Here is a 114,145-nt window from a genome sequence, read left to right as displayed (position 1 = left end):
GCCGAATTCCGATGCCCAGTTGTGCCAGTCGATCTCGGGGCTGTTCTCGTGCATCTCCTGCAGCAGCCGCGAGCGGCACACGTGCCCCGATGCGTACGGAAACAGCTCGGGGCTGCACACCGGGAACACCGTCTCCCGGATCAGCACGTCGTCGTCGTCCCGCAGCCGGTGCGCGGGCACGTGCACGATCGCCAGATCGACGCCGCTGCGCGCGAAATCCGGTTCGTCGTCGAGCACGACGGCGTGCAGCGGCGTGTCGGGATGAAGCGACGAGAATTCCGCGAGGCGGCGTGCGAGCCACATTGCCGAAAACGGCGCGTTGGCGGAGACGGTGAGCCGTTGCGCGGTGCCGCGAATCTCGGCGCAGGCATCGGTGAGGCGCGACAGCGCATCGCTGACGGCCGGCAGCAGGCGCTCGCCGGCCGGCGTGAGGCCGATGCCGCCGAGCCCCGTGCTGCGTTCGAGCAGCCGCGCGCCGAGCGATTCCTCGAGCGCGCGAATCTGGTGGCTGACCGCGCTCGTCGATACGTTCAGCTCGACCGCCGCGCGCGCGAACCCGCCGAGGCGGACGGCCGCCTCGAAAGCCCGCAACGCGCTGAGGGGAGGGAGGTGCGACATGGCGGGTATTGTAGTTGACTCAACACCCGTTGAAAAATCATCTTTTGCCGCGCGCGGGCCGCGCGGGTAGCCTCGATCCGGTCAAGAAAAAATGCAACCAGACACTACCGGAGGGCTTCATGTATTTCGACCGACGACTATGGGCAATGATGGCGGGATTGCGCTGGCGGGTCGCCGCGGCCGTCGCGCTCGGACTGCTCGCGATGGGTGTCGGGATCCTGCGCTTCGTGTTCCTCGGCCGCGTGCTGGCGCTGGTCTTTTCCGGCGCGCCGGCGCGCAGCATCGGCGAAGCCGTCGTTGCAACGGCGGCCTGCGTGCTGCTGCGCGCGTGGCTCGACCATCGCCGCACGGTGCTCGCGCAGCACACGGCCGGGCGCGTGCAGGCCACGCTGCGCGCGCGGCTGTTCGACCGGATCGCGGCGCTCGGCCCCGCATGGTTCAGCGGCGAACGCACGGGCGGCGTGATGCTGGCCGTCGTCGACGGCGTCGAGCAGCTGCAAACCTTTTTCGGCACCTACCTGCCGCAGCTCGTGATCGCCGCCTGCGCGCCGGTGATGATCTTCGCGGTGCTCGCGTGGTGGGACGTGCCGACGGCCGCCATCCTGCTGGTCGCGGCGCTCGTCACGCTCGCGCTGCCGCAATTCGTGCATCGCGCCGACAAGCGCGCGGCGCTCGCGCGCTCGGCCGCGTTCAAGGCGTTCGGCGAGGAGTTTCTCGACGCGGTGCAAGGCCTGCCGACGCTGAAGGCGTTCGGGCAAGGCACGGCGTTCGGCGCGAAGCTGGCCGCGAAGGCACGCGCGCTGTCCGACAGCACGTTCTGGGTGCTCGCGCTCGGCCTGCTGACGCGGCTCTTCACCGATCTCGGCACCGGCCTCGGCGCGGCCGCCGCGATCGCGGTCGGCGCGTGGCGCGTGCGGCACGGCGACATGAGCCTCGAGGCGCTGCTGATCGTGCTGATGGCCGGCAGCGAGATCTTCCGGCCGCTGCGCGACCTGCGGTCGGTGTTGCATCAGGGGATGATCGGCCAGTCGGCGGCGAATGCGATCCATGCGCTGCTCGACGCGCGGAGCCACACGCCTTCCACCGATGCGCCGCGCGTGCAGGGCCTGCGGCCGGAGATCGCGTTCGACGCCGTCAGCTTCGCGTATCCGGGGCGTCGCGCCGACGCGCATGCGGCGCTGAGCTTCTCGGTTCGCGAGGGCGAGACGGTCGCCATCGTCGGGCCGAGCGGCGCGGGCAAATCGACCATCGTGCGCCTGCTGCTGCGTCAGCACGATGCGCAGGGCGGCGCGGTCCGCATCGGCGGCCGCGACGTGCGGACGCTCGATGCCGGCCAGGTGCGCGAGATGATCGCGGTCGTCGCGCAGGATGCGACGCTGTTCGACGGCAGCGTCGCCGACAACCTGCGGCTCGGCCGCCCCGACGCGAGCGACGCGGACATGATCGCCGCCGCGCGTGCGGCCAACGCGCACGATTTCATCTCGGCGCTGCCGGACGGTTATGCGACGCGCATCGGCGAACGCGGGCTCATGCTGTCGGGCGGCCAGCGCCAGCGCCTCGCGATTGCCCGCGCGCTGCTGCGCGACGCACCGATCCTGCTGCTCGACGAGGCGCTGTCGTCGGTCGACGCGGAGAACGAAGCATTGATCCAGGAGGCACTCGACCGGCTCACGCGCGGGCGGACCACGCTCGTGCTCGCGCACCGGCTGTCCAGCGTGATCGGCGCCGACCGCATCCTGGTGCTCGACCAGGGGCAGGTGGTCGACGAGGGCACGCACGCGGCGCTGATCGCGCGTGACGGCCCGTATCGCCGGCTGATGGGGCCGCAACTGGAAGCGGTCGCCGAATCGGCCGGCGTGGCGACGACGGCCGGCGCGACCGCGCGCGCGTCGTCCGGCCCGCAAGTGCGGCCGCTGAACGACGATGCGGCCGAGATCGGCTGGCCGGAAACGCTGCGGACGCTGCTGCGGTTCGTGCGGCCGTGGACGGGCAAGGTCGTGCTGACGGTGCTGTTCGGGATCGGCCGCGTGCTCGCGTTCATCGGCGTCGGCGTGATCGGCGCGCTGGTGGTCGGTGCGGTACCGGGCGGCCATGTGAGCCCGGCGCTCGTCACCGCACTGCTCGTGATCGCGCCGGTGGCGGCCGTGCTGCACTGGCTCGAATCGTGGCTCGCGCACGACATGGCGTACCGGCTGCTCGCGGAAATGCGCATCGCACTGTTCGCGACGCTCGAACGCCTCGCACCGGCCGGGCTGCTGCGCCGCCGTTCCGGCGATCTCGTATCGCTCGCGACGCAGGACGTCGAGACCGTCGAGTATTTCTATGCGCATACGCTGGCGCCCGCGTTCGTCGCGGTGCTCGTGCCGGCCGCCGTGCTGGTGCTGCTCGCGTCGGTCGCGTGGCCGCTCGCGCTCGCGCTGCTGCCGTTCCTGTTGTGGGCCGGGCTTGCACCGGTGCTGGCGCGGCGCGAGGTCGACCGGCTCGGCACCGGCGCGCGCGAAGCGCTCGGCCAGCTCGGCGCGCACCTGACCGAGACGATCCAGGGGCTCGCGGAGCTGACCGCGTTCCAGGCCGTCGCGCGCCGGCGCGAAGTGTTCGTGGCCGAAGTCGATGCGTACCGGAAGCAACGCGCCAGGCTGCTCGACGACCTGTCGACGCAGAGCGCCGCACTGGAAGTCGCGAGCGGGCTCGGCGGGCTGGTCGTCGCGGCGCTCGGTGCGCTGCTGTGCGCGCGCGGCTGGTTTCCGCGCGAGTCGTTGCCGCTGCTGGTGCTGGTCGCGGTGGCCGCCTTCATGCCGGTTGCCGAAATCGGCCAGGTCGCGCGCCAGCTCGCCGACACGATCGCGTCGACGCGCCGCCTGCGCGCGCTGGAGAAGGAGCCCGTGCCGGTGACGGACGGCACGCATGCGCTGCCCGCCGATCCGGCGGTGCGCTTCGAGGCGACGTCCTTCACGTACCCGGGCCGCAGTGTGCCCGCGCTCGACCGCGTGAGCTTCGAGATGGCGCCCGGCAGCACGGTCGCGCTGGTCGGCGCGTCGGGCGCGGGCAAGTCGACGGTCGCGAGCCTGCTGCTGCGCTTCTGGGATCCGCAGCAGGGCCGCGTGACGCTCGGCGGCGTCGACCTGCGCGACCTGCGGCTCGACGACCTGCGGCAGCACATCGCACTGGTTGCGCAGGATACCTACCTGTTCAACGACACGCTGGAGGCGAACATCCGGCTCGCGGCGAACGATGCGTCCGACGCGGACGTGCAGCGCGCGATCGAGCATGCGGCGCTCGGCGAATTCGTCGCGCGGCTGCCGGACGGGCTCGCGACACGCGTCGGCGAGCGCGGCGTGCAGTTGTCGGGCGGCCAGCGCCAGCGCGTCGCGATCGCGCGTGCGTTCCTGAAGGATGCGCCCGTGCTGATCCTCGACGAAGCGACGTCCCACCTCGACACGATCAGCGAGCAGCAGATCCGCGCGGCGCTGGAAGACCTGATGACGCAGCGCACGTCGATCATCATCGCGCACCGGCTGTCGACCGTGCGCAATGCCGACCTGATCCTCGTGATGGAGCAGGGCAGCGTGATCGAGGCCGGACGGCACGCGGACCTGCTGGCGCGGCAGGGTGCGTATGCGCGGCTCGTGTCGCATCAGGCGAGCGGGGTGGCGGTGTAAGCGACGTCGCATCGGCGCGCGGGCCTCGCTTCCGGCGGTTCCGCGCGCATGCCGCAACATTCGTCGAGTCACGCCGGCGGTAGCCTGTGTCGCGGGGGACGCCGCCCCGGCACGGCACCGTACCCGATCGCCGACGCTTCACGCTGACAAACCCAATGCGCGGGCCGCGACGATTGTCCGGGCGCCCGCGCCATCCTCCTCCTCTCGTGCGCGACGCCCCGGGGCAGCAAGCCGGCCCGGTCACCGCCAACTGCGCTCAGGCGCCGCCGCCGTTTGGCCCGGGTGCTTCGCCCCGCGCCACCCTCCCTTTCCTCCGATTTATCCGCGCCGCGCGCCCCGGGTTTGTTTCGATGCATTTATCCGTTGCGCGTTTTTTTGTTGTCGTAGTATCGCGGTTGACAACACTTGTTGCACTAAGGTCTAATTCGACATCGCATGTTGCGGTGCGGCTTGATGTCGTCGTTACCGCCGGCCGGCTGGCCGGTCACATCGCTCAATCATGCGGAGAGAAACCATGAGTCGCCGTTCCTTCCTGAAAGCCGTCGCGGTCGTTGCCGCGCTCGGCGCAAGCCTCGCACACGCGGATACCAGGACGCTCGTCGTCGGCACCGACACGTCGTTCATGCCGTTCGAGTTCAAGCAGGGCGACAAGTATGTCGGCTTCGATCTCGACCTGTGGGCGGAGATCGCGAAGGACCAGGGCTGGAAATACACGATCCAGCCGATGGATTTCGCGGGCCTGATCCCGGCGCTGCAGACGCAGAACATCGACGTCGCGCTGTCGGGGATGACGATCAAGGAAGAGCGCAAGAAGGCGATCGACTTCTCCGCGCCGTACTACGACAGCGGTCTCGCGGCGATGGTGCAGACCGGCAACACGACGGTCAAGTCGATCGACGACCTGAACGGCAAGGTGATCGCCGCGAAGACGGGCACCGCGACGATCGACTGGATCAAGGCGCACCTGAAGCCGAAGGAGATCCGCCAGTTCCCGAACATCGACCAGGCCTACCTCGCGCTCGAAGCCGGCCGGGTCGACGCGGCGATGCACGACACGCCGAACGTGCTGTTCTTCGTGAACAACGAAGGCAAGGGCAAGGTGAAGGTCGCGGGCCAGCCGGTCAGCGGCGACAAGTACGGGATGGGTTTCCCGAAGGGCAGCCCGCTCGTGCCGAAGGTCAACGCGTCGCTCGTGAAGATCAAGGCCGACGGCCGCTACGCGCAGATCTACAAGAAGTGGTTCGGCGCCGAGCCGCCGAAGATGTAAGCGCGACGGCGCACCATGGCGCGGCCGGGCGGCCGCGCCGGTCTTGAATCGAACGGGGAGCGACAAGTGAATTTCGATTGGTCGGCGATCTGGGCGGCGTTGCCGGACCTGATGGACGGGGTCCGGTTGACGGTGTTCATCGCATTTTTCGGGCTGGTGGGCGGCTTCATCGTCGGGATGATCGCGGGCATGTTCCGCGCATACGGACCGAAGGCGATGAACGTGCTCGCCCAGGTCTATATCGAGTTGATTCGCGGCACGCCGATCGTCGTGCAGGTGATGTTCCTGTACTTCGCGCTGCCGCTGCTCGCGCATATCCGCATCGACGGCCTGACGGCCGCGATCATCGCGATCACGGTGAATTCCGGCGCGTATCTCGCGGAAGTGGTGCGCGGCGCGCTGCTGTCGATCCCGAAGGGGCTGACGGAAGCGGGGCTCGCGATGGGGTTGTCGATGCCGCGCGTGCTGCTGAAGGTGGTCGGGCCGCTCGCGTTCCGGCGGCTGATTCCGCCGCTCGGCAACCAGTGCATCGTGAGCCTGAAGGACACGTCGCTGTTCATCGTGATCGGCGTCGGCGAACTGACGCGCAAGGGGCAGGAAATCATCGCGGGCAATTTCCAGGCGGTCGAGATCTGGAGCGCCGTGGCCGTCATCTACCTGCTGCTGACCGGCGCGATGACGCTGACGCTGCGGCTCGTCGAAAAGAGGATGAGAATTCTATGAGCATGATCGAATTCCGGAATGTGTCGAAGAGTTTTGGCCACGTGCCGGTGCTGAAGCACATCGACCTGAAGATCGACGCGGGCGAGGTGGTCGTCGTGATCGGCCCGTCCGGCTCGGGCAAGTCGACGATGCTGCGCTGTATCAACGCGCTCGAGAAAATCACCGGCGGCGAGCTGCTTGTTGACGGCCAGAGCGTGCGCGGCAACGCGACGACGATCCGCAACATCCGGCTCGAAGCCGGCATGGTGTTCCAGCAGTTCAACCTGTTTCCGCAAATGACCGCGCTCGAGAACGTGATGTTCGGGCCGATCCAGGTGCGCGGCGCGTCACGTGCCGACGCACGCGACCAGGCGATGGCGCTGCTCGACAAGGTCGGCCTCGAATCGCGCGCGAATCATTACCCGTCGGAGCTGTCAGGCGGCCAGCAGCAGCGCGTCGCGATCGCGCGTGCACTCGCGATCCGGCCGCGGCTGATGCTGTTCGACGAGCCGACGTCGGCGCTCGATCCGGAATTGCGCCACGAAGTGCTGAAAGTGATGCAGGATCTCGCCAACGAAGGGATGACGATGATCGTCGTCACGCACGAGATCGGCTTCGCGAAACGGGTCGGCACGCGCCTGCTGTTCATGGATCAGGGCGGCATTGCCGAGGACGGCCATCCGGTCGACCTGATCGACCGGCCGCCGACCCCGCGCCTGAAGGAATTCCTGAAACACGTGTCCTGAACGAAACCGAAATGGCCGACATGCCGCTTTCCCTTTCCCCCGTCGTCGCCGGCGCGCCGTTCGACATCGGCGTGCGCCTCGGCGAGCTCGCCCGTCCCGTGTTCGATGCGTACATGCAGCAGAGCAGCGCGTGGCAGGCCGTGCGCCGCTGGCGCGGCCATCCGTTCGTCGATGCGCTGCGGCAGGCGGCGCTGGCCGCGTACCCCGATCTCGTCGCGGAACTGGACGGGATCGCGGCGGGTGTCGGCTGGCCGGCCGGGGACATCTTCCTGTGGAACTGCCGCGGCGAGCTGATCCACAACGCGCCGGACGGCTGCACGACGCTGGCCGCGCGCGACGCGGCCGGCACGCGCTGGATCGCGCACAACGAGGACGGCGATCCGTTCCTGCGCGAACGCTGCCTGCTCGTCGACGTGCAGCCCGTGGGCAAGCCGGGCTTCGTCAGTTTCTACTACCCGGGCTCGCTGCCGGGGCACACCTTCGCCGCGAACCGGGCCGGCATCGTGCAGGCGATCAACAACCTGCGGATCAGGACGCCCGCGCCGGGCGTGCCGCGCATGATCCTGGCGCGCGCCGTGCTCGATACGGCGTCGCTCGACGAGGCCGCCGACGTGCTGCGCGTGAATGCGCGCGCGAGCGGCTTTCACCATACGCTCGGCGCGACCGGCGACACGCGGCTGCTGAGCATCGAGGCGAGTGCCGCGCGCTGCTCGGTCGTCGACGTGGCGACGCTGGCCGGGCACGCGAACCATCTCGTGCATCCGGGCTGTGAAGCAGAGGCGCAGATCGTCACGCAATCGTCGGCCGACCGCCAGCGCCGCGTCGACGCGCTTGTTCCCGGTATCGACGCGATCGATGAAGCCGCGCTGCTGCGCGTGCTCGGCGATCGTGCACCGGAAGGGCTGCCGATCTACCGCGACGATCCTGCGGACCCCGACGACGAAAATACGCTGGCCACGGCCGTGTTCGCGATCGGCGCGGCGTCGATCGACGTCACCATTCACCAACAAGGCACGCAGCGTTTCGCGACGCGCATCGTGCCGTCCGGACGCGCGCACGACGCATCCTGATCCATGAGGCAACGCATGACGACCGTTTTCCATCGCGCTCCGCGCGCCACCTTGCCCGTCGCCGTCGCAGGCGACGGCATCGAGATCATCGACTCGACCGGCAAACGCTATATCGACGCGTGCGGCGGCGCGGCCGTTTCGTGTCTCGGCCACAGCAACCAGCGCGTGATCGACGCGATCAAGCGGCAGGCGCAGCAACTGGCCTACGCGCACACGTCGTTCTTCACGACCGACGTGGCCGAGGAACTCGCCGACCGGCTCGTCGAAGCCGCGCCGGCCGGCCTCGAACACGTGTATTTTGTGTCGGGCGGCTCCGAGGCGGTCGAGGCCGCGCTGAAGCTCGCGCGCCAGTATTTCGTCGAGAAGGGCGAGCCGCAGCGCAGCCATTTCATCGCGCGACGCCAGAGCTATCACGGCAACACCCTCGGCGCGCTCGCGATCGGCGGAAATGCGTGGCGGCGCGAGCCGTTCCTGCCGCTGCTGATCGAGGCGCACCACGTGAGCCCGTGTTTTGCCTATCGCGACCAGCTGGCGGGCGAAACCGACGAAGCGTATGCGCAGCGCCTCGCGGACGAGCTCGAGCAGAAGATCGTCGAGCTCGGCGCGGACAATGTCGCGGCGTTCGTCGCGGAGACGGTGGTGGGCGCAACGGCCGGCGCGGTGCCGCCGGTGCGCTCGTACCTGAAGAAGATTCGCGCGGTGTGCGACAAGTACGGCGTGCTGCTGATCCTCGACGAGATCATGTCGGGGATGGGCCGCACGGGCTACCTGTACGCGTGCGACGAAGACGGCGTCGCGCCCGATCTGCTGACGATCGCGAAAGGGCTCGGCGCCGGCTACCAGCCGATCGGCGCGACGCTGGTGAGCGACCGCATCTACCGGACGATCGTCGACGGCTCGGGTTTCTTCCAGCACGGCCACACGTACCTCGGTCATGCGACCGCGTGCGCGGCCGCGCTCGAAGTGCAGCGCGTGATTGCCGAAGAGAAGCTGCTCGACAACGTGAGGGCGCGCGGCGAGCAGTTGCGCGCGTCGCTGCGCGAGCATTACGGCGCGCATCCGCATGTGGGTGACGTGCGCGGCCGCGGGCTGTTCGTCGGCGTCGAGCTCGTGCGCGATCGCGACACGAAGGCGACGTTCGATCCCGCACTGAAGCTGCACGCGGCGGTCAAGCGCGAAGCGATGCAGCGCGGGTTGATGGTGTATCCGATGGGCGGGACGATCGACGGCGTTCACGGCGATCACATCCTCGTTGCGCCGCCTTTCATTTGCACCGCGCAGCAGATCGACGCGATCGTCGAGCGGCTGTCGGGCGCGATCGACGCGGCGCTCGCGTCGGCCGGCGCGTGAACGCATCCGCACCTCATCGGGACATGACCATGACAGACAGACTACCGCCGTTCGATCCCGCGTCGGCCACCGACGCACAGAAGGCCGTGCTGGCCGACATCCTCAGCGGCCCGCGCGGCAACCTGAACGGGCCGTTTCTCGGCTGGATCGCGAGCCCCGAGCTGGCCCAGCACGCGCAGAAGCTCGGCGCATTCTGCCGCTATCGCACGGGCCTGCCGCTGCGGTTGTCGGAACTCGCGATTCTCGTGACGGCCGCGCGCTGGCGCTCGCAGGCCGAGTGGCACATCCACCATCCGATCGCGCTCGAAGCGGGGTTGCCGGCCGCGACGGCCGACGCCATTCGACTCGGCGTCGCGCCCGCATTCGAATCGGACGACGATGCGCTGATCCACGCGTTCGCGAGCGAGTTGTACGACACGCGGCGCGTGAGCGACGCGACATTCGCGCGGGCGCAAGCACGCTTCGGCCACGAAACCGTCGTGAATCTCGTTGCATTGCTCGGCTACTACGCGCTCGTCGCGATGACGCTGAACACGTTCGGCATGCGCGCGGACGGGCAGACCGAATTGCCGTTTCCGGAGTAAGGGCGGCGTTCCGGCCGTGCCGGAGCGGGGTGGCGATACGTCTGACGAACATCGTGACGACCTGCTGCCGGCACAATGCAACCAAATGTATTCATGCGGGATCGGCGGCCGATCGCCGCGTATGATGGCTTGTTCACGTCGACATGATCGGTGAGCAAGCATGACGAGTACCCGCAAGACCTTGATGATCGCCGGTGGGCTCCTGGTAGCCGCGGCCGGCACTGCCTACGTGATGCTCCTGCGCGCGGACCACCGTGCGATCGAAGACGCCGGCATCGGCGATTCGGCCGCACCTGCGGCCGTGGCACCGGCGAACAACGATCACGCGGTGCAGGGCGCCATCGCGCCGCCGGCCCCAGCGGCGCGGGCCGATACCGCATCGAAGCAGGCAGCCGTTTCCCCGCAGCCACCCGCCCCGGCAACGCCCGCACCCGCACCTGCACCCGCGCGTGTCAGTGCCGCACCCGCATCCGTCCCCGCCGTTCCTGTCGTCAGCGAGAAAGCGCAGCCGAGCGCGCCGCCGCCGAAGGTCAACGTCGTGACCGTCGATGCGCAGGATTCGACCCCGCCGGCCGCAGCGCCGGCTGCGAAACCTGCGCGGGCGGTTGCCCCCGCGCAGGTCACGCAACGCGCGCCGCGCAAGCGCGACGGTCTCGAACGCCACGCGGCCGCCGCGCCTTCCGCAACGAAATCCGAAACGCCGGAGACGGCCGCGCTCGTGAGGGAATCGGCGAAGCTCGATCCGTCGTTGCCGCCGCCGCCGGCGTCGTCGATGTCGTCGACATCATCGATATCGTCGAGCGCCGGGTCGTACCGGCAGGGCGGTTCGTCGTCGGGCGCGAATCCGGTTGCTGCTGCGATGACCGAGCAACTGGTCAGGCAGTCGAGCAGTGTCAAGCCGCCGTCACCGGCGCCGGTAAACGACGCCCCGACCACGACCAAGTAACCGCGATCGCACCTGGAATAAAAAGGGCCCCGCACGCCGACCAAAGCATGCGGGGCCAAGAGAGACAAACTGTTGCGCCGATGTGCGACGCGCGTTACGCGGCAACCGCTTCCTCGGCCTGCGGTCGCGCGGCGGCAACCGGTGCAACGTCCTGCCGGATCAGGTGGTCGAACGCGCCGAGCGATGCCTTCGCGCCTTCACCCACCGCGATCACGATCTGCTTGAACGGCACCGTCGTCACGTCGCCGGCCGCGAACACGCCCGGCACCGACGTCGCGCCGCGCGCATCGACGACGATCTCGCCGTGCTTCGACAGTTCGACCGTACCTTTCAGCCATTCGGTGTTCGGCACGAGGCCGATCTGTACGAACACGCCTTCGAGATCGATGCGCTGCGTTTCGCCCGAGCGCAGATCCTTGTAGACGAGCCCGTTCAGCTTGCTGCCGTCGCCGGTCAGTTCGGTCGTCTGCGCCTGCGTGACGATCGTCACGTTCGGCAGGCTGCGCAGCTTGCGCTGCAGCACTTCGTCCGCGCGCAGTTGCGCGCCGTATTCGATCAGCGTGACTTCCTTCACGATGCCGGCGAGGTCGATCGCGGCCTCGACGCCCGAGTTGCCGCCGCCGACCACCGCGACGCGCTTGCCCTTGAACAGCGGGCCGTCGCAGTGCGGGCAGTACGCGACACCGCGATTGCGGTATTCGCGCTCGCCCGGCACGTTGATTTCGCGCCAGCGCGCGCCGGTGGCGAGAACGATCGTCTTCGCCTTCAGCACCGCGCCGTTCGCGAGGCGGATCTGGTGCACGTCGCCCGGGATCAGCGCGTCGGCGCGCTGCACGTCCATGATGTCGACGTCGTATTGCTTCACGTGCTGCTCGAGCGCGGTCGCGAACTTGGGCCCTTCGGTTTCCTGCACCGACACGAAGTTCTCGATCGCCATCGTGTCGAGCACCTGGCCGCCGAAACGCTCGGCGACGACGCCCGTCGCGATGCCCTTGCGCGCCGAGTAGATGGCCGCGGCCGCGCCTGCCGGGCCGCCGCCGACGATCAGCGTATCGAACACCGGCTTGTTCTCGAGCGACTTCGCGGCACGCTCGCTCGCACCCGTATCGAGCTTCGCGAGGATTTCCTTCACGCTGCTGCGGCCCTGGCCGAACGATGCGCCGTTCAGGAACATCGTCGGCACGGCCATGATCTGGCGCGACTCGACTTCATTCTGGAACAGCGCGCCGTCGATTGCGACGTGGCGGATGCGCGGGTTGATCAGCGACATCACGTTCAGCGCCTGCACGACTTCCGGGCAGTTCTGGCACGACAGCGAGAAGTACGTCTCGAACGCATAGTCGCCGTCGAGCGCGCGGATCTGTTCGATCACGTCGTCGTCGAGCTTGATCGGGTGGCCGCCAGTCTGCAGCAGCGCAAGCACGAGCGACGTGAATTCATGGCCCATCGGGATGCCGGCGAAGCGGATGCCGGCCGGCTTGCCGGGCTCGCCGATCGAGAACGACGGCTTGCGCTCGGCGTCGTCGCGGCGTTCGGCTACGGTCACGCGATCCGTCAGCGACGCAATCTCGTTCAGCAGCGCCAGCAGTTCCTGCGATTTCGCGCTGTCGTCGAGCGAGGCGACGAGTTCGATCGGGCGCGTGATTTTTTCGAGGTACGCTTTCAGTTGGTTCTTGAGATTGGCGTCGAGCATGGCGTTTCGGATTCCGTATTGATGATTCTGGTCGGGCACGTCGTGCCGGAGGAGGGCGCGGGCCGCATGCGGCGGCCCGTCTTCGTGTGTCTCGCGCGCCTCGTGCGAGGCGCGCGGAGCGATCGTCAGATCTTGCCGATCAGGTCGAGCGACGGGGTCAGCGTTTCCGCGCCCGGCGTCCACTTGGCCGGGCACACTTCACCCGGGTGCGCCGCGATGTATTGCGCAGCCTGCACCTTGCGCAGCAGTTCGCCTGCGTCGCGGCCGATGCCGTTGTCGTGGATTTCGCACAGCTTGATCTCGCCTTCCGGGTTGATCACGAACGTGCCGCGCAGTGCCATCCCTTCTTCCTCGATCAGCACGTCGAAGTTGCGCGACAGCGTGAGCGTCGGGTCGCCGATCATCGGGTACTTGATCTTGCCGATCGTGTCCGACGTGTCGTGCCATGCCTTGTGCGTGAAGTGCGTGTCGGTCGACACGCCGTAGATTTCGACACCCAGCTTCTGGAATTCCGCGTAACGGTCGGCGAGGTCGCCCAGCTCGGTCGGGCAGACGAACGTGAAGTCGGCCGGGTAGAACACGACGACGGACCACTTGCCCTTGAAGTTCTCTTCCGAGACGGGCACGAAGTCGCCGTTGTGGTAAGCGGTTGCCTTGAACGGCTTGATTTGGGTGTTGATGATCGGCATCTGGTGAGTTCCTTTGCTTCAGTGGTGAGTGGAGTGTTGCCAGTATCCGGGTTCACCCTGAGCTTGTGAAATTGCTTGTTTCAATCCGGGGCATCGGGAATTTCTATCTGCTTCCGGCCCTTGATTGGGTGGGGCTTGGGGGGGCTTGTGAGGCGGTGGGCGGATAGCCGATGAATGCGGGTTGACAGCGGGGCAGTTTGGCGTGATGTGCCGGCGCGAGTAGCTGGCACATTGCGTGCGCAGGATGGTCGTCTCGCGCGTTCGTATCAGGTGCTGCGGGAGGGCCGAGTTCCGGCGCATACAACGGGCTCCGGACTCGGAGGTGACTTGGCGCTGACTCAGAGCTTGTAGGGCACGCGAACGCCGGGTTCGGTGGCAGGGAAGTCCTTCGTGTTGCGCGACACGAGCAGTAGACCGTTCACTTGTGCCGATGCCCAGACGATTGCATCGGGAAGGCGTATGCGGCGTTCCTTGCGGATTGTCACGGCACGATTCGCAACCGGGCTGTCCAGTGCGATGACATCGAACGACGACAGCCACGCGCGGATGGGTGCCTCGTCCTGTGCGGACGTGCCGACCAGGACCTCCATCCACGAGATCGTGCTGATCGCCCGATAGTCGTAGCGGCCCAGTTCCGCACGAGCGGATTCCACGCCGCCCAGATAGTCGATCAGGATGTTGGTATCGAAGAGAGCTTTTACCATTCCGAGCGCAGTTCTTCCTGATAGGTGAGCCCGTCGACCTTGCGATCTTTCCAGAGACCGAAGACGTCGTCGGCAAGCCGGTGCTTGTGCAAGGCAATATAGGCATCGATCGCGTCGCGGATGATTGCGGCGCGGGGACGATGTTGAGTCTCGACGATGACGGCCAACTCGTCGAGTTGGCCGTCCGACAGATCGACCAGAATTCGGCTCATGATAGCCTCCGATATATGATATGCATATCATATATACCAGATCTTTCGGCCGCAAGACGGTAGCAAGCGAATCGGCGCAGCGTACCCCGCTCAAATCCCCGCCATCTTCCTCAACCACTCCGCCAGCCGCCGCGCCCCGTCCGGCATGTCCGCGTCCTCGCGCGTGCACAGGTAGTAATCGCGCCCGTCGTCGAGCGCGTGATCGAACAGTTTCACGAGCGCGCCATTCGCCAGTTCGCGTTCGACCAGCGGCGCGCGCAGCAATGCCGCGCCGAGATCCGCGCGCGCGGCGCTCAGCGTCAACTGGCCGTCCTCGAACATCGGCCCCACCGCGTGCGACACATGCCGCACCCCGGCGCCCTGCAGCCAGTTGACCCACGTGCTGCGATCCTCGTCGTGCACGAGCGGCGCGCGCGCGAGATCGGCCGGCGTGCGGAACGGCCCGTGGCGCTTCAGGAACGACGGGCTGCACATCGGCACCATCGCGCCCGGCAGCAGGCGTTCGCAGCGATAGCCGGGCCAGTCGCCGGTGCCGAAGCGGATCGACAGGTCCGATGCATCGCTGCGGTAGTTGCGGTGATGCGCGTACAACACGGTGACGTCGACGTCCGTGTTGTCGGCCAGGAACGCATGCAGCCGCGGAATGAACCAGCCGATGCCGAGCAACGGAATCAGGCTGACGGTGATCTGCCGCAGCGACGAGCGGTCGCGCACGAAGCGCGTCGCGCTGCGCAGCACCGAGAACGCGGCGCTGATCGAGCGGTAGTAATCGCGGCCTTCGTCGGTGAGCGCGAGCAGCCGGCCCTCGCGCACCGTCAGCGGCGTCTGGATGAACGCCTCGAGCAGCTGCAGCTGATGGCTGACCGCCGACGGCGTGATGTCGAGCTCGCCCGCGGCGGCGGTCACCGACCCGAGGCGCGCGAAGGCTTCGAACGCACGCACCGCGCGCAGCGGTGGATCGTGCGGCAATTGTTCGATATTTTTCATGTGTCGAATTTTATCGAAAAATCAGGGTAAGCGACAACACAAAAATATCCTGTATTTACAGTGATATAGGTTAATGTGTCGCCAGCGGCATAAGCATCCAACAATTGGGTATTTGGGGTTTGGGTGCTCAATATTTAATATTTTTCATGTTTTGATTTGATCCACCGATCCCCGCACATGAAAATCGCTTTCCTCCACGCCAGCCTCGCATTCTCGGCGGCCGCTCTGGTCGCCTCGGTTCCCGCCTTCGCGCAATCCGCGCCGCAGACGGTCCTGATCGGTCTCGCCGCGCCGCTCACCGGCCCGTCCGCGCGGATCGGCAAGGACCTGCAGAACGGCGCGCAACTCGCGATCGACGATGCGAACGCGAAGCATCCGACCATCGGCGGCAAGCCGGTCGTCTACAAGCTCGTCGCGGCCGACGATCAATCGGATCCGCGCACGGCCGTCGCGGTCGCGCAGCAGCTCGTCGACCAGCACGTGATCGGCGTCGTCGGCCACTGGAACACGGGCTGCAGCGTGCCGGCATCGCGCGTCTACCGCGACGCGGGCATCCCGCAGATCGCGCCGGCGTCCACCGGCCATCAATACACGCAGCAGGGTTATGCGACGGCGTTCCGCATCATGGGTCACGACGATGCGGGCGGCAACTTCACGGGCGCGTATGCGGTGAAGACGCTGAAGGCGAAGCGTATCGCGGTGATCGACGATCGCACGTCGTTCGGCGCGGGGCTCGCCGACCAGTTCATCAAGGGCGTGCAGGCGAACGGCGGGGCGATCGTCGATCGCCAGTACGTGAACGACAAGACGACCGATTTCAGCGGCGTGCTGACCGCGATCAAGGGCAAGCGCGCGGATCTCGTGTTCTTCGGCGGCCTCGATGCACAAGCGGCGCCGATCGCGCGCCGGATGCGCCAGCTCGGCGTGAACGCGCCGCTGCTCGGCGCGGGCGGCTTCGTGAGCCAGACCTTCCTGTCGCTCGCGGGCAAGGACGGCGACGGCGTGACGGCGCTTGAACCGGGCTTGCCGCTCGACCGGATGCCGGGCGGCAAGGCATTCGACACGCAATACCAGGCGCGCTTCCGTGCGCCGATCGAACTGCATGCGCCGTTCGCGTACGACGCGGCGGCCACGCTGATCGCGGCCGCGCAGAAGGCCGGCACGACGCAGCCGGCGAAGCTGGTCGCCGCGGTGCGTGCGATCGACCGGCCCGGCGTGACGGGGCGGATCGCGTTCGACGGCGAAGGCAACCTGAAGGACCCGGCCTTCACGATCTACCAGGTGCGCGGCGGCAAGTGGACCGTCGTCGACGTGCTCGGCGGCTCGCGCACCGCGACCAAGTAAACAACACGGCGCAACACAGCGCGACACATCGATAAAACGACCCGGACGATCCCCATGACCGAAGCGACCCAGACATCCGCCGCCGCACCCGAGGACACGCGCCTCGGGATCCTCGCGCGGCGCCGCATCGAAGCGGAAATCATCAAGCCGATCTACGAGATCATGAAGCGCGAGTTCGGCGCCGAGCGCGCACAGGCCGTGATCGCGGAAGCCGTGCGCGGCGCGGCCGTCGACGCCGGCCGCACGTTCGCCGCACAGGAGCCGGGCGGCACGAGCGTGAAGTCGTTCATCGCGCTGCAGGTGCTGTGGGAGAAGGACGATGCGCTCGACGTCGAGGTGCGGCGCGCGGACGACGCGCACTACGACTACGACGTGCATCGCTGCAGCTACGCGGAGATGTATCACGCGATGGGGCTCGGCGAGATCGGGCATCTGCTGAGCTGCGCGCGCGACAGCCATTTCATCCAGGGTTATGCGCCGGACATCGCGCTCACGCGCACGAGCACGATCATGCAGGGCGGCAAGCGTTGCGATTTCCGTTACGCACTGCAATCCGCGCCGGAGAACGGCGATGCGTGACGATCATGGCAGCGTGGATATCGTGAGCGCGCCGCGCGTCGACGGCGATCGCCTGTGGGCGTCGCTCGAGCGGATGGCGCAGATCGGCGCGACGCCGAAGGGCGGCGTCTGCCGTCTTGCGCTGACCGACCTCGATCGCGAGTCGCGCGACCTGTTCGTGCAATGGGCGCAGGACGCCGGCTGCACGGTGCGCGTGGACCGGATGGGCAACGTGTTCGCACGCCGCCCGGGGCGCAATCCCGACGCCGCGCCGGTCATGACGGGCTCGCACGCCGATTCGCAGCCGACGGGCGGCCGCTACGACGGCATCTACGGCGTGCTCGGCGGGCTCGAGGTCGTGCGCGCGCTGAACGACGCGGGCGTCGAGACCGAGCGCCCGATCGACGTCGTGATCTGGACCAACGAGGAAGGCTCGCGTTTTGCGCCGGCGATGGTGTCGGCCGGCGTGTTCTCGGGTGTCTATACGCTCGAATACGGGCTGTCGCGCACCGACGGCGCGGGCAGGACGATCGGCGAGGAACTGGCGCGGATCGGCTACGCGGGCACCGAGCCCGTCGGCGGCTATCCGGTGCACGCGGCGTATGAACTGCATATCGAGCAGGGCCCGATTCTCGAACGGGCCGGCAAGACGATCGGCGTCGTGACGGGCGGGCAGGGGCAGCGCTGGTACGAAGTGACGCTCACCGGCGTCGACGCGCACGCGGGCACGACGCCGATGGAGGTCCGCCGTGATGCGCTGGTCGGCGCCGCGCGGATGATCTCGTTCATCGAGGTGCTCGGCCGCCGTTACGCGCCGGACGCACGCGCGACGGTCGGAATGATCGAGGCGCGGCCGAACTCGCGCAACACGGTGCCGGGCGGCTGCTTCTTCACGGTCGAGTTTCGTCATCCGGACGATGCGGTGCTCGACGAACTGGACGCGGCGCTGCGTGCCGAACTTGCGCGTGTGGCCGATGAAACGGGCCTCGGTGCGCAGATCGAGCAGATTTTCACGTATGCGCCGATCCCGTTCGCGCCGCGCTGCATCGACGCGGTGCGTGACGCGGCACGGGCGCTCGGGCTGTCGCACATGGACATCGTGTCCGGCGCGGGTCATGACGCGTGTTATGTCGCGCGCGTTGCGCCGACCGGGATGATCTTCGTGCCGTGCGTCGACGGGCTGAGCCACAACGAGGCCGAAGCGATTACGCCCGAGTGGGCGGCGGCGGGGGCGGATGTGCTGTTGCGTGCGGTGTTGCGGAGCGCGCAAGAGGCCTGAGCCCGAGCGTGACGGCAGCGGCCCGGCGGCAGGGTGTGCGCCGGGCCGCGCCGGTTTCGGCCTGGCGCCGCGAACACGAAATTCGCGTCAGGCCGCCGGCGAATGCCGATCGATGTATCGGCGCATCACGTAAAACGCAGTATCGGTGCGCCCCGGCATCGTGACCAAGGCTCCATCGGCCGCAAACCCGAGCTTTTCATAGAACCGGTACGCCACTTCGCGTGCCGTACACCACACGAGCGCGGCCCCGTGCGCTTGCGCATGCCGCACGCAAACCTGCACCAGCACGCGCCCGTAGCCCATGCCGCGCACGGCAGGATGAACGGCCATTCCGCGAAGCCGCCACGCGGGCCGTGCCGGATCGTCATCGCGCGGCTCCTCGCAGAGCGAGGCGACCGCCACGATGTTCGACCTGTCGTCGCGCACGCCGACATGCAGCGTCGTCGGCGCATGGTCGCCAGCCAGTTCGCAGGCGTTCAGGTCGCCGTTCAGCAGGATCGCTGCCCGGAGCGGGTGCGTCTGCGCGGCGTCGATCGATGCGATGGTGAACAGCGTGTCGCCTGAAGTCATCAACGTTCCTCGTGCAATCGGGCCGCGCGTTATCGAGCGGCCTTGCGCCGCGCCATATACGCGAGATACGCGACGATCTGTTCGAGTTCCCGGTCGCTCAGCTGGTCGGGCGGAAACGCCGGCATGACGCGGCCCGGCCAGTCGCGCACCGATGCCGGGTTGCGGATGTAGCGGCGCAGCGCGGCCGGCTGGAAGTAGTCGACCGGGTTCATCGGCGTGTTCAGGTCGGGGCCGGCATGGCTGCTGCCCGCGCCGTCGAGCCGGTGGCATGCGAGGCATTGCGTGACGAACAGGTGCTGCCCCGCACGGGCCGGATCGTCGGCAGGCAACGCGGCATCCACGGCAAGCGACGGCCAGCGCGCGAGCGGCGACGATTCGATCGTGACGCGCACGATCTGGTACGGCCACTGCTCGCCGCGCACCGACGCGGCGTCCGGCCCGAGCCACACCAGATAGAACGGCCCCGCGCTGACCTGCTTGCCGGGCAGCTTCGGCCATGGATGGGCCGGGTCCTCGATCGCGAGCCACGGAACGGCGCCGGCCGGCGCGCGGCGGCGCACGAGATCCAGTGGCAGTTGCGCGGCGAAGCCGTCGGCGGCGCGCGTTTCGAGCACGCCGTCGGCGGGCAGCGGCGTGTCGCCGAGCAGCGCGGCGAACGGCACCGCGCGGAACGTCATCGGCCGGCCGTACGCGATGTCGCGCGGCACACGGATGTCCGTCGCGTCGGGGCGTGCGAGCAGCGTCTGCCGGGTGAGGGTGCGGGCCGTGCCGTCGGTGTCGAGTTCGAGCGTGGACTGGGCCGACGCGCGTTGTCCGAGCAGGCAAACCGTCAGCAGCACGAGCGAAAACCACTGGCGCTTCAGCATTCGTTCTCCGGGAAGGGGCGTTCCGGCGGCGGCAGGAGGCGGGCACCGCGGCCGATGGAAGGAATCGGGCGACAGTCTATCCGGTACGCGCGGCGCTGGCGACTGCGGCGCGGGACGGGTGACCGGTTCCGCGCGACGGTGTATCGTGCTTCGTCACGCACCGGGTGCGGCCAGCCGCAACCGACACCGGGCCGCGGGCGCGAGGATACCGTCGGCGCCGCGCGACTCGGCGGCATTCGACGAGACCGGACAACACGCATGGGCTCCCGGCAGAGCGGGCGTTTGCCCATATCCGACGATCGTGGCCGCCGACGCGATCGAACACCTCGCCGTCGACCGCATCGTGACGCCGGCCGTGCTCGGCCGCGCGCGCGACGGCACACTCGACTATCAGACGGCCAAATGGGTGTGGCATTGCATGGCGCGGTTTGGACTGGAGCGCGAAAACGCGGACTGACCGCACCCATCCGGCATGAGCCGCGCGATACCGGCGCGATGTCGCTTCAATGACTCGAGCAAGGCGCTTCGCGTTTCGGCATCGGCGTGTCATGCGCCGGTTCGAAATCGGCTTCGCGCGTGCCCGACGGTGTCAGCGACACGAAATGCATCGCGTTGCCGCGCGCCGGGAAACCGGCGATGCCCGTCATGCCCCACGGAATCGGCGAACGCTGCACACCACCGACCGCGATCTCCGCCGGCCCGAGCGCCAGCGTCAGCAGCCGCCCGTCGCGGATCGGCACGTACGCATGCGTGCCGGACACCCCGATGCCGGATTCGCGCACCGACGCCGGCAGGCAGTCGAGCGTCGCCGTGCGGCGGCCGTCCGGCGCGATCAGCATCGCGATGCCGCGATCGTCCGCCGTCGTCGTGACGACGATGAAGCGGTCGATCTCCGGCACATACGCGGACGCGTAAACGTAGTACTGGATCGCGTCGTTCAGCGTCCCCAGCTTGTCCAGCCTCGCGGTGACCGGGTCGAACATCGCGTATTCGAGCGTCGCGTCCGTGCTGCCTTCGATGAACTTCTGCCACACGAGCAGTGCGGCATGCGGCGAGCCCGCGACCACGGGCCACCACTCGCGGCGGTGCGGCGCGACCGCGACGTGGTTCAGCACGCGCCCGACCGCGTCGTAGGTCTTCACGTAAACGCCGTTGCCGGTGCCGAGGTTGTCGACGCCGCCGCCGTCGATCCAGTCGGCGGAATAGAACACGACGAAGCGGTCGGCAGCCGTGGCGACGTGCCCCGAGTGGCCGCCCGATTCGACGTCGTTCGGGTAGGGCTTGACCGGCTTCAGGTCGCGGCGGTACACGCCGTAGCGCTGGCTGACTTCCTGCGGCGCGTTCCAGCCGTCCTCGAACGTGACGAAGATGTCGCCGCGCGCGTTCTGCGCGATCGACACGGGTTCCTGCGCCTCGGGGCGGCTGATGAACGTATGGACGTGCAGCAGGTGCGCCGCGCCGGGCAGCCATTCGCCGACGTACACGTCATGCGGCCAGCTGCCGCTGCGCATCGCGCCGCGCGGCACGATGCCCGAGCTGCTGAAGAACACCCAGCGCTTGCCGCTGCCGGCGTCGGCCACGCCGATGCCGTGCATGAAGCTGCGCGGATCGGTGGCCGGGTGGGGGGACGGGGCGGCCGGTACGGTGACCGTATGCACGGCCGGCGTGGCGGCGAAGGCCGGCGGCGCCGTGACGATGCCGCATGCGCCGCACAGCGCGGCCGCGACGCGCCGCGCGACCGCCTGCGCCGGGCGCGCTCGCCACCTCATTCGACGGTCACCGATTTCGCGAGGTTGCGCGGCTTGTCGACGTCGGCGCCGCGCGCGCAGCCGACGTGATACGCGAGCAGTTGCAGCGGGATCACGTTGACGATCGGCGACAGCAGGTCGCTCGATTCGCGCACGCGGATCAGGTGCGTGTCGCGGTCGGCGTCGATGTCGAGTGCGCTGCCCGCCAGCACGTAGAGCCGCCCGCCGCGCGCGCGCACCTCGGCCATGTTGGACTTCAGCTTCTGGAACAGGCGGTCGTCCGGCGCGATCGTGACGACCGGCATCGCGCTCGTGACGAGCGCGAGCGGGCCGTGCTTCAGTTCGCCGGCCGCGTAGCCTTCGGCGTGGATGTACGACACCTCCTTGAGCTTCAGTGCGCCTTCCAGCGCGATCGGAAAATGAATGCCGCGCCCGAGGAACAGCGCGTTTTCGGTACGCGCGAACTTCGCGGCCCAGCCCATGATCTGCGTTTCGAGCGCGAGCGCGTGGCCGATGCGCTCGGGCAGCGCGCGCAACTGCTTCAGGTGCAGCGCGACCTGCGCCGCGTCGAGCCGGCCGCGCAGCTGCGCGAGCGTCAGCGTCAGCACGAACAGCGCGACGAGCTGCGTCGTGAACGCCTTGGTCGACGCGACGCCGAGCTCGATGCCGGCCCGTGTCAGGAACCGCAGCGGCGCGTTGCGCGCGATCGTGCTGGTCGCCACGTTGCAGATCGCCATCGACAGTTCCTGGCCCATGTCGCGCGCACGCTCGATCGCGCCGATCGTGTCGGCGGTTTCGCCCGATTGCGAGATGCCGACGACGAGCGTGCGCGGATCCGCCACCGTGTCGCGGTAGCGGAATTCGCTGGCGATCTCGACCTGGGCGGGCACGCCCGCGATCGACTCGAGCCAGTATTTCGCGGTCAGGCCCGCGTAGTAGCTGGTGCCGCAGCCGAGCAGCAGCACGCTCCTGACTCTCGACAGTCGCGCGCGCGCGGCGTCGGTCGCGTCGAACAGCGCCGGCGAGATCGTGTCGATGCCGTCGAGCGTGTTGTCGATCGCCTTCGGCTGCTCGAAGATCTCCTTCTGCATGAAGTGCTGGTACGGGCCGAGCGCGGCGTCGCCTTCGCGTGCCTTCACCTGGCACAGCGGGCGCTGGGCGTCGTGCCCGCCCGAGTCGACCACGGCGATGCGCTCCGGCGTGATCAGTGCGACGTCGCCGTCCTCCAGGTAAACGAAGCGGTCGGTCAGGTCGCCGAGCGCCGCGCAATCCGACGCGAGGTAGTTCTGTTCGGCCCCGATGCCGATCACGAGCGGCGAGCCCGCGCGCGCGGCGACGAGGCGTTGCGGCTCGCGCGCGCTCAGCACGGCGATCGCGTACGCGCCGTGCAGCCGCTTCACCGCGCGCACGACCGCGTCGAACAGGTCGTCGCGATAGAGGCTGTGGATCAGGTGCGCGATCACCTCGGTATCGGTCTGGCCGCGAAACGTGTAGCCGCGCTCGCGCAACTCCACGCGCAGCGCGTCGTGGTTCTCGATGATGCCGTTGTGCACGACCGCGATCGTGTCGCCGGACATGATCGGATGCGCGTTCATTTCCGACGGTGCGCCGTGAGTCGCCCAGCGCGTATGCGCGATGCAGGTCTGCGCCTCGAGGCCCAGCGTCAGCACGCGGGCCTGCAGGTCGGTCACGCGCCGCAGCGTGCGCTCGCTGCGCAGGCGGCCGTCGTCCTGCACGGCGATGCCGCACGAATCGTAGCCGCGATACTCGAGCCGGCTCAGCGCATTGACCAGTTGCGGCACCTGATTGTTCAGGCCGCTTGCTCCGACGATTCCGCACATGATTCACCTCGTCTGCAAAAACTGCAAAAGGTTGCCGGCCTGCCGACACAGCGCGGCAGTGCGGCTTCAGGAGTGGCGCCGCGCGGCACCGATGCGGCCCCGTGCGCGGCGGCGCGGCTCCGCTGACCTACTCGCGGGGCGGCGGCCCCGCGTGAGCGACCCATTCGATGCCTGAAATCGAGCCGTTCGCGTCGTGCGACGCGACGAGAATGCGCGTCGTGCGGCGCGCGCCGCGCCGACGGGCGCTGGCCAGTACGGTCGGCGGCACCGAGCGCACCTTTGCGCTGGCCGAACGCCGCAGCATCTTCGACACGCGCAGCCGGAAGGCCAGCGGATGCACGACGCGCCCGGCGATCAGCCACATGACGATGGCGCCCGCGATGATCGCGATGCTGGTCGCGTAGAACACCATCTGTTCGATCGGCATCTCGGCCGGGTTGAACGGCAGCAGGTAGCGATACGTATAGATGCAGATCGACGCCCATACGGCGCCCACCAGCGCGGGCCGCACGAGACGGAACCAGACGACCTGCGCGAGCCCGGCGACGCGGCCGCGTTCGGTGATCATTTCGCGCGGCGTGCGCAGGGAGAGGTCAATAATCGGCGCGTTCTTCATGTTGAATGCCTCGGTCGGGGCTGACCCACACGGCCCGCTTGCCGCGGCCCCGCAGCACGACGGCCGGCAGGGCGACGACGGTGGTGATCATGCTGATCAGCCAGAAAGCAACGGGGTACCAGATGGTGTCCAGGAAGTACATCAGGAGTTTTTCGTCATACTGACGATCGATCATGCTGCCGATGATCAGTTGCAGGATGCAGGTCGCAACCAGCAACATCCCGTGCCAGTGCGGCACGACCGATACGTGCCAGCTCAGCGGCAGCGGATAGACGACGTCCACCAGCGCGAGCAGCAGGATGAACGACATCGAATAGGCCCACGCGATCCCGATCAGGTACTCGGCGAACAGCGGCCACATCATCATCTGCGTCGGCCGCGCGAGCGTGCCCGCATATTTCAGCAGCACCTGGATGCCGCCTTTCGACCAGCGCAGCCGCTGCCGGTAGAGCCCCATCAGCGTCTCGGGCATCAGGATCCAGCTGAGCGCGTGCGGCTCGTATACGACGCGCCAGTCGCGGCATTGCAGCTTCCAGCTGATGTCGATGTCCTCGGTCAGCATGTCCGCGCTCCAGTAGCCGACGTCGGCGAGCGCGGTCTTGCGGAACATCGTGACGACGCCCGACACCGTGAAAATGCGGCCGTACACCTGCTGCGTGCGCTTGATCAGCCCGACGATCGACGAGAATTCGCCGACCTGCATGCGGCCGAGCAGCGACGTGCGCGTGCGGATGCGCGGATTGCCGGTCACGGCGCCGACGCCAGGGTCGGTCAGGAAGTGCTCGAGCATCCAGCCGATCGCATCGTGCGCGAGCAGCGAATCGCCGTCGATGCACAGCAGGTATTCCGCGTTCGACACCGCGGCCGCGGTCGTGAGCCCGACCGCCTTGCCTTCGTTGCGCGCGTGATGGATCACGAGCAGCCGCGGGATCTCGACGGCCAGCTCGTTGAGGATCTCGCCGGTGCGATCCTGGCTGCCGTCGTTGACCGCGATGATGTCGTAGTTCGGGTAGTCCATCGCGTTCAGGTGCCGGATCACGCTCTGCGCGTTCGCCGCCTCGTTGAAGCACGGCACGACGATCGAGATCTTCGGGATCCCGCTCGCCGCGATCGTGCGCGTCGACAGCACGCGCCCTTCCTCGAGGAGGAAGTAATGGACGACGCCGCCGATCATCCACAGGTACGACATGAAGAACGGGTAGTAGAAGACGAAATCCTGCAGGCGCTGGATGATGCTGTGGCTGGTCATGGCGTCTTCGTCCCCTGTGTTTTCTGCATCTGCATCAGCGCGTTGATGGAGGTCGGATCGAGGCGCGACTTCAGCGACATCACGTCGCGCATCGTGTCGAGATCCGGCTGGTTGTTCAGGAAGTTGTCCGGGTAGTAGCCGAAGTTCACCGCGCCCTTGCTGCGCAGGCGCCGCATCTGCGCGAGCAGCGCGGTGCCGCCGATGTCCTTGCGCGCGTGCCAGTCGTACGACTGCAGTTCGAACACGGTGCGCCTGGTGCCGAGCTGTTTCGCGCGGACGGCGTCGACGAGCTGGTCCATCCAGCGCTCGGGGTCCTGCGCCTGTTCCATGTACGGCATCGCCATCAGCGCGACGAAGTCGTAGGTGGCGAGGAAATCGTCGTAGTTCTGCGCGAACCACGCTTCCGATTCCGGCTTCAGCACCGGCAGCGCGAAGATGTTGCGCGCCGTCAGCACGTCGCCCGCGTTCTGGTTCGCGAGCACGATCTGTTCCAGCTGGCGCGTCAGGTCGATCAGGTAGCGGCTTTTCTGCCGCGTCCAGCGCTTCATCAGGTCGGGTGTCGCGCGGATCTTGCCGATGTCGGCCGGCAGGCCCCATTGCGCGTACGTGCTCAGCGCGTGCCGGCCGGCGTCTTCGTAATCGTCGAGCACGGCGTCGTCGCTGAACAGGATGCCGCTGAACGACGCGTACTTGCCGAGATCCTCGTAGATCTGCTCGATGAACAGCCGCGCTTCGGGGTCGAACGGGCTCAGGCGGTACACGCGCGAGCCGTTCTCGCGCGCCGGCGCGCCGCCGTATGCGCTGACGGCTTCCAGGCCGCGATGCTTGTCCGCCCGCGGCCGGAACGCGAGCACCGGCATCCACGCATACACCTGCACGTTCGAGCGCGTGCTGAGCTGCCAGGCGGCGCGCGAGAACAGGTCGCCGCGCATCGGCAGGTGCCGGTTCGGGAAATACAGCGATTCCGCGACACCCGTGCCCTTCGGGTCGGCGTACGCCTGCAGGTATACCGATTTCGGCTGCATCCGGTAGATGCGCTCGATCAGCTTGCCGAGATTCGCTTCCTGGCGCGCCGGATCGGGATCGTAGACCTGGTCGAGATCGACCTGCACGACGCGCTCGGGAATGTCGACATCGCCGCGGTTGGAGGCCGGCTCGCGCATCGACCGCTCGAACCCGCCGATGTCGACGTCGTACATCATCAGGATCCGCCGCAACCGGTCGAGCGGCACGTCCGGCGTATTCGGGCCGGCATCGAGGCTGAACTGGATGTCCATGCCGAGCGACGTCGAGATCTTGCGCACGGGCTGGTTTTCCGCGCCGTACGGCCAGACCATCGAGCGTGCGACGATGCCGGTGCGTTCGCGGATCTGCCGCACGCATGTCTGCAGGTCGTCGTGCACGCGCGCTTCGAATTCGGCGTCGGTTTCATAGCGTTTCTGGTCCTGCAGGTAGAGGTGCGACGTGGTCGCCGGCAGTTCGTTGCCCTGCGGATTCGCGACCGCGCCGTGATGAAGGTTGTGCGTGTGGCACCCGAGCTCGACGAATTCCGACTGGCCGACCTTCTTCACCTGGTCCCACGTCATGAAGTAGTCGCGCGGCATCTGGACCTTGTCGCTGATCTTGATCGGCGTATCCAGCGGCGCGTCGATCCAGGCGGTGACGATGCCCATCACGGCCGGATACTTGAAGCGCTCGAGCAGCGGCAGGACTTTCGTGTAGTGGCTGCTGTAGCCGTCGTCGAACGTGAGCAGCACCGCGCGCGGCGGCAGCGGCTTGCCGCCGTGTCGTGACGCTTCGATCTGCCTGACCGTCACGGTGTGGTAGTTGTTGGTCTGCAGCCACGAGAAGATGGCCGTCAGCGTGCCGGTATCGACCGCGTACGGATCGACCATCGTCGACGACGAGAACGTCGCGAGCAGGTTGTCGCGCACGTCATGCATGCAGATCACGCGGAACGTCTTGCCGTCGACCGGATCGGACGGCGGCAGCAGGTCGATCATCCTGGCGTTCGACACGCCGGGGAACAACGAACAGGCCGCAAACGTACCGAGGCATCCGCACATGAAGGTCCGTCTGGATTGCATTGTCCGATCTCCTTGCTAGAACGGCAGGTTGACCGACAGGAAGCCGGTTTCGGAGCGCTCGCGCTGGCCGTCGTACGCATGACTGCTGATTTCGACGCCGTAGGTCAGCGTGATGTCGTGCTTGAACGTCCACGCGTGCTCGAGGCGCGCGGTCCACAGCGGGCTCGTGCCGAAGCCGCGCTCGTTGTAAACACCGCCTGACGCCGACAGGCGCTGCTGCAGCGACATGTCTCCCTTCTTCCATAAGGTCAACTGGTGCATGACGGTCGCCGCGGCCGCATAGTCGCGGCCCGGGTTGAAGTAGGGGGCGTCCTGCCGCGTGTTGCTGTCGGTGCCGAGGTCCAGCGATACGTTGACGAGCTGGGTGGCGGACGTGTACACGCGCTGCGTGGCGGTCGCGGAAATCTCCTGGTGCAGGTTCGAATCGCTGTAGCGGCTCACGCCGTAGCTCAGCTTGACTTCGCGGCGGTCGCTCTGGCGATACACGACCGAGACGTTCGCGGAGCGGCCCCAGATGTGAGCGGCATACGCCTTCCACGGCAGCGAGTTGTCGTTGGTGTCGAGCCCGGCGCCGACCGTCCAGTAGTCGTTCAGCGCGTACGCGATCGACCCGCGGCCGCCGGTTCGGCCGTCCGCGCCGAACGAGCGCGTGACTTCGCCCAGCACGGTGAGCGGGCCGTGCCGGTAGTCGCCGCCGACGCCCGTGCGCGTGCGGCTGACGTTGCCGCCGTCGGTTTGGGCATGGCCGAAGAACGTATGCGAGAAGACCCGCCAGTTGTCGCCGAACGGTTGCGAATACACATAGCTGTCCGACGTGAAGCTGTTGTCGGCCAGTGCGCTGTTGCCGTGCTCGAAGCTCAGGTCGGTCGTGAACACGGGGCTGCGGTACGCCTTGTAGTCGCGCTTGAACCCGCGCACGGCGCCGCTGTCCGGGAACGTGTTGCCCAGGGTCTGGTCGACGTTCCTCGCGCTCGCGTAATCGTCTGCCGTCAGCGATGCGCGGCCGAGCCCCGCGAGCATCTCGACGCTGTCCGGGTGGTCGGTCAGCGACGCGCGATACATCGCGATCGCCTGGCGCGGGTGCGACTGGCCCGAGACCGCGTCGGCATGCGCGGCGCGGACTTCCGCGTTGAACGGCACTTCCTTCTCGAGTTTTTCCAGCGAGGCGATCCCTTCGTCCACCCGGCCCGTGTAGATCAGGTATTGCGCGCGCAGCCGGTAGTAGCGCAGGTAGTCGTCGTTTTCCGGCCCCCAGGTGCGCACGTCCTTGGCCGGCGGCAGCGATTTGCCCATGTCCTCGAGCGCCAGGTTCGCATCGGCCGCGCGTCCCTGGTCGACGTACGACCAGAACAGCCCCTCGCGCAATTCGATCGGGCGCGTGCGTGCGCCGTACTGGAAGCCGCGCGTCGCGATGTCGGCCTGCGGCGCGGTCGCCTGCTTCAGCGCGCGCTGGTATACCGCGTTGGCCTTGCCCGGTTCGCTCAGGTACAGGTACGCGTCGCCGACGGCCGCCAGTGCGTCGATCGAGATCTCCGCGTCCGGCGGAATCGTCTCGAACGTCGCGACGGCCTGCTTCATCTCGCCGCGTGCCGCCAGCGCTACCGTCCGGTCGCCGGCGAGCGCCGTCCTGACCGGCGAATACTCGGGCGTGGACGGCATCCGCTTGTCGAGGTCGTTCGCGGCGGCGAGCGCGTTGTCGATCCCGTCGAAGCGGTCGGGGCTCGTCATCGAGCGCGACTTGTCGCGTCCGCCGCGCACCTGCTGGCGGATCGACAGTTCCTCGAGCCGCGCGAGATCGACCGCGGAGAACACGTCGGGGCGCGCTTTCGCTTCCTCCAGCGCCTTGACCGCGCCGCCGCTCGATGCGAGACCGAACACGTCGTTGCGGACCGTGGCCGGATCGGCGGTGCGGAGATCGGGTATCTGCGCGTTCGGCGCCTGGGCTTCGGGTACCTGGGAGGCTGGCGGCTGCGCGCCGGGGGCCTGCGCGTTCGGCGCCGGCATGCCCGGTGTCGACGGGCTCGACGTCGGCGCCCCCGGTGTTTGCGGATCGGGGGGCTGACCGGGCTGAGAAGCGGCAGGAGTCGACGTGTCGGACATCTGCGCACTCGATGCCTGCGCGATCAGCGTCCGCGCATTCGGCGGTTGCACATCCGGCGCGGGCGAACCCTGTGCCGACACGTCGGGCGGCCTCCGGTCCGGTGCGCCGGCGGACCCGGCGATTTCACTGATGCGGCCCGACTCCGTATCGCCTTCGGCGGAGAAGCAGGGGCCGGACGCGACGAGCAGCAATACCAGTGGCGCATGCAGGAGGATCCGCCGGTTGGACGGAGCGACGGCCGTGCAGGATTGTTGATGATTGTTGGCCACGAGGTGTCCTCCTTTCGAAACGATCACATCGGTGACACGCGTGACGAGGCACGTCGTCGCGTGTCGCGCGGCCGGGCTGCGAGAGCCCGGCAATGCGGCGCCGGCTCACAGCCGGTTACGGATCGCCTGGCCGAGCAAGGCACGCGATTCGCTGTTCGTCGGGTCGATCGCGAGCGCCCGGCTCGCGTTTTGCTCGACACAGTTCCATTCGTCGATCACCGCGCACGAGCGCGCCTTCGCCAGCGCACGCGCGCTTTCCAGTTCTGCGTGCGTGACGCTCGCCGTCTGCATGCGCGTGGGGTCGGTGCCGTACGCCCGGGGTTTGGGCGCGAAGTTCATCCGCTTGTCCGTGCCTGCCAGCGTGTCCGCATGCGGCGGCCGATGCGTGGCGCCGTGCCGCGTGGCGGCGCGACCGGAGGCGGTTGCCGGCTGCGTACCGGCCGCGAGTGTCACGGGTGGCGCATGCGGCGGCCGCCGGTGCGTCGCGACGGCGCGGGAAGCGGGGTGCGGCGCGGTTTCCGGTGCGACCGCGAGCGTGACGGGCGGCACGGTCGATACCTCGGGTGCAGCCGACGCCGACGCTGCCTGCCATGGCGGCGCGGGCGGTGTGGCCTGCGCGCGTGTCGACGCCGGCACGGGCGCGACGGATGTGCCGGACGATGCGCTCGCGCGGGAGGCCAGGGTCACGATCGCGTTGCGATACTTCCCGACCGCGGTTCCGATTGCGCTGGAGATGTCGTGCGCCATGCTCGGGTGGCCGACTGTCGTGTCTCGCTCGGCATACGCGAAGATGCCGAAGATCGTGGCAAACGCGACGAAGCTGAGTGCTGCGTTCTTTCCCGGGCCCCAGGAGGGTTTCGGCTGGGGGGCGGGCGAGCGGTCCGGTCGTTCGGCAGGAGGCATGCAATGCTCCTTGATTCGATGCGCGGCGGTGAATGGCGTGATCGGGGCGGGGTCAGGCGGGACTTACCATCGCAACTGCGTGGAGAGTGCCCCCGTTTCCACGATCGCGAACTGGGTGGCGCCCTGGTACGTCCCTTCCACCCGGTAACTTGCGTCGGGCACGCTGAACAGGCAGCGCGACCCGGACGCGTTGAATTCGACGAGCACGCGCCCATGGCGCCGCAGGCGCACCTGGACATTGGCAAGCGGCTGCCCGGTGCTGGCCGAAGCAAACGACACGCCCAGGTTGTACGGCCGGCCGTCGGGAGGCAGCGGCGCCGTGCCGTCGATCCGCGCGTCGCCGCAGATATACGAGATCACGTAGCGTCCGTCGCCCGGACCCGACGCAGGCGTCTGGGCCGTTGCATTCATGCAGAGCGCGGAGAGGGCGGCGCTCAGGAAGGGGCGAGCGTGCTGTCGAATCGAGGAAGGCATTGCAACCTCCGTTCCGGAATCAATGACGAGTATTTATTCCGAGTCAAATTTGCCAGCGTTCTTTTTTGCGACACGCTATTGATACACGATGGATTACGAACCAACAATCGCGTGTGGCCCGAATGGGACGGCAGTGAAATATCCTATTTACATAGGATAAGGGCGGATTTGCATGACTCTCTTAATACTGAAGAAAGTCGATATTGCCGAATATGAATATTGCTATTCGGTAGCAACGATCCCGCACGCATTGAATCACGTCTGTCGTATCGGCATTCGTGCCGAAAAATAACGACTGATAAAAGGAATATTTGCGACTGTGTTTGCGGCGAATCGAGGTCGATTCGGGTACAGGTCGAGCGAAATAAAAGGGCGGTGTGACGTTGCTGGTATTTTAGATTGTTACGGGTGAATCGAAACTTTTAATTTGTTCTGTAACAGGTTATTTCTGTCCTGATAATAAGACGGAATATATCCGGGTATCGTGTCGGATGTAAAAAAATCAAGCCGTGAATTGCAAACGTTTGCGATTCCACTGATAACGATTACCGGTCTGGCGCGTTATTTTTCAGGCGACGGCGGGATCGCAGTTTGCTGTCGGAAAAGCGGGTCGCGTTCGCCGGGAAGCGACGCGGATGCATGCGCACACCGCATGGCTGAAATTCGCGGTTGCGTTCGCTTCGTCGCCGGACACGACGCGAACGCGAACGCAAACACAATCGCGAAGATCAGCGGCCGGCGCCCGCGCTGCGCCGTGCGATGCGCGTCGCCGGCGCGGATGCCTGTTCGTCTGCGCCGACGGCACCTTCGACCGCCGCGCGCGGCCGGTTCATGATGTACGTCCACAGTTGCTCGGCCGCGAGCCCGCGCTTGCGGGCCGACCGATACAGGCGGATTTCGAGTTCGGTGATCCAGTCGCCGGAACCCGCGCATACGAGCGTGCCTTCCGCGAGTTCCTTCGCAACGCAGCTTTCCGGCAGCCAGCCGATCCCGTGCCCGGCCACGACCATGCCCTTCAACGCCTCGGACATGTGCGTCTCGAAGCACCGGTGCACCACGTACGGCTCGGTTGCGTTCAGCAGCAGCATCTCGACGATGTTGCCGAGGAACGCGCCCGACGAATACGCGAGCAGCGGCAGCGGTGCGTCGGGTGTGCCCGGCAGCTGGAACACGGGCTTGCCGCGCGCATCGGGCGTCGATACGGGCAGGATCCGTTCGACGCCGAGGCTGACGAACGGGAAGTGGTTCGGGTCGAGCACGATCGGCAACTGCGGATGGTGATAGCCGAGCAGCAGGTCGCATTCACCTTCGACGAGCTGCTGCACGCCTTCCGGCACGTTCACCGCGTTCACGCGTGCGGTCACGTGGCCGACTTCGCCGTTGAGCTGCTTGAGCCATTCGGGAAACAGCGTGAAGACGAGCGTATGGGCGACCGCGAAACGCACGACCTGATCGCTGGCCGCGAACTGGTCGTAGCCGTTCACGAGATTGCGCGCCGCATACATGCTGCGCAGGATGTCCGCGGCGAGCCCGCGGAACATCTGGCCGGCCGGCGTCAGCGTGATCGGGTTGATGCTCCGGTCGACCAGCTTCGCGTCCATCCAGGTTTCGAGTGCGGCAATTCGTCTGCTGAATGCCGACTGCGTGAGGTGCCGGTGACGTGCGGCCCGGGAAAAACTCTTGGTATCCGCAAGGCTCAGGAAATCTTCCAGCCACTTTGCTTCCATTTCGATCTTCGCTTTTTATAGTCGGGCGCCTGAAGGGCGGCACCCCGTGCTGCACTAATTTTCTAGCGTACCGCGCCTCGCATGGGTCGGCCCGATGTTTTTTTTCGATCGGTGTCAGTCGAAATATGCATGGGCGTTGTCGGCGGGATTACGGCTGCATAGCGTTGAGGTGCCGGATCCGGCTAACCGGACAGTTCACAGCATCGAACTGCCGGCGCGCCGCAGACGGTACTTCCCCCAGGGCCGGTTGCGCCGTGTGCGTGCCGGCCCGCCTCCATTGTGGCGGCCCGGTGCCCGGTCGCGCCGTTTTTTTGTGCAGTGCAGATTGCACATTCGTGACACGCGGGGGAACTATGTTCGGAAGACGCGGCGCAGCATCGGCCGTGCGCGCCTGCGACGCACCGTCGTCGCACGTCGCGTCGGGGGCTGCACCACTGTGGTGCGCAATATCGCCCGGGCGTGCCTGGCGCGGCGCAAAAAGGGGGGATTATCGAGGGAGCCCGCAAGGCACGTTCCTTGCAACGCAGTCGTTACGCCGGTCCGGCATGCGCAATGCCGGGGAAAACGATCGATGGAGAAAAGATCGATGAAGCCATTCGATGAAATGCTGCAATCCGGCGACATGGTAAGGGCGCCTTACGCGCGCCTGAAGCAGTGGCTCGACACGCAGAATCCCGCGAGCCTCGCCCAGAAAGCCCACGACGCGGAAGGCGTGTTCCGCAAGACGGGCATCACGTTCGCCGTCTACGGCGACGCGGAGGCCGCCGAGCGGCTGATTCCGTTCGACATCGTCCCGCGCATCATCTCGGGCACGGAATGGAGCCGGCTGTCGCTCGGCATCGAGCAGCGCGTGATGGCGCTCAACGCGTTCCTCGACGACATCTACCATCGTCAGGAAATCGTGCGCGCCGGCATCGTGCCGAAGCACCTGATCGCGCACAACGAAGCGTTCATCCCGGAGATGATCGACTTCCGGCCGCCCGGCAACGTTTACACGCACATCATCGGCGTCGACATCGTGCGCACCGGCGAGAACGAGTTCTACGTGCTGGAAGACAACGCGCGCACGCCGTCCGGCGTGTCGTACATGCTGGAAAACCGCGAGACGATGATGCAGCTCTTCCCGGAGCTGTTCCAGCAGGTCAAGGTGCGCCCGGTCGAAACCTATCCGCAGATGCTGCGCCAGTCGCTCGCGGCCGTATGCCCGCCGGGCGGCAACGCCGACAACCCGACCGTCGCGGTGCTCACGCCGGGCATCCACAACTCCGCTTACTACGAACATTCGTTCCTCGCCGACCAGATGGGCGTGCATCTCGTCGAAGGCAGCGACCTGCAGGTGATCGACGGCCGCGTCGCGATGCGCACGACCGAAGGTTTCCAGCCGATCGACGTGCTGTACCGCCGCGTCGACGACGCGTTCCTCGATCCGCTCACGTTCCGCCCCGATTCGGTGCTCGGCGTCGCGGGGATCATGGACGTCTACCGCGCGGGCAACATCACGATCGCGAACGCGCCCGGCACGGGCATCGCCGACGACAAGGCGATCTACTCGTACATGCCGGAGATCGTCGAGTTCTACACGGGCCGCAAGGCGCTGCTGGAGAACGTGCCGACCTGGCGCTGCGGCGAGGCCGACAGCCTGAAGTACGTGCTCGAGCATCTCGACGAACTGGTCGTGAAGGAAGTGCACGGTTCGGGCGGCTACGGGATGCTGGTCGGGCCGGCCGCGTCGAAAGCGGAGATCGAGGCGTTCGCCGCGAAGCTGCGCGCGCGCCCCGCGAACTACATCGCGCAACCGACGCTCGCGCTGTCCACGACGCCGATCCTGACCGACGCCGGCCTTGCGCCGCGCCACGTCGACCTGCGGCCGTTCGTGCTGGTGTCGGACCGGATCCGCATCACCCCGGGCGGGCTCACGCGGGTCGCGCTGAAGGAGGGATCGCTCGTCGTCAACTCGAGCCAGGGCGGCGGCACCAAGGACACCTGGGTGCTGGCCGACTGAGCCGGATGCTACCGCGCGCGCCGGAGCCGGCGCGCGAACCGAACGAAGACGGAGTGGACACGAGATGCTTCTGGGACGTACTGCAAGCGGTCTCTACTGGATGTACCGCTATATCGAGCGCGCGGAGAATATCGCGCGCATCGTCGATGCCGGGCTGCGGATGGCGCTCACGCGCACGTCCGACGCGCCGGCCGAATGGTCGTCGGTGCTCGTCAGCTCGGGCACGGATGAAGGCTACCGGCAGAAATACGACGCGTATGCGGCCGATACCGTGACCGACTACCTGCTGCGCGACCGCGACAACCCGTCGAGCGTGCTGTCGTGCATCGAGGCCGCGCGCTCGAATGCGCGGATGGTGCGCACGGCGCTCACGCGCGAGGCGTGGGAGAGCGTGAACGGCGCTTGGCTCGCGCTGCGCCGCGCGCTCGCGCAGCCGGTGCCGGAAAGCGAGCTGCCGGCCGTGCTCGACCAGGTGAAGCGCGAAACCGCGCTGATCCTCGGCAGCTTCTACAGCACGATGCTGCGCAACGAGATCTTCGATTTCGCGCAGATCGGCGCGTTCGTCGAGCGCGCCGACAACACCGCGCGGATCATCGACGTGAAATACCACCTGCTGCTGCCGTCGGTGTCGCACGTCGGCACGATCCTCGACAACTACCAGTGGGAGACGATCCTGCGCTGCGTCGCCGCGCACCGTTCGTACCGCTGGGTGTACGACGTGCAGTACAAGCCGATGAACATCGCCGACTACCTGATCCTGAACGGCCGCATGCCGCGCTCGCTGCGCTATTGCTACGGGCGCGTCGTGTCGAGCCTGAACCTGCTCGCAAAGGATTACGGCGTGACACACCCGTGTCACGACACGGCCACGAAGATCCTGCAGATGCTGTCCGATACGTCGGTCGAGCGGATCTTCAAGAGCGGCCTGCACGAATTCCTGACCGACTTCATCGGCCGCAACAACAGCCTCGGGATCGAAATCGCCCAGGCTTACAACTTCGACTGAGACTTGCCATGCGACTCGCCATTCGACACATCTCGCGTTATCAGTTCGACGATCAAGCCACCCATGCGCTGCAACGGCTGCGGCTGCGCCCGCAATCAGGCCCCGGGCAGACGGTGCGCGCGTGGCAGGTCACGATCGACGGCGTCGAGCCGTCGCTGTCGTACGCCGACGGGCTCGGCAACCGCATCGACCTCGTGCGGCACGAGCGCGGCGCGAAGGCCGAGATCGTCGTCGTCGCGGCCGGCGTCGTCGAGACGCAGGACCGCGCCGGCATTCTCGGTAATCCTGAAGGCTATGCGCCGCCGTGGATCTTCGAACGCGAGACCGCGCTCACGAAGGCCGGCGACACCGTGCGCGAGCTCACGGAAGCGCTGCCCATCGACCCGCGCGGCCTCGACGCATTGCACTGGCTGATGACGGAAGTGCACGACCGCATCGCGTATGCGCCGAACCTGGCCGCCGACGCGCCCGTCGACGCGGAAACCGCGCTGCAAAGCGGCGAGGGCACGAGCCGCGACCATGCGCATGCGTTCATCGCGGCCGCGCGCGTGCTGAAGATTCCCGCCCGCTATATCTCGGGCTACGTGCTGGCGGACAGCGCGATGCAACGCATCGCCGACGCGAAGCAGAACGTGGGTGACGACGAGCAGGAAGAAGCGCTCGCGCTGCAGAGCGGCGAGGGCATGCAGCAGGTGCTCGGCGCGTCGCACGCCGCGCAATCGCAGGGGCTGCCGCAGCCGGCGCTCGGTGCGCAGCCGCAAGCGGCCGGGCTGATGCAGCAGCCGGCCGGCCATGCGTGGGCCGAGGCCTATGTCGAAGGGCTCGGCTGGGTCGGGTTCGATCCGTTCATGAATCGCTGCCCGGACGAGCGCTACGTGCGCATCGCGGTCGGCCTCGACTATCGCGACGCGCAGCCGGTGACGGGGCTCGGCGCGACGACCGTCGGCGTCGAGATCAGCGTCGTGCAGACACCCGAGCTCGTCTGACCCGACGCGCGTTTTCGCCGAATCCGCCAGGCCGGGCCGCCGCGTCGCGCCACACGCGACGCGGCGCGCGGCCGGCCCAACCCGAACCGAGCTCCCATGTCCATCCACGTCGCGCTGCATCACACCACCCGCTATCGTTACGACCGGCTCGTCAACCTCGGCCCGCAGGTCGTGCGGCTGCGGCCCGCGCCGCACTGCCGGACGCCGATCCTCGCGTATTCGATGACGGTCGAGCCCGCGCAGCACTTCATCAACTGGCAGCAGGACCCGTTCTCGAACTATCTCGCGCGGCTCGTGTTTCCGGAGCGCACCGAGCACTTCGAGATCACGATCGATCTCGTCGCCGAGATGTCGGTGTACAACCCGTTCGACTTCTTTCTGGAGGCGAGCGCGGAGCAATACCCGTTCAGCTATGACGATGCGCTGAAGACCGAGCTCGCGCCGTATCTCGTGTGCGACCCGCAGACGAGCGCGGCGCCGCTGTTCCGCGCGTACGTCGACGGCGTCGATCGCACGCCGGCCGGCACCGTGAACTTCCTCGTCGCGCTGAACCAGCAACTGCAGCGCGACATCGGCTATCTCGTGCGGATGGAGCCGGGCGTGCAGACGCCCGAGCAGACGCTCGAGCTGGCGTCCGGCTCGTGCCGCGACAGTGCGTGGCTGCTCGTGCAGCTGTGCCGCCATCTCGGCATCGCCGCGCGTTTCGTGTCGGGCTACCTGATCCAGCTCACGCCCGACGTGAAGTCGCTCGACGGCCCGAGCGGCACGTCGGTCGACTTCACCGACCTCCACGCATGGTGCGAGGTGTACCTGCCGGGCGCCGGCTGGATCGGCTTCGACCCGACTTCGGGCCTGCTCGCGGGCGAGGGCCACATTCCGCTGGCCTGCACGCCGCAGCCGACGAGCGCCGCGCCGGTCGAGGGGCTGATCGACGAGTGCGAGGTGTCGTTCGAGCACGAGATGACCGTGACGCGCGTGTACGAATCGCCGCGCGTGACGAAGCCGTATACGGATTCGCAATGGGACGCCGTGCTGACGCTCGGCTCGCAGGTCGACGGCGCACTCGCGGCCGGCGACGTGCGGCTCACGCAGGGCGGCGAGCCGACCTTCGTGTCGATCGACGATCGCGACGGTGCCGAGTGGAACACCGACGCGCTCGGCCCGACCAAGCGCGGTTACGCGACCGAACTCGTGCAGCGGCTGCGCGCCGAGTACGGCGACGGCGGCTTCCTGCATTTCGGCCAGGGCAAGTGGTATCCGGGCGAGCAGCTGCCGCGCTGGGCGTTGTCGATCTTCTGGCGTGCCGACGGCCAGCCCGTGTGGCACGATCCGTCGCTGTTCGCCGACGAGCGCGAGCCGTCCGCGTATACGACCGACGACGCGAAGCGCTTCATCGATGCGCTGGCCGCGCGGCTGAACCTGACCGGCGAATTCATCCGGCCCGGCTACGAAGACGTCTGGTACTACCTGTGGCGCGAGCGCCGGCTGCCGGTCAACGTCGACCCGTTCGACTCGCGCCTCGACGACGAGCTCGAACGCGCGCGGCTGCGCAAGGTGTTCGAGCAGCAGCTCGACAGCGTGGTCGGCTACGTGCTGCCGGTCAAGCGCGTGGACACTGCGCCGGGCCTCGACGGGCCGCGCTGGCAGACGGGGCCGTGGTTCTTCCGCGACGAGCGGATGTACCTCGTGCCCGGCGATTCGCCGATGGGTTATCGGCTGCCGCTCGATTCGCTGCCGTGGGCCAGCCGTGCCGACTATCCGTATCTCGTCGAGCGCGATCCGTTCGCGCCGCGCGACGCGCTGCCTGAAGCCGCCGCGATCCGCGCGCGCTACGCGGGCCCGGCCGATGCGCCGCGCTACCTGTCCGGCGTGCATCGCGAGGCGTCCGCGCAGACCGTGATGCAGTGGCGCGACGACGGCCCGGCCGGGAACGGTCGGCCTGCCGCGCGCGACCCGGGTCGCGTTCCCGAGCGCTTCGAATCGGCCGCGTGGATCACGCGCACCGCGCTGTGCGTCGAAGTGCGCAACGGCATCCTGTACCTGTTCATGCCGCCGCTTGCCGCGCTCGAGGATTATCTCGACCTGCTCGGCGCGATCGAGCTGACCGCGCACGCGCTGGGCGTGAAGCTCGTGCTGGAAGGCTATCCGCCGCCGCGCGACGCGCGGCTGAAGCTGCTGCAGGTGACGCCCGATCCCGGCGTGATCGAGGTGAACATCCATCCGGCCGCCAACTTCGACGAGCTCGTCGACCACACCGAATTCCTGTACGACGCCGCGTGGCAGTCGCGGCTGTGCAGCGAGAAATTCATGGTCGACGGCCGCCACGTCGGCACCGGCGGCGGCAACCACTTCGTGCTCGGCGGCGCGACGCCGGCCGACAGCCCGTTCCTGCGCCGCCCGGACCTGCTCGCGAGCCTGATCGCGTACTGGCACAACCATCCGTCGCTGTCCTACCTGTTCTCCGGGCTGTTCATCGGGCCGACGAGCCAGGCGCCGCGCGTCGACGAGGCGCGCAACGACCAGCTCTACGAGCTCGACATCGCGTTCGCCGAGATCCAGCGCAACAAGCTGCTGTTCGGGCAGGACATGCCGCCTTGGCTGGTCGACCGCGTGCTGCGCAACCTGCTGATCGACGTGACGGGCAACACGCACCGCAGCGAATTCTGTATCGACAAGCTGTATTCGCCCGACTCGTCGACCGGCCGGCTCGGCCTGCTCGAACTGCGTGCGTTCGAGATGCCGCCGCATGCACGGATGAGCATCGTGCAGCAACTGCTGCTGCGCGCGCTGGTCGCGCGTTTCTGGGCCGCGCCGTACACGACGCCGCTCACGCGCTGGGGCACCGCGCTGCACGACCGCTTTATGCTGCCCGAGTTTCTTCAGATGGATTTCGACGACGTGCTGGCCGAGCTGCGCGACGCCGGTTTCGCGTTCGATCCGGCGTGGTTCGCGCCGCACTTCGAATTCCGCTTCCCGCTGTTCGGCCAGATCGCAGTGAACGGCATGCAGCTGTCGCTGCGCGGCGCGCTGGAACCGTGGCACGTGATGGGCGAGGAGGGTGCGCCCGGCGGCACGGTGCGCTACGTCGATTCGTCGGTCGAACGGCTCGAAGTGCGCGTGACGGGGCTGAACGACAACCGCCACGTCGTGACCGTCAACGGCCGCGCGTTGCCGCTGCAGCCGACCGGCACCGTCGGCGAATACGTCGCGGGGGTGCGCTACAAGGCGTGGTCGCCGCCGTCCGCGCTGCATCCGACCATCGGCGTGCACGCGCCGCTCACGTTCGACATTGTCGATACGTGGCTGCAGCGCTCGCTCGGCGGCTGCCGCTACCACGTCGCGCATCCGGGCGGACGCAACTACGCGACGTTCCCGGTCAATGCCTACGAAGCGGAGAGCCGCCGGCTCGCACGCTTCGTCGAGATGGGGCATACGCCGGGGCGGATGGAGGTCGCGCCTGCCGCGCCGAGCCGCGAATTCCCGTTCACGCTCGACCTGCGGCGGCCGTGACCGGACGATGACGAGGCGGACGACGATGCGCGGTGTGCGGTCTCCCGGCGAATGGGGTGATGGCGGCCCCGCCGGAATGCTAGGATGCGGGCAGATTGCGGCCGCACGCCGCGTATCGCCGCCGGCGCGGCGGCGCGCGTGCGCGGCCGCGCCCTGACGACGGAACGACACCGTGCCGCCCATAAACACCGACCATCTCGCCGCCCTCGACGCGATGCCCACGCTTTTCGATACCGGCGCGCAGCCGGATGCCGCGGAACTGGCCGCCGCGCTCGCGGCGCCGGCGGCCGCCGGCCGCTACGACGAACTGCGTGGCAGCGCGGCCGGCCTGAACGCGCCTGCGCTCGCGCCCGCGTGGCGCAGTTTCTTCACATCGATCGGCAGCGACGGCGTGGCCGACCTCGATCGCCGCGCCGACGCGCTGCACCGGCGCATGCGCGAGAACGGCCTGTTCTACCAATTGCACGAGCAGCGCGCCGGCGACGGCGCGGCCGGCCCGTGGTCGCTCGACCTGCTGCCGCTGATCGTCACGCCCGAGGACTGGGTCGCGATCGAGCGCGGCGTGCTGCAGCGCGTGCGGCTGCTCAACGCGACGCTGGCCGACCTGTACGGGCCGCAGACGATCCTCGAGCGCGGGCTGCTGCCGCCCGCGCTCGTCACCGGGCACCCCGGCTACCTGCGCGCGATGCGCGGCGCGAGCGTGCCGGGCGACACCTGGCTGCACGTGGTCGCGTTCGATCTCGCGCGTGGCCCGGACGGGCAGTGGCGGATCGTCGCGCAGCACACGCAGGGCGCGGCCGGCCTCGGTTACCTGCTCGAAAACCGGCTGATCGTGTCGCGGCTCTTTCCGCGCGGGTTTCGCGGGCTGCGCGTGCAGCGGCTCGCGTCCGCGTACCGCGCGCTGCTGCAGAGCATGCAGGCGCTCAGCCCGGCCCGCAAGAACTCGCGGATCGTGCTGCTGACGCCGGGGCCGCACAGCGCGACGTATTTCGAGCACGCGTATCTCGCGCGCTACCTCGGCCTCACGCTCGTCGAAGGCGGCGACCTGACCGCGCGCGACAACCGCGTATTCCTGAAGACGCTGAGCGGCCTCGAACCCGTGCACGGCATTCTGCGGCGTGTCGACGACGCGTGGCTCGATCCGCTCGAACTGCGGCCCGATTCGATGCTCGGCGTGCCGGGGCTGCTGCAGGCCGTGCGCGCGGGCAACGTGCTGCTCGCGAACGCGCCGGGCTCGGGCTTCCTCGAATCGCCGGCGATGCTCGGTTTCATGCCGCGTCTCGCGGAAGGGCTGCTCGGCGAAACGCTGACGCTGCCGGCCGTGCATTCGTGGTGGTGCGGCGAGGCGGCCGCGTGCGACGACGCATTGCCGCAACTCGCGCGCGCCATCGTGAAGGCATCCTATCCACCCGAGGTGCAGGCCGGCGGCGCGTTCGAGCCGGTGATCGGCGCGCGGCTCACGCAGGCGCAGCTGGCCGAATGGCGCGCACGCATCCTCGCGCGGCCCGAACACTACACGGTGCAGGCCGACCTGCCGCTGTCGCAGGCGCCGACCTGGCCGCGTCAGGACGCGCCCGACGGCCACGGCGGCGCGCGCATCGTGCCGAAGCCGGTGCTGCTGCGCGTCTTCGCGCTCGCCGACGGTGCGCAGCGCTGGCGGCTCCTGCCGGGCGGGCTGTCACGGGTCGGCACGCGCGACACGCTGTTCAATGCGCCGATGCCGCGCGGCGGCAGCACCGTCGATACATGGGTGATGACCGAAGGCATCGTCGATTCGACGACGCTGCTGCAGACGCATCTCGGCCCCGACGACCTCGTCGAACGGCCGCGCGCGATCGCGAGCCGCGCGGCCGAGAACCTGTTCTGGCTCGGCCGTTACACCGAGCGCGCGACCAACCTGATGCGGCTCGCGCGCGCGGCGCTCGAACGGCTGCGCGGCGAGGACGACGTCGACAGCCCCGCGCACCTGGAGCTGCTCGACACGCTGTGTCGCGACACGGGCCTGATCGCGGCCGATGCACCGAACGCCGTCGATGCGCCGCGTGCGTTCCAGCACGCGCTCGCGACGTCGCTGACGCGCGGCGCGGATCGCACGTCGGGCATTGCGTCGTGCCTGTTCGGGATGCGTGGCGCGGCTGCCGCGATCCGCGAACGGCTGTCGAGCGACCAGTGGCGCCTGATCGACGATGCGACCCAGCTGTTCGCGGACAGCGCGGGCCAGCCGGAAGCCGAGGAACAGATCGGCAACGACGCACTGCAGTTGCTGGAGCGCCTCGGCCTGCTCCTCGGCGCGATCACGGGCGCGCAGACCGACAACATGACGCGCGACGACGGCTGGCGGCTGTTGTCGATCGGCCGGCAGATCGACCGGCTGGACTTCCTGTGCAGCGTGCTGAAGTGCGCGTTCGACGAAGGCGCCGTGCACCGGCAGGACGGCTTCGAGCTCGTGCTGGAGCTGTTCGACAGCACGATCACGTTCCGTTCGCGTTTCCAGCGCGGCTTCGATGTCGCGCCGCTGCTGTCGCTCGTCGTGCTCGATACCGACAATCCGCGCTCGCTCGGCTGGGTCGTGCAGGCGCTGCGGGGCCGGCTGACGAAGGTCGAGCGCAGCGAAGGTTATGCGCTGTCCGAACTGGCCGAGACGATTCCGGACGTGCCCGCGTGGTCGCTGCACGAGCTGTGCGAAACCACCGACGGTGGCCGGCACGGCGCGCTGCTCGAAGCGCTCGACACGACGGCGAAGGCGGTCTGGGAACTGTCGAACCGGATCGGCGAGCGCTATTTCAGCCATGTACGCGAGGCGGGCAGGACGTTATGGTGACGACGAAAGGCGCGGGGAAAACCCCGCCGGGTTCCGGCGATGCCCGGAACGCATCGGCATCGGCATCGGCCGCGAAAGCAACGACCGCCGACGTCGCGCCGGGCCGCTTGCTGCGCGTCACGCACGACACCGAATACCGTTACGCGGCGCGCGTCGAATCGGCGCAGCACCAGGCACGGCTGCAACCGCTCGAGACGCCGCGCCAGCAAGTACTGTCGTTCGCGCTCGACATCGATCCCGAGCCGGAATCGGTCTGTACCGAGATCGATGCATTCGGCAACGCGCGCGCATCGTTCGCGTTGAACCTGCCACATGACGCGCTGCTCGTGCGCAGCCGCAGCACGGTACGCGTGACGCCGCCCGTGTGGTCGCGCGGTGCGCGCGGCGCACCGCCGCCCGCCATCGCACATCCCGACGCAAAACAGGCGACTGCGTGGGAAGCCGTGCGCGACCGCCTGCGGTTTCGCGCAGGGCAGCCTTACGATGCCGCGAGCGAATTCGTGTTCACGTCGCCGCATGTCGCGTGCGACGCCGAACTCGCCGCGTATGCGGCCGCGAGCTTCACGCCGCAACGGCCGCTCGTGCAGGCTGCCTGGGACCTGATGCGGCGCGTGCATGCCGATTTCGCGTATACGCCGAACAGCACCGACATCACGACGTCGGCGCTCGACGCGCTGCACTTGCGCAAGGGCGTGTGCCAGGATTTCGCGCACGTGATGATCGGCGGGCTGCGCTCGCTCGGGCTGGCCGCGCGTTACGTGAGCGGCTACCTGCTGACGCAGCCGCCCCCCGGGCAGCCGCGGCTGATCGGCGCCGATGCGTCGCATGCGTGGGTCGAGGTGTACGACCCGGCATGGCCCGAGGACAACGGCTGGCTGCAGCTCGATCCGACCAACGATCGCGCGCCGGGCGACGACTACGTGATGCTGTCGATCGGCCGCGACTACGCGGACGTGACGCCGCTGCGCGGTGTGATCCGCGGCGGCGGTGCGGATCAGGAGCTGAAGGTCGGCGTGACGGTGGAGCCGCTCGACACGCCGTAATGTCGCGCGATGCCGCGTGCCCGCGCGCATTGCGGTTTAAGTCTTCGTTAATACTGCACGCCTAGCATGGCCATGCCGGCGAACGGATCTGGCTTGATTCGGAAGCCGGCGGCACGCGCGGGTGCGTCGACGTCACGGCGCCGCACCGACGCGCAGCGCCATTCCCTTGCAACGGCGGCGGATCATGATCAAGACCTTCGACTACACGCTCGGCAGCGAGACGATTGCGCTTTGTGCGAGCTTCGGCGCGGGGCCGGCGTGGCGCCGCGTGCTCGTGAGCCGTGCGGATTCGATGGAGACGCTGGTGGTGCTCGATGCGCGCGGCCTGTCGGGCTTGCTGAAGGTGGCGACCGAAGCGCCGGAGGGGCTGCTCGACGACGCGATCCGCAAGGTCGGCGACGAGCAGTTGGTCGAGCGGGCGATCAGCGGCAGGGCGATCGTCGAAACCGCGCTGTGAACCCCTGGGCAGGATCAAGCTGCTGACGGCACATCCCGGCGACTTCCGGCGATCGTCGGCAACCGGCGGACATCATCGCGCGAGAAAGTCGAGAAGGACGGACGCAAGCTGTTCCGGCTGCTCTTCGGCGGGATAGTGGCCGGAGTCGCGCAGCACGATCCCGTGCACATCGGACGCGACCTGCGCCATGGTGGCCTTCGATCCTTCGCCGTACCCGAATTCGCATCCGATGGCGAGGACAGGCATGTCGAGTTTCTTCGCGCCGAACATCTTGTTGTCGTCGAGATCCACGAACAGGGTGCGGTAGTAGCTGAAGCTCGCGCGAAGGGCGCCGGGCTGCGTGAGCGCGGTCGCGTAGACGTCGATGTCCGCTTCGGTGATGGACTCGGGATCGACGGTGCCTACCGTGTCGCGCCGGATGAAGTGACGCACGAACAGTGCTTCACGGCCGCGAACCAGCTCTTCCGAAATGTCCCCCGCCATATTGAAGCCGAAGTGCCAGCTGCCGCCCGTGGCCACGTTCATCGCCTTTTCCTGGCCGAAGCCCGGCAAGCCGCTCTCGATGAACACGAACCGCTCCGTGAGTTGCGGATACAGCGCCGCGAACGCGTAGCCCACCTGGCCGCCCATGTCGTGTCCGACGATGCAGGCCTTTTCGATCTGCAGCGCATGCAGCAACGCGGCGATGTCGCCTGCGACGGTCTTCTTGTCATAGCCTGCCGCGGGCTTGCTGGAGTGGCCGAATCCGCGCAGGTCGGGGGCGATGACCATGCAGTGAGGCGAAAGCAACGGCACGAGCTTTCGCCACGCATGCGACGTTTGCGGCCAGCCGTGCAGCAGCACGACGGCCCGGCCGGCTCCGGCCACTTTCGTGTGAATGCGCAAGCCGTTCACGCGGACGGCAAGCGACTTGACCGCAGGGCGGTCGAGGCGTTCGGAACGAGGTTCGGTCGGGGTCAACGCCATGAATCAGCCTTCGAAGTGGAAAGAGTGGCCGGTGTGCGTGCCATCCGGCAAACCGCAGCGAATCGCGATGACGGAACGGCCTCCAACTTCCCGGCCGGCAGACATCCGGCTCGCGCAATGGCTGGAGGCTCGACGCGGATCAATCGGCGCGCGCGCGACGTTGCCCGATGGCGCGCCTTAGTTCGCGAACCGGTCCGTGGCCGCGATCAGCGCCTCCAGGATCCCCGGTTCGTTGTACGCATGCCCGGCGCCGGGCACGATCTCGAACGTCGCATCCGGCCAGGCCTTCGACAGCTCCCATGCGGTGCGAGCAGGCGTCGCGACGTCATAGCGGCCCTGCACGATCACGCCCGGAATGCCGGCGAGGCGATGCGCGTCACGCAGCAGCTGGCCTTCCTCGACGAAACCCTGGTTCACGAAGTAATGATTCTCGATCCGCGCGAACGCGAGTGCGTAGTGGCCGTCCGCGAAGTGCGCGGCGAGTGCGGGGTCGGGCAGCAGCGTGATCGTGCGGCCTTCCCAGATGCTCCATGCGCGCGCCGCTTCGAGCTTCGCGGCTTCGTCGTTGCCGGTCAGCCGGCGATGGTAGGCGGCGATCAGGTCGCCGCGCTCGGCTTCGGGAATCGGTGCAAGGAAGGCTTCCCACAGGTCGGGGAACAGCCACGACGCGCCTTCCTGGTAGTACCACAGCACTTCCGCGCGGCGCATCGTGAAGATGCCGCGCACGACCAGCGCGCTCACGCGCTCCGGGTGCGTTTCCGCATACGCGATCGACAGCGTGCTGCCCCACGAGCCGCCGAACACGAGCCACTTTTCCGCGCCGACCATCTCGCGCAGGCGCTCGATGTCGGCAACCAGATGCCACGTCGTGTTGTTCTCGAGGCTCGCATGCGGCGTCGAACGCCCGCAGCCGCGCTGGTCGAACAGCAGGATGTCGTAGCGCTCCGGATCGAACAGGCGGCGATGGTCGGCGCTGCAGCCGGCGCCGGGGCCGCCGTGCAGGAACACGGCGGGCTTGCCGGCGGGGTTGCCGCAGCGCTCCCAGGAGATGCGGTGGCCGTCGCCGGTGTCGAGATGGCCGTGGGCGTAGGGTTCGATCGGTGGGTACATGACGTTTCCTGATTGAAAGGTCGGTGGGGTGCCGGGCAACCGGTGCCGAAAGCAGTACGCCATTATGCCCAACTCGCCGAAATGGCGCGCTTCGGTTCCGGCATGCCGCACGGCTGTCGTTCCTGTCGATCGGCATTGAAAAATCCGTAAAAAAAACGCATCGCATCATTCACGCATTCCGATTCAATATGTCGTTGTGTTTCATGCGCGTGCCACGCATGAAATGCACTCATGACGCTGGCCATGCGTCGCGAATCAACGAGAAATCAAAATAATTCCGGGGATTGTGAATGGTTAGCGATTCTCTGACGAGGAAGGAGCGCGAGATCGTGTCGTTGATCGCGCGGGGGATGCGCTGTATGGAAATTGCCGAGGCATTGGGGGCCGCGCCGATGACGGTGCGCAAGCATCGCTCGAACATCGTGCGCAAGCTCGGGCTGACGGGCACCGCGCAACTCGTCGCGTATGCGGTCGAACACGCGCCGCCGCTCGCGGACGACCTCTCTCCTTGCGAAGATCGCCGCGCTCGGGCCGCGTGAGCGGGATGTGCTGCGCCTGATCGGTGCCGGTCTCGCGAGCAAGGAAATCGCAAGGTTGCTCGATGTCAGCCCGCGCACGGTCAGCAAGCATCGTGAAAACATCATGCACAAATTGTCCATTCACGAACTTGCCCGCCTGATGAAAATCGGCCGCGAATTGTGATTCCGGCGATTCGCTTTTCACTACGCAATCGGAGGTATTGAGCGGCATTCGCATTCGGCGCAATTTGAATGGCGGGCGGATATTGCGTTGCATTCGCCCGTGGACGGGAGAATGCGCGATATTCCGAGGGCGAATTCACCCGGTTTTCTTAATGAAAAGGAGTGAAAAATGGAAAGCGAAAATGTGATTATCTGGAAGGACGATCGCGCCACACAGGTCGAAGTGGCGCAACTCGTCAATCGATCCGCCGGGGAGATCCTGGTCGACGTCACCGACGCACAGCAGGTCAAGGAGTGGACGAAGCTGCTCGAACCTCGGGCCGCCGACGATCACGCGGAAGGGGACACCGCGCTGTTCACCTGGCCGTTTCGTCCCGTGCCGAACGCCGCGATCTACGGCGGCGTGGTGGTCACGACCGTCAGCACGTTCGCGCTGCTGACCGGTTTCGCGATCTGGCGGCGCTACAGCGTGGATGCGGAGCTTTCCGCAAACCGCATGCGTTTCCGCCTGCGCCCGCCGCCGCGCCCGTAACCGCCGGTCCGGCCGCCGCCCGCCGAGGGCCGGCGGCTGCATGACGTACCGCACGCGCCGGCGAGACAGCACGGCGGCGCGTGCGGAACCGAAATCACAGGAGATCAATCATGCCAGTTGACAATTCGGCGGCCGAGTCCGCCCGGAGTCTGTTGAACGGGATCGACTACAGCGCCCTGATCGGCGGCCCGTTGCAGGCCGCGATCACCGCGCAGGCGATGGCCGCGAAATCCACCTACGAGTTCATCGACAAGGTCGGCCTCACGACCGACACCGACGGCGTGAAGCAGGCCGTCAACGTCACCTTCCTGTACCAGAAGGACGGGCAGATGGTGAAGCTGATCGTGCCGCTGCTGACGATCGTGCCGGTGCCGCTGATCCTGGTCGACGAAGTGACGATCCAGTTCAAGGCGAACATCAACGCGGCGGCGTCGTCGACGTCGGAAGAGTCGAAGTCCGAAGCGATCGCGGGCGAACTCTCGGCGCAGGGCAAGATCGGCTGGGGGCCGTTCAGCCTGTCGGCGCAGATGAAGGCCAGCTATTCGAGCAAGAAGGATTCGAAGGCGACGCAGGACTCGCGCTATTCGGTCGAGTACACGCAGGACGTGTTCGTGCATGCGTCGCAGGCCGGCGTGCCGGCCGGGCTCGCGACCGTGCTCAACATCCTGTCGAGCGCCGCGACCGGCGCGAGCCGCAACGGTGACATGCAGGTCAGTCCGGCGTTGTCGACCGTGATGTCGGGCGATCCGTCACAGCAGCAGATGCTGCAGGTGCGCCTGCAGAATTCGAGCGGGCTGTTCGCCGGCAATACGGAGGTCGCGTTCCAGATCGATCCCGCGCTCGCGGACAAGTTCCGGATGAGCCGCGCGCCGTTCGGTTCGACCATCCCGTTCGATGCAGCCGGCAAGGTCACGTCGTTCAAGACCGACGGCGACGGTTCGTTGTCCGTCCTGTTCTGGGCGGAAGGCGAGGTCGACGCGCAGGCGATCGACCTGACGGTGTCCGCGTCGATCCCCGCGCCGGACAGCGGCAAGGTCGATGCGAAGTCGGTTGTCGTGCCGGTGCGCGTGCTGCACCGGCTGCCGCCGCCGTCGGCGCCGTCACTCAAGAGCGCGCAGGCGACGCTCTCGATTGCCAAGGGAGACTCCGGCAAGGACGTGCTGACCGCGCTTAAACCGGACGGCACGCCGGCAGTGGGTGTCGAGCTGAAGTTCGCGTTCGACGCAGGCGGTGCGGGGTTCGAGGTCACCGCGAACGGCGACAGCGTGAAAGCCGATCCGCCGCCGAAGACCGACGCCAACGGCAAGGTCGAGATCGATTGCAAGGCGCTCGACGACACCAGCAAGTCGGTCGTGACCGTCAGCGCGACGATCGACGGCGCGGGCGTGTCCACGAGCCTCACGCTGCAGGCCAAGCCCTGATCCGTCCGATGTGACAATCCGCCCGCGCCGGCCTGCCGGCGCGGGTTAGAGGAGAACACCGATGACCAATCTGCGGGATATCGCCGCCGCGTTCCTCGACAGTCTCGCGGGCGCGCAGCACGAAGCGAACCTGTATTCGAAGCGCCTCGCCGTGAAGTATCGCGAGGATCCGTTGCTCAAGTATTTTCCGGTGCCGAACGGCCTGCTCGACGAAGCGGACGTGACGCTGCGCTTCGCGGTGCCGCCGGGCGCCGATGGCGACGAACGGGCATCGCGGCTCGACGCGGACACGCTGGCGGCCGATGCGCTGCCGTCGCAGGTCGCCGTCGCCGACCTGGCGACGGAGGCAGGCGCACTGCTGCTGCGCGATCTCGCCGGCGCGCTCGGCCGCGTGCGCGGCACGCGCGGCGCGGCCGGTGGGGGCGCCGACCCGGCACACGACCGGATCGACGCGTTGCGTTCGTCCCGCGTCGTGCGCGAGCTGGGCGGCAATCTGCATGCGTTGCTCGGCGACGCACTGACGCAGGCCATGCGCGGCACGCCGCCGACGCGCGATGCGCTGCGGGCCGGCCTGCTCGACGTGCTTCACGCATCGCTGGACGACGGCCTGGCGGACGTGTTCGACGCGCACGAGCGCGCGGATGCGGGACACACGTCGTTCGAGGGGACAGTCGACGCGAGCTGGGATGCACTGCGCGGGCTGATCGAAGCGGCGGCCGAGCGGCAGCGCGGGATCCAGGCGGAGACCGCGCGCGTGCCGTCGCTCGCGGTGACGCTGGACCCGGCCGCGCTGCAGGGTATTCCATCCGAATTCGTGCAGACGCTGACGCTGCGCGCGAAGCTGCGCAACTACAAGTGGGTGCTCGTCGGCGAAGGCGGCCGCGAGCGCGACGAACTGGTTGTCACGGAGTGATGCCATGACCGATTCCATCAGCCCCGTCGTCGATCTGCAGTACCTGTTCGCCGCGCCGATCGAGGCCGTGATCGAGGCGGACTTCATGGCCGCGCGCCAGTTCGTCCGGTACGTCCGCGAGTTCGGCTTCGTGCGGAAGCCGTCCACCGGCTGCGAGCCGGGAGATCTGGACGACAGCGACTTCGGCGAACTGCGGATGATCACGTTCTTCTACGAACAGGTGCTCGGCAAGGACAAGACCGAATGGCGCCGCGTGCAGGTTCCGGTGCTGTCATTGATCCCGCTGCCGCTGCTCGAAGTGAAGACCGCGACATTCGATTTCGGCGTGCGCCTGCTGCTTGCCGAGCGCGTGAAGGCGTCGTGCGCGATCCCGCTGCTGCCCGGCGATGCGGACGATGCCGCGCCGCGCCAGTATCGCTGGAGCGCCATGCTCGCACGCGGCCGGCCCGAGGCCGGCGGCCAGACGCGCGAGGACGTGTCGCCGTTTCTCGAGGCGAACATCGGCGCGAAGGTCGAGGTCGGGCAGGCCGGCATCCCCGCCGGTATCGGCAACCTGCTGGCGCTGCTGGGCATGAATACCCAGGTCGGCGGCGCGGGCACCCAGGCCACCGGTGAAGGTGGCGATCACTCCAGGAGGGAGTCATGAAGACGAGCGAGAAGATGCTGAACGACGCACCGGGTTTCATGTGCCCGGTCTGCACGCGCGGGCGGGTGAAGTTGTCGCTGGCGGATTTTCTCGGCAACAGCGAGGTCCGCTGCCCGATGTGCGGCACGCCGTTCCAGATGGACAAGACGGGCTGCGCGGAACTGGTGGATCGGCTGCAGGATCTCCAGGTCGCGCAGCAGAATGTCCGGCTGCTGGAGAAGAAAGCCGACCGGTGAACGCGCCGCCGCGATCTTGCCGCGTCCCGTTGATCGTTGCGCCGCAACAGGCGGCCGGCGCTGCGCCACCCGCCCCGGACGTCCAGCCGGGGCGGCTTGCATTGGGGGGGGCGGGATTTTTGAAGTAATTTCATTCGGATATTTTTCATACAAAATCCCGGCGGCATATCGGCGTGCCGAAGCGGGGGCAGCGCCGGTCTGCTGCCCATCCACCGTGCCAACGGAAACCAGCCGATGAACCATCGCGTCACGCAGTTGACCGGATTGCGCGCCGTCGCGGTGGCGATGGTCGTGGTCGGACACGCCGAGCACGTGCTGCCCGGCGGCTACACGGGCTGGTACGCGCCGTTGCGGCTGATCGCCGACGGCCGGCTCGGCGTGCTGATCTTCTTCGTCCTCAGCGGCTTCCTGATCACCAACGTGTTGCGCGCCGAATTCGCGCGCACGGGCGGCATCGCGCTGACGTCGTTCTACGTGCGTCGCGCGCTGCGGATCTGGCCGGCCTGCTACGTCTATCTCGCGGCGGTCGCGATCGTGGCTTTCGCCGGCTGGTTCGACGTCGACCGCCGGCAGTGGCTGTATGCGGCGCTGCACCTGTGGAACTACTCGGCGTGGTTCGGGCTGACCGGCGACAACACGTTGCATCCCGACGGTGCGTGGTATCTCGGCCATTTCTGGTCGCTCGCGCTCGAGGAACAGTTCTACTGGTTCTGGCCGCTGCTGTTCGTGTACGGCATGCGCCGCGGCGGAACGCGCTGGCTGGCCGCGCTGATCCTGGTCGTGCCGCTCGTGCGCGCGGTCACGTACTTCGTGGCGCCCGCGCTGCGCGGGCAGCTCGGGATGATGCTTCACACGGGCGTCGATCCGATCCTGATCGGTTGTTATGCGTCGCTCAACCGCGAACGGCTCGAAGCGTGGATTCGCTCGTGGCGCGGCGGGACGCGCATCGTGACGGCGATCATCGTGGTCGTGCTGATCGGCGGCCCGCTCGCCGAACACCGGTTCGGTGGCTTCTGGAATGCGACGTACGGCGTGACGCTCGAGGCGGCGCTGATCGCGATCGTGATCGTCGTGCTGAATTTCCGCAGCGAATTCTGGTGTGCGCGATGGTTGCGTGCGCAGCCTGTCGTGTTCGTCGGCACGATCTCGTTCAGCCTCTATCTGTGGCAGCAGCCGTTCGCGAATCCGGATCTGCCGGTTGCGCATGCGTTTCCGCTTGGGATCGTGTGGGCGCTGATGGCGGCGACGGCCAGTTATTTCCTTGTCGAGAAACCGTTCCTGCGGCTGAAGGATCGGTATACGGCGCGCGAGATGCGGCGGGGGCGGGAGGAAGCGCGGCTCAGGCCGGCGTCGGGCGAGGCGATCGGGGCGAAGGTGGTGGAGTAGGCGGGCGGGGTGGACTCGCCGCGGCACGTCACCGTCATTTGAATCGCTTCTTCGAGGCAGGCGAATACCAGAAGTCTCGGTACATATCGCTCCCGTATGATTTGCCGTCGTATTTGACGACCGTGCGCACGGTGCGCTTTCCTGCGTCCGGTTGTTTGTCGTCGTTGCTTTCCGCGTTCATCACGTGTGCCGTAATCGACAGGTCCGCAAAGCCGTTGTGCGACGTCTTCTCGACCGCAATCGTCATGCGGGCGGACTCGCTGCGCAGGTCACTGGTATCGGGGCCGCACGCGGTGCCTGTGGTGGCGACCCAGCCATTGAGATTGGTACCAAACACGGGGCGGATACGGGTGCCTTCGCGAATCCACAGTGTCAGTTCGTTCTCCATGTAGGCATCTGGGCAGCTCGGTCCGTGCGCGGTGCTGCTGAACACGACGCCGAATGCCCGTACATCGGGCGACAGCCGGTACGGCGCAGTATCGATGCGATAACTGTTCTCGCCGATCTGTATCGCCGCGTCCTCCTGAATCACCGAACGCTCGGCCGCCACGACCTTGCCCCCTTCGACGAGCGCGACGACCTGCAGCTTTTCGCTATCGTCGGGATTCTTGCTCTTCGGCAGCGAATCGAACGCGACGGCCGCGATCGTCGTTTCAGGTGCATTCGGCATGACCTTGCAGGCCGCCGCGACGACGAGCCGGTCCGCGTCACGTGTGGCGATGCGGGCGCTCGCGATGCCGGCCCAGCGGGCGACGGCAGTCACGGTGTCGTCGTCGCAAGGCTGGCTGTCGGCGGCGTGAACGATGGGGGAGGCGGCGAGCGCCAGCAACGGGGCGAAATGGAGGATTCTCACGGTCGTGATGGAAAGAGGTTCTTCATGGATGTCGTGTATGTCGCTTACCGACGGCGGATTCAAACCGTCGATGCAACGCATCACTACATGGCTCAGACGAGCGGCAGAAAGCGGCCGAATAAGGGCTGACAGCTTGCTCAGTCGTTCAATTCAATGCGATAGCGGAGCGTCTCGGCGAATCCGTAGGCTGCCGGCTTTCTGAAGCGCTCGATCAATACGCCATTGCACGCAGCGATTACCCTCTGCGAGGCGATATTCTCCGGATCAACTGTTAGTTCGACATAGGGCAGGCCTTCTCCCTTTGCTTCGCCCAGCATCAAATCGAGCGCCTGCGTGGCATAGCCGTTGCCCCTCTTCCACGGCACGACCGAGAAGCCGATATGTCCGAGTACGTACGACGGCAATTCGGCGGTTCCGGCCTGCCAACGAAATCCGATTGCGCCGCTGAAATCACCGTCCCATATCCAGCGGACAATGCTCGGGAGCCGCGTGACAGTCGAGCCATCGGGTAAGGGAATCGGACCGCCCGATGCAGTTGGATCGTCCAGTCCGTCCACGAATCGCTCAGCATCTACGTCAATAGCGTCCAATTGTTCGCGCGCAGCGATCTCCTTACGGACGTTGTCGGGCGACCATCCTGCCTCAAGCGCCGCAACGTAGCTCGGCAGCAAGGCGGTCGTAGGTCTCAACAGTTTGATTGCGCTCATGCTGATCGGTGCGTGTCTGGGAAGATGATTGCCAACAGTTTAATCGGCGGCGTCGAGCATCTCAAAATGGCCGACCGCCGCCTGATGCGGTCGGCCGAACCAGACCGGAAGAGACACTCAACTTCCCATGAAGCGGACGCTAGCGCCATGTTGCGCTGCGTGTGTTCATGGGTAAATCGACTTAGAATTACGCCTCACACTTCGAAAGAGCGCCTGATGGTCACAGTCCGCGCACTCAGCGGCGATTCGGATAACGATTACGCGAACGTATCGCGCGTCTTTATCGAAGCCGCCTCTTATACTCAACTGGTCGAAGGACGGTCACCCTCCAAAGAAGATGTTGATGATTTCTTCTACGGCAAGCCTGCAGGCAAAGATGGGGGAGATAAATCAGTCTTCGGCTTTTATGTCGGGCCAGACATGGTTGGCTGTGCCGACGTGATTCGCGCATATCCAACTGACGACTGCATCTGGATCGGACTGCTGTTATTTTCCGATGCGTACCAGCGTCGTGGTTACGGAAAGACTGCGTTGGCGTTGCTCGATGCTATGGCGCGTGAGTGGGGCTTCCGCAGGGCGCAACTCGCGGTCGTTTCAACGAATCCGCGTGCGTTCGCATTTTGGCAGCGCGAGGGATTCGAGGAAATCAGACGGGCGACCAATCAGCGATTTCTCGGCGAGCTGATCGTCATGGAGCGACCCATTCCGTAGCTGCGTCGAATGGCTCAAACTGGCGGTGGTTTGATGCAGTACAGGCGGAAATTGGCGGCCGCTCCTGACCGGAAACTGCCCGATATGCCCGGCGGAGTTGCTGACAATAAGCGCCCAGGGCGAGGGCGTCGCGGACGCCTCATTGAATCGGTGAACCTCCGCGAGCACGAGTTTGGCCGACTGCCATTCCGGACGTCCTACTTGGGCTTCGCGTGCCTCCAACGCCAACGCGATCACTTCGACCAGCTGCCGCTCCGGCAGCGAGGTCAGGGCATCCACAAGTTCTCGATTTTGCAAAAAACTCATCGAATTAACGATCCTGTCCAATCAACGAGGTGGTGACGGCAGATGCATTGCTTTCGGGGCGTCGCGGATGGCGCTTTTTTGTTCGTTAAGCGAAACCCTCTCTCTAATATCCGCCGACCTGGTGATGCTGTCTTCATCTGGCGCTGCGCTAATCATGGCTCAATTGCTTGAGCCACGCGTTCAATTCACGCGTACGATCACGTGTTCTGTCGATTTCGCAAGTCAGTAGATCAAGATTACGATCTGCGCCTGCCTCGTTTATCAGATACCAAGCGGTACACTCTTTATCGAGAAAGCGGACCCATTGACGCTGAGCCTCGACGAATTTCGTCTTGAGTGCCGGATAGTCGACGTACTCGTCACGCGGCCGAGACATCGACTTCAAAACCTTTTGGTAAGTGCGGTTCAACTCGTCATCCGCTTGCTGAAATTCGCCTTGACTACGCTGCAGCAAGCACTCGGGCGCCACGCTGTCAAGTGCGCAGCTCTGTGCCTGTGCAGAGGTGAACCACGAAAATGTCAGCGCCATGGCGACCCCGAGCGCTGCGCAACGACGGCCGGATGCCGATGCGTGGATATGCATTCTTGCTCCCACTGCTGTTTTTTCATTCATGTGGCGATCGGAGTAATTCTGGCGTCGATCGTGGTCGACAGCGCCGACTGAAGTACATATCGTTGGCTTGCTTTAAACAAGCACGGTCAACTTTGTAAAAGCCGATTGTCAACGAACGACTCGGTCATGTCGAGTGACTGATAATGGCTGCGGGCTCAACCGTCCGGAGTTTCCGAAAAATCCGCAAAGAATAAAAAAGGCCCTTCCGAGAAGGGCCTTTCATGGACGAAGGTACGAGCGACGCTTACCGCGTCAGCGCCGTAAACCCTTCCAGCAACCGATCGACATCAGCTGCTTGAATCGCGCCCATCGTCGAAATCCGGAACAGTTCCTTCGACAGCCCGCCTTGCCCCGCATAGATCACGAAACCGCGCGCCTTCAAGCCGTCATGCAACGTCTCGTACGTCACACCCTGCGGCAACCGATACGCGCGCAGCACGACCGACGATTCACCTTCCGGCAGCACGAGCGGCATCCCGCGCGCCGCCAGTCCGGCCTGCGCCTGATCGGCGAGCGCCTTGTAATGCGCATGACGCGCACGCCAGCCGCCAGCCTCATCAAACTCGCGCAGCGCCTCGACGAGCGCGTAATACGCGTGCACGGAAGGCGTGAACGGCGTATTCCGCTGATCCTGCAGCTTTGCCAGGCGACCGAGATCGAGGTAGTAAGTGCGGCTTGCAGCCTTCGCGAGCGCGCTGCGCCGCACGATCACGAACGCCGCGCCCGGCACGCCGTGCAGGCACTTGTTCGCGGTCGCGGCAACCGCGTCGATGTCGCCGCCGGCGAAGTCGATCGCCTCAGCCCCAAAACTGCTGACACCATCGACGAGCATTTTCACGCCGCGCGCACGGCACACCCCGGCAATCGCGCCGAGATCGTTCAGCCGGCCCGTCGTCGTCTCGTGATGAATCACGGCGACATGCGAGTACCCGCCCGCATCGAGCCGTGCGGCGATCTGCGCGAGATCGGGCGCCTGCATCCACTCATGCTTCAGCACGTCATGCGCGATCCCGTACTGCGTCGCGATCTGCGTGATCCGCTCGCCGTACACGCCGTTCTCGATCACCAGCAGCTTGCCGTCCTGCGGCACGAGGGCCGCGATCATGCTTTCCACGGCGGCCGTGCCCGAACCCGTCATCAGCGCGGCGGTCCATTCGGCCGGATCGAGCTCGTACGCGGCAACGAGGCGCGCACGTGCTTCGTCCTGCAGATCGAAGAATTCGCTTTCGCGATGGCACAGATCGGGTTGCAGCAGGCTGCGGCGCACGCGTTCGGTGAGCGTGACCGGGCCGGGGTTCAGCAGCAGCATCAATGGGCTCCTTCAACGTGGGCTTCGGTCTGCGCGGCGCCGATGTGCCGCATCAGACGGGTCTTGACCTCGACCGGCGTGACGGTCGGGCGGGGCAGGCCGTCGGGCACGCCGGTGCGGATCGCCAGGCGCACGAACTGCGCACCGTCGCTTGACGCGGCCAGCGCCGTATCGAGCACGTCGAGCGTGTCGCCTTCGACCGCCGACGCGTAGCCGCACGCCGCCGCGACACCCGCGAACGACACGTGCTGCGACACCGTTGCCTGGCCGCCCGTCGATTCGTGCGCGCCGTTGTCGAGCAGCACGTGCGTGAGGTTCGCCGGGCCGTAGGTGCCGAGCGTCGCGAACGCGCCCATGCGCATCAGCGCGGCGCCGTCGCCGTCGACCGCAACGACCTTCAGGTCGGGGCGCGCGAGCGCGAGGCCGAGCGCGAGCGGCGTCACGCAGCCCATCGAACCGACCATGTACAACTGGTTCGGGCGATCGTCGATCGCGTAGAGTTCGCGGCCGCAGAAGCCGGTCGATGCAAGCACGACGGTCGAATCGACCGGCGTGTGCGCGATCACGCGCTGCAGCGCGTCCTGGCGGGTCGGCCAGGCTTCGGCCGACGCGGCGCGCGACGACGATTGCGCGGCGACATGCGTGCGCGGCCTGGCTGCCGGGTTCGCCTTCAGCTCATACGGCGCGACGCTGCCTTTCTGCATCACGAGCGCGTACGGGCGGCCCGTCGCGTCCATATGCGCGATCGCGCGGTCGAGTGCCGGGCCGACCTGTTCGGGGTCGGTCGGGAACGTCTCCCACGGGATCTCCATCGTGTCGAGCATCGCGGGCGTGATCGGGCCCATCAGCGCGTGCTGCGGCTCGTCGGATACACCCGGCTGGCCGCGCCACGTGACGATCAACAGCTGCGGCAGGCGGAACGTCCAGGTCAGCGACGTGAGCGGGCTCACCGCGTTGCCGAGCCCCGAGTTCTGCATCATCGCGATGCCGCGCTTGCCGCCGAGCGTCGCGCCCGCGATCAGCGCGACCGCGTCGCCTTCGTTCGCGGCCGACACGTAATTCAGCGTCGGGTCCTGCAGCACGTAATTGATGAACGGCGTCAGGTACGAGCAGGGCACACCCGCGTACCAGTCGAAACCGCGCTCGCGCGCGGCCTCGACGAACTGTGCCGCTTCGATCATTGCGCGCCCCCGTTGCCGGTGCCCGGTTCGGACAGCGGCGTCTGGCCGTGCGCGAAGTCGCCCGCGCGGCGGAAGTCTTCGAGATCGTTCACACCGCGCCAGTGGCCGTGCACGTACTGCACCTCGATCTTCTCGCCGGCGGCGATCAGTTCGTTGAGCAGCGACGGGATGTCGAGCGTGTCGAAATCGTCGCGCGCCTGCAGCGTCGCGAGCATCGCCTTCAGGCGCTCGACACCGGCACCGCGCACGTTCAGCAGGCCGATCCAGCGGCCGTGCGGCGTGCCCGTGGCGACGTCGCTCGATACGCGTTGCAGGTAGGTCTTCTGGCCGAACAGGCCGCGATCGTCCGCCGCCGAGCACAGCGCGAAATCGCGCACGCTCTGGTTGGTTTCCGTCAGCGACGAATCGACCACCACGCTGAACTCGGCCTCGCTCTCCGCGAGGTCGCGCACGATGTAGCTGCGGAACAGCAGGTCGCCGTACGAGATCACGGTGTCGCCGGTCAGGCGTTCGGCCGCACATGCGAGCGACGCGAGTTCGCCCGTCTGCGCATGGCGCTCGTTGACCACGAGCTTGATGCCCGACGTGTCGATCGCGTCGGCGCGGTAGCCGCCGACCACGGTGATGTCGTTCACGCCGTGCGTCTTGAAGCCGTCGACGAGCCAGCGCAGCAGCGGCTTGCCGGCGACCGGCAGCATGACCTTCGGCTTGTCTTCGGTCACGGCTTCGAGGCCCTTGCCGCGGCTCGCGGCGAGCACGATCGCCGCGTTCGACGCGCGCGACGACGACGACAGGTAGATGCGCTCGGCCGCCGAGTATTCGTCGGCGTCCTGCAGGCGGAAGATCTCGTTGACCGATGCCACGCGGTCCTCGACGTTGATCAGCGTTTCGCTCTCGTGGATCTCGCGCGCGGTCGCCTGCATCGCGGATGCCGACGCGCGGATCAGGTGGTTCGCCCAGATCACGGTGCTGATGCCGGCCTGGCGGAACACGTCGGTCGGCGTGCTGTAGTACTTGGTCGGCACGATCACGAGCGGCGCCTTGCCGCTCCATTCGCGCGCGAACTGCAGGATCTCGTCCGGGCGCGACAGCTTGCTGTGGATCAGGATCGCGTCGGCGCCGGCTTCCGCGTACGCGTTCGCGCGACGCAGTGCCTCGTCCATCCCCCAGCCTGCGATCAGCGCTTCGACACGCGCGACGATCGAGAAGTCGGGATCGGTCTGCGAATCCTTGCCGGCCTTGATCTTGCCGCAGAACTCGTCGATTTCCGCGAGCGGCTGGCGCTCGCCGCCGATGAAGCTGTTGGTCTTCGGGAACTGCTTGTCCTCGATACAGACGCCGGCGATGCCGCGCTGCTCGAGCTTCTTCACGAGGCGGCGCACGTTGTTGAAGTTGCCGTAGCCGGTGTCGCCGTCGAGCAGGATCGGCAGGTCGCTCGCGTCGGCCATGAATTCGAGCACGTCGACGACCTGCGTCCAGCTCGCTTCGTTGTTGTCGCGCACGCCGAACTGCGCGGAGATCGCGAGGCCCGATGCCCAGATGCCCTTGAAGCCGGCTTCGCGGACGATCCGTGCGGACAGGCCGTTGTGCGCTTCCATCAGGAATTCGAGGTCGCTGCTGACGAGCATGCGGCGCAGGCGGGCGCTGCGCGATTCGGTGAAGTTGGGTTCGCGTGCGTTCATCGTGCGACTCCTGCGGTGGTGCGTTGAATCAGTGGGAGGATTTCTTGGGTGGCGCGGGCGACGTCGTTCGGGAAGTCGATCTCGATCCACGGCGAGCCGGTGACGTCGGCGACGTCGAACGAATGACCGCCTTCGAGCAGCAGGTCGCGCACGGCTTCCTCGTGCGGCATGTTCGCGCGGCCGCTGTCGACGTAGCCCGCGACGATCGTCGCGAGGCGGCGCGCGGTGCCTTCGGTGAAGCGGAAGAAGCCGACCGATTCGCCGATCGTGTCGTATTCGAGGTCGACCGCGAGCTGCTTGCGCAGCTCGACCGGCACGCCGTTCTTCAGGCACAGCTTGACGGGTTCGTCGCCGGCCTCGAAGTCGCGGTCGATCAACAGGCGGTCGACCGCCTTGTCGGCATCGGCCACCAGCGCGTGCAGGATGTTCTCGTCATACAGCACGTCGGCGTCCATCAGCAGCACGTCGCCGCCGCGCGTCATTGCATCGGCGACGGTATGCACGGTCAGCACGCTGCCGAGGTCGTAGCGTTCGTTGATCACGATCTCGGCCTGGCGGCCGAGGCGCTTCAATTCCTGCTCGACCTTCCCGGCCTGGAAGCCGAGCCCGAGCACGATTTCGTCGACGCCCGCGGCATCGAGCACGCGCAGATGGCGCTCGAGCAGCGACACGTCGTCGAAGCGCAGCAGGCACTTCGGGAACTGTGCCTCGGGCGGTTGTTGCAGGCGCAAGCCGAGGCCTGCCGCAAGAATGATGGCTCGCATGGGTTCTCCAACCAAAAAGCCGGCGGATCTGAACGATCAGTCGGCGAGCGGCTGCGGCGCACGGCGCCGCTGCCAGTTTCTTTCACTGAAATGCAGATAGAGCAGGCCGGGCAGGCCGAGCGCGAGTTCGCGCGCGCGCTTCGCGAGCGACAGCGCGAGCGCCGCGTCGGGCGGCAGTCCGACCAGCGGCGCGAGCAGCAGGTAGCCGCCTTCCTGCGCGCCGAGCGAGCCCGGGATCGCGAAGGCCGCGCCACGAATGGCCTGGCCGACGCTCTCGAGCAGCAGCGCGTCGAGCCAACTCACCGGGTGCCCGAGGAAGTGCAGCGCGAGCCACACTTCCGCGGTGCCGACGATCCAGCCGACGAGACTCAATGCGAACGTCTTCGCGACCTTCGCACGATCGCGGTACAGCGCGCCGACCGCGTCGTCGATCGCGTCGGCGCGGGTCGCCAGCGACGACCAGTCGCGCGGGCCGAGCAGCTTCGACGCGAGGCGCAGGCCGCGGCCGAACAGCCCGCGCCGCTGCGCGACGTAGAACAGCGCGGCGAGGGCGCCGAGCACGCCGGTGGCAATCAGCGCGGGCGTGCGCAGGTGCGCGACCGATTCGTGCGTGGCGTACAGGCTGAACGCGGCGATGCCGATCAGCGCGAACGCCATTTGCGAGAGCGCCTGCATCGTCGTGCTGACGGTGACGGCCGCTGCCGCGTCGGCCATCCGCGTGCCGCGCTGCGCGAGGTGGCGCACCATCAGCACGGGGCCGCCGATCTGCCCGGCGGGCAGCAGGCTGTTCACCGATTCGCCGACCCAGCGCGCGCGCAGCGCGTTGCGGAGTTCGGCGCCGGGCTGGCCGTGGCGGAACATCACGGAGATCGCCATCGCGTCGATCACGAGCGGCACGACGTGGAACGCCGCGACGAGCGCGAGCCCCCAGCCGGCCGCGAGGAACGTGGACGCGACCGCGCCGACGCCCTGCCAGGCGAGGAGTGCGACGAAGAGTGCGGTCCCGAGGGACAGCAGGATCAGGCCGGCGCGTGTCATGACCCGGTCGGGCGTCGCGTCGCCAGTTGCTTGAACACCTGGCGGAAGCCGAAATACGCGATCGCGTCCTTCATGTTCGAGATGAAGCGCTTCCACGGGCGCATGCCGGGGTTCGTCACGTATTCGAAGGTGAGCGACACGCGCATCTCGTTCTGGCCCAGCGGCGTGATGCGGTGGCGCAGCTTGTCGCCGTCGAACAGCACGATGCCGCCGTCGGCGATCTGGACGGAGCCCGGCTCGTCGGCCACGTCCGGATTGCGCGTGTGCAGCTCGTAGTCGAGCCGGCACGACGATTCGTCGATCACGCCGATCAGCAGCGTATAGCGGCGGCCGTCGTAGTACGACGTGTCGTAGTGCCAGCCGATGTGGTCGCCGGGCTTCGTGTAGTAATACAGCGCATACGCGTGCGGATCGTCGTCCGGCGACAGCATCAGCTTGTCGCCCGTGACCTTCTCCAGGAAGGAGATGAGCGCCTTCGAGCGATACAGTTCGGCGATGTACGGCGCCTGCTCGTCGATCGTATGGCGGCTGACGCTGCCGCCCTGCTTGTGGCCGGGCAGGTAATTGCGGTTCAGGCCGGCCTGCATCGCGCGGGCGGCCGCCGCGAGCTTCGCGTGCGCGTCGGCCGGCAGGAAGGCGTCGAGGTACAGGAACGAGCCCTGGCGGGTGTAGTCGCCGCGCAGGCGGTCGAGGTCGAGCGAACCGACGCAGTCGGCCACGGTGCGATCGGGATCGGCGGCCGCCACGCGCGCAGGCGCGGGGCGTGCCGGGCTCAGCACGGAGTCGTCGCGCGTGCTAGGAGTCATTTGGAAGCCTGGATTTCGGTTGGATTCTGCGCGACGTTGCCGCGCCGGACGATGCGCCACCAGTCGATCACGACCCATGCGGCGAAGAGCGGGGCGCCGATCGACGCCGCGAGCAGGAACGGTTCGACGCCGTCGAAGAGCGTCACGAGCGGCAGCAGGTACAGCACGTCTTCGGTTTCGAAGCCGCCGGCGAACGCCTGCTTGGTGCCGGCCTTGCCGGCGATCGATTCGATCCGCATGCGCAGGAAGAAGATCAGCGCGACGGCGGCGCCGGCCACCGCGCCGAGCAGCACCGGCGACGCGGCCATCTGGCCGCCCTGGGCGACGATGCCGAGGCCCATGCTGACGAACAGCGCGATCGTGACGAGCGCGTCCGCCGCGAGGTCGTAAAAATGACCGATCTTGCTGGATTTCCCGCTGATGCGGGCGAGCTCGCCGTCGGTGTGGTCGACGAAGTTCGACAGCACGATCAGGAACGCGCCGGCATTGCTCCAGCCGAAGCCGCCGTGCGCGAGGCACCAGGCGCCGGCGAGGCCGATCAGCAGACGAACGGTGGTGAGGTGATTCGGGGTGACGGGCGTGTCGACGAGCGGTCGGACAAGCGAGCGCGCGAGCCGCGCATCCCAGGTGCGTGGCAGGGGCGGTTCGGAACGTGTGGCGGTTTTTCTTTGGTCCATCGGCGAAATATATACGGAATTGTAATTTGTTGCTTTTTATTCGATCAATGTCCTGACATGAGCGAGTGTTACCGCGTCTTGCGACGATCGGCCGACCGAAAAGCGCGTGCGCGAAAGGGCGGCCGAACGGGGCTGCGGGATCCGTATTCCAGTGTGGTTCGCGTCGCGCGCCTGTCAAGGACGGACGGGCCTCACAGGCCGGTGCGGCGGTGTTTTTCGCGCTTCCCGGCGGGAGACGCGCGGCGCGTGCGAGCTTGACGTGCGTCAGGCCGGGACAACCGGCATCGGGTGACAATTGGCCGCGCCGGATGCGGCATCGACCATTGCCGATCGACAGGCGATGAATCGCAACGGAAATCCGTCGATTGATGTGTGCGGATTGGTGATCGTCGACCGGTCGTTGTGTCCGATGCTTTCGTGCACCTTTCACGTGCATTCGAATTGAACGGGGCGCCTGTCACAGAACGGCCGTTCGATACGCGGCAAATCCGGCAACGATCTTTTTCATACGGCGGACATTTCGCGGCGACCGCCTCTGAGATACTCCGACCATGCCTGTGGTGCCGGCCGCCCGTCGCGGCCACAAGGGCTTCATGTCGCTCAGGAGACACCCCCAGCGACGTCAACGACAGACCAAAGCATCAGAATCCAGCCATGTCTTCATCACGCATCCTCGCTCCCGCCCTGCGTTCGCTCGTCCGTACCGCCGACGAAGCCGCCGCGCTGATCCGTCCCGGCATGACCGTCGCCATGAGCGGCTTCACGGGGTCGGGCTATCCGAAGGCCGTTCCGGCCGCGCTCGCCGCCCACATCGACGCGGCGCACGCGCGCGGCGAGGACTTCCGGATCAACGTGCTGACGGGCGCGTCGACCGCACCGGAACTCGACGGCGCGCTCGCCCGCACCAACGGCATCTCGATGCGCCTGCCGTACCAGTCCGACCCGACGCTGCGCGACAAGATCAACGGCGGCGAAGTCGACTACCAGGACGTCCACCTGAGCCACGTCGCGCAATACGCATGGTTCGGGCTGTACGGCGATCTCGATGTCGCGATCGTCGAAGTCGCGGGCATCCGCGAGGACGGGCTACTGATTCCGTCTGCCTCGATCGGCAACAACAAGACATGGCTCGAACGCGCGAAGCACGTGATCCTCGAAGTCAACTCGCGCCAGCCGCTCGGCCTCGACGGGATGCACGACGTCTATTACGGCACCGCGCTGCCGCCGCACCGCAAGCCGATTCCGCTGACGAAAAGCGACGACCGGATCGGCGAGCCGTACCTGCGCTGCCCGGCCGACAAGATCGTCGCGATCGTTGAGACGGATGCACCGGATCGCAGCAACGCGTTCTCCGCGCCGGACGCGACGTCGAAGCAGATCGCGCACCAGCTGATCGATTTCCTGCGCCATGAAGTGAAGCGCGGCCGCCTGCCGGAAAACCTGCTGCCGCTGCAGTCGGGCGTCGGCAACATCACGAACGCGGTGCTCGCGGAGCTCAGCTCGGCCGGTTTCTCGAACCTGACCGCGTACACCGAAGTGATCCAGGACGGCATGCTCGACCTGCTCCAGGACGGCACGCTGAGCTTCGCATCGGCCACCGCGCTGTCGCTGAGCCCGGCCGCCGTGCAGCGCTTCGCCGACGAAATCGCGACGTTCCGCGAGAAGATCGTGCTGCGCCCGCAGGAGATCAGCAACCATCCGGAACTCGTGCGCCGTCTCGGCTGCATCGCGATGAACGGGATGATCGAGGCCGACATCTACGGCAACGTGAACTCGACGCACGTGATGGGCACGAAGATCCAGAACGGCATCGGCGGCTCGGGCGACTTCGCGCGCAACGGCTACCTGTCGTGCTTCATGTCGGCGAGTACCGCGAAGGGCGGCGCGATTTCGCGGATCGTGCCGATGGCGAGCCACGTCGACCATACCGAGCACGACGTCGCGGTGGTCGTCACCGAGCAGGGCCTCGCGGATCTGCGCGGCCTGTCGCCGAAGCAGCGTGCCCGCAAGGTCATCGCGACCTGCGCGCATCCCGACTACCGGCCGATGCTCGAGGATTACTTCGAGCGTGCGTCGCGCGAGAGCTTCGGCAAGCACACGCCACACCTGCTCGCCGAGGCGCTGTCGTGGCACGAGCGGTACGTGCGTACGGGGACGATGAAGGCCTGACGGTTCGGCCTGCGACGGGCGCGCGCCCGTCGCATCGTCAATCCATCGCCGCATGCGCGATCTCCACGCTCGCCGTTTTCTGCGGCGGGCGGATCAGCAGCAACAGCGGAATCATCAGCAGCGTCGCGACGAACATCAGCTTGAAATCGTTCAGGTAGGCGATCATCGATGCCTGCTGGTTGATCGTGCGGTCGAGCAGCGCGAAGTCGAGACGGCTGCCGGCCATCGCCTGCACGGCCGGGTTGAACGGTGTGATCTGCGCGGCGAGATCGGCGTGCGACACCTGCGTGTTGCGCGTCATCAGCGTCTGCACGATGGAAATGCCGATACTGCTGCCGATGTTGCGCATCAGGCTGTAGGTGGCCGTGCCGTCCGCACGCAGGTCGGGCGGCAACGTCGAGAACGACAGCGCGCTCAGCGGCACGAACACGAGCCCCAGCCCGAAGCCCTGCACCACGCCCGGCCACACGATGTCCGCCTCGGACAGCACGACCGTGTACTGCATCATCTGCCATAGCGCGAGCGCGGAAATCGACAGCCCCGCGAGCAGCAGCATCCGCGCATCCACGTATTTCAGCAGCCTGCCGACGAACAGCATCGCGATCATCGTTCCGGCGCCGCTCGGCGCGGTGACGAGGCCCGTCGTCGCGACCGGGTAGCCCATCAGGTTCTGCAGCATCGGCGGCAGCAGCGCGCGCGTCGCGTACAGCACCGCGCCGACCACGAAGATGAACAGCGTGCCCGTCGCGAAGTTCGGGTCGCGCAGCAGTTCCGACTTGAAGAACGACGCCTTGCCGACGGTCGCGGTATGCACGAGGAAGAACGCGAAGCTGAGCGCCGCGACGATCGCCTCGATGCGGATCTCGTACGAGCCGAACCAGTCGAGCTGTTCGCCGCGGTCGAGCATCGCCTGGAACGCGCCGATCGCGAGCGCCAGCGTCGCGAAGCCGAACGCGTCGAATTTCACGTGCGGGCGCGGCGCGCGGGCGGGCAGGAAGGTCATCACGCCGGCCAGCGCGAATGCGCCGATCGGCACGTTGATGAAGAACACCCAGCGCCAGTTGTAGCTGTCGGTGAGCCAGCCGCCGAGCGTCGGGCCGAGGATCGGGCCGACCATCACGCCCATCCCCCAGATTGCCATCGCCTGGCCTTGCTTCTCGCGCGGGTTGATGTCGAGCAGGATCGACTGCGACAGCGGCACCAGCGCGGCGCCGAACACGCCCTGCAGCAGGCGGGCGCCGACGATCTGCACGAGTGTCTCGGACAGCCCGCACAGCGCGGATGCGACCGTGAAGCCCGCGATCGACACGATCAGCAGCCGCTTCACGCTGAGCCGGTCGGACAGCCAGCCGGTGAGCGGTGTCGCGATCGCCGCCGCGACGATGTAGGAGGTCAGCACCCACGTGATCTCGTCCTGCGACGCGGACAGCGTGCCTTGCATGTGCGGCAGCGCGACGTTCGCGATCGTGCTGTCGAGGGTCTGGATCAGCGTGGCGAGCATGATCGACAGGGTCAGCATCGGCCGGTTCAGGGCGGGCGAGGCGGGGGCGTCGGCGGCGGGGTTCAAGGGGGTGTCTCCGTGGGGCGGTCGCCGTGGGCGGCGATCCGGTATCGCTGGAATTATAAGCACGCTTATTATAGATCCGCTTATCGCCTGGCCGCGAGCGACGGGTGGCTGTCGGCTTGACCCTATAATCCCCGCATGGACAAGACCTACGAGAACCGGATCGGCTACCTGATTTCTGACGTGGCCCGCCTGAACGGGCGCCTGTTCGACCGGCGCGCGAAGCGCATCGGGCTGACGCGCGCGCAAAGCCGCGTGATCGCATACCTGACGTGGAAGGGCGAGATGAATCAGGCACGGCTCGCCGAATGGCTCGAGATCGCGCCGATCTCGCTTACCCGGTTGCTCGACCGGATGGAAAGTTATGGCTGGATCGAGCGCGTCGCGAACGACGACGATCGCCGTGCATTCGTGATCCGGCTGACCGACAAGTCGCGCGAGATCTTTCCGCAGATGCTCGAAGTGGGTGACACCGTCGTCGACGACGGTTTGCGCGGCTTCACGCCCGACGAGCGAGATACGCTGGTGCGGCTGCTCGGGCGCGTGCGCCACAACCTGATCGACTGCGGCGGGGAGTGATGGGCAGCGTCATCCGGGCCGGCCGGATGAATGGGTTGACCGCTACGGGAATACCGGGTGGCCGTGCGCAGGCGTGCCACGTTGGCCCGTATGACGGCATGGGCGTGGTCATTGCCGTTGCCGTTATGTCGGCGCGGCCATCGCTCGGCTCGCGCAGGACAAAGCGTCCGGCACACTTCGACGAAGCGCTTGTGCAAGCGTCGACGTCGGCTCCGTGGAGCCGGCGCTACCCGTCAAGGCTTCGGCAAGACGGTGTGCTCAACGGGGCAGCGCTGCCAGCGTGAACGCCGCCAGATAAAGCCCCACACCATACGACAGATGCGCGATGACACTGCGCCGGCGCGCGACGCCCGGGTGCGGCGTGCGCGACGCCGCGATGCCGAGGCCGAACGCGGGCTGCATCACGAAGAACGGCGCGACCACGCTGGCGAGGCCGGCGACGAGCGCGGGGAGCGGTGTCGGTGTGCCGATCCATGCCGTGCCCGCGATCGCGACGGGCAGCGCCGCGTACGCGATGCCGATCGCGTAATGCGCGATCCAGCCGAGCGTGCGTTCGCCCGACACGGGCGGCGCGGCGGCGATCGACACGTGCCGGAACCGGCCTTGCATCATGTGACCGATCCAGCGGCCGACCAGCGCATAGTCGAGCGACGGAATGCCGAATGCACGTCGGCGCAACAGCGCCCACAGATCCATCACGAGCGTCGCGCCCGTGCCGATCAGCAACAGGTTGAGCAGGACATCGGACAGGCTCATCGCGAACCACCGGCGCGGAGGGCGACGGCTGCGCGGCGCAGCGGGATACAGCGTGGATTCGGCGGTTTCATGGCAGTCAGGGCTTGTCTTTATGGAGTCGAGCGCCTATCTTGCAACCTCAAGTTCACTTGAGGTCAAGCATGAGTCGGCTGGACATTGCGGATGTGGCGCGGCGCTCGGGATTGCCCGCGTCGACGCTGCGCTACTACGAGGAAAAGGGGCTGATCGTCCCGATCGGCCGCCACGGGCTGCGGCGGCAATACGACGAGTCGGTGCTGGAGCGGCTGGCACTGATCGCGCTGGGCCGCGAGGCCGGTTTTTCGCTCGACGACATCCTCGCGATGGTGGACACGGGCGGCCTGCCTGCGATCGATCGCGCGAAGCTCGACAGCAAGGCCGACGAACTCGACCGCACGATCCGCCGTCTCGGCGCCGTGCGCGATGCGCTGCGGCACGCGGCCGTGTGCCCGGCGGCGAACCATCTCGAATGCCCGTCGTTCCAGAAGCTGCTGCGCATTGCCGCGCATCGCAATCCGGCGCGTCGCGCGAAGGCGGAAGGCGCATAGGTTGCGCGCCCGCGCGACGTGCGGGTGGCATCAGCAGTCCGGCGGCAGGGTGGCGGCGGTGCCGATCCCGGCCGGAATTCGAAAACGAAAACAGGAACAACGGGGTTGACGCGTGTCGTTATTGCTTGCGCCATTGCTGGTGCTTTATGTGCTTCCGGCCGCGTACGCGGCATCGAAGGTCGGGCCGCACTACGGATTTCTCGCGGGGTGCGCGACGATGGCGGCTGTGCTGGCGGCGCAGACAGCCCTGCTGACGTGGGGAACCGCCTGGGTGAAGCGACGGCGTGGGGGTATCGGGCAGCCCGAGACGGCCGCGCAGGCCGTACCGGCCGACAGTCCGGACGACGAACCGACTGACGGCGCCGAAGACGCCGGCGATGCCGACGACGCGCCCGACGTACCGCTTCGATACGGCGAGCATGCACGATTCAAGCAAGTGGATCCGATGGCTGGCGACGCGCGGTCTGACGTCGCGCGCATCTTCTACGACAATGCGAAGCGGAAGATCGAAGCGTTCGTGGACGTCGAGACGGGGCACGGCGATTCGGGCGCGTCGATGGTGTCGATGGCCGAACTTGCCGTCGAGGATGGGGGGCCGGCCGCGCCACCTGACCACACGCTGACCGTGTTCGTGTCGAACGACGGCGCATGGTCGGGGTTCCGCGTGGGCGACGACAGCTTCCGCTTCCGTCACGGCGCGATCACGAGATTGCGGCTCACGCGGGTGATACCGATACGCTGGAAGGGCGGCTACACGGTGACGTTGTGGTTCGACGTGCCGAACCGGAAAAGCGGCGCCGATTACGTGTCGTATTCGACCTGGTTCGATCTCGCAGTGGAATATTCCGGTCGCCGCACGCGCGCGCTCACTCATGCCTGTCGCGAGATCGCGTCCGTGCTCGGCGTGGCGTTCGACGTCGACGAAACCTCCGACGACTGACTGACTCAGCCCGCGTAGTACACGCGGCACTCCTGCTCGCGCCCGCGCACGATGCGCTTGCCGACGAGCGAGCCGACCGTTTCGGTGAAGACGGTGCGCTGGTGTTCGCGCTGCCCGGCGTCGTAGAAATAGAGCGAGACCCAGTCGGTCGGGCGGGAGGCCTCCGGCGTGCGCATCGCGGCAAGCAGGCACAGCGCCGTGAAATGCCAGCCGCCCTTGGTCATGTGCATGACGGGCGACGGCACGTAGCCGTCCACGTTCAGGCGCCGGTGCGCGAGCGTCGGCAACACGCCGGCCGCGGCCTTGTTGCGGTACAGGCGGTCGATGTAGAGCAGCAGTTCGACCGGGGGCTCGGTGCCGGGGCCGGCGTCCTGCACGTGGCCCTGCCAGCGCCGGCGGCGGCTCAGCACGTCGTCGAGCGCGGTGCGGATGCCGGCTGCGCGCCGCGGGCCGACGCCCGAGATCGTTTCGAGCTGGCCGTTGCGGGCCGCGCGTTCGAGCTCCTCGAGCGTATCGATGTGAAGCAGGTCGTGAATGCGTAACGCGAGCGCGTGGCCGATACCCGGCACCGCTTCGAATGCGGAGGTGCGTACGGCGTCGCCGCACAGCCGGTCGAGCTGCCGCCAGCGCCCGGTCACCAGCAGCTCGGCAATCGCCTGGGCGACGCCCGTGCCGATCTCGGGCAACGTACCGAGCGCATCGACGCCGCCGGACTCGAACAGCGTGCGGATGTCGAGGTCGAGCGCTTCGACCGTGCCGGCCGACGCACGGTACGCGGCGACCCGGTAAGGATTCGCGCCCTGGTCAGCCAGCCGTTGCGCCGCCTCGCGCAGGCAGGCCGCGATATGCCGGTTTTCCTCGTACGTTTGGCTGGCGCTCGTCTGCATCGCGAGGGACCCGGGGAAGCACAAACGGAATGGACACGGCGAACGATGCGCCGGTCGGCTGTTCATCATTGTCGCGACACGCGTTGAAGAAAACTTGACGCACGTCAATAGCAAACGTAGCACAGGTGCGAGGTGCACGGTCGTGCCGGTAGGGGCACGACCGTGCGTCGCGTGATGCGGTCACGCGTCGAGAAACGACTGCGCGTTCTCGGCCTCGGCGGCCGTGCGCAGCGCGGCGAGCGCCCGTTTCTCGATCTGGCGCACGCGTTCGCGCGACATGCCGGCGTCGTGCGCGATCGCATCGTAGGTATCGGGCTCGGCGCCGCCGAGACCGAACCGCCGGCGCAGCACGTCGGCCTCGGCCGGCGTGACCGACCGGAGCAGCGACCGCACACACTCGCGCATGCGCGTGTCTGCCAGTTGCTCGAACGGGCTGGCCGACGCCTGATCCTCGATCAGCTCCACGAGGCCGGTGTCCGCGTCGGGCAGCGGCGCATCGAGCGACACGGGCTCGGCAGGCAGCGCGAGCACCGCGCGCAGCTTGTCCTCGTCGAGGCCGGTTTCGACCGCGAGTTCGGCCGGTGTCGCCCGGCGCCCCGTGCGCTGGTGAAAACGCAGCGCATGCCGTTGCACACGCTGGTACTGGTCGCCCACGTGCACGGGCACGCGGATCGTGCGTGCGCGATCCGCGACCGCGCGCGCGATCGCCTGGCGGATCCACCAGGTCGCATAGGTCGAGAACTTGAACCCGCGCCGGTATTCGAATTTCTCGATCGCGCGCATCAGGCCGAGGCTGCCGTCCTGCACGAGATCGGGCAGGTCGACGCCGCGGTTCATGTACTTGCGCGCGATCGACAGCACGAGCCGCAGGTTCGCCTCGAGCATCGCGCGCGTGGCGTCGCGCACTTTCTGCTGGCCGTCGGCGAGCGCTGCGGCGAGTGCCCGCCGCGCGACCGCGTCGAAGCTGGCGGCTTCGCCTGCTTCGGTGCCGTGCGGCGCGGACGCGAGCGTGCCCACGACGCGGCTCGCGTCGTCGACCGCCGGTGCGAGCCACGCGATCGAGCCCAGCAGGGCGGCCATGCGGTTACGCGCGTCACGGTATTCGTCCGAACGGACGCCATGCGCGTGCAACGCGCCGCGCAGGGCCGCGACGGCCGTCTGCAGTGCGTCGTAGCTGGCCGGCGCGGCCGTGTCGGGGGCGTCGCCGTCGCCGTCGGAAGTCCCGGCGCTGCCGGTCGTCGCCGTCGCGCGGTGACGCGCAAGCAACGAGTCGACCGCCGCCGGATAGCCGGCGATCGCATGCAGGATCTGGTGACGGCCCGTCTCGAGTTCGCGGGCAAGCACGATTTCGCCTTCGCGCGTGAGCAGCGGCACCGCCTGCATGCGCCGCATGTAGAGCGCGAGCGGGTCGGTCGACGCGCTCGTGCCGCGTGCGAGGTCGCCGAGCATCGCGCGGCCTTCGTCGAGCGCATCGCGATCGACGTCGACCGGCGACGAACCGGCGAACGGCGCAGGCGCGGCCGGCTCGTCGAGCACGGCGATGCCGATGTCGGCGAGTGCGGCGCGCACGACGTCGAGCGCGTCGGGGCTGTCGCTTTCGGGCGGCAGCGCGTCGACGAGGTCGGCGTGGGTCAGATAACCCTGTTCGCCGGCGAGCGCCAGCAACTGGATGATCGGATCGAGCGGCGTGTCCGCCCGGGGAGTGGGGCGTGGCGTAGTCATGTCGATGGCGGCGTGAACCGCGCTCCTGTCTGGGCGGGCCGAAGCCCGCCGGTTTCGGGCCGCCGTTTGCTCGCGAACCCCGTCCGCGCCGGCCAGCCTGACATCGTTCAAGTTGAGGGCATTTGCGCGAACTTCAACGCGAGCGCGGCAGACCCATCAGCACGCGGCGTGCCTGCGCGCGCGTCTGATGCTGGAAACAAAAAGTAACCGATCATACCGGGCGGAAATCTGCAGGGGACGTAAGCTAGAGTCAGGCGCGCAGCCTGGCTGCGCAGCGCAGATTCCGCCGGAGCAAGAAATGACCCCGATTCCTGCCGCGAGGTGTGCGGTATTCGCGTTGACCACGCTGGCCCTCGGCGGCTGTTATTACACGAGTCCGTACGGCTATGCGCCGTATTACGCGCCGGCGCCGGCCACGCTGACGCAGCGCGAGATACCCGTTACGCCGGCTGCACCGGGTAGCGCCGCACCGAGCCAGGGCTCGACGGCGGTCGCGCCGCCCGTGGCCGACCCGGCTCCCGTCTACGTCGCGCCGGCCTATCCGCCGCCGTATCCCTATCCGTATCCGTACTATGCCCCCGCGTATTACCCGGGCTGGTACGGCTGGGGAGCGCCGGCGATCTCGGTCGGCTTCTGGGGCGGCTGGGGCGGTGGCTACTGGCGCGGACGCGGCGGGTACTGGCATCGTCCGTGGGGTGGCGGCCACTGGGGCGGCGGCCACTCGGGTGGCGGCTGGGGCGGGCATCGGCACTGACCGGCGCGCGGCGGCACCGCGCGGGAGAGCATCATGAGGAATTCGATTGTCCGAAGTCTGTACGTCGTCCTGCTCGGCCTCGCGGCCGCGCCGGGCGTCGCCGACGCGCAGAGCAGCGCCTACACGAACTCGCCGGCCGAACTGTTTGCGGGGCCGGCGCCCGACTATCCGGTGGTGGCGCAGATTCCACCCGACACGGCGCTGGACGTCTTCGGCTGCCTGAGCGACTACTCGTGGTGCGACGTCGCGCTGCCGGGCGTGCGCGGCTGGATCGATGCGCAGCTGCTCGAGTACCCGTACCAGGGCAGCTACGTGCCGTTGCTCGAATACGGCGCGATCATCGGGGTTCCGGTGACGGGATTCGCGATCGCCGCGTACTGGGATCGTTATTACCGGCACCGTCCGTGGTATCACGACCGCGATCGCTGGGCGCATCGTCCGGAACCGCGGCTCGGCCCCGGGGGCATGCCGCCGGGACAAGGCCGTCCGCAACCGGGCGGGCCGATGCAGGTTGCACCGGGCGGCCCGCCGCCCGTGCACGACGCGCGGCCGTCGGCTGCACGCGGCGGCTGGAACGGCGCGATCCGCACACCGCCGCCGGCAGCACCGGCGCCTTCACCGATGCCGGGCGGGGCGGGTAACGCGCGTCCGGCCGGCCCGCCGCCGGCCGTGCTGCGCCCGCCGCCCGCACCGGGAGGCGAGGCGCGCCCGATGCCGCCACCGATGCACCAGGGAGGCGAGGCGCGTCCGATGCCGCCGGCGATGCACCAGGGAGGCGACGCGCGTCCGATGCCGCCGCCGGTGCGTCAGGGAGGCGGGGGCGGCGGCGGTTATGCGCGGCCGCAAGGTGGTGGAAACGGTGGCGGTAACCACGGTGGTGGCGGAGGCGGTGGCCCCGAGGATTTCCGTCACTGATGTCGCCGGCGCTGGGGATTCCCGGGCGCCGGACGAAAAAAAGCCGCTCCGGAGAGCGGCTTCCACAGCGGCGCGGGCGGGTTGTCCTGCCCCCAGCCCCACCGGCTGCGCGTGGCGGGCAGCCGGCCGTACTACTCGCGTCAGTCGTCGAGCAACGACAGGTCGCGCACGGCACCCTTGTCGGCGGACATGACCAGCTTCGCGTAGGCCTTCAGCGCCGCGGACACCTTGCGCGGACGCGGCTGCGCAGGCTTCCAGCCCTTCGCGTTCTGCTCTTCGCGGCGGCGCGCCAGCTCTTCGTCGGACACGAGCACGTTGATCGTGCGGTTCGGGATGTCGATGCGGATCTTGTCGCCGTCGCGCACGAGGCCGATCGCGCCGCCCGCCGCGGCTTCCGGCGAGCAGTGGCCGATCGACAGGCCCGACGTGCCGCCCGAGAAGCGGCCGTCCGTCAGCAGCGCGCATGCCTTGCCGAGCCCCTTCGACTTGATGTAGCTGGTCGGGTAGAGCATCTCCTGCATGCCGGGGCCGCCTTTCGGGCCTTCGTAGCGGACGATCACGATATCGCCGGCCTTGACCTTGTCGTTGAGGATGTTCTCGACCGCTTCATCCTGCGATTCGGTCACGTGAGCCGAGCCTTCGAACACGTGGATGCTCTCGTCGACGCCGGCCGTCTTCACCACGCAGCCGTCGAGCGCGATGTTGCCCGTCAGCACGGCGAGGCCGCCTTCCTTCGAGAACGCATGCTCGTACGAGCGGATGCAGCCTTCGGCGCGGTCGAGGTCGAGGCTCGGCCAGCGCGTGTCCTGGCTGAACGCGACCTGCGTCGGGATGCCGGCCGGGCCGGCCAGGTAGAACGTGCGGACCGCATCGTCCTGCGTGCGGACGATGTCCCACTGGTCGAGCGCATCCTTCAGCGACGGCGCATGCACGGTCGGCACGTCGGTGTGCAGCTTGCCGGCGCGGTCGAGCTCGCCGAGGATCGCCATGATGCCGCCTGCGCGATGCACGTCCTCGATGTGGTACTTGTTCGTGTTCGGCGCGACCTTGCACAGCTGCGGCACGACGCGCGACAGGCGGTCGATGTCCTTCATCGTGAAGTCGATGCCGGCTTCCTGCGCGATCGCCAGCAGGTGCAGGATCGTGTTGGTCGAACCGCCCATCGCGATGTCGAGCGTCATGGCGTTCTCGAACGCCTTGAAGCCCACCGAGCGCGGCAGCACGCGTTCGTCGTCCTGCTCGTAGTGCTGGCGGGCGAGCTCGACGATCCGGCGGCCGGCGCGCTTGAACAGCTGCTCGCGATCGGCGTGCGTGGCCACCACCGTGCCGTTGCCGGGCAGCGACAGGCCGAGCGCTTCGGTCAGGCAGTTCATCGAGTTCGCGGTGAACATGCCCGAGCACGAACCGCAGGTCGGGCAGGCCGAGCGTTCGACTTCAGCGACGTCGGCGTCCGAATACGACGGGTCGGCCGCGATCACCATCGCGTCGACGAGGTCGAGCTTCTTCAGTTCGACGGTCTTGGTGACCGGGTTCGCGAGGCGCGTCTTGCCGGCTTCCATCGGGCCGCCCGACACGAAGATCACCGGGATGTTCAGGCGCATCGCGGCCATCAGCATCCCCGGCGTGATCTTGTCGCAGTTCGAGATGCAGACCATCGCGTCCGCGCAGTGCGCGTTCACCATGTATTCGACCGAATCCGCGATGATGTCGCGGCTCGGCAGCGAATACAGCATGCCGTCATGGCCCATTGCGATGCCGTCGTCGACCGCGATCGTGTTGAATTCCTTCGCGACGCCGCCGGCAGCCTCGATCTCCCGCGCGACGAGCTGGCCGAGATCCTTCAGGTGCACGTGCCCGGGCACGAACTGGGTGAACGAGTTGACGACCGCGATGATCGGCTTCGAGAAATCGTCGTCTTTCATGCCGGTGGCGCGCCAGAGCGAGCGCGCACCCGCCATGTTGCGGCCGGCGGTGGAAGTTTTGGAACGGTAAGTGGGCATTGTCGTTGCTGAAGAAATATCGCGGGAAAAGGGTGGAGGCACGGGGAATAAGGGCCTCTCTCGCGCCCGTGCGAACAACCTCTTGAGCTGCGCCCTGGGCAAACCCGGCGATTATCCCACAGCCGCCGCGGGCGTGGCGCCCGCGGGGCCGGCAACCGGCGCCGCAGGCGTGCCCGGCGTAAAACGTGCCGAAGGCCGCGGGACGGCCGCGCGACCGGGCGGGAAGCCGACCGGGCCGCGCATCGATCGGTGATCGCCGCGCGATCCGGCCCCGTGCGCGGGCGATCAGTCGAGCAGCGTCAGGATCTCGTCGTACAGCGCCTTCGGAATCCGCACGCCGTTCGCGATGCTGCGCGCGCGGGCGTCGAAGCGCCGTTGCGACGGCAGCCGCGCGCCCTGCGCGACGATCGATTCGAACATCCGCTCGCCGCGCGCGAGCCCCGTGTCGAGATCGTCGCCGAGGAACACCTTCGGGTCGAAGGCGATCACGAGTTCGCCATGGCACGGCGTCGCGCCGACGCCTTCGTCGAAGTCCATCGACTCGCGGCTCGTCATGTCGCCGATCAGCGCGCCGCCGAGCAACTCGACCATCGCCGCGAGCGCCGACCCCTTGTGACCGCCGAACGTGCGCATCGCGCCCTGCAGCGCGGCCTTCGGATCGGTGGTCGGCCGGCCCTCGGCGTCGATCGCCCATTCCGGGGGGATCGCCTTGCCTTGCTTCGCATGCAGCTCGATGTCGCCGCGTGCGATCGCGCTCGTCGCGAAGTCGAACACGAACGGCACGCCGCCCGGGCGCGGCCACGCGAACGCGATCGGGTTCGTGCCGAACACGGGCTCCCTGCCGCCTTCCGGCGCGACCCAGCTATGGCTCGGATTCATCGCGATGCCGACCAGCCCCTCGGCCGCGATCGCCTCGACTTCCGGCCACAGCGCGGAGAAGTGGTAGCAATGGTTGATCGTCATCGCGGCGATGCCGTGCTGTTTCGCCATCTCGACGAGCACGGGCAGGCCCGTTTCGAAACTCAGCAGCGAGAAGCCGCGATGCGCGTCGACCGCGACGATCGACGACGACAGCCGGCGCAGCGTCGGCACGGCTTGCGGATCGACCTTGCCCTTCTTCAGCGAACGCACGCAGACGAGCAGCCGATACACGCCATGCGAATGGCATTCGTCGCGCTGGCCCTGCGTGATCACGTTGGCGATGGCCCGGGCATGGGCGTCGGACATGCCGTGGTGCCTCAGCACGCGCAGCGCGAGCGCATGGACTTCATCGAGCGACAGGACGACTTCGGCGGTTTGCTCAGACATGGTTCACCTCGCGCGGCGCGGGCACGCCGTCGATGCGCTGCGGCACGTTCAGCGGATTGCCGTTGCGGATCGCGTCCGGCAACAGCGCATCCGGCAGGTCCTGATACGACACGGGGCGCAGGAAGCGCTCGATCGCACGCGCGCCGACGGACGTCGTGCGCGTGTCGGACGTCGCCGGGAACGGGCCGCCGTGCACCATCGCGTGGCCGACCTCGACGCCCGTGCCGAAACCGTTGACGAGAATGCGGCCGGCCTTGCGCTCGAAGGTCGGGCGCAGCGCGGTGAACAGGGCGGCGTCGCCGTCGGCGAGATGCGCGGCGATCGTCAGCTGGCCTTCGAGCGACTTCAGCACGCGATGCAGCGTGTCGGTGTCCGGGCAGCGCACGATCAGCGAAGCGGGGCCGAAGACTTCTTCGCGCAGTTCGGGATGCGCGACGAACGCGTCGGCCGAGGTCGCCAGCAGGGCGGCGCGAGCCTGCAGCCGGTCGCCTTCCGCGCCTTGCGCGAGCAGCTCGACCGCAGCGTGAGCGCGCAGCGCCGCGACGCCGCCTTCGTAGCTGGCGTGAATGTGCGGCGTCAGCATCGTTTGCGCGGGCGCTGCACGCACCGCGGCGGCGGCCGTTTCCTCGAACGCGCGCAAGGCGGGCCCGTCGACCGCGAGCACGAGGCCCGGATTCGTGCAGAACTGGCCGGCGCCGAGCGTGAGCGACGCGACGAACTGCGGCGCGATCGTGTCGTGGCGCGCGTCGAGCGCGGCGGGAAACAGCAGCACGGGGTTGATCGAGCTCATTTCCGCATAGACGGGAATCGGCTCGGGGCGTGCGGCCGCGATGTGCATCAGCGCGACGCCGCCGCGGCGCGAGCCGGTGAAACCGACGGCCTTGATGCGCGGATCGGCGACGAGCGCCTGGCCGATCTCGCGCGATGCGTCGAACAGCAGCGAGAACACGCCGGCGGGCATTCCGCATTCGCGCGCGGCCTGCTGGATCGCGCGGCCGACGAGTTCCGACGTGCCGGGGTGCGCCGAATGCGCCTTGACGATCACCGGGCAGCCGGCCGCGAGCGCCGACGCCGTATCGCCTCCGGCGACCGAGAACGCGAGCGGGAAATTCGACGCACCGAACACCGCGACGGGCCCGACCGCGACGTTGCGCAGGCGCAGGTCGACGCGCGGCAGCGGCTTGCGTTCGGGGCGCGCCGGATCGATCCGCGCGTCGAGAAAGCCGCCGTCGCGCACGAGCGACGCGAACAGCGCGAGCTGGCCGACCGTACGGCCGCGCTCGCCTTCGATGCGGGCGCGCGGCAGGCCCGTTTCGACGACGCAGCGCTCGATCAGGTCGTCGCCGAGCGCCATGATGTGGCGGCCGATCGCGTCGAGAAACGCTGCCCGTGCTTCGAGCGACGTTTCGCGATAGATGTCGAACGCGTCGTCGGCGAGCGCGCAGGCCGTCTCCAGGTCGTGCAGGCTCGCGCCGCCGAAGGCGGGCTCGAGCCGTTCGCCGGTGGCGGCGGCGAGTGCGTGGAGGGTGCCGTTCTGTCCGGCGACGGCGGACTGGCCGATCAGGAGCTGACCTGTGAGTTGCATGGTTTTCCTCGGAAAAAACAGGAGCCGGGCGTGGGGTGCCCGGCCGAAGGGATCATGGGAAACGGCGGGGGCGCGTCAGTCCTCGTCGTCGTCGAGCTGCAGCTTGTCGGAACGGACGCCTGTATTCGCCCCCCAGTAGTAGATGACGAGCGCGACGGCCGCGACCACAACCGTGTCGTACGGATGGGCGAGCCGGCCCGTGCCGCCGAAGCCGCCGAGATACGACAGCACGATCATCGCGGCATAAAACGCGATCAGCCACGCGGACGAGCGCACCTGCTCGGCGAGGCTCAGGTGCGCGGTCGGCACCCAGCGGCGGCACGCGAGGTAGATGACGAACATCACGATCTGCAGGCCGAGCAGCCAGGACACGGTGCTCCAGCCCGACCAGTAGACGATCAGCGCGGCGATCACGAACGATGCGGGGCCGGTGATGCCGAACGCCACCGCGCGGAACGGCCGCGGCAGGTCGGGCGCGGTGCGGCGCAGTGCGGCGACCGAGACCGGCGCGACCGCATAGCTCAGCACCAGCGCGGCGGACACGATGTTGATCAGCGCTTCCCACGACGGGAACGGCATCGTCCAGAAGATCGCGAGGCCGAACGTGAGCCACAGGCCCGCGCGCGGGATGCCCGACGCTTCGTCGACGCGAGTGAACACCTTGAAGAAGGTGCCCGTCTTCGCCCAGCCGTAGACGACGCGCGGCGTCGCGTTCATGTAGATGTTGCCGCAGCCGCTCGGCGAGATCATCGCGTCGGCGACGACCATCACCGCGAGCCAGCCGACGCCGAGTGCGAGCGCGATGTCGCGATACGGCAGCGTGAACGCCTTGCTGATGTCGTGCCAGCCGCCGGCGAGCATCGCGGTGGGGATGCTGCCGATGAACGCGAGCTGCAGCAGCACGTAGATCAGCGTGGACAGCAGGATCGACAGGATCAGCGCGATCGGGATCGTGCGCTGCGGATTGCGCACCTCGCTCGCGACCGACACGATCGGCGTGAGCCCGAGGTACGCGAAGATGATGCCGCCCGCGGACACGGCCATCTCGATGCCCGGCATGCCGAACGGCGCGAAGCCGTGCATGGTCAGGTTCGCGGGCTTGAAGAACGTGAACAGCACCGCGATCACCGACAGCGGCACGATGAACTTGAAGATGCTGATGATGTTGTTCGCTTTCGCGAACGTCTTCACGCTCGAATAGTTCAGGTAAAAGAAGAAGCACAGCAGCGCGGCCTGCACGAGCCAGCCGAGCGTCGTCGGGTCGCTCGATCCTTCGACCGTCAGGCCCGGAAACCACGCGGCCGCGTACTGGCGCGCGGCGACAACCTCGATCGCGATCAGGCTCGAAAAGGCGATCAGCGTGATGAAGCCCATCAGGTAGCCGAGCAGCGGGCCGTGCGAGAACACCGGGTAGCGGACCACGCCGCCCGCGCGCGGCAGCGCGGCGCCGAGTTCGCAGTAGACGATGCCGAGCAGCAGTACCGCGAAGCCGCCGAGCAGCCACGAGAAGATGCCGGCCGGGCCCGCGATCGTCGAGACGTGACTCGCGGCGAACAGCCACCCCGAACCGAAAATGGCGCCGAGACCGATGAACGTGAGATCGGTCAGCGACAGCTGTTTCTTGAACTTGCCGTGACCCGCGTCGGGGTGCGCGGAACGGGAAAGCGGGACAGACGGGTGTGCGTTGCCTTGGCCTGGCATGGGCTTGTCTCCTGGGGGGAATATCGGCACAGGCTCGAGGTGCGCCGCGCTCCGACGGAGCAGCGGCGCAGGCCTGCCGGCCGGCGTCGCCCGGTTCGAACGACCGGGGCGGGCGGCGGGGCGTTCGCGCGCGGCGCGGGTTGGCGCCGGTACGAACGGGCCCGCAGGCCATGCCGGACCGGAGACGGCGGCGCGCAGGCGCAGGGCCGGCGCACCGCCGCACGGGGAGTCGGTCAGAGACCGACGTCGGGCAGCGCCGGGCGCGTTTCGAGCGCCTTCGCGACGATGGCCTTTACTTCCGCGAGCGTGTCGCCCTGCAGCGCGAGGCGCGGCGGGCGCGTGATCGCGCTGCCGCGGCCGACCAGCTCTTCGCACAGCTTGATGCACTGCACGAGGTCGGGGCGCGCGTCGAGGTGCAGCAGCGGCATGAACCAGCGGTACAGCGCGAGCGCTTCGTCGAAACGCTTTTGCTTCGCGAGGCGGAACAGCGTCTCGCCTTCCTTCGGGAACGCATTCGACATGCCCGACACCCAGCCTTCGGCGCCGACGGCGATGCTCTCGACCACGACGTCGTCGAGGCCCGCGAACAGCACGAAGCGATCGCCGACCGCGTTGCGCAGGTCGATGAAGCGGCGCGTATCGCCCGATGAATCCTTGAAGCAGACGATGTTCTCGCAGTCCTGCAGCGCGATCAGCACGTCGGGCGTCACGTCGTTCTTGTAGATCGGCGGGTTGTTGTAGACCATCACCGGCAGGTCGGTGCTCGTCGCGACCGCGCGGAAGTGCGCGGCGGTTTCGTGCGGCTTCGCCGAGTAGACGAGCGCGGGCATCACCATCACGCCGTCGACGCCGACGCGCTGCGCTTCGCGCACCGTGTTGCGCGCGAATTCGGTCGTGAATTCGGCGATGCCGGCGATCACCGGAATCTTGCCGCCGGCCGCGTCGCGTGCAGCCTCGATCACCTGGAGTTTCTCGCTCGTCGACAGCGACGTGTTTTCGCCGACCGTGCCGCAGACCACGAGGCCCGACACGCCGTCGTTCACCAGGTTCTTCACCACACGGTGCGTGGCGTCGATGTCGAGGGAAAAGTCAGGCTTGAACTGGGTGCTGACGGCCGGGAAAACCCCGGTCCATTGAATGGCTTTGCGGCTCACTGAAATCTCCTACGTGTTTGTATCGGTCGGCCGACAGGCGTCGGTGTGGCAACCAGTATCGCCGCGCAAACGCCCATCACGCTTGAGTCGTATCGCGGAGCAAAATGACGAAATCGGCACAGCGGCCGGACGGCGCGGGAAGGGCGCTTCGCACTATGCCGATTTCGTCGTCGTCCTCATCGAAAAGCCACAAGCGGACGGACGCGCGACGGAGGAAGCTATGCTCCTTTCCCCACTTCGGACGGCTCATGATGAAGCGCATCCAGATCATCGATTCGCACACGGGCGGCGAACCCACTCGGCTCGTCGTGTCCGGTTTCCCCGCGCTCGGCAGCGGCACGATGGCCGAGCGCCGCGACGTGCTCGCGCGCGAGCACGACCGCTACCGCACCGCATGCATCCTCGAGCCGCGCGGCAGCGACGTGCTGGTCGGCGCGCTGCTGTGCGAGCCCGTGTCGCCCGATGCGGCGGCCGGCGTGATCTTCTTCAACAATAGCGGCTATCTCGGGATGTGCGGGCACGGCACGATCGGCGTCGTGCGCACGCTGCACCACATGGGGCGCATCGCGCCCGGCGTGCACCGGATCGAAACGCCGGTCGGTACCGTCGAGGCGACGCTGCACGACGACCTGTCGGTCAGCGTGCGCAACGTGCCCGCGTATCGCCATGCAAAGGGCGTCGCGCTCGACGTGCCGGGTTACGGCCCCGTGAAGGGCGACATCGCGTGGGGCGGCAACTGGTTCTTCCTGATCAGCGACCACGGGCAGCGCGTCGCCGGCGACAACGTCGCGGCGCTCACCGCGTATGCGTCGGCCGTGCGCGAAGGGCTCGAACGCGCGGGCATCACCGGCGCGAACGGCGGCGAGATCGACCATATCGAGCTGTTCGCCGACGATCCGGAGCACGACAGCCGCAGCTTCGTGCTGTGCCCGGGCCTCGCGTACGACCGTTCGCCGTGCGGCACCGGCACGAGCGCGAAGCTCGCGTGCCTCGCGGCCGACGGCAAGCTCGCGCCGGGCGCCGTGTGGCGGCAGGCGAGCGTGATCGGCAGCGTGTTCCACGCGAGCTACGAAGAAGCCGACGGCGGGATCGTGCCGACGATCCGCGGCAGTGCGCACCTGAGCGCGGAAGCGACGCTCCTGATCGAGGAAGACGATCCGTTCGGCTGGGGTATCGCGCCGTGAGCGACGCGAAGACGGATGTCGTCGTGATCGGCGCCGGCATCGTCGGCGCCGCGTGCGCGCACGAACTCGCGCAGCGCGGGTTGCGCGTGCTCGTCGTCGACGACGCGAGCGGCGGGGCGACCGGCGCGGGCATGGGGCACCTCGTCGCGATGGACGACAACGCGGCCGAACTCGCGCTGAGCCATTACTCGATCGAACTGTGGCGCGCGTTGAGCGGCGAGATGCCCGAAGGCTGCGCGTACCGCAACTGCGGCACGCTGTGGCTCGCGGCCGATGCGCACGAGATGGATCTCGCGCGCGCGAAGCAGGCGGCGCTCGCCGCGCACGGCGTGGCCGGCGAACTGATCGACGCGGCGGCGCTCGCGCAACTGGAGCCGATGTTGCGCGCGGGCCTCGGCGGCGCGCTGAAGATTTCCGGCGACGCGATCCTCTACGCGCCCGTCACCGCGAACTGGCTGCTGCAGCGCGCGCCGCGCATTACGCTGCGGCGCGACCGGGCCGTCGCGGTCGACGGCCCGAGCGTGACGCTCGCGAGCGGCGACACGCTGCGCGCGGAGCGGGTGGTCGTGGCGAACGGCGTTGCGGCGCGCACGCTGCTGCCCGAACTGCCGCTGCGCCCGAAAAAGGGCCATCTGCTGATTACCGACCGCTATCCGGGCCAGGTGTCGCACCAGCTCGTCGAGCTGGGTTATGCGGCGAGCGCGCATGCGAGCGACGGCACGTCGGTCGCGTTCAACGTGCAGCCGCGGCCGACCGGCCAGTTGCTGATCGGCTCGTCGCGCCAGTTCGACACCGAGGACGCGCAAGTCGAGCCGCCCGTGCTCGCGCGCATGCTGCGTCGCGCGGTGGGCTATCTGCCGGACCTGACCGACCTGAACGGCATCCGCGCGTGGACGGGGTTCCGTTCCGCGAGCCCCGACGGTCTGCCGCTGCTCGGCGAGCACCCGGCACGGCCGGGCGTGTGGCTCGCGGTCGGGCATGAAGGGCTCGGCGTGACGACCGCGCCGGGCAGCGCGCGGCTCGTCGCGGCGCTGATGGCCGGCGAGCGGCCGCCCATCGATATCGAACCGTATTTGCCGGGACGCTTCCTGACCGTGTCCCCTGTAGCCGGAGTGCTGACATGAAACGACCCCCACGCTCACTTCGTTCGCTGCCCCCCGGGGGGGCGGTCAGCCTCCTTGGGGCGGCCCGGCGGAGGCTGACATGATCATTCATCTGGACGGCCGCGCGCTGACGGTGGCCGACGGCGCGACCGTCGCGGCCGCCATTGCGGCGAGCGGCGACGACACGACGCGCGTGTCGTGCACGGGCGCGGCGCGCGCGCCGTTTTGCGGGATGGGCATCTGCCAGGAGTGCCGGATGACGATCGACGGGCGGCGCCGGCTGGCTTGCCAGACGTTGTGCCGTGACGGGATGCAGGTGGAGCGTACGCGATGAAACAGGAACGACTGAGCGTCGACATCGCGATCGTCGGCGCGGGCCCGGCCGGGCTGTCGGCCGCGCGGGCCGCCGCACGAAGCGGTGCGACGGTGGCGATCGTCGACGACAATCCGCGCGCGGGCGGGCAGATCTGGCGACAGGGCGCAGCGGCCACGCCCGCGCCGGTCGCCACCGAGCGGCTCGCCGTATTGCGGCAGCCGAACGTCACGCATCTCGCGGCGACCCGCATCGTCGCCGAAACGCAGCCGGGCACGCTGCTGCTCGAAGACGACGAACGCGGGCTGCTGCTCGATTTCCGGACGCTGATTCTCTGCTGCGGCGCACGCGAACTGCTGCTGCCGTTTCCGGGCTGGACGCTGCCAGGCGTCACCGGTGCGGGCGGCCTGCAGGCGCTGGTCAAGTACGGCCTCGACGTGCGCGGACAGCGCACGGTGATCGCGGGCAGCGGGCCGTTGCTGCTGGCGAGCGCGGCGACGGCCCGCCAGGCCGGTGCGCGCGTGTCGCACGTGCTCGAACAGGCAGGCTGGGGCGATGTGGCCGGCTTCGGCGCCGGGCTGTGGCGCTGGCCGTCGAAGCTCGCGCAGGCCGCGAAGCTCGTCACGGCTGCGTACCGGGCCGATGCGCATGTCGTCGAGGCGTTCGGCGACAAGCGGCTCGAACGCGTGCGGATCCGGCACGGCGACCGCGAGTTCGACGTCGACTGCGACCGGCTCGCGTGCGGTTTCGGCCTCGTGCCGAATACGGTGCTGCCGAGCCATCTCGGCTGCCGGATCGACAACGGGGCGGTAGCGGTCGATGCACACCAGCGTACGAGCCGCGACGGGGTGTTTGCGGCCGGCGAGTGCACGGGCGTCGGCGGCAGTGAACTGGCGATGGTCGAAGGCGAGATTGCCGGCCATGCGGCAACCGGGCAGACGGCGCCGCTGGCTGCGCTCGTCGCGCGGCGCGCGCACTGGCAGGCGTTCGCGGACGCCGTGCGCGAACGGTTTGCGATCCGCGAGCCGGTCCGCCGGCTGGCGCGGCCCGATACGCTGCTGTGTCGCTGCGAAGACGTGCGTTTCGAGGCAGTCGCGCAAGCGCCGGGCTGGACGGCGGCGAAACTGCAGTCGCGTTGCGGGATGGGCGCATGCCAGGGCCGCGTGTGCGGTGCGGCTGCGCAGGCGTTGTTCGGCTGGACGCCGCCGGTACCGCGCACGCCGCTCGTGCCCGCGCGGGTCGGCACGCTGATGCTGGACGGTACGGCCTCCTGCGACGGCGCGTGACGGATCGCGGCATCACGGCATCGCAACATCGCAACATCGCAACATCGCAACATCGCAACATCGCAACATCGCAACATCGCAACATCGCAACATCGCAACATCGCAACATCGCAACATCGCAACATCGCAACATCGCGGCCCGGTTGACACCGGGCCGCGTCATTCATTCCGCCGTCACTTTCTCCCATCCGCCGACCTGCGGCGCGGCACAGGCGCGCAGGCACTCGATCGTCGCGGCCACCGCCGCGCGATTCGCACTGTCGGGGTGCCAGTACATCGACACCGCGCCCTGGCCTTCGAGCTGCATCGGCAGGATCCGGATCGCGTTCAATTGCTCGAAGCGCTGCGCGGCACGATACGACGCGACACCCAGCAGGTCGGTGTTGTTCAGCAGCGTGAGGTTGAGGATCGACGAATTCGATTCGACGCAGTGGGGCGGCCGAACGCGGCCGGCGGCCGTCAGCGCGGTCTCGAGCGCGTTGTGCACGGGCGTGCCCGACGGCCACACGATCCACGAACAGGCGAGCACGTCGTCCCAGCCGACCGACGCCGCACCGGCGAGCGCGTGGCCGGGCCGCGCGACGAACACGACCGGATCGACATACAGCGCTTCGGCATGCAGCAGCGGATCGACGGATGTCGACCCCGAGCGGCCCACGACGATGTCCAGTTCGCTGCGCGCGAGCTGCGGCATCAGCTGGTTCATCGTGCTTTCGGTGAGCCGCACCTGCGCGCGCGGCATCCGTTTGAGCAGTTGCGACACCGCGAGCGGCACCGTGTCGGCCGCCGCGACGCCCGACGTGCCGATCGTCACGAGGCCGCTGCCGCCTTCCCGCAGCGCGGCCATGTCGTCGCGCGCGACGTCGAGCTGCGCTTCGACGCGGCGCGCATGCTCGATCAGCGCTTCGCCGTAGGCGGTCGGCCGCAGCCCGCGCGCATGCCGTTCGAACAGCGGCAGCCCGACGTCCTCTTCCAGTTCCTTCAGCCATTTCGACAGCGCGGGCTGCGTGGTCGCGAGCGCCACCGCCGACTGGCTCAGGTTGCCGGTGCCGGCAAGGCTCAACAGTACCTGCAGATGCCGCAGTCGCAGCCGGTGGGTCCAGTCCATCGCATGCCTCGTCGCGAGAAGGTATATCCAGAATGATATGGATTAGATGATTTGACCATTTTACCGGGTATGTCTGGGTCGAATATAAATCTGCTGACGGACTGCAGCACGGTCCCCGACCCGACATAGCGCCGACGCCGATCGGCCGACTCCCAGGAGACATCATGACGACCCATCCGGACGCGTCGCGCGCCGCCTACTACGCACGGATCGCCGAGCAACGCCTGGCGCCGCTGTGGGAATCGCTGCACAACCTCGTGCCGAAATCCCCGCAGCCGGCCGCGCAGGCCGCGATCTGGAAGTACGCGCAGGTGCGCGATCTCGTGATGCAGGCCGGCAGCGTGATCAGCGCGGAAGAAGCCGTGCGCCGCGTGCTGGTGCTGGAGAACCCCGGGCTGCCCGGCAAGTCGAGCATGACGCCGAGCCTGTACGCGGGGTTGCAGCTGATCCTGCCCGGCGAGATCACGCCGAGCCACCGGCATACGCAGTCGGCGCTGCGCTTCATCGTCGAAGGCCGCGGCGCGTGGACGGCCGTGAACGGCGAGCGCACGACGATGCATCCGGGCGACTTCATCATCACGCCGTCGTGGGCATGGCACGACCACGGCAACCCGTCGGAGGAAGCGGGCGGCGAGCCGGTCGTGTGGCTCGACGGGCTCGACATTCCGCTCGTCGCGCACCTCGACGCGGGCTTCGCGGAGAACTACCCGGAAGCCGTGCAGCCCGTGAATCGCCCGGAAGGCGACAGCCTCGCCCGCTTCGGTCACAACATGGTGCCGGTGCGGCATCGCGCGAGCGATCCGACGTCGCCGGTGTTCAGCTATCCGTACGCACGCACCCGCGAGGCGCTCGACGTGCTGTACCGGAACGGCGAGCTCGATGCGTGGGACGGCGTGAAGCTGCGCTACGTGAACCCCGCGACGGGCGGCTGGCCGATGCCGACGATCGCCACGTTCATGCAGTTCCTGCCCGCCGGTTTCGACGGCCGCACGTACCGCAGCACCGACGCGACGATCTACTGCGTCGTCGAGGGCAGCGGCACCGCGTTCATCGGCGGCAACGCATTCGGATTCGAGCCGCACGACGTCTTCGTCGTGCCGTCGTGGGCGCCGGTGCGGCTGTCGGCGTCGTCCGACAGCGTGCTGTTCAGCTATTCCGACCGGCCCGTGCTGTCCGCGCTGAACCTGCTGCGCGAAGCGCGCGACTGACGCCGGCAGCGTTCAAGGATTCCGTTTTCCGCGCGCCGCCGCCGCGGCGCGACCCCTTCATTCACGTTCTGGCTGGAGCCATTGATGACTTTCGTTTTTCCGCCCGAAGCGCCCGTGGCGCTCCCCGTCGTCGGCAGCGATGCCCGGTTCGCGGTACGCCGCGTCTATTGCGTCGGCCGCAACTACGCGGCCCACGCGCGTGAAATGGGCTTCGATCCCGATCGCGAGCCGCCGTTCTTCTTCTGCAAGCCGGCCGATTCGGTCGTGCCGGTCGGGTACGGCGAAACGCTCGATCTCGCGTATCCGTCGCAGACGCAGAACTATCACTACGAAGCCGAACTCGTCGCGGTGATCGGCAAGGGCGGGGCGGACATTCCGCTCGAACGCGCGCTCGAACACGTGTGGGGCTATGCGGTCGGCCTCGACATGACGCGCCGCGACCTGCAGATGAAGATGCGCGAAATGGGCCGGCCGTGGGAGATCGGCAAGGCGTTCGACCGCTCGGCGCCGATCGGCCCCGTGCATCCGGCGAGCGACGTCGGTCATTTCGAACAGGGCGGCCTGTGGCTGACCGTCAACGGCACGACGAAGCAGAAGAGCGACGTGTCGCACCTGATCTGGTCGGTCGCGGAAACGGTGGCCGACCTGTCGAGGTTCTTCCGCCTCGAACCGGGCGACGTGATCTTCACGGGCACGCCGGAAGGTGTCGGCGCGGTGGTGGCGGGCGACGTGATGAAGGTCGGCGTCGAGCGGCTCGGCGAACTGGCCGTGCGCGTGGTCTGACGCATCTTCCCCGAAAGGCGACATCGTGCAACTGCATAGCTTCTTCAACAGCTCGACCTCCTACCGGGTGCGCATCGCGCTCGCGCTGAAAGGGCTGCCGTACGACACGCTGCCGGTGAACATCCGCACCGGCGAGCATCGCGACGCGGCCTACGTCGCGAACGTGAACCCGTCCGCAGCGGTGCCGGCGCTGGTCGACGGCGATTTCGGTCTCGGCCAGTCGCTCGCGATCCTCGATTACCTCGACCAGATCCAGCCGACGCCGCGACTGATTCCGCTCGAACTGCGGCATCGTGCGCGCGTGCTGGAACTCGCGGCGCTGATCGCCTGCGACATCCATCCGGTCAACAACCTGCGCGTGCTGCGCTATCTCGACAGCGAGCTGAAGGTCACGGCCCAGCAGAAGACCGCGTGGTACCGGCACTGGGTCGCGGAAGGAATGGCCGGCGTCGAGCGGCTGCTCGCGCGCGCGGACGAGGGCCCGTGGTGCTTCGGCGACGCGCCGACGCTGGCCGACGTGTGCCTCGTGCCGCAGGTCGCGAACGCGCTGCGGATGGATTGCGACCTGAGCGCGTATCCCCGCAGCCTCGCGGTGTACGAATACGCACGGCACGAGCCGGCGTTCGACGCGGCGCAGCCGCAGCGGCAACCGGATTACGTCGCGTAACACGAAGCAGGAGACAAGAATGGGCGAGACACAAGACAACGGCCGGCGCGTGCTGGTGATCGGCGGCGGCATCGGCGGGCTCGCGGCAGCGCTCGCGCTCGCGCGCCAGGGCATCCGCGTGAAGCTGCTCGAACAGGCGGAGCAGATCGGCGAGATCGGCGCGGGGATTCAGCTCGCGGCGAACGCGTTCAACGCGCTCGATGCGCTGGGTGTCGGCGAGGCCGCGCGCAGCCGGGCCGTGTTCACCGACTGGCTGCAACTGATGGATGCGGTCGATGCGCGCGAGGTTGCGCGCATCGATACGGGCGCCGCGTACCGCGAGCGCTTCGGCAATCCGTATGCGGTGATTCATCGAGCGGACATTCACCTGTCGATCTACGAGGCGGTCAAGGACCATCCGCTGATCGAGTTCCGGACGAGCACGCAGGTGTGCGGGTTCGAGCAGGACGGCAACGGCGTGACCGTGACCGACCAGCACGGCGAACGTTATCGCGCCGATGCGGTGATCGGCTGCGACGGCGTGAAATCCGCGATCCGCCAGGCGCTGATCGGCGATGCGCATCGCGTGACGGGCCACGTCGTGTATCGCGCGGTGGTCGACGTCGACAACATGCCGAAGGATCTGCAGATCAATGCGCCGGTCGTGTGGGCCGGCCCGCATTGCCATCTCGTCCACTATCCGCTGCGCGGCGGGCGGCAGTACAACCTCGTCGTCACGTTCCACAGCCGCGAGCAGGAAACCTGGGGCGTGCGCGAGGGCAGCAAGGAAGAAGTGCTGTCGTACTTCGACGGCATTCATCCGCTGCCGAAGCAGATGCTCGACCGGCCGACGTCGTGGAAGCGCTGGGCGACCGCGGACCGCGATCCGGTCGAGCGCTGGAGCGAGGGCCGCGCGACGGTGCTCGGCGACGCCGCGCATCCGATGACGCAATACATTGCGCAAGGCGCGTGCCAGGCGCTCGAGGACGCGGTGACGCTCGGCGCGGCCGTCGCGCGGGCCGACGGCGATTTCGAGGCCGCGTTCGCGCTGTACGAACGCGTGCGGATTCCGCGCACCGCGCGCGTGCTGTATTCGGCGCGCGAGATGGGGCGGATCTATCACGCGAAGGGCGTCGAGCGGCTGGTGCGCAACGGGCTCTGGGTCGGCCGAACGCAGGCGCAGTTCTACGACGCGCTCGACTGGCTGCACGGCTGGCGCGCGGAAGACTGCCTGACGCCGGCTGCGTGACGCAGCTCGGCGAGCCCGATTCCGGCGGCGCGCAATTCAACGACACGACGCGCGACCGCCTTCCTGGAGGAGACATCACCATGACCGATACGCTGTCCATCGACGTCAGCGAATGGATCGACCGGCATCGCGTTGCGCCGTTTCAGGCCGCGATCGTCGTCTTGTGCTTCCTGATCGTCGCGATCGACGGTTTCGATACCGCTTCGATCGGTTTCATCGCCCCCGTCATTCGCGCGGAATGGGGCCTGTCGCCCGCGCAGCTCGCCCCGGTGTTCGGCGCGGGGCTCGCGGGGCTGATGGCCGGCGCGCTCGTGTTCGGGCCGTTCGGCGACCGGTTCGGCCGCAAGCGCCTGCTGCTCGCATGCGTCGCGTGCTTCGGCATCGCGAGTGCCGCGTCGGCGAGCGCGGGCGGCCTGACCGAGCTGATCGCGTGGCGTTTCGTGACCGGGCTCGGGCTCGGCGGCGCGATGCCCAATGCGATCACGCTGACGTCCGAGTACTGCCCGGCCCGGCGCCGTTCGCTGCTGGTGACGACGATGTTCTGCGGCTTTACGATCGGCTCCGCGCTCGGCGGGCTCGCGGCCGCCGCGCTGATCGAGCACCACGGCTGGCGCGCGGTGCTCGTCGTCGGCGGCGCGGCGCCGCTGCTGCTCCTGCCGGTGCTCGCGTGGCGGCTGCCGGAATCGGTGCGCTATCTCGTCAATCGGCACGCACCTTCCGCGCGGATCGCGGCGATGCTGGGCCGCATCGCGCCGGATCCCCGGCTTTCGAACGCGTCGTTCACCGCGCCCGCCGGCAAGCCGGCCGGATCGCCGCTTGGCCGCCTGTTCGGCCCCGACCTGTTGCGCGGCACGCTGCTGCTGTGGCTCACGTTCTTCATGAGCCTGCTCGTCATCTACCTGCTGTCCAGCTGGCTGCCGACGCTGCTGCGCACGACCGGCGCGACGCTGCGGACGGCCGCGCACGTGACCGCGATGTTCCAGGTCGGCGGCACGCTCGGCGCGATCGTCCTCGGCTGGCTGATGGACCGTTTCGACCCGCATCGCGTCCTGGCCTGCAGCTACGCGGCGGCCGGCGTGTTCGTCGCCGCGATCGGCGTGGTTGCCGCGTCGCCGTGGGGCGCCGCGCTCGCCGTGTTCGCGGCCGGTTTCTGCGTGTCGGGTTCACAGGTCGGCGCCAATGCGCTGTCGGCCGCGTTCTATCCGACCGAGTGCCGCACCACCGGTGTGAGCTGGGCGAACGGGATCGGCCGTGGCGGCTCGATCGTCGGATCGATGGCGGGCGGTGCGATGCTGGCGATCGGCGTGCCGTTGTCGACCGCGTTTGCGGTCGTCGCGGCACCGTGCGTGATCGCCGCGATCGCGGTGCTCGCGCTCGGCGCGGTTCGTGCCGGTGCGGCGCGCGTGCCCGCCGCGAAGACGATGGCGGGCGAGCGGGCCTGAGCGAAGGAGAGCGCCAGCCCGTCCGTCGGCAGACGGGGAGACGCAACATTATATAAATCAATATAATATTGATTTTTTAATTGTCTCCCAGTGCCGATGAACGACGATCTTTCCGCCGGGTTTCCGGAACCCGACCAGATGCGCGCGGCCGCCGAATCGGCCTGCGCGCTGCTCAAGGTGCTGTCGAATCCCGACCGGTTGATGCTGCTCTGCGAGCTGTCCCAGGGTGAGCGCTGCGTGAGCGATCTCGAGGCAGCGCTGGACATCCGTCAGCCGACGCTGTCCCAGCAGCTCGGCGTGTTGCGCGACAACGCGCTGGTCCGCACGCGCCGCGACGGCAAGAACATCCACTACTCGCTCGACAGCCCCGCCGCGATCGCGGTGATGGGCGTGCTGTATGAACAGTTCTGCGGCCCGGCCGCGAAGGGGCGGCGCGATGCAGCTTGATGCGCTTCATTTCACGCCGTGGCTGTCGCTGGCCGGCGGCGTGCTGATCGGGCTCGCCGCCGCGTGGCTCGTCGCGTTCAACGGCCGGATCGCGGGCATCAGCGGCATCGTCGGCGGCTTGCTCACGGCACGCGCCGGCGAGCGCGGTTGGCGCGCCGCGTTCGTCGCCGGGCTGGTCGCGGCACCGCTTGCGATGCGCGTCGCAGGGAACAGCCTGACGCCGCAGGTCGATGCGGGCTGGTTCGAACTGGTGACGGCCGGGCTGCTGGTCGGAATCGGCACGCGGTACGCGGGAGGCTGCACGAGCGGCCACGGCGTGTGCGGGATGTCGCGCGGTGCGCTGCGTTCGGTGGTCGCGACGGCGGTCTTCATGGTCGCGGGCTTCGCGACCGTATTCGTGCGACGGCACGTGCTGGGAGGCTGACATGCAGGCAGGATTCGCGTTTCTGGCGGGGCTGCTGTTCGGCGTCGGCCTCATCGTGTCGGGCATGGCCAATCCGCAGAAGGTGCTCGGTTTTCTCGACCTGGCGGGCCGCTGGGATCCATCGCTCGCGTTCGTGATGGCCGGCGCGACCGGGGTGGCCGTGTTCGCGTTCGCATGGGCGAAGCGCCGGGCGCGGTCATGGCTCGGCCTGCCGATGCAGTTGCCGGCCCTGCGGGCGATCACCGTGCGCCTGGTTGCCGGAAGTGCCGTGTTCGGCATCGGCTGGGGGATCGCCGGGTTCTGCCCGGGGCCCGCGATCGTGTCGATCGGCTTCGGGTCGGCGAAGGGGATCGGGTTCGTCGTCGCGATGCTGGCCGGGATGGCGGTATTCGAGTGGTTCGAACGGCGCAGAAGCGTGCGGTGATGCCGTGACCGCCGCATGCCGGAGGCGCACTGCGGCGGTTGCGCCGGTGGTCAAGGTCGGTCGATCCGCATGAGCACGGCCCTACCGGGTCGCGCCGGATCTCCATCGGCTGATGCGGCGCGGCGGGACGCTCCTCCATGACACCACGGCAAGTTTCCATGTCACGAATGCTCGTGTACACGACGGCCGCCGCGCATCCTCCCGGACAGCCGGCGCAGGATCGCGCGCCATGCCACGAGCCAGCCGCTCCGGCTTGCCGGTTCCACGACGGCCGTGCTGACCGCGCCCGCGCCACCGGCCGACAGCGCCACGTGGCCGGCCGTCTCGAGCGTCAGGCATTCCCCTTCGTCGAGCAAGCGGCGGATGTGCCGCGGCGCGTCGGGCAGCCAGTCGAGCCCGCCGTGGCGCAGCGTGACCGCAAGCGCGCCGTCCAGCACGATCAACTGGCTGCCCTTGTCGAACCACGCAAAGTGGCTTTGCCCGGCGTCGAGCCGGATGTGATGCGTTCGCATGGCGATTCCCTTTGCGGTTGCGCGGCCTCGCGACGGCGAGGCGACAGCGTGCAGTCAGGTTAGGGAAACGGGCACCGGCACGACAGATTCAGGGGACGGGAATCTGTTGCGGTGCAGACGACGATTTTGCGCCGCTGTATCGGTGGGTTTCCCCGGAATCTGTATCTGGCGTGCCATCGGCCGCGCGGGCACGATCGCCTGCATGACGCCTTTCACCGATTCATCCCGCCCACCGTTGCCGATGGACGGCGAGCCGCTTTACGAGCGGCTCGCCGAGCATTACCGCCGCATCATCGCGGCCGGCACGCTGTCGCCCGGCGACCGGATGCCGTCGGTGCGGGCGTTCATGGCACAGCACGGCGTGAGTCTGTCGACCGCGATTCAGGCGTTCCGGCGGCTCGAGGATGCGGGCTGGTGCGAGGCGAAGCCGCGCTCCGGCTACTTCGTGCGGCGCCGCGCGGCTGTCGCGCTCGAAACGCTGCCGGAAAGCGACGGGCCGCCGCTGAGCGTCGAGCCGCCGTTCGCGGGCCTGCACGAGCGCGTGTCGCGTGTGATCGACCGCGCCAACGCGACGCCCGATGCGCTGAATCTCGGCGGCGCGTCCGCGCTGGCCACGCTGTATCCGGCCGAGCCCCTGCAGGCGCTCGCGATCCGGTTGTTGCGGCGCAAGCCTACCTTGCTGACCGATGCGGGGCCCGTCGGCGGCTCGCCCGAGTTCCGGCAGACGATGGCCAAGCGCGCGCTGTCGTATGGCGTGACGGTGACGCCGGACGACGTGATGTCGACGAGCGGCGGCGTCGATGCCGTGAATCTCGCGTTGCGTGCGGTCGCGCGCCCCGGCGACACGATCGCGATCGAATCGCCCGCGTTCTTCGGCCTGATCCAGTTGCTCGAAAGCCTCGGCTTGCGCGCCCTCGAAATTCCGGCCAGCCCGACGACCGGCCTGTCGATCGAGGCGCTCGAAGTGGCGCTGACCGCGTATCCGGACATTCGTGCCGTGGTGGTCGTGCCGAACCTGCAGAACCCGCTCGGCTGCGTGATGCCCGACGGGCGCAAGGCCGCGCTCGTCTCGCTCTGTTCGCGCCACGGCGTGGCCGTGATCGAGGACGAGCCCTATCGCGAACTCGTCGAAGCGCCGCAGACGGTCAAGCCGGTCAAGGCATGGGACCGCGACGGCACGGTGATCTACTGCCCATCGTTCAACAAGGTGCTGGCCCCCGGGATGCGGCTCGGCTGGATAAGCGCGGGGCGCTGGCACGCGCGCGTGAAGATGCTGAAATTCGCGCACAGCCGGCACAATGCCGCGTTACTGCAGGCCGTTGCGGCCGAATTCGTCGGTTCGGGCGCGTTCGATCGCCATCTGCGCCGGTTCCGCGAACAGCTGCGCGTGCAGCGCGACGTGACGATCGACGCGATTGCACGGCATTTCCCGGCCGGAACCCGGATGAACCAGCCGCCGGGCGGGATGCTGCTGTGGATCGCGTTGCCGGACGGCGTGCGCTCCGAGGCGCTGTTCGATGCCGCGCTGGCGCACGGGGTCAGGATCGCGCCCGGGGCGATCTTCTCGAATTCCGACCGCTTCGACGGCTATATCCGGCTCGCTTGCACGCGCGTGTTCGATGCGGCGCACGAAGCGGCGTTCGAAACGCTCGGCCGCCTCGTGCGGGAAGCCATGGCGCCCAGGTAGGCGCGGTGGCCGCCGGCCGGGCTTGCGAAACCGCAAGCGCACTGGCCTTCCGGGCCATTGACGCGGCCAGCCGCCGCCATTTCATCGGCTGGCCGAGTGTGTGGCGAGGTGCTGGCGGATCAGCGACAGGTAACGATCGCCGACCGAGAAATCGCGCGCGGCGCGCGGCCGTTCGGCCTGGCGCAGCGTGGCCGGTGCGCTCATGCCCAGATAACGGCAAACGGCGGACGGGAAGGGCTTGCGTGTATGCCCGAGCTGGCGAGCCGCGCGCTCGACGCGGGCGTCGCCGACCTGGGCGCGGAGCCATGCCAGCACCTGGCGATCGGCGTCGTTGACGATACGAACGAGTTGTTCCATCACGCACCTCACTGTTCATAAATACAGTGCTGTAAATATAACCAGTGTTTTGGGCGACCGCAAGCGGGTGCACGCGCGGCTGGCCGTTCGGCCAGGATCAGCGAGCCGGCGCGGCGGTGCGCGTGACCCGGGCAACAGCGGCCGCAGGGGCGACCGGGGCAGCGGGCGCCGCGGAGGCGGTGCTCCCCGTATAGCGCGCGTCGGTCAGCGTGCCGAGGAACGCGACGATGTCGTCGATCTCCGCGTCGGTCAGCGCGGGCGGCGTGCCGGGCCGGCGGTTCATCGGCGTCGAGTTGACGTTGATGTTGCCGCGATAGGCGGCCGGCACATCGTCGAACGTTCCGGCCCCGTGATACCAGAAGCCCGGGTCGGTCGAGCGCGTGTTGTAGAACGCGACCGCGTCGCGCAGCGTCGTGAACACGCCGTTGTGCATGAACGTCTGCTTGAGCGCGACGTTGCGCAGCCCCGGTGTGCGCAGGTAGCCGCACCATTGCGTCGGCTCGGGCCAGCGCAGCCGCCGGGCGGTGTCGCACAGCCCGTTGTCGAAATGACGCGGATCGCGGTTCGCCGGCAGCGCGCGGTTGCGCGGCACCGCGATCGCGTCGTAGCCGAAATCGGTGAAGAGCGAACGCTCCGGTCGGCTCGACGTCTCCGACAGCGTGTGGCAGCTCGTGCAGTTGCCCTTGTCCGGATTCCGGAACAGCGCGAGGCCGCGCATCTCGGCCGGCGCGAGCGGCTTGCGCGTGCGCAGGAACGCGTCGAAACGCGACGTGAACGGCGCCATCTCGTCGCTCTGCAGATAGGCCTCGACGGCCAGGCCCAGCGCCCGCACCAGTTGCCCGGGATCGCGCCGCACCGACGCGCCGAAGCGCGCGGCGAGATCGGGCGCGAGTTCGGTTGCGTCCACCTTGCGCAGCAGCGCGGCCGGCGACCCGTTGTTCATCTCGTTCGGATCGAACAGCGGCCCGCGGATCTGCTCGGCGAGCGTATCCGCGCGGCCGTCGCTGAACAGGCCGCCAAACGGCGACGGTGCGGGCGCGTCGTCGTCCTGGTAGAAGTGGCGGCGCGGCACGTAGCGCACATAGAGCAGCGACGGCGCGTTGCGCTGGCTGAAACGCCCGGGACGGCTGCCTTCCGGCACGCCGGGCCCCGCGAGCGAGGCGGCCGACAGCGTCGGCGCGAACGCGCGGCCCGGGTCGTGGCAGCCCGCGCACGACATGCCGCGCGGCTCGGACAGCCGTGAATCGAAGAAGATCCGGCGGCCGAGCGCGACGAGCGTCGGGTCGGGCGCGAAGCGCGCGGTCGCCGCATCGATCTTGCCCGTCACCTGCGGCGTGCCGTTGCCGACCGTGTCGACGACTCGCGACGGCGGCGCACCGGGAAGCAGGACGGTTTCGGCCGGCGCGGCGTGCGCCGCGAGCGTCAGGCCCGCGAGCACGGCAGCGGCCAGCGTGCGCAGCGTTTGCCGGCCGCGCGCATGGCGGCCGTCACATCGAACTCCTTCACTCACGGCGCGATGAACCCCGTCTTGTCGCAGGCGAGCGTCCTGCCCGACTGGTTGCACGACGCGAGCAGCTTGCCGGCCGCCGAATACGCGTGGAAGACCCAGCCCGTCGCCGGGGCGGCCCGGCGTTCCATCATCAGGAAGCCGAAGCTGTTGTTGTGCGATAGCCGCTCGATCACGGCGCCCGGTGCCGGTGTCAGGCCGGCCGGGAACGGGTCGGGCAGCGCGACGTCGAGATTGTCGCCGCCGTTGCCGGACACGATCGTCGCCGGGTGCCCGGACGAGAAGTTGATCGCCTGGAAATCGTGCACGTGCCCGTGCAGCGCCACGTGCACGCCGGGCGGGTAGTACGCCTGGGCGTTGAGGCTCGACATCACCGACTGCAGCGCGAGGTTGCCGGGCGCGGGCGTGCTGCCGGCGATCGGCGCGAACGCGAGGATCGGATGGTGGTTCGTGAAGATCGTCGTCGTCATGCCGGCCTTCGACGCGAGCGCGGCGACCGTCTGGAACTGCTTCTGGTAGATGCCGAACTGCGCGTCGGTCGTCTTGAGCGGCGTGCGGCCGACCTTCGCGGTGTCGAACACGATCACCTGCGAGCCGCCGCCGAGCGATACCGCATAGGGTTCCGAATAGTTCGCGTTGCTGTCGTTGGCCGGATCGTCGCACGAGCGCGCGGCCGAATACGGGCGCGGATCGAGGAAGCGGAACCAGCCCTGGCCCGCGCGTGCGCATTCCTCGTGGTTGCCGCGCACGACGACCCACGGGGCCTTCGCGAGCAACGGCGCAGCCGGGCGGAACAGGTCGGCCTGCCACGTGTCCCAGCCGTAGCCCCACGGGCTGTCCTTGCAGCCGGCGATGTCCGGCGGGCATGCGTTTTCGCGGTAGTGGTAGTCGCCGATGTGCATCACCAGGTCGGGCAACAGCTTCGCGACGCTGGCCGCAATCGTGTCGAGCGGCCAGACCGTCGCGTCGTTGCACGCCTGCCATGCGTTGTCGGCCTTCTTCATGCGGCAGCCGGTGTCGGCGATGATCGCGATGCGTTGCGGCTGCACCTTCGGCAGCGGCAGCGTGCGGCCCGCGACGCTCGCCGCCAGCGCGCCGGCCGGCAGCGTCGCCTCGCAGACGGACACCGGGAAGCTCGACGGCTTCGAATCGGACGGATCGCTGGCGGTCGGCCGCTGGGCGATGGTCGCGGCGCCCGCGCGCAGGGACATGCGCGACAGCTTGCCGTCGACGCTCAGTTGCGGGCACAACGGATCGCTGGCCGACGCGGGGGTGTAGTTCGTGATGACGCGCGCGATCGCCTGGTTCGTATCGCCGATCTCGACCCATGCGGCCTGGACGTTGACCGACGCACTCGTCGGATCGTCCGGCGAATCGATGTGGTTCGAGCACGCGGACAGCGCGGCGAAAGCAACAAGGGGAGCGCAGCGGACGAGCAGGGCGCGCGGGAGGAGTCGTCGCATGGGAGGCACCGTGGGAAAGTCGTCGACGATACGCAACATGAATGTAAGAAATATGAAAAAACGGGGCGCGACGGAGGGTTCGCACGCGGGCCGGGCGTCGACGTTGCGGCGGCGGGTCGCGGCCACGGGGGGCTTGACTTCAAGCCGGCTTGAAGCAGCAAAGTGCGAGGCACGATCAATGAACCGGAAAGGGAATCGACGATGGAAACCAGACGGCCCAATGACCAACAATCCGCGCTTTGGAACGGCCCGTCGGGGCGCGCCTGGGTCGAGACGCAGGCGCTGATCGACCGGATGTTCGAGCCGTTGGAGCGGTTGCTCGTGGAGGAGATTGCCGCGTCGTCCGCGCGCAGCGTGCTCGACGTCGGCTGCGGCACGGGCGCGGTCACGGTTGCGATCGCGCGGCGGCTCGGCGCGCATGCGCAATGCACGGGTATCGATATCTCGGCCCGGATGATCGACGCCGCGCAGGCGCGAGCCGAACGCAGCGGCGTCCCTGCCCGCTTCGTGCGTGCCGATGTGCAGACGCACGCGTTCGAGCCCGCGAGCGTCGACCTGATCGTGTCGCGCCTCGGCGTGATGTTCTTCGACGATCCGGTTCGCGCGTTCGCGAATCTGCGGCAGGCGGCGCGGCCGGATGCGCGGATGCGGTTCGTCGCATGGCGCAGCGCGGCAGACAATCCGTTCATGACGATCGCCGAGCGGGCCGCGGCGCCGTTGCTGCCGAACCTGCCCGCACGGCGGCCCGGCGCGCCGGGGCAGTTCGGCTTCGGCGACCGGCAGCGGATCGCGTCGGTGCTGGCGGACAGCGGCTGGGCGGACGTGGCGATCGAGCCGGTCGAACTGGCATGCGCGCTGCCCGCGTCCGCGCTGGACGACTACATCACCCGGCTAGGCCCGGTCGGGCTGGCGTTGCTGGAAGTGGACGACGCAACGCAGCGGCGCGTGGTCGACACGATGCGTGCCGCATTCGAGCCTTACGTCGACGGCGCGGATGTGCGCTTCGACGCGGCTTGCTGGCTCGTGACGGCGCGTGCACCGTCCGTGTGACACGTTGCGGCGAGGAAGCGGATCGGGGAAGGGGCGGCCGCTTCGCCCCGCGCGACGTCGTTCGCGCGGGACGTGGCCGGGCCGCATGACATACGCGCGTCAGCGTCGCCGCGCGCGCAGCATCAGCCACGCGCAACCGCCGGCGACCAATGCGAGACCGAGCAGGACGGCCTCGACGCCGAGCGCGAACCCGGGCGGCATGTCTCCGGTGTTCGGCATCGGCGACAGGTTGATGCCCATCGCGACGGCGCCGCCGGCGAGCAGCGCCGCGCAGACGATCCAGTAGACCTTGCCGCGCGGCGCCGCGGCGCGGATCCGCCACAGCGCGATGCCGGCTCCGCCGAGATAGAGCACGGCGAGCGTGCCGAGCGCGATGACGTCGGAGGCGCGGCTTTGCAGGAGCCCGGTCATCGTGCGGCTCCGTCGGCCGTGGCAGGCCGCCGCGGCGCGGCAAAGACGGCGGGCAGGTTCATTCGGCCTCCGTCGCATGCCCCGGCGCGCGGCTCAGCAGATGCGTGCGCTTGTCGGCCGCGAGCGACACGTAGCGTTCGTACTGGCGCAACACGTCGGCGATCACTTCGTCGCCGCGCAGGTATTCGACGTCGTAGCCGAGCCGCCCGTCCTCGAAGAACGTGACGATCCCGTACACGTGGGCCCGTGCCGCTTCCGGCCCGGCCGTCTCGCGCACGAGGAACGCGGCCGCCGATTTCACCGTCACGCGCACGCCGTACACGAAATCGCGGTGGTCGGCGGTCGGCACGGTGAGGCGCACGGCGTCGTCGCTGTCGCGCTGCACGTGCGCATCGACGCCGCCCGCGCGCAACTCGTCGGCGACTTTGCGCAGCGCCGGCTCGACCGTTTCGGCGACGAACTGGCGTGCTTCGGCTTCGGTCGTCTGCCGCAGGATGTGCGTCAGGCGGTGGCGCCAGTGCTGGCCGGTCCAGAAGCTCGTCGCGGGCGCGACGTCCTGCGAATAGTGCACGCGGTCGGCCGCGAGCCCGCGCCACAGCCCGTAGCAGAGCGCGATCATGATGATCGCGACCGGCAGCGCGGCGATCAGCGTCATCGCCTGCAATGCGCCGAGCCCGCCTGCGACGAGCAGCACCGCGGCCGTCACGCCGAGCAGCGCGGCCCAGAACAGCCGTTGCCAGACGGGCGAGTGCGCGTGGCCGCGCGTCGCGATCTGGTCGATCACGAACGCGCCCGAATCGGCGGACGTGACGAAGAACACCGCGATCAGCACGATCGCGGCGATCGACAGCCCTTGCGACAGCGGCAGGAAATCGAAGAAGCGGAACAGCAGCGCGTCGACATTGGTGGCCGTCTGCGCGAGCGCGCCGGCCGCGCCGTGCGTATCGAGCCAGATCGCGCTGTTGCCGAACACGGTCATCCACACGAGGTTGAACGCGGTCGGCACGAGCAGCACGCCGATCACGAACTGGCGGATCGTGCGGCCGCGCGAGATGCGTGCGATGAACATGCCGACGAACGGCGACCACGACACCCACCATGCCCAGTAGAGGATCGTCCAGCCGCCGAACCAGCCTTCCTCGCGCGGCGACGCATACGCGTACGTGCGGAACGACAGGTCGACGAGGCTCGACAGGTACTGGCCGATGTTGTCGCCGAGCGCGCGCAACAGGAACGCCGTCGGGCCCGTGACGGCGACGAACGCGAGCAGCAGGAACGCGAGCAGCAGGTTCAGTTCGGACAGCCGCCGCACACCCTTGTCGAGGCCGCTCGCGGCCGACAGCCCTGCGAGGATCACGACGAGCGCGACGAGCCCGATGCGAAATGCATTGCTGCCCGTATCCCAGCCGGCGACCGTATGCAGGCCCGCGCTGATCTGCATCACCCCGTAGCCGAGCGTCGTCGCGATGCCGGCGACCGTGCCGACCAGCGCGAACGCGTCGACCGTGTGGCCGATCCAGCCGTTGATGCGCTCGCGCAGCACCGGATACAGCCCCGAGCGGAGCGTCAGCGGCAGGTTGTAGCGGAAGCCGAAGTACGCGAGCACGAGCCCCATCAGCCCGTAGATTGCCCACGCGTGGAAGCCCCAGTGGAAGAAGGTCATCAGCATCGCCTCGCGGGCAGCGGCGGGCGTGCCGGGGTCGACGGTCGGCGGCTTCAGGAAGTGCTGCATCGGCTCGCCGACGCCGAAGTACATGAGGCCGATGCCCATGCCGGCCGCGAACAGCATCGCTGTCCACGACACGAAGCTGAATTCGGGTTCGGCATCGTCGGGGCCGAGCCGGATGTTGCCGAAGTCGCTCGCGGCGATCAGCACGAGAAACACGAGGAAGCCGGTGACGGCGAGCACGTAGAACCAGTCGAAGCGGGCGACGACCCATTGCTGGCCGGCGGAGAACAGCGCGCCGGCTTCGCTTGGGAGCAGCGCACACACGACGAGCAGTGCGCCGATGACCGCGAGCGCGGGCAGGACGACCTGCGGCTTGAATGTCGTGCGGGGCGAGGGGCGGGAATCTGGCATGGCTGGCATCCAGTTGTGGGCGCAACGAGGCGCGACGCCGCCCGGCGCGCGTGTCGCGCGTCGGACCCTGATACGGCGTGCGTCGAGTGTACCGCGGTGTCAGGACTGCAAGAAGGGGTATGCAGGAGGGTTGAACCTGACGAATTGTAAGGTATCGGGGGGATCGAGAAAACCCGTGCAGTTTGTGCGGCGTGCGGACGGGGCGCTGAAAACGCCCCGCGGCGGCCGCGTATCGGGCGCCCGGACAGCACGCGAGGCATCCGCGAAATACGTGTCGCCCCGGGGCAGGGGCAGTGCGCCGAAGGCGCTGCCGCGATGGCTCAGAACGTGACGGCGATGCCGGCCATGCCGACGAACTGGCCGTGCGTCGTCGAAGGCGTGAGCTGCTGCGAATCGCCGACGATCGGCGCCGCGTCGATCACGTGGCCGGCACCTTGCGCACCGAGCGTCCGGCCGCTCGAATGCGTGTACGCCTGCAGCGCATAGAGCGTCGTGCGCTTCGACAGGCTGTACGACTCCTTCAGCGAATACTGCTGGTAGCGGGCCGCGCTGTCGATGCCGTTCGCCTTCGACGCGAGCGTGTACGCGAACGCGCCGGCCACCGAGAATGCAGGCGTGAAGCGGTACGCGGCGAGCGCGCCGTAGGTGTTGAACACGGCCGTGTCCGTGAACGCGGAGCCGTTGCCGGGCAGATACTTCACGTTCGAATAGTTGACGCCCATCGTCAGGTTGCCGAGCGTGTAGTTGCCGGCCGCCGCGACCTGCTCGACGGCCTTCGCGGTCAGGTAGCCCTGGTTCAGCACGGACACCGCGAAGCTGCCCGACGCGGCGGTCGCCGGATTCAGGAAGCCTGCCGACGAGCCCGAGCTGTTGATGCGCAGGTAGCCGGCCGCGACGCCGATCGGCCCGTTCGCATAACGCAGTGCGGCGCTGAACGTGTTGCCCTTGCCGGTCGCGCCGGCAATGCCGCCGAATGCGTACATCGCGCTCGCGGTCAGTCCGGCGAAGGTCGGCGACGTATAGGTTACCGAATTGTTCACGCGGATCGTCGTGTCGAGGCCGTCGATGTCGCCCGGGTGCGCGCCCGTCGCACCGGTCAGCCAGCTGCTCGACGCGTACGGGCCGACGAACAGGAAGTAGGGCGTGTACTGGCGGCCGGCCGTCATCGTGCCGTAGCGATCGTTGCGCAGGCCGACGAAGGCCTGGCGATTGAATATCAGGCCGGCGGCGGATTGCGCGCCGTTGTTCAGGTTGAAGCCGGACTGCAGGTCGAAGATCGCATGCGTGCCGCCGCCCAGATCCTCGTCGCCGCGCAGCCCGAACTTCGACGCATACAGGTTGCCGTCGCGCATGTAGAGGTTCGAATGGCCCTGCTGGTTGTTCACGTACGCGAGCGAATCGTCGACGACGCCGTACAGCGTCACGCTGCTCTGCGCATGGGCAGCGGTCGCGCCGAGCGATGCGGTCGACAAAATCAGGATTGCATAGCGGTTGACGGGTGCTTTCATTGTCGATCTCCGGATCTCTTCATCTTTTCAAGGTGGACGGGAGGCTCGATCGCCTCCTCTGTGGCGGGCGGCGGGCCGCATGAACGGCCCGCCCGATCGGGTTTGCTTCAGTTGTCGAAGGCGACGACGATGCGGCGCCATGTACCGCTCTGCGCATCCTGTTCGACGCGTGCGCCGCGCACTGCGACCGCGCCTTGCACCGACGCGGGCAGCAGGATCTCGACGCGGTCGGCCGGGCGTGCCGGGCGGCCGTCCCAGCGCACCGACACGCCGAGCACGCCCGACGCCTCGCGGCCGGTTTCGACGCGCCACAGCCCGTATTCGCCGTCGCGCCATGCTTCCGTCTCGCCGTCGTCCTCGATGCATTCGCCGTACGCGACGCCGTCCTCGACGCGCGGCGCGACGACGAAGCCGCGCGTGTCGGCACGTGCGCCGAAATGCTGTTCCGCGACGTTCAGCGGCAGCACGCGGCCCTCGCGCAGCAGCATCACCGGCGTGTCGAGCGGGGCGGGCAGCGTTACGCTCGCGCCGCCGTCGAACGACTGCGCGCTCGCACAGCACATCCAGCGCGCGCCCGACGGCAGGTAGACGGTGCGCTCCGTCAGGCCCGGATCGACGACCGGCGCGACGAGCAGCGCGTCGCCGAGCATCATGTCGTCGCATGCGTCGTAGCAGCGCGCGTCGCCGGGGAAATCGGCGAAGGTCGGCCGCAGCACGGGCTCGTAGCGCGTCGTCGACAGCCACAGCAGGTGATAGAGGTAGGGCAGCAGGCGGTAGCGCTGCTTGATCAGCGATGCGACCTGCGCGGTGATCTCCGGGTACATCCACGGTTCGTTGACGGTGCCGTCGTCGTTCCACGAATGGATGCTGAAGCGCGGCATGAAGATGCCGAACTGCACCCAGCGCAGCAGCAGTTCGGGCGACGGCGCGGGCCCGGAGAAGCCGCCGATGTCGTGGCCGATGTTCGACACGCCCGACAGCGCGAGCCCGAGGCCCATCTTCAGGTTGTAGCGCAGCGTTTCCCACGACGTGTAGTTGTCGCCGGACCAGGTCTGCACATAACGCTGCATGCCGGCGCCGCCGGAGCGCGACACGAGGAACGGGCGCTGCGCCGGTGCATGCGCACGCTGCGCTTCGCGCGACGCGCGCATCATCAGCATCGTCTGCAGCACCTTCGCCTCGCGCGCGGGAAACGGCTGGCCGAAGCCGTGCGCGATCGCGTCGGGCGACCAGATCTCGTATTCGTTGTTGTCGTTCCAGGTCGACTCGATCCCGTATTCGAGCAGCGCCGACGTGACCTGCTCGCGCCACCAGCGGTACGCGTCCGGCTGCGTGAAGTCGAGATACGCGCCCACCTCGTCCCAGAACTGCACCCAGGCCGGCTCGCCGGACGCCGAGCGGATCAGCAGCCCGCGCGTTGCGGCGTCTTCGAAGGCGGGATGGTCGCGCAGCAGGCACGGCTTGATGTTCGCGCACAGGCGGATGCCGTGGTCGCGGTAATGCTGCACGAAGCCCTTCGCGTCGGGAAACTTGTCGCGGTTCCAGTTGAACACGTAGCGCTTCGCGCCGATCGACGTATAGCCCGACGACAGGTGGAACGAATCGCACAGGATGTCGTGCGTGTCGCACTGTTCGACGAACTGGTTCATCTGCTGCTGCGCGTCCGGCGCATCGGTGTAGCTCATCGTCGAGCCCGAGTAGCCGAGCCCCCATTTCGGGGTGCGCGCGGGGCGCCCCGTGAGCCACGTGAAGCGCCGCGCGGCCGCGAGCGGCGTGTCGGGCGACGCGATGAAGTAGTAGTCGAGATCGCCATGCTCGGCGACGAAGTAGCGGTACGGACCGTGATAGTTGTCGAGCTCGCGGCCCATGTCGAACGCGCAGTCCGACAGCGTGTCGTAGAACAGCCCGAAGCCCTGGCAGGCGTCCGGCGACCACGTGATGTAGAACGGGATGTGCTTGTACAGCGGGTCCGTGTGCTTCGCGCTGTAGCCCATCGCGTCGATGTTGCGCATCTCGAAGCGCGCGCCCGTGCGGTCGAGCTCGCCCGCGCGTTCGCCGAGGCCGAACACCTTGTCGCCGCGGTCGCGGGCGACGTAGTGATATGCGCGGTCGTCCCACCAGCCGAAGTTGTAGGCCTGCGTCGGGCGGTCGGCAAGCGCGACTCGCCACGTACCGTCTGCGCCGCGCATCGACCACGTGCAATGGCCGCCTTGCCAGCGCACGGCGAGCCGGATCTGCGCGGTCTCGATGTGCAGGCCGTCGTCGTCCTCGACGAGGGTGAAGGCGGGCAGCGCGAAGCCGTCGAGTTCGAGGCGGTCGCGTCCGTCGAGCGGCACGTCGTCGAGGCCCGGCGCGATCGTCCACGTGCGCGGGTTGCGCGCCGTGGCGTCGGGCAGCACGCGTACGCGCACGATGTCGTCCTCGAGCACGAAGATCTCGAGGGTCGCGCCCGTATCGGACGCGAGCAGCACACGGTTCGCGTGCTGGCCGGCGACGCGGAACACGGGCGGATGAAGAAGCGAAGTCATAAATGCGGTTCCAGTTAAGGGCGAAGGTCAGGCGTGCCGTGCGAGCAGGCGTTCCTGCTTCGACTGCCCGCGGATCAGCACCGCGAGCAGCGTGACGCCGATGATGTCGAACAGGCCGAGGCACGCGAACAGCGGCGCATAGCCGATCTTGTCGGCGAGCGCGCCGACCAGCAGCGAGAAACCGAGCCCGCCGATCCACGCGGCCATTCCGGCGAAGCCGCTCGCGGTACCGACTTCCTCGGAATCGAACACGTCGGCCGACAGCGTGTTGACGAGCGCGGAGATCATCTGGTGCGCGAAGCCGCCGACGCAGAACAGCGCGATGGCCGTGTACGGCGACGACACGAGCCCGATCATCGCGGGCCCGAGCATCAGCACCGCGCCGAGCGCGACGCCGGCGACGCGCGACCACACGAGCGGCAGCCTGAACCGCTTCGCGAGATACGGCGACAGGTAGCCGCCCGCGATGCCGCCGGCGTCGGCCGCGAGAAACGGCATCCACGCGAAGATCGCGATCTGCGTGAGCGGCATGTGGCGCTCGGTTGCGAGGTACAGCGGAATCCAGAAGCTGAAGGTCTGCCACGCAGGCTCGGCGAAGAAGCGCGGCAGCGCGATGGCCCAGAAGCGCCGCGCGGTGACGACGTCGCGAATGCGGCGCTTCGACACGGGCGGCATCGTCGCCTGGCCGTCGCGGATCAGCGCGCGTTCCTGCGGCGTGATGCGCGGATGGTCGGCGGGCGACCGGTATTGCGTGTACCAGAGCGCGGCCCACAGGAAACCGAGCGCGCCGGTGGCCATGAACGCGGCCTGCCAGCCGAACCGCATCGACAGGAACACGACGAGCGGCGGCGCGATCGCGGCGCCGAGCGACGTGCCCGCGTTGAAATAGCCGACCGCGACGGATTTTTCGCGATCGGGAAACCATTCCGCAACCGCCTTCATCCCCGACGGAATCGCGGCGGCTTCGAACAGGCCCAGGAGGCCGCGCAGGATGCCGAGCGACAGCCAGCCCGATGCGAAGCCGTGCGCGACGCCGACCACCGACCACAGCATCGCGAACAGCGCGAACCCGAGCCGCAGCCCGATCAGGTCGACGATGAAACCGCACACGGGCTGCATGATCGTGTAACCGATCTGGAATGCGCCGACGATGTACGAATACTGCTGCGTCGAGATCGCGAACACGTGCTTCAGCTCGGGGGCGAGCACCGCGAGGGAATTCCGTGCGAGGTAGTTGAGGATCGTGCCGAGACATACGAGCACGATGATCCACCAGCGCAACGCCTTGACTGTCTTCACTGCTGTCTCCTGTCGGGCAGGGCCGGCGCGCGGCGCCGGACCGATCCATGACGACCATCCGTTCGGGATGGCCTGTTTCGCTTTATTCGTACGATGTCCGATCTTGATGGCTGCCAGTTTTCCCGGTTTGACGCGGAATGATGGCGTTCAAGCGAACACTTCGCCGTTGTCGGAGGCTGAAGTTATCGGACGACTGATCATTTTCGAACATCCTATGTTCGAATTCGAATCCGGTCAACGCGAAATTGCATTCGAACGAACTTGCTCGGGGTTTTCCCCATGGGCGGGCGCAGGCGACGCACGTGCGGACCTGCGGCGATCACGCGCCAAAGGCCCGTGCGGCGGGGCTGTGCGGGCGTCGGGCGATCGCGGGGCGGGGGGACGGGACGCCACAACCCGGATGAAAATTTATTTCTTTTCGTAATTGGGATTGTGTAAATTCATTTCCATCATTCTTTCAACAACCCTTCGCATGACGCCTCTCGCTCCGCACGATGCCAGTCACGACGAACCCGCGATCGCCGAACGGATCGCGTCGGCGATGCCGTTGATGACGCCGATCCACCGGCGCATGGGCGAGTTCGTGCTCGCGAATCCGTTCCGCGCGGCGACGATGCGCATCGACGAACTCGCGCAGGCCGTGAATGCGTCGATCGCGACCGCGAACCGTTTCGCGAAGGCGCTCGGTTTCGACGGCTATCCGGCGATGCGCGCGGCGCTCGTGCGCGGCTTCGAAGCGACGCTCGGACCGGTCGAGCGGCTGCGTTCCGCGCAGGAGCAGGAGTCCGGGGTGCGCGGTGCCGCATGGATCGACGCGGTATTCGACCAGGCCGTCGCGAACATCGAGAACACGCGCGCGCAACTGGACGCGGCCGACGTCGAGGCCGCGGTCGAGGCGATCGTCGGCGCGCGGCGCGTGCTGATCCTCGGCGCGGGGTCGAGCGCGTTCCTCGCCGGGCTGATGGAGCACGGGCTGTCCGTCTGCCACGACAACGTGCAGTCGCTCGCGCTGCTCGGCGGCCCGTCGCACGCGGCACGGCGGCTCTATACGGCCGACTCGCGCGATCTCGTGATCGCGCTCGCGTTTCCGCGCTACGTGAAGGACACGATCGAACTGGCCCGCCGCGCGGCGGCGCGCGGTGCACGCGTACTCGGTATCTCCGACGGCCCGCAATCGCCGCTGGCGCCGATCGCGTCGCTGAACCTGTACGTCAAGGCCGAACGGCGCTTCGCGGCCACGTCGGAAGCCGCCGTGCTCACGATGATCGAGGCGCTGATCGACGCGGTCGCGCTGCGCACGCACCGGTCCGCGAAATCCGCCGCCGAGATGACCGAATTCCTGCTGCCGTGGCTCATGCAGCCGCAAGCGACGCAGCCGGCCGCCAACCCTTCTTCCCACCGTCCGAAAAAAACATGACTTCACCCGCGATCGTTGCGATTCACGGCGGCGCAGGCACGATCCTGCGCGATGCGATGGATTCCGATACCGAACGTCAGTACCGTGCCGAGCTGACCGCGATTCTGACGGCCGCCCAGCAGGTGCTGGCCGACGGCGGCAGCGCGCTCGACGCCGTCACCGTCGCGGTGCGGATGCTCGAGGACTGTCCGTTGTTCAACGCCGGGCGCGGTGCCGTCTATACGGCCGAAGGCAAGCATGAACTCGACGCGGCGGTCATGGATGGCGCGACGCTCGGCGCGGGTGCGATCTGCTGCGCGACGCGCGTGCGCAATCCGGTGCTTGCCGCGCGGCGCGTGATGGAGGCGAGCGAACACGTGCTGTTCGCCGGCGCGGGGGCCGATGCGTTCGCGGCCGCACAGGGGCTCGAACTCGCGGAGCCCGGCTATTTCGACACCGAAGCGCGTCACGCGCAGTGGGTCAAGGCGCGCACGGCAGCCGGCGCGATGCTCGACCATGACGCGGCGACGTTCGCGTTCGGCAAATCACCGTCGCAGCCGCAGCCGGCCGAGCCGCTCGATCCGGACCGCAAGCACGGCACGGTCGGCGCGGTCGCGTGCGACCGGTACGGCCACATCGCGGCGGCGACGTCGACGGGCGGCATCACGAACAAGCAGCCGGGGCGCGTCGGCGATTCGCCGATCATCGGCGCAGGCTGCTATGCGGACGACGCGACCTGCGCGGTGTCGTCGACGGGCACCGGCGAGATGTTCATCCGGCTCGCGACCGCGCATGACATTGCCGCGCAGATCGCGTATCGCGGCGCGTCGCTCGCCGATGCCGCGCACGACGTCGTGATGAACAAGCTGCCGCGCCTCGCGGGCCGCGGCGGGATCATCGCGGTCGACGCGCAGGGCAACGTCGCGATGCCGTTCAACACCGAAGGGATGTATCGCGGTTACGCGCGCGTCGGTGAAGCGCCGGTGGTCGGCATCTACCGCGACGACGACACGGCCTGATCCCGGCCAGCACGAAGAGGAATTCCACGATGACTTCGAGCCGAAACCCGTCCGGCCTGGTGCTGCCCGAGCAGCGCGTGGTGGCCGTCGACGACCTGTCGGTCACGTTCCGCCGCGAAGGCGCGACGTTCGACGCGGTGCGCAACGTGTCGTTTCACGTCGATCGCGGCGAGACGCTCGCGATCGTCGGCGAATCGGGCTCGGGCAAGTCGGTCACGTCGCTCGCGCTGATGCGGCTCGTCGAGCACGGCGGCGGCGCGATCACGAACGGCCGGATCGCGTTCCGCCGGCGCGGCGGCGCGCTCGTCGATCTTGCGCAGGCAAGCGGTGCGACGATGCGCGGCATTCGCGGCGCGGACATCGCGATGATCTTCCAGGAGCCGATGACGTCGCTGAACCCGGTGTTTACGGTCGGCGACCAGATCAGCGAGGCGATCGCGCTGCATCAGTCGAAGAGTGCATCGGAAGCGCGCGCGGAGACGCTGCGGCTGCTCGAACTCGTGCGCATTCCGGAGGCGCGCCGCGTGTTCGCGCGCTATCCGCACCAGTTGTCGGGCGGGATGCGGCAGCGCGTGATGATCGCGATGGCGCTGTCGTGCCGGCCCGCGCTGCTGATCGCCGACGAGCCGACGACCGCGCTCGACGTGACGATCCAGGCGCAGATCCTGCAACTGGTGCGCGGGCTGCAGGACGAAATGAACATGGGCGTGATCTTCATCACGCACGACATGGGCGTGGTGGCCGAAGTGGCCGACCGCGTGCTCGTGATGTATCGCGGCGAGAAGGTCGAGGAGGGCGAATCGGATCGCATCTTCGCGGCGCCCGCGCATCGCTACACGCGTGCGTTGCTCGCGGCCGTGCCGAAGCTCGGCTCGATGCAGGGCACCGACGCGCCCGAGAAATTCCCGCTGCTGAAGGTGGAGGGTGCAAACACGGCAGCACCGGCGGCATCGCCGGCGCCCGCACCGGCGGCGAAGAGCGATGCGCAGCGGGGCTTCGATCAATCCGCGTCGCCGATCCTGCGCGTGCGCGATCTCGTGACGCGCTTCCCGGTGAAGAGTGGCGTGTTCGGCCGCGTATCGCAATACGTGCATGCGGTCGAGCGTGTGAGCTTCGAGTTGCGCGCGGGCGAGACGCTCGCGCTGGTCGGCGAATCGGGCTGCGGCAAGTCGACCACCGGCCGCTCGCTGCTGCGCCTCGTCGAATCGCAGAGCGGCTCGATCGAGTTCGACGGCCGCGACATCAGCGCGCTGAAAGGCCCCGACCTGCAGGCGCTGCGCCGGAACATCCAGTTCATCTTCCAGGACCCGTTCGCATCGCTGAACCCGCGCCTGACCGTGGGTTTCTCGATCATGGAGCCGCTGCTCGTGCACGGTGTCGCGAGCGGCCGCGAAGCGCAGGCGCGGGTCGACTGGCTGCTCGACAAGGTCGGCCTGCCGCCCGAGGCCGCGCGTCGTTATCCGCATGAATTCTCGGGCGGCCAGCGCCAGCGGATCGCGATCGCGCGCGCGCTCGCGCTGAACCCGAAGGTCGTGATCGCCGACGAATCGGTGTCGGCGCTCGACGTGTCGGTGCAGGCGCAGATCGTCAACCTGATGCTCGACCTGCAGCGCGAACTCGGCGTCGCGTACCTGTTCATCTCGCACGACATGGCCGTCGTCGAGCGCATCAGCCATCGCGTCGCGGTGATGTATCTCGGCCAGATCGTCGAGATCGGCCCGCGCCGCGCGGTGTTCGAGGCGCCGCAGCATCCGTATACGAAGAAGCTGATGAGCGCGGTGCCGGTGGCTGACCCCGCGCGCCGGCACGCCCCGCGCCAGCTCGCGGCGGACGAAATCCCGAGCCCGATCCGCGCGGCCGGCGACGAGCCGGTCGTCGCGCCGCTCGTCGCGGTCGGCCCGGATCACTACGTCGCGACGCACCGCGTCGGCGGCGCGTACTGAACGCGCGCAGGTTGCCATGGACCGCAGCTGCGCACGAGCGAGGCAACGACGCATTTTCCCCGAGCGGGCGCCGTCCCGCCGCGACTCTCACCACGCGTTATCGAATCACCCACAGGAGCCCAGCAAGATGAACAAGCCGTATTCGTTCCCGATGTTCCGTCCACGCGCACTGCTCGCAGCGGGTGCCGGCGCGCTCGCGCTGTCGGCCGCGGTGCCCGCGTTCGCGCAGCAGACCGCGGTGATGGCGGTGGATTCGACGTTCACGACGATGGACCCGTACGACGCGAACGACACGGTGTCGCAGGCCGTCGTCAAGTCGTTCTACCAGGGGCTGTTCGGCTTCGACAAGGACATGAAGCTCGTCAACGTGCTGGCAACCGGCTACGACGCGAGCCCGGATGCGAAGACCTACACGATCAAGCTGCGCCAGGGCGTGAAGTTCCACGACGGCACCGATTTCAACGCGGCGGCCGTGAAGGCGAACTTCGACCGCGTGACCGATCCCGCGAACCACCTGAAGCGCTACAACATGTTCCGCGTGATCGAGAAGACCGAAGTGGTCGATCCGTACACGGTGAAGATCACGCTGCGCGAGCCGTTCTCCGCGCTGATCAACACGCTCGCGCACCCGTCGGCCGTGATGATCTCGCCGGCCGCGCTGAAGAAGTGGGGCCGCGACATCGCGCTGCATCCGGTTGGCACGGGGCCGTTCGAGTTCGTCGAATGGAAGCAGACCGACGACCTGAAGGTGAAGAAGTTCGCCGGCTACTGGAAGAAGGGCTACCCGAAGATCGACGCGATCGACTGGAAGCCGGTGGTCGACAACAACACGCGCGCGGCGCTGATCAAGACGGGCGAGGCCGATTTCGCGTTCCGCATTCCGTTCGAGCAGGCTGCCGACCTGAAGGGCAACCCGAAGGTCGACGTCGTGGAGCGGCCGTCGATCGTGCAGCGCTACGTGTCGCTGAACCTGCAGCAGAAGCCGTTCGACAACCCGAAGGTGCGCCAGGCGCTGAACTATGCGGTGAACAAGGAAGCGCTCGCGAAGGTCGCGTTCGCCGGCTTCGCGACGCCGTCCACCGGCGTGGTTCCGCAGGGCGTCGACTACGCGACGAAGCCGGGCCCGTGGCCGTACGACCCGGCGAAGGCGCGCGCGCTGCTGAAGGAGGCCGGTTACCCGAACGGCTTCGAGACGACGCTGTGGTCCGCCTATAACAACTCGACGTCGCAGAAGGCGATCCAGTTCGTGCAGCAGCAGCTCGCGCAGGTCGGCGTGAAGGTTCAGGTGCAGGCGCTGGAAGCCGGCGAGCGCGTCGCGAAGGTCGAGAGCGCGCCGGATCCGGCGAAGGCGCCGGTGCGGATGTACTACATCGGCTGGTCGTCGTCGACCGGCGAGGCGAACTGGGCGATCACGCCGCTGCTCGCCGGCTCGTCGGCGCCGCCGAAGCTCCTGAATACCGCGTACTACAAGAACGACACGGTCGACGGCGATCTCTCGAAGGCACTGGAGACGGTCGACCGCACGAAGAAGGCCGAGCTCTACGCCGATGCGCAGAAGCAGATCTGGGCCGATGCGCCGTGGATCTTCCTCGTGCAGGAGAAGATCGTGTATGCGCGCAGCAAGCGGCTTCAGGGGGCATACGTGATGCCGGACGGCTCGTTCAACTTCGACGAAATCTCGCTGAAATGACAGTGGTGATGACGGCGGTTCGTCCGCCACGCGGTGCCGGCGGCGCAAGCCGCCGGCACGCTGATTCGATCGGTGCCCCATGCTGAATTTTCTCGTCAAACGCCTGTTCGGCCTGCTGCCCACGCTCGCGATCGTCGCGGTGCTGGTGTTCCTGTTCGTCCACCTGCTGCCGGGCGACCCGGCGCGGCTCGCGGCCGGGCCCGAAGCCGACGACGCGACGGTCGCGCTGGTGCGCA

Annotated in this window: 101 protein-coding genes (2 of these 101 cut by a window edge); 53 read left to right on the top strand and 48 right to left on the bottom strand. The window is 68.0% G+C overall.

Annotation, left to right across the window (positions count from 1 at the left end):
- Window positions 1–618 carry the 5' portion of a LysR family transcriptional regulator gene (locus tag APZ15_RS18700; protein WP_027791280.1) on the bottom strand. 342 nt of this gene lie to the left of the window's left edge, so the window shows 618 of its 960 coding nt (coding positions 1–618); its start codon is at window positions 616–618; its stop codon lies beyond the left edge, outside the window.
- Between the two features lie 119 nt (window positions 619–737).
- Here APZ15_RS18700 and APZ15_RS18695 point away from each other — a divergent pair, with 119 nt between their 5' ends.
- The 8 genes from APZ15_RS18695 (at window position 738) to APZ15_RS42200 (ending at window position 10,942) form a co-directional block, all read left to right on the top strand.
- Window positions 738–4,277: an ABC transporter ATP-binding protein/permease gene (locus tag APZ15_RS18695; protein WP_049097983.1), complete on the top strand. Its 3,540-nt coding sequence runs from the start codon at window positions 738–740 to the stop codon at window positions 4,275–4,277.
- 514 nt (window positions 4,278–4,791) lie between these two features.
- Window positions 4,792–5,544, top strand: coding sequence for a glutamine ABC transporter substrate-binding protein GlnH (gene glnH, locus APZ15_RS18690; protein ID WP_027791282.1), 753 nt, complete (start codon window positions 4,792–4,794; stop codon window positions 5,542–5,544).
- A gap of 15 nt (window positions 5,545–5,559) precedes the next feature.
- Window positions 5,560–6,267, top strand: coding sequence for a glutamine ABC transporter permease GlnP (gene glnP, locus APZ15_RS18685; RefSeq protein WP_021160890.1), 708 nt, complete (start codon window positions 5,560–5,562; stop codon window positions 6,265–6,267).
- Window positions 6,264–6,992 carry a glutamine ABC transporter ATP-binding protein GlnQ gene (glnQ, locus tag APZ15_RS18680; RefSeq protein ID WP_027791283.1) on the top strand — a complete coding sequence of 243 codons (729 nt, stop codon included), beginning with the start codon at window positions 6,264–6,266 and terminating at the stop codon, window positions 6,990–6,992. The genes glnP and glnQ overlap by 4 nt, the downstream gene beginning before the upstream one ends.
- Before the next feature lie 20 nt (window positions 6,993–7,012).
- Window positions 7,013–8,062 (top strand): C45 family autoproteolytic acyltransferase/hydolase, encoded by a 1,050-nt coding sequence (locus APZ15_RS18675; RefSeq protein ID WP_027791284.1) that lies wholly within the window; start codon window positions 7,013–7,015, stop codon window positions 8,060–8,062.
- 15 nt (window positions 8,063–8,077) lie between these two features.
- Window positions 8,078–9,412, top strand: a complete 1,335-nt coding sequence (locus tag APZ15_RS18670; RefSeq protein ID WP_027791285.1) for an aspartate aminotransferase family protein — start codon at window positions 8,078–8,080, stop codon at window positions 9,410–9,412.
- 29 nt (window positions 9,413–9,441) lie between these two features.
- Entirely contained in the window at window positions 9,442–9,996 is a 555-nt protein-coding gene (locus APZ15_RS18665) for a carboxymuconolactone decarboxylase family protein (RefSeq protein WP_027791286.1), read from the top strand.
- Window positions 9,997–10,156: 160 nt separating this feature from the next.
- Window positions 10,157–10,942 carry a hypothetical protein gene (locus APZ15_RS42200; protein WP_027791287.1) on the top strand — a complete coding sequence of 262 codons (786 nt, stop codon included), beginning with the start codon at window positions 10,157–10,159 and terminating at the stop codon, window positions 10,940–10,942.
- Window positions 10,943–11,036: 94 nt separating this feature from the next.
- Here APZ15_RS42200 and ahpF read toward each other — a convergent pair whose 3' ends face one another.
- The 5 genes from ahpF to APZ15_RS18635 all read right to left on the bottom strand — a co-directional run bounded on the left by ahpF (window position 11,037) and on the right by APZ15_RS18635 (window position 15,227).
- The gene (gene ahpF, locus APZ15_RS18655) at window positions 11,037–12,635 is read right to left on the bottom strand and encodes an alkyl hydroperoxide reductase subunit F (RefSeq protein ID WP_027791288.1); all 1,599 of its coding nucleotides are present in this window, start codon (window positions 12,633–12,635) and stop codon (window positions 11,037–11,039) included.
- Window positions 12,636–12,760: 125 nt separating this feature from the next.
- The gene (ahpC, locus tag APZ15_RS18650; protein ID WP_006488685.1) at window positions 12,761–13,324 is read right to left on the bottom strand and encodes an alkyl hydroperoxide reductase subunit C; all 564 of its coding nucleotides are present in this window, start codon (window positions 13,322–13,324) and stop codon (window positions 12,761–12,763) included.
- 338 nt (window positions 13,325–13,662) lie between these two features.
- Window positions 13,663–14,028 (bottom strand): type II toxin-antitoxin system VapC family toxin, encoded by a 366-nt coding sequence (locus APZ15_RS18645; RefSeq protein ID WP_021160897.1) that lies wholly within the window; start codon window positions 14,026–14,028, stop codon window positions 13,663–13,665.
- Complete coding sequence (locus APZ15_RS18640) at window positions 14,022–14,240, bottom strand: hypothetical protein (protein WP_021160898.1); 219 nt, start codon at window positions 14,238–14,240, stop codon at window positions 14,022–14,024. The genes APZ15_RS18645 and APZ15_RS18640 overlap by 7 nt, the downstream gene beginning before the upstream one ends.
- Window positions 14,241–14,330: 90 nt before the next feature.
- Window positions 14,331–15,227 carry a LysR substrate-binding domain-containing protein gene (locus APZ15_RS18635; protein WP_027791289.1) on the bottom strand — a complete coding sequence of 299 codons (897 nt, stop codon included), beginning with the start codon at window positions 15,225–15,227 and terminating at the stop codon, window positions 14,331–14,333.
- Between the two features lie 177 nt (window positions 15,228–15,404).
- Here APZ15_RS18635 and APZ15_RS18630 point away from each other — a divergent pair, with 177 nt between their 5' ends.
- From APZ15_RS18630 to APZ15_RS18620, 3 genes are read left to right on the top strand one after another with little or no spacing between them, the layout of a single operon-like run.
- Window positions 15,405–16,571, top strand: coding sequence for a branched-chain amino acid ABC transporter substrate-binding protein (locus APZ15_RS18630; protein ID WP_027791290.1), 1,167 nt, complete (start codon window positions 15,405–15,407; stop codon window positions 16,569–16,571).
- Between the two features lie 54 nt (window positions 16,572–16,625).
- Window positions 16,626–17,150 carry an L-2-amino-thiazoline-4-carboxylic acid hydrolase gene (locus tag APZ15_RS18625; protein WP_021160901.1) on the top strand — a complete coding sequence of 175 codons (525 nt, stop codon included), beginning with the start codon at window positions 16,626–16,628 and terminating at the stop codon, window positions 17,148–17,150.
- Window positions 17,143–18,408, top strand: coding sequence for a Zn-dependent hydrolase (locus APZ15_RS18620; RefSeq protein ID WP_027791291.1), 1,266 nt, complete (start codon window positions 17,143–17,145; stop codon window positions 18,406–18,408). The genes APZ15_RS18625 and APZ15_RS18620 overlap by 8 nt, the downstream gene beginning before the upstream one ends.
- Window positions 18,409–18,495: 87 nt before the next feature.
- Here the strand turns inward: APZ15_RS18620 and APZ15_RS18615 are convergent, their stop codons facing one another.
- Window positions 18,496–18,978 (bottom strand): GNAT family N-acetyltransferase, encoded by a 483-nt coding sequence (locus APZ15_RS18615; RefSeq protein WP_027791292.1) that lies wholly within the window; start codon window positions 18,976–18,978, stop codon window positions 18,496–18,498.
- Window positions 18,979–19,007: 29 nt separating this feature from the next.
- Complete coding sequence (locus tag APZ15_RS18610; protein WP_027791293.1) at window positions 19,008–19,844, bottom strand: c-type cytochrome; 837 nt, start codon at window positions 19,842–19,844, stop codon at window positions 19,008–19,010.
- A gap of 301 nt (window positions 19,845–20,145) precedes the next feature.
- Between APZ15_RS18610 and APZ15_RS41005 the strand changes: the two genes are divergently transcribed.
- Complete coding sequence (locus APZ15_RS41005; protein ID WP_155253147.1) at window positions 20,146–20,301, top strand: hypothetical protein; 156 nt, start codon at window positions 20,146–20,148, stop codon at window positions 20,299–20,301.
- Window positions 20,302–20,347: 46 nt separating this feature from the next.
- Here APZ15_RS41005 and APZ15_RS18605 read toward each other — a convergent pair whose 3' ends face one another.
- From APZ15_RS18605 to APZ15_RS18565, 9 genes are all read right to left on the bottom strand, one after another.
- Window positions 20,348–21,613, bottom strand: coding sequence for a hypothetical protein (locus APZ15_RS18605; RefSeq protein ID WP_027791294.1), 1,266 nt, complete (start codon window positions 21,611–21,613; stop codon window positions 20,348–20,350).
- On the bottom strand, window positions 21,610–23,433 hold the full coding sequence (glmS, locus tag APZ15_RS18600; RefSeq protein ID WP_027791295.1) for a glutamine--fructose-6-phosphate transaminase (isomerizing): 1,824 nt from the start codon (window positions 23,431–23,433) through the stop codon (window positions 21,610–21,612). The genes APZ15_RS18605 and glmS overlap by 4 nt, the downstream gene beginning before the upstream one ends.
- Before the next feature lie 127 nt (window positions 23,434–23,560).
- On the bottom strand, window positions 23,561–24,049 hold the full coding sequence (locus tag APZ15_RS18595) for a hypothetical protein (RefSeq protein ID WP_027791296.1): 489 nt from the start codon (window positions 24,047–24,049) through the stop codon (window positions 23,561–23,563).
- A complete protein-coding gene (pgaC, locus tag APZ15_RS18590) occupies window positions 24,027–25,298 on the bottom strand; it encodes a poly-beta-1,6-N-acetyl-D-glucosamine synthase (protein WP_027791297.1) in 1,272 nt (423 codons plus the stop codon). Before pgaC ends, APZ15_RS18595 begins: the two co-directional genes overlap by 23 nt.
- Window positions 25,295–27,385, bottom strand: coding sequence for a poly-beta-1,6-N-acetyl-D-glucosamine N-deacetylase PgaB (gene pgaB, locus APZ15_RS18585; protein WP_027791298.1), 2,091 nt, complete (start codon window positions 27,383–27,385; stop codon window positions 25,295–25,297). The genes pgaC and pgaB overlap by 4 nt, the downstream gene beginning before the upstream one ends.
- 15 nt (window positions 27,386–27,400) lie before the next feature.
- The gene (gene pgaA, locus APZ15_RS18580) at window positions 27,401–29,755 is read right to left on the bottom strand and encodes a poly-beta-1,6 N-acetyl-D-glucosamine export porin PgaA (protein WP_027791299.1); all 2,355 of its coding nucleotides are present in this window, start codon (window positions 29,753–29,755) and stop codon (window positions 27,401–27,403) included.
- A 105-nt stretch (window positions 29,756–29,860) separates the two neighbouring features.
- Complete coding sequence (locus APZ15_RS18575; protein ID WP_027791300.1) at window positions 29,861–30,658, bottom strand: hypothetical protein; 798 nt, start codon at window positions 30,656–30,658, stop codon at window positions 29,861–29,863.
- A 63-nt stretch (window positions 30,659–30,721) separates the two neighbouring features.
- Window positions 30,722–31,132, bottom strand: coding sequence for a hypothetical protein (locus APZ15_RS18570; protein ID WP_027791301.1), 411 nt, complete (start codon window positions 31,130–31,132; stop codon window positions 30,722–30,724).
- Between the two features lie 728 nt (window positions 31,133–31,860).
- On the bottom strand, window positions 31,861–32,859 hold the full coding sequence (locus APZ15_RS18565; protein WP_027791302.1) for a LysR substrate-binding domain-containing protein: 999 nt from the start codon (window positions 32,857–32,859) through the stop codon (window positions 31,861–31,863).
- Window positions 32,860–33,445: 586 nt separating this feature from the next.
- On the opposite strand from APZ15_RS18565, the gene APZ15_RS18560 reads away from it, so the two are divergent.
- The 7 genes from APZ15_RS18560 to APZ15_RS18530 all read left to right on the top strand — a co-directional run bounded on the left by APZ15_RS18560 (window position 33,446) and on the right by APZ15_RS18530 (window position 44,684).
- Window positions 33,446–34,861 (top strand): circularly permuted type 2 ATP-grasp protein, encoded by a 1,416-nt coding sequence (locus tag APZ15_RS18560; RefSeq protein WP_027791303.1) that lies wholly within the window; start codon window positions 33,446–33,448, stop codon window positions 34,859–34,861.
- Between the two features lie 64 nt (window positions 34,862–34,925).
- A complete protein-coding gene (locus tag APZ15_RS18555) occupies window positions 34,926–35,867 on the top strand; it encodes an alpha-E domain-containing protein (RefSeq protein ID WP_021162096.1) in 942 nt (313 codons plus the stop codon).
- 8 nt (window positions 35,868–35,875) lie between these two features.
- Window positions 35,876–36,853, top strand: coding sequence for a transglutaminase family protein (locus APZ15_RS18550; protein WP_027791304.1), 978 nt, complete (start codon window positions 35,876–35,878; stop codon window positions 36,851–36,853).
- 96 nt (window positions 36,854–36,949) lie between these two features.
- Window positions 36,950–40,363, top strand: a complete 3,414-nt coding sequence (locus APZ15_RS18545; protein WP_027791305.1) for a transglutaminase family protein — start codon at window positions 36,950–36,952, stop codon at window positions 40,361–40,363.
- Between the two features lie 214 nt (window positions 40,364–40,577).
- The gene (locus tag APZ15_RS18540; protein WP_034196036.1) at window positions 40,578–43,184 is read left to right on the top strand and encodes a circularly permuted type 2 ATP-grasp protein; all 2,607 of its coding nucleotides are present in this window, start codon (window positions 40,578–40,580) and stop codon (window positions 43,182–43,184) included.
- A complete protein-coding gene (locus APZ15_RS18535; RefSeq protein WP_027791307.1) occupies window positions 43,178–44,227 on the top strand; it encodes a transglutaminase family protein in 1,050 nt (349 codons plus the stop codon). The genes APZ15_RS18540 and APZ15_RS18535 overlap by 7 nt, the downstream gene beginning before the upstream one ends.
- A 184-nt stretch (window positions 44,228–44,411) precedes the next feature.
- A complete protein-coding gene (locus tag APZ15_RS18530) occupies window positions 44,412–44,684 on the top strand; it encodes a hypothetical protein (protein WP_027791308.1) in 273 nt (90 codons plus the stop codon).
- 72 nt (window positions 44,685–44,756) lie between these two features.
- Here the strand turns inward: APZ15_RS18530 and APZ15_RS18525 are convergent, their stop codons facing one another.
- Window positions 44,757–45,527: an alpha/beta fold hydrolase gene (locus APZ15_RS18525; RefSeq protein ID WP_201800288.1), complete on the bottom strand. Its 771-nt coding sequence runs from the start codon at window positions 45,525–45,527 to the stop codon at window positions 44,757–44,759.
- A 300-nt stretch (window positions 45,528–45,827) separates the two neighbouring features.
- A complete protein-coding gene (gene pip, locus APZ15_RS18520) occupies window positions 45,828–46,760 on the bottom strand; it encodes a prolyl aminopeptidase (RefSeq protein WP_027791309.1) in 933 nt (310 codons plus the stop codon).
- Between the two features lie 290 nt (window positions 46,761–47,050).
- Here pip and APZ15_RS18515 point away from each other — a divergent pair, with 290 nt between their 5' ends.
- The 8 genes from APZ15_RS18515 to APZ15_RS18485 all read left to right on the top strand — a co-directional run bounded on the left by APZ15_RS18515 (window position 47,051) and on the right by APZ15_RS18485 (window position 52,595).
- Window positions 47,051–47,299 carry a response regulator transcription factor gene (locus tag APZ15_RS18515; protein WP_057056468.1) on the top strand — a complete coding sequence of 83 codons (249 nt, stop codon included), beginning with the start codon at window positions 47,051–47,053 and terminating at the stop codon, window positions 47,297–47,299.
- A 7-nt stretch (window positions 47,300–47,306) separates the two neighbouring features.
- Entirely contained in the window at window positions 47,307–47,462 is a 156-nt protein-coding gene (locus APZ15_RS39460; RefSeq protein ID WP_230942755.1) for a LuxR C-terminal-related transcriptional regulator, read from the top strand.
- A 168-nt stretch (window positions 47,463–47,630) separates the two neighbouring features.
- Window positions 47,631–47,993 carry a hypothetical protein gene (locus APZ15_RS18510; protein ID WP_027791311.1) on the top strand — a complete coding sequence of 121 codons (363 nt, stop codon included), beginning with the start codon at window positions 47,631–47,633 and terminating at the stop codon, window positions 47,991–47,993.
- 110 nt (window positions 47,994–48,103) lie between these two features.
- Complete coding sequence (locus APZ15_RS18505; protein WP_080981948.1) at window positions 48,104–49,414, top strand: DUF2589 domain-containing protein; 1,311 nt, start codon at window positions 48,104–48,106, stop codon at window positions 49,412–49,414.
- A gap of 61 nt (window positions 49,415–49,475) precedes the next feature.
- Window positions 49,476–50,327, top strand: a complete 852-nt coding sequence (locus APZ15_RS18500) for a hypothetical protein (protein ID WP_027791312.1) — start codon at window positions 49,476–49,478, stop codon at window positions 50,325–50,327.
- Window positions 50,328–50,331: 4 nt separating this feature from the next.
- The gene (locus tag APZ15_RS18495) at window positions 50,332–50,973 is read left to right on the top strand and encodes a DUF2589 domain-containing protein (RefSeq protein ID WP_027791313.1); all 642 of its coding nucleotides are present in this window, start codon (window positions 50,332–50,334) and stop codon (window positions 50,971–50,973) included.
- Window positions 50,970–51,209, top strand: coding sequence for a hypothetical protein (locus APZ15_RS18490; RefSeq protein WP_027791314.1), 240 nt, complete (start codon window positions 50,970–50,972; stop codon window positions 51,207–51,209). Before APZ15_RS18495 ends, APZ15_RS18490 begins: the two co-directional genes overlap by 4 nt.
- 234 nt (window positions 51,210–51,443) lie before the next feature.
- The gene (locus APZ15_RS18485) at window positions 51,444–52,595 is read left to right on the top strand and encodes an acyltransferase family protein (protein ID WP_027791315.1); all 1,152 of its coding nucleotides are present in this window, start codon (window positions 51,444–51,446) and stop codon (window positions 52,593–52,595) included.
- A 34-nt stretch (window positions 52,596–52,629) separates the two neighbouring features.
- Here the strand turns inward: APZ15_RS18485 and APZ15_RS18480 are convergent, their stop codons facing one another.
- Together APZ15_RS18480 and APZ15_RS18475 are read right to left on the bottom strand one after the other, a co-directional pair.
- Window positions 52,630–53,448, bottom strand: a complete 819-nt coding sequence (locus tag APZ15_RS18480; protein ID WP_027791316.1) for a PA3715 family protein — start codon at window positions 53,446–53,448, stop codon at window positions 52,630–52,632.
- A gap of 137 nt (window positions 53,449–53,585) precedes the next feature.
- Complete coding sequence (locus APZ15_RS18475; protein WP_034196037.1) at window positions 53,586–54,155, bottom strand: GNAT family N-acetyltransferase; 570 nt, start codon at window positions 54,153–54,155, stop codon at window positions 53,586–53,588.
- A 24-nt stretch (window positions 54,156–54,179) separates the two neighbouring features.
- Here APZ15_RS18475 and APZ15_RS39455 point away from each other — a divergent pair, with 24 nt between their 5' ends.
- On the top strand, window positions 54,180–54,866 hold the full coding sequence (locus APZ15_RS39455) for a GNAT family N-acetyltransferase (RefSeq protein WP_080981949.1): 687 nt from the start codon (window positions 54,180–54,182) through the stop codon (window positions 54,864–54,866).
- Between the two features lie 454 nt (window positions 54,867–55,320).
- On the opposite strand, the gene APZ15_RS18465 is transcribed toward APZ15_RS39455, so the two are convergent.
- The 8 genes from APZ15_RS18465 to APZ15_RS18430 form a co-directional block, all read right to left on the bottom strand.
- A complete protein-coding gene (locus APZ15_RS18465; protein ID WP_226153226.1) occupies window positions 55,321–55,785 on the bottom strand; it encodes a lysozyme inhibitor LprI family protein in 465 nt (154 codons plus the stop codon).
- Between the two features lie 244 nt (window positions 55,786–56,029).
- Window positions 56,030–57,094 carry a 2-aminoethylphosphonate aminotransferase gene (locus APZ15_RS18460; protein WP_027791320.1) on the bottom strand — a complete coding sequence of 355 codons (1,065 nt, stop codon included), beginning with the start codon at window positions 57,092–57,094 and terminating at the stop codon, window positions 56,030–56,032.
- Complete coding sequence (gene aepY, locus APZ15_RS18455) at window positions 57,094–58,275, bottom strand: phosphonopyruvate decarboxylase (protein ID WP_027791321.1); 1,182 nt, start codon at window positions 58,273–58,275, stop codon at window positions 57,094–57,096. Before aepY ends, APZ15_RS18460 begins: the two co-directional genes overlap by 1 nt.
- The gene (gene aepX, locus APZ15_RS18450) at window positions 58,272–59,957 is read right to left on the bottom strand and encodes a phosphoenolpyruvate mutase (protein WP_021162084.1); all 1,686 of its coding nucleotides are present in this window, start codon (window positions 59,955–59,957) and stop codon (window positions 58,272–58,274) included. Before aepX ends, aepY begins: the two co-directional genes overlap by 4 nt.
- The gene (locus APZ15_RS18445; RefSeq protein ID WP_027791322.1) at window positions 59,954–60,721 is read right to left on the bottom strand and encodes a phosphocholine cytidylyltransferase family protein; all 768 of its coding nucleotides are present in this window, start codon (window positions 60,719–60,721) and stop codon (window positions 59,954–59,956) included. The genes aepX and APZ15_RS18445 overlap by 4 nt, the downstream gene beginning before the upstream one ends.
- Before the next feature lie 36 nt (window positions 60,722–60,757).
- Window positions 60,758–61,759, bottom strand: a complete 1,002-nt coding sequence (locus APZ15_RS18440; protein WP_027791323.1) for an HpnL family protein — start codon at window positions 61,757–61,759, stop codon at window positions 60,758–60,760.
- Window positions 61,756–62,565 carry a HalD/BesD family halogenase gene (locus tag APZ15_RS18435; RefSeq protein ID WP_027791324.1) on the bottom strand — a complete coding sequence of 270 codons (810 nt, stop codon included), beginning with the start codon at window positions 62,563–62,565 and terminating at the stop codon, window positions 61,756–61,758. The genes APZ15_RS18440 and APZ15_RS18435 overlap by 4 nt, the downstream gene beginning before the upstream one ends.
- Complete coding sequence (locus APZ15_RS18430) at window positions 62,562–63,242, bottom strand: CDP-alcohol phosphatidyltransferase family protein (RefSeq protein ID WP_021162080.1); 681 nt, start codon at window positions 63,240–63,242, stop codon at window positions 62,562–62,564. Before APZ15_RS18430 ends, APZ15_RS18435 begins: the two co-directional genes overlap by 4 nt.
- A gap of 654 nt (window positions 63,243–63,896) precedes the next feature.
- Here APZ15_RS18430 and APZ15_RS18425 point away from each other — a divergent pair.
- Entirely contained in the window at window positions 63,897–65,411 is a 1,515-nt protein-coding gene (locus tag APZ15_RS18425) for an acetyl-CoA hydrolase/transferase family protein (RefSeq protein ID WP_027791325.1), read from the top strand.
- Between the two features lie 37 nt (window positions 65,412–65,448).
- Here the strand turns inward: APZ15_RS18425 and APZ15_RS18420 are convergent, their stop codons facing one another.
- Window positions 65,449–66,978, bottom strand: coding sequence for a DHA2 family efflux MFS transporter permease subunit (locus tag APZ15_RS18420; protein ID WP_027791326.1), 1,530 nt, complete (start codon window positions 66,976–66,978; stop codon window positions 65,449–65,451).
- A 135-nt stretch (window positions 66,979–67,113) separates the two neighbouring features.
- Here APZ15_RS18420 and APZ15_RS18415 point away from each other — a divergent pair, with 135 nt between their 5' ends.
- Window positions 67,114–67,554: a MarR family winged helix-turn-helix transcriptional regulator gene (locus APZ15_RS18415; protein WP_021162076.1), complete on the top strand. Its 441-nt coding sequence runs from the start codon at window positions 67,114–67,116 to the stop codon at window positions 67,552–67,554.
- A gap of 258 nt (window positions 67,555–67,812) precedes the next feature.
- On the opposite strand, the gene APZ15_RS18410 is transcribed toward APZ15_RS18415, so the two are convergent.
- Window positions 67,813–68,310, bottom strand: coding sequence for a DUF2938 domain-containing protein (locus tag APZ15_RS18410; protein ID WP_027791327.1), 498 nt, complete (start codon window positions 68,308–68,310; stop codon window positions 67,813–67,815).
- A 140-nt stretch (window positions 68,311–68,450) separates the two neighbouring features.
- On the opposite strand from APZ15_RS18410, the gene APZ15_RS18405 reads away from it, so the two are divergent.
- Both APZ15_RS18405 and APZ15_RS18400 read left to right on the top strand, forming a co-directional pair.
- Complete coding sequence (locus tag APZ15_RS18405) at window positions 68,451–68,876, top strand: helix-turn-helix domain-containing protein (RefSeq protein ID WP_027791328.1); 426 nt, start codon at window positions 68,451–68,453, stop codon at window positions 68,874–68,876.
- 112 nt (window positions 68,877–68,988) lie between these two features.
- Window positions 68,989–69,816 (top strand): hypothetical protein, encoded by an 828-nt coding sequence (locus APZ15_RS18400; RefSeq protein ID WP_027791329.1) that lies wholly within the window; start codon window positions 68,989–68,991, stop codon window positions 69,814–69,816.
- A 5-nt stretch (window positions 69,817–69,821) separates the two neighbouring features.
- On the opposite strand, the gene APZ15_RS18395 is transcribed toward APZ15_RS18400, so the two are convergent.
- Together APZ15_RS18395 and APZ15_RS18390 are read right to left on the bottom strand one after the other, a co-directional pair.
- On the bottom strand, window positions 69,822–70,703 hold the full coding sequence (locus tag APZ15_RS18395) for a helix-hairpin-helix domain-containing protein (protein ID WP_021162072.1): 882 nt from the start codon (window positions 70,701–70,703) through the stop codon (window positions 69,822–69,824).
- Between the two features lie 180 nt (window positions 70,704–70,883).
- The gene (locus APZ15_RS18390; protein ID WP_027791330.1) at window positions 70,884–72,425 is read right to left on the bottom strand and encodes a sigma-70 family RNA polymerase sigma factor; all 1,542 of its coding nucleotides are present in this window, start codon (window positions 72,423–72,425) and stop codon (window positions 70,884–70,886) included.
- A 298-nt stretch (window positions 72,426–72,723) separates the two neighbouring features.
- Between APZ15_RS18390 and APZ15_RS18385 the strand changes: the two genes are divergently transcribed.
- Together APZ15_RS18385 and APZ15_RS18380 are read left to right on the top strand one after the other, a co-directional pair.
- Entirely contained in the window at window positions 72,724–73,179 is a 456-nt protein-coding gene (locus tag APZ15_RS18385; protein ID WP_027791331.1) for a hypothetical protein, read from the top strand.
- Between the two features lie 33 nt (window positions 73,180–73,212).
- Window positions 73,213–74,094 carry an SH3 domain-containing protein gene (locus APZ15_RS18380; RefSeq protein ID WP_027791332.1) on the top strand — a complete coding sequence of 294 codons (882 nt, stop codon included), beginning with the start codon at window positions 73,213–73,215 and terminating at the stop codon, window positions 74,092–74,094.
- 140 nt (window positions 74,095–74,234) lie between these two features.
- On the opposite strand, the gene ilvD is transcribed toward APZ15_RS18380, so the two are convergent.
- The 5 genes from ilvD to APZ15_RS18355 form a co-directional block, all read right to left on the bottom strand.
- Window positions 74,235–76,094, bottom strand: coding sequence for a dihydroxy-acid dehydratase (ilvD, locus tag APZ15_RS18375; protein WP_027791333.1), 1,860 nt, complete (start codon window positions 76,092–76,094; stop codon window positions 74,235–74,237).
- Between the two features lie 285 nt (window positions 76,095–76,379).
- Window positions 76,380–77,402, bottom strand: coding sequence for an Ldh family oxidoreductase (locus APZ15_RS18370; RefSeq protein ID WP_027791334.1), 1,023 nt, complete (start codon window positions 77,400–77,402; stop codon window positions 76,380–76,382).
- Entirely contained in the window at window positions 77,395–78,987 is a 1,593-nt protein-coding gene (locus APZ15_RS18365) for an aldehyde dehydrogenase (NADP(+)) (protein ID WP_027791335.1), read from the bottom strand. Before APZ15_RS18365 ends, APZ15_RS18370 begins: the two co-directional genes overlap by 8 nt.
- Window positions 78,988–79,062: 75 nt before the next feature.
- Window positions 79,063–80,688 (bottom strand): APC family permease, encoded by a 1,626-nt coding sequence (locus APZ15_RS18360; protein ID WP_027791336.1) that lies wholly within the window; start codon window positions 80,686–80,688, stop codon window positions 79,063–79,065.
- A 233-nt stretch (window positions 80,689–80,921) separates the two neighbouring features.
- Complete coding sequence (locus APZ15_RS18355) at window positions 80,922–81,842, bottom strand: dihydrodipicolinate synthase family protein (protein ID WP_011547925.1); 921 nt, start codon at window positions 81,840–81,842, stop codon at window positions 80,922–80,924.
- A gap of 251 nt (window positions 81,843–82,093) precedes the next feature.
- Between APZ15_RS18355 and APZ15_RS18350 the strand changes: the two genes are divergently transcribed.
- The 4 genes from APZ15_RS18350 (at window position 82,094) to APZ15_RS18335 (ending at window position 85,728) form a co-directional block, all read left to right on the top strand.
- Complete coding sequence (locus APZ15_RS18350) at window positions 82,094–83,026, top strand: 4-hydroxyproline epimerase (protein ID WP_027791337.1); 933 nt, start codon at window positions 82,094–82,096, stop codon at window positions 83,024–83,026.
- Window positions 83,023–84,150 carry an NAD(P)/FAD-dependent oxidoreductase gene (locus tag APZ15_RS18345; protein ID WP_027791338.1) on the top strand — a complete coding sequence of 376 codons (1,128 nt, stop codon included), beginning with the start codon at window positions 83,023–83,025 and terminating at the stop codon, window positions 84,148–84,150. The genes APZ15_RS18350 and APZ15_RS18345 overlap by 4 nt, the downstream gene beginning before the upstream one ends.
- A 79-nt stretch (window positions 84,151–84,229) precedes the next feature.
- Entirely contained in the window at window positions 84,230–84,463 is a 234-nt protein-coding gene (locus APZ15_RS18340; protein ID WP_027791339.1) for a 2Fe-2S iron-sulfur cluster-binding protein, read from the top strand.
- Complete coding sequence (locus APZ15_RS18335; RefSeq protein ID WP_027791340.1) at window positions 84,460–85,728, top strand: NAD(P)/FAD-dependent oxidoreductase; 1,269 nt, start codon at window positions 84,460–84,462, stop codon at window positions 85,726–85,728. The genes APZ15_RS18340 and APZ15_RS18335 overlap by 4 nt, the downstream gene beginning before the upstream one ends.
- A gap of 163 nt (window positions 85,729–85,891) precedes the next feature.
- Here APZ15_RS18335 and APZ15_RS18330 read toward each other — a convergent pair whose 3' ends face one another.
- The gene (locus tag APZ15_RS18330) at window positions 85,892–86,836 is read right to left on the bottom strand and encodes a LysR family transcriptional regulator (protein WP_027791341.1); all 945 of its coding nucleotides are present in this window, start codon (window positions 86,834–86,836) and stop codon (window positions 85,892–85,894) included.
- 164 nt (window positions 86,837–87,000) lie between these two features.
- Here APZ15_RS18330 and gtdA point away from each other — a divergent pair, with 164 nt between their 5' ends.
- From gtdA to APZ15_RS18290, 8 genes are all read left to right on the top strand, one after another.
- Window positions 87,001–88,044 carry a gentisate 1,2-dioxygenase gene (gene gtdA / locus APZ15_RS18325; protein WP_027791342.1) on the top strand — a complete coding sequence of 348 codons (1,044 nt, stop codon included), beginning with the start codon at window positions 87,001–87,003 and terminating at the stop codon, window positions 88,042–88,044.
- Window positions 88,045–88,128: 84 nt separating this feature from the next.
- Window positions 88,129–88,827 (top strand): fumarylacetoacetate hydrolase family protein, encoded by a 699-nt coding sequence (locus APZ15_RS18320; RefSeq protein ID WP_027791343.1) that lies wholly within the window; start codon window positions 88,129–88,131, stop codon window positions 88,825–88,827.
- A gap of 25 nt (window positions 88,828–88,852) precedes the next feature.
- Complete coding sequence (gene maiA, locus APZ15_RS18315) at window positions 88,853–89,494, top strand: maleylacetoacetate isomerase (protein WP_027791344.1); 642 nt, start codon at window positions 88,853–88,855, stop codon at window positions 89,492–89,494.
- 19 nt (window positions 89,495–89,513) lie between these two features.
- Window positions 89,514–90,722 (top strand): 3-hydroxybenzoate 6-monooxygenase, encoded by a 1,209-nt coding sequence (locus APZ15_RS18310; RefSeq protein ID WP_027791345.1) that lies wholly within the window; start codon window positions 89,514–89,516, stop codon window positions 90,720–90,722.
- Window positions 90,723–90,802: 80 nt separating this feature from the next.
- Window positions 90,803–92,164, top strand: a complete 1,362-nt coding sequence (locus tag APZ15_RS18305; protein ID WP_027791346.1) for an MFS transporter — start codon at window positions 90,803–90,805, stop codon at window positions 92,162–92,164.
- Window positions 92,165–92,260: 96 nt separating this feature from the next.
- Window positions 92,261–92,611, top strand: coding sequence for an ArsR/SmtB family transcription factor (locus APZ15_RS18300; protein WP_027791347.1), 351 nt, complete (start codon window positions 92,261–92,263; stop codon window positions 92,609–92,611).
- On the top strand, window positions 92,601–93,035 hold the full coding sequence (locus tag APZ15_RS18295) for a YeeE/YedE family protein (RefSeq protein WP_027791348.1): 435 nt from the start codon (window positions 92,601–92,603) through the stop codon (window positions 93,033–93,035). Before APZ15_RS18300 ends, APZ15_RS18295 begins: the two co-directional genes overlap by 11 nt.
- 1 nt (window position 93,036) lies before the next feature.
- Window positions 93,037–93,459, top strand: a complete 423-nt coding sequence (locus tag APZ15_RS18290) for a DUF6691 family protein (RefSeq protein WP_027791349.1) — start codon at window positions 93,037–93,039, stop codon at window positions 93,457–93,459.
- 161 nt (window positions 93,460–93,620) lie between these two features.
- Here APZ15_RS18290 and APZ15_RS18285 read toward each other — a convergent pair whose 3' ends face one another.
- Window positions 93,621–93,971 (bottom strand): hypothetical protein, encoded by a 351-nt coding sequence (locus APZ15_RS18285; protein WP_027791350.1) that lies wholly within the window; start codon window positions 93,969–93,971, stop codon window positions 93,621–93,623.
- 202 nt (window positions 93,972–94,173) lie between these two features.
- Here APZ15_RS18285 and APZ15_RS18280 point away from each other — a divergent pair, with 202 nt between their 5' ends.
- On the top strand, window positions 94,174–95,658 hold the full coding sequence (locus tag APZ15_RS18280; RefSeq protein ID WP_027791351.1) for an aminotransferase-like domain-containing protein: 1,485 nt from the start codon (window positions 94,174–94,176) through the stop codon (window positions 95,656–95,658).
- 81 nt (window positions 95,659–95,739) lie between these two features.
- On the opposite strand, the gene APZ15_RS18275 is transcribed toward APZ15_RS18280, so the two are convergent.
- The 3 genes from APZ15_RS18275 to APZ15_RS18265 form a co-directional block, all read right to left on the bottom strand.
- A complete protein-coding gene (locus APZ15_RS18275; RefSeq protein WP_027791352.1) occupies window positions 95,740–96,015 on the bottom strand; it encodes a CppA family protein in 276 nt (91 codons plus the stop codon).
- A 97-nt stretch (window positions 96,016–96,112) separates the two neighbouring features.
- On the bottom strand, window positions 96,113–97,525 hold the full coding sequence (locus APZ15_RS18270) for a cytochrome-c peroxidase (protein ID WP_034196041.1): 1,413 nt from the start codon (window positions 97,523–97,525) through the stop codon (window positions 96,113–96,115).
- Entirely contained in the window at window positions 97,522–98,985 is a 1,464-nt protein-coding gene (locus APZ15_RS18265) for a metallophosphoesterase family protein (protein WP_027791354.1), read from the bottom strand. The genes APZ15_RS18270 and APZ15_RS18265 overlap by 4 nt, the downstream gene beginning before the upstream one ends.
- Window positions 98,986–99,186: 201 nt before the next feature.
- Between APZ15_RS18265 and APZ15_RS18260 the strand changes: the two genes are divergently transcribed.
- Entirely contained in the window at window positions 99,187–100,035 is an 849-nt protein-coding gene (locus APZ15_RS18260) for a class I SAM-dependent methyltransferase (RefSeq protein ID WP_027791355.1), read from the top strand.
- A gap of 99 nt (window positions 100,036–100,134) precedes the next feature.
- On the opposite strand, the gene APZ15_RS18255 is transcribed toward APZ15_RS18260, so the two are convergent.
- The 5 genes from APZ15_RS18255 to APZ15_RS18235 all read right to left on the bottom strand — a co-directional run bounded on the left by APZ15_RS18255 (window position 100,135) and on the right by APZ15_RS18235 (window position 107,861).
- Window positions 100,135–100,446, bottom strand: coding sequence for a hypothetical protein (locus tag APZ15_RS18255; protein ID WP_027791356.1), 312 nt, complete (start codon window positions 100,444–100,446; stop codon window positions 100,135–100,137).
- Window positions 100,447–100,504: 58 nt separating this feature from the next.
- The gene (locus APZ15_RS18250; RefSeq protein WP_027791357.1) at window positions 100,505–102,526 is read right to left on the bottom strand and encodes a BCCT family transporter; all 2,022 of its coding nucleotides are present in this window, start codon (window positions 102,524–102,526) and stop codon (window positions 100,505–100,507) included.
- Between the two features lie 320 nt (window positions 102,527–102,846).
- A complete protein-coding gene (locus APZ15_RS18245; protein ID WP_027791358.1) occupies window positions 102,847–104,034 on the bottom strand; it encodes a porin in 1,188 nt (395 codons plus the stop codon).
- Window positions 104,035–104,141: 107 nt separating this feature from the next.
- On the bottom strand, window positions 104,142–106,562 hold the full coding sequence (locus APZ15_RS18240; RefSeq protein WP_027791359.1) for a glycoside hydrolase family 31 protein: 2,421 nt from the start codon (window positions 106,560–106,562) through the stop codon (window positions 104,142–104,144).
- A 27-nt stretch (window positions 106,563–106,589) separates the two neighbouring features.
- On the bottom strand, window positions 106,590–107,861 hold the full coding sequence (locus tag APZ15_RS18235) for an MFS transporter (RefSeq protein WP_021156644.1): 1,272 nt from the start codon (window positions 107,859–107,861) through the stop codon (window positions 106,590–106,592).
- A 472-nt stretch (window positions 107,862–108,333) separates the two neighbouring features.
- On the opposite strand from APZ15_RS18235, the gene APZ15_RS18230 reads away from it, so the two are divergent.
- The 5 genes from APZ15_RS18230 to gsiC form a co-directional block, all read left to right on the top strand.
- Complete coding sequence (locus tag APZ15_RS18230; protein WP_027791360.1) at window positions 108,334–109,278, top strand: MurR/RpiR family transcriptional regulator; 945 nt, start codon at window positions 108,334–108,336, stop codon at window positions 109,276–109,278.
- Window positions 109,275–110,276 (top strand): isoaspartyl peptidase/L-asparaginase family protein, encoded by a 1,002-nt coding sequence (locus APZ15_RS18225; protein WP_027791361.1) that lies wholly within the window; start codon window positions 109,275–109,277, stop codon window positions 110,274–110,276. The genes APZ15_RS18230 and APZ15_RS18225 overlap by 4 nt, the downstream gene beginning before the upstream one ends.
- 29 nt (window positions 110,277–110,305) lie before the next feature.
- Window positions 110,306–112,219, top strand: a complete 1,914-nt coding sequence (locus APZ15_RS18220; RefSeq protein WP_027791362.1) for a dipeptide ABC transporter ATP-binding protein — start codon at window positions 110,306–110,308, stop codon at window positions 112,217–112,219.
- Between the two features lie 127 nt (window positions 112,220–112,346).
- A complete protein-coding gene (gene gsiB, locus APZ15_RS18215; RefSeq protein WP_027791363.1) occupies window positions 112,347–113,909 on the top strand; it encodes a glutathione ABC transporter substrate-binding protein GsiB in 1,563 nt (520 codons plus the stop codon).
- Window positions 113,910–113,988: 79 nt separating this feature from the next.
- Window positions 113,989–114,145: the beginning of a glutathione ABC transporter permease GsiC gene (gsiC, locus tag APZ15_RS18210; RefSeq protein ID WP_027791364.1), read on the top strand. It continues 764 nt past the right edge of the window; 157 of the gene's 921 nt are visible here — the first part of the coding sequence; it begins with the start codon at window positions 113,989–113,991; the stop codon falls past the right edge of the window.

This window comes from Burkholderia cepacia ATCC 25416 (genome assembly GCF_001411495.1).
Classification (GTDB): Bacteria; Pseudomonadota; Gammaproteobacteria; order Burkholderiales; family Burkholderiaceae; genus Burkholderia; species Burkholderia cepacia.
This window is presented reverse-complemented; position numbering and strand designations above follow the sequence as displayed.

Bases quoted from the DNA above. Each gene is read 5' to 3' on its own strand.
- APZ15_RS18695 (WP_049097983.1), top strand. From the start codon at position 738: ATGTATTTCGACCGACGACTATGGGCAATGATGGCGGGATTGCGCTGG.
- glnH (WP_027791282.1), top strand. From the start codon at position 4,792: ATGAGTCGCCGTTCCTTCCTGAAAGCCGTCGCGGTCGTTGCCGCGCTC.
- glnP (WP_021160890.1), top strand. From the start codon at position 5,560: ATGGCGCGGCCGGGCGGCCGCGCCGGTCTTGAATCGAACGGGGAGCGA.
- glnQ (WP_027791283.1), top strand. From the start codon at position 6,264: ATGAGCATGATCGAATTCCGGAATGTGTCGAAGAGTTTTGGCCACGTG.
- APZ15_RS18675 (WP_027791284.1), top strand. From the start codon at position 7,013: ATGCCGCTTTCCCTTTCCCCCGTCGTCGCCGGCGCGCCGTTCGACATC.
- APZ15_RS18670 (WP_027791285.1), top strand. From the start codon at position 8,078: ATGACGACCGTTTTCCATCGCGCTCCGCGCGCCACCTTGCCCGTCGCC.
- APZ15_RS18665 (WP_027791286.1), top strand. From the start codon at position 9,442: ATGACAGACAGACTACCGCCGTTCGATCCCGCGTCGGCCACCGACGCA.
- APZ15_RS42200 (WP_027791287.1), top strand. From the start codon at position 10,157: ATGACGAGTACCCGCAAGACCTTGATGATCGCCGGTGGGCTCCTGGTA.
- ahpF (WP_027791288.1), bottom strand. From the start codon at position 12,635: ATGCTCGACGCCAATCTCAAGAACCAACTGAAAGCGTACCTCGAAAAA.
- ahpC (WP_006488685.1), bottom strand. From the start codon at position 13,324: ATGCCGATCATCAACACCCAAATCAAGCCGTTCAAGGCAACCGCTTAC.
- APZ15_RS18645 (WP_021160897.1), bottom strand. From the start codon at position 14,028: ATGGTAAAAGCTCTCTTCGATACCAACATCCTGATCGACTATCTGGGC.
- APZ15_RS18640 (WP_021160898.1), bottom strand. From the start codon at position 14,240: ATGAGCCGAATTCTGGTCGATCTGTCGGACGGCCAACTCGACGAGTTG.
- APZ15_RS18635 (WP_027791289.1), bottom strand. From the start codon at position 15,227: ATGAAAAATATCGAACAATTGCCGCACGATCCACCGCTGCGCGCGGTG.
- APZ15_RS18630 (WP_027791290.1), top strand. From the start codon at position 15,405: ATGAAAATCGCTTTCCTCCACGCCAGCCTCGCATTCTCGGCGGCCGCT.
- APZ15_RS18625 (WP_021160901.1), top strand. From the start codon at position 16,626: ATGACCGAAGCGACCCAGACATCCGCCGCCGCACCCGAGGACACGCGC.
- APZ15_RS18620 (WP_027791291.1), top strand. From the start codon at position 17,143: ATGCGTGACGATCATGGCAGCGTGGATATCGTGAGCGCGCCGCGCGTC.
- APZ15_RS18615 (WP_027791292.1), bottom strand. From the start codon at position 18,978: ATGACTTCAGGCGACACGCTGTTCACCATCGCATCGATCGACGCCGCG.
- APZ15_RS18610 (WP_027791293.1), bottom strand. From the start codon at position 19,844: ATGCTGAAGCGCCAGTGGTTTTCGCTCGTGCTGCTGACGGTTTGCCTG.
- APZ15_RS18605 (WP_027791294.1), bottom strand. From the start codon at position 21,613: ATGAGGTGGCGAGCGCGCCCGGCGCAGGCGGTCGCGCGGCGCGTCGCG.
- glmS (WP_027791295.1), bottom strand. From the start codon at position 23,433: ATGTGCGGAATCGTCGGAGCAAGCGGCCTGAACAATCAGGTGCCGCAA.
- APZ15_RS18595 (WP_027791296.1), bottom strand. From the start codon at position 24,049: ATGAAGAACGCGCCGATTATTGACCTCTCCCTGCGCACGCCGCGCGAA.
- pgaC (WP_027791297.1), bottom strand. From the start codon at position 25,298: ATGACCAGCCACAGCATCATCCAGCGCCTGCAGGATTTCGTCTTCTAC.
- pgaB (WP_027791298.1), bottom strand. From the start codon at position 27,385: ATGCAATCCAGACGGACCTTCATGTGCGGATGCCTCGGTACGTTTGCG.
- APZ15_RS18575 (WP_027791300.1), bottom strand. From the start codon at position 30,658: ATGCCTCCTGCCGAACGACCGGACCGCTCGCCCGCCCCCCAGCCGAAA.
- APZ15_RS18570 (WP_027791301.1), bottom strand. From the start codon at position 31,132: ATGCCTTCCTCGATTCGACAGCACGCTCGCCCCTTCCTGAGCGCCGCC.
- APZ15_RS18565 (WP_027791302.1), bottom strand. From the start codon at position 32,859: ATGGAAGCAAAGTGGCTGGAAGATTTCCTGAGCCTTGCGGATACCAAG.
- APZ15_RS18560 (WP_027791303.1), top strand. From the start codon at position 33,446: ATGAAGCCATTCGATGAAATGCTGCAATCCGGCGACATGGTAAGGGCG.
- APZ15_RS18555 (WP_021162096.1), top strand. From the start codon at position 34,926: ATGCTTCTGGGACGTACTGCAAGCGGTCTCTACTGGATGTACCGCTAT.
- APZ15_RS18550 (WP_027791304.1), top strand. From the start codon at position 35,876: ATGCGACTCGCCATTCGACACATCTCGCGTTATCAGTTCGACGATCAA.
- APZ15_RS18545 (WP_027791305.1), top strand. From the start codon at position 36,950: ATGTCCATCCACGTCGCGCTGCATCACACCACCCGCTATCGTTACGAC.
- APZ15_RS18540 (WP_034196036.1), top strand. From the start codon at position 40,578: ATGCCCACGCTTTTCGATACCGGCGCGCAGCCGGATGCCGCGGAACTG.
- APZ15_RS18535 (WP_027791307.1), top strand. From the start codon at position 43,178: ATGGTGACGACGAAAGGCGCGGGGAAAACCCCGCCGGGTTCCGGCGAT.
- APZ15_RS18530 (WP_027791308.1), top strand. From the start codon at position 44,412: ATGATCAAGACCTTCGACTACACGCTCGGCAGCGAGACGATTGCGCTT.
- pip (WP_027791309.1), bottom strand. From the start codon at position 46,760: ATGTACCCACCGATCGAACCCTACGCCCACGGCCATCTCGACACCGGC.
- APZ15_RS18515 (WP_057056468.1), top strand. From the start codon at position 47,051: ATGGTTAGCGATTCTCTGACGAGGAAGGAGCGCGAGATCGTGTCGTTG.
- APZ15_RS18510 (WP_027791311.1), top strand. From the start codon at position 47,631: ATGGAAAGCGAAAATGTGATTATCTGGAAGGACGATCGCGCCACACAG.
- APZ15_RS18505 (WP_080981948.1), top strand. From the start codon at position 48,104: ATGCCAGTTGACAATTCGGCGGCCGAGTCCGCCCGGAGTCTGTTGAAC.
- APZ15_RS18500 (WP_027791312.1), top strand. From the start codon at position 49,476: ATGACCAATCTGCGGGATATCGCCGCCGCGTTCCTCGACAGTCTCGCG.
- APZ15_RS18495 (WP_027791313.1), top strand. From the start codon at position 50,332: ATGACCGATTCCATCAGCCCCGTCGTCGATCTGCAGTACCTGTTCGCC.
- APZ15_RS18490 (WP_027791314.1), top strand. From the start codon at position 50,970: ATGAAGACGAGCGAGAAGATGCTGAACGACGCACCGGGTTTCATGTGC.
- APZ15_RS18485 (WP_027791315.1), top strand. From the start codon at position 51,444: ATGAACCATCGCGTCACGCAGTTGACCGGATTGCGCGCCGTCGCGGTG.
- APZ15_RS18475 (WP_034196037.1), bottom strand. From the start codon at position 54,155: ATGAGCGCAATCAAACTGTTGAGACCTACGACCGCCTTGCTGCCGAGC.
- APZ15_RS39455 (WP_080981949.1), top strand. From the start codon at position 54,180: ATGATTGCCAACAGTTTAATCGGCGGCGTCGAGCATCTCAAAATGGCC.
- APZ15_RS18465 (WP_226153226.1), bottom strand. From the start codon at position 55,785: ATGAATGAAAAAACAGCAGTGGGAGCAAGAATGCATATCCACGCATCG.
- APZ15_RS18460 (WP_027791320.1), bottom strand. From the start codon at position 57,094: ATGCTGCTGCTGAACCCCGGCCCGGTCACGCTCACCGAACGCGTGCGC.
- aepY (WP_027791321.1), bottom strand. From the start codon at position 58,275: ATGATCGAAGCGGCACAGTTCGTCGAGGCCGCGCGCGAGCGCGGTTTC.
- aepX (WP_021162084.1), bottom strand. From the start codon at position 59,957: ATGAACGCACGCGAACCCAACTTCACCGAATCGCGCAGCGCCCGCCTG.
- APZ15_RS18445 (WP_027791322.1), bottom strand. From the start codon at position 60,721: ATGCGAGCCATCATTCTTGCGGCAGGCCTCGGCTTGCGCCTGCAACAA.
- APZ15_RS18440 (WP_027791323.1), bottom strand. From the start codon at position 61,759: ATGACACGCGCCGGCCTGATCCTGCTGTCCCTCGGGACCGCACTCTTC.
- APZ15_RS18435 (WP_027791324.1), bottom strand. From the start codon at position 62,565: ATGACTCCTAGCACGCGCGACGACTCCGTGCTGAGCCCGGCACGCCCC.
- APZ15_RS18430 (WP_021162080.1), bottom strand. From the start codon at position 63,242: ATGGACCAAAGAAAAACCGCCACACGTTCCGAACCGCCCCTGCCACGC.
- APZ15_RS18425 (WP_027791325.1), top strand. From the start codon at position 63,897: ATGTCTTCATCACGCATCCTCGCTCCCGCCCTGCGTTCGCTCGTCCGT.
- APZ15_RS18415 (WP_021162076.1), top strand. From the start codon at position 67,114: ATGGACAAGACCTACGAGAACCGGATCGGCTACCTGATTTCTGACGTG.
- APZ15_RS18410 (WP_027791327.1), bottom strand. From the start codon at position 68,310: ATGAGCCTGTCCGATGTCCTGCTCAACCTGTTGCTGATCGGCACGGGC.
- APZ15_RS18405 (WP_027791328.1), top strand. From the start codon at position 68,451: ATGAGTCGGCTGGACATTGCGGATGTGGCGCGGCGCTCGGGATTGCCC.
- APZ15_RS18395 (WP_021162072.1), bottom strand. From the start codon at position 70,703: ATGCAGACGAGCGCCAGCCAAACGTACGAGGAAAACCGGCATATCGCG.
- APZ15_RS18390 (WP_027791330.1), bottom strand. From the start codon at position 72,425: ATGACTACGCCACGCCCCACTCCCCGGGCGGACACGCCGCTCGATCCG.
- APZ15_RS18385 (WP_027791331.1), top strand. From the start codon at position 72,724: ATGACCCCGATTCCTGCCGCGAGGTGTGCGGTATTCGCGTTGACCACG.
- APZ15_RS18380 (WP_027791332.1), top strand. From the start codon at position 73,213: ATGAGGAATTCGATTGTCCGAAGTCTGTACGTCGTCCTGCTCGGCCTC.
- ilvD (WP_027791333.1), bottom strand. From the start codon at position 76,094: ATGCCCACTTACCGTTCCAAAACTTCCACCGCCGGCCGCAACATGGCG.
- APZ15_RS18370 (WP_027791334.1), bottom strand. From the start codon at position 77,402: ATGTCTGAGCAAACCGCCGAAGTCGTCCTGTCGCTCGATGAAGTCCAT.
- APZ15_RS18365 (WP_027791335.1), bottom strand. From the start codon at position 78,987: ATGCAACTCACAGGTCAGCTCCTGATCGGCCAGTCCGCCGTCGCCGGA.
- APZ15_RS18360 (WP_027791336.1), bottom strand. From the start codon at position 80,688: ATGCCAGGCCAAGGCAACGCACACCCGTCTGTCCCGCTTTCCCGTTCC.
- APZ15_RS18350 (WP_027791337.1), top strand. From the start codon at position 82,094: ATGAAGCGCATCCAGATCATCGATTCGCACACGGGCGGCGAACCCACT.
- APZ15_RS18340 (WP_027791339.1), top strand. From the start codon at position 84,230: ATGATCATTCATCTGGACGGCCGCGCGCTGACGGTGGCCGACGGCGCG.
- APZ15_RS18335 (WP_027791340.1), top strand. From the start codon at position 84,460: ATGAAACAGGAACGACTGAGCGTCGACATCGCGATCGTCGGCGCGGGC.
- APZ15_RS18330 (WP_027791341.1), bottom strand. From the start codon at position 86,836: ATGGACTGGACCCACCGGCTGCGACTGCGGCATCTGCAGGTACTGTTG.
- gtdA (WP_027791342.1), top strand. From the start codon at position 87,001: ATGACGACCCATCCGGACGCGTCGCGCGCCGCCTACTACGCACGGATC.
- APZ15_RS18320 (WP_027791343.1), top strand. From the start codon at position 88,129: ATGACTTTCGTTTTTCCGCCCGAAGCGCCCGTGGCGCTCCCCGTCGTC.
- APZ15_RS18310 (WP_027791345.1), top strand. From the start codon at position 89,514: ATGGGCGAGACACAAGACAACGGCCGGCGCGTGCTGGTGATCGGCGGC.
- APZ15_RS18305 (WP_027791346.1), top strand. From the start codon at position 90,803: ATGACCGATACGCTGTCCATCGACGTCAGCGAATGGATCGACCGGCAT.
- APZ15_RS18300 (WP_027791347.1), top strand. From the start codon at position 92,261: ATGAACGACGATCTTTCCGCCGGGTTTCCGGAACCCGACCAGATGCGC.
- APZ15_RS18295 (WP_027791348.1), top strand. From the start codon at position 92,601: ATGCAGCTTGATGCGCTTCATTTCACGCCGTGGCTGTCGCTGGCCGGC.
- APZ15_RS18290 (WP_027791349.1), top strand. From the start codon at position 93,037: ATGCAGGCAGGATTCGCGTTTCTGGCGGGGCTGCTGTTCGGCGTCGGC.
- APZ15_RS18285 (WP_027791350.1), bottom strand. From the start codon at position 93,971: ATGCGAACGCATCACATCCGGCTCGACGCCGGGCAAAGCCACTTTGCG.
- APZ15_RS18280 (WP_027791351.1), top strand. From the start codon at position 94,174: ATGACGCCTTTCACCGATTCATCCCGCCCACCGTTGCCGATGGACGGC.
- APZ15_RS18275 (WP_027791352.1), bottom strand. From the start codon at position 96,015: ATGGAACAACTCGTTCGTATCGTCAACGACGCCGATCGCCAGGTGCTG.
- APZ15_RS18265 (WP_027791354.1), bottom strand. From the start codon at position 98,985: ATGCGACGACTCCTCCCGCGCGCCCTGCTCGTCCGCTGCGCTCCCCTT.
- APZ15_RS18260 (WP_027791355.1), top strand. From the start codon at position 99,187: ATGGAAACCAGACGGCCCAATGACCAACAATCCGCGCTTTGGAACGGC.
- APZ15_RS18255 (WP_027791356.1), bottom strand. From the start codon at position 100,446: ATGACCGGGCTCCTGCAAAGCCGCGCCTCCGACGTCATCGCGCTCGGC.
- APZ15_RS18250 (WP_027791357.1), bottom strand. From the start codon at position 102,526: ATGCCAGATTCCCGCCCCTCGCCCCGCACGACATTCAAGCCGCAGGTC.
- APZ15_RS18245 (WP_027791358.1), bottom strand. From the start codon at position 104,034: ATGAAAGCACCCGTCAACCGCTATGCAATCCTGATTTTGTCGACCGCA.
- APZ15_RS18240 (WP_027791359.1), bottom strand. From the start codon at position 106,562: ATGACTTCGCTTCTTCATCCGCCCGTGTTCCGCGTCGCCGGCCAGCAC.
- APZ15_RS18230 (WP_027791360.1), top strand. From the start codon at position 108,334: ATGACGCCTCTCGCTCCGCACGATGCCAGTCACGACGAACCCGCGATC.
- APZ15_RS18225 (WP_027791361.1), top strand. From the start codon at position 109,275: ATGACTTCACCCGCGATCGTTGCGATTCACGGCGGCGCAGGCACGATC.
- APZ15_RS18220 (WP_027791362.1), top strand. From the start codon at position 110,306: ATGACTTCGAGCCGAAACCCGTCCGGCCTGGTGCTGCCCGAGCAGCGC.
- gsiB (WP_027791363.1), top strand. From the start codon at position 112,347: ATGAACAAGCCGTATTCGTTCCCGATGTTCCGTCCACGCGCACTGCTC.